The organism is Aurantiacibacter gilvus, assembly GCF_038289935.1.
In the GTDB taxonomy this organism is placed as follows: Bacteria; Pseudomonadota; Alphaproteobacteria; order Sphingomonadales; family Sphingomonadaceae; genus Alteraurantiacibacter; species Alteraurantiacibacter gilvus.
Map to the genome: position 1 here is coordinate 1,898,103 of NZ_JBBYHV010000001.1, position 113,550 is coordinate 2,011,652.

General features: G+C 64.6%; 101 protein-coding genes and 2 pseudogenes (1 of these 103 cut by a window edge). 52 read left to right on the plus strand and 51 right to left on the minus strand.

What is annotated here, in order from left to right; all coding sequences use genetic code 11:
- Window positions 1-807 carry the start of a protein-disulfide reductase DsbD family protein gene (locus tag AAEO60_RS09465; protein ID WP_341673408.1) on the minus strand. It extends 1,263 nt beyond the left edge of the window, so only the first 807 of its 2,070 coding nucleotides appear in the window; the start codon lies at window positions 805-807; its stop codon lies off the left edge, out of view.
- On the opposite strand from AAEO60_RS09465, the gene AAEO60_RS09470 reads away from it, so the two are divergent.
- The gene (locus AAEO60_RS09470) at window positions 785-2,011 is read left to right on the plus strand and encodes a UbiH/UbiF/VisC/COQ6 family ubiquinone biosynthesis hydroxylase (protein WP_341673409.1); all 1,227 of its coding nucleotides are present in this window, start codon (window positions 785-787) and stop codon (window positions 2,009-2,011) included. The two genes, AAEO60_RS09465 and AAEO60_RS09470, sit on opposite strands and share 23 nt — an antisense overlap.
- Here the strand turns inward: AAEO60_RS09470 and AAEO60_RS09475 are convergent.
- From AAEO60_RS09475 to hemC, 3 genes are read right to left on the minus strand one after another with little or no spacing between them, the layout of a single operon-like run.
- The gene (locus AAEO60_RS09475; RefSeq protein WP_341673410.1) at window positions 2,008-2,997 is read right to left on the minus strand and encodes a hypothetical protein; all 990 of its coding nucleotides are present in this window, start codon (window positions 2,995-2,997) and stop codon (window positions 2,008-2,010) included. The two genes, AAEO60_RS09470 and AAEO60_RS09475, sit on opposite strands and share 4 nt — an antisense overlap.
- A 57-nt stretch (window positions 2,998-3,054) precedes the next feature.
- Window positions 3,055-3,726, minus strand: coding sequence for a uroporphyrinogen-III synthase (locus AAEO60_RS09480; protein WP_341673411.1), 672 nt, complete (start codon window positions 3,724-3,726; stop codon window positions 3,055-3,057).
- Window positions 3,723-4,652: a hydroxymethylbilane synthase gene (gene hemC / locus AAEO60_RS09485; RefSeq protein WP_341673412.1), complete on the minus strand. Its 930-nt coding sequence runs from the start codon at window positions 4,650-4,652 to the stop codon at window positions 3,723-3,725. Before hemC ends, AAEO60_RS09480 begins: the two co-directional genes overlap by 4 nt.
- A gap of 44 nt (window positions 4,653-4,696) precedes the next feature.
- On the opposite strand from hemC, the gene tsaD reads away from it, so the two are divergent.
- The 10 genes from tsaD (at window position 4,697) to AAEO60_RS09535 (ending at window position 14,117) form a co-directional block, all read left to right on the plus strand.
- Window positions 4,697-5,734, plus strand: coding sequence for a tRNA (adenosine(37)-N6)-threonylcarbamoyltransferase complex transferase subunit TsaD (gene tsaD / locus AAEO60_RS09490; RefSeq protein ID WP_341673413.1), 1,038 nt, complete (start codon window positions 4,697-4,699; stop codon window positions 5,732-5,734).
- Window positions 5,731-6,726, plus strand: a complete 996-nt coding sequence (locus tag AAEO60_RS09495) for an NAD(P)H-dependent glycerol-3-phosphate dehydrogenase (protein ID WP_341673414.1) — start codon at window positions 5,731-5,733, stop codon at window positions 6,724-6,726. The genes tsaD and AAEO60_RS09495 overlap by 4 nt, the downstream gene beginning before the upstream one ends.
- Window positions 6,723-8,255, plus strand: coding sequence for a lipopolysaccharide biosynthesis protein (locus tag AAEO60_RS09500; RefSeq protein WP_341673415.1), 1,533 nt, complete (start codon window positions 6,723-6,725; stop codon window positions 8,253-8,255). The genes AAEO60_RS09495 and AAEO60_RS09500 overlap by 4 nt, the downstream gene beginning before the upstream one ends.
- Before the next feature lie 49 nt (window positions 8,256-8,304).
- Window positions 8,305-8,562 carry a hypothetical protein gene (locus tag AAEO60_RS09505; RefSeq protein ID WP_341673416.1) on the plus strand — a complete coding sequence of 86 codons (258 nt, stop codon included), beginning with the start codon at window positions 8,305-8,307 and terminating at the stop codon, window positions 8,560-8,562.
- A 10-nt stretch (window positions 8,563-8,572) separates the two neighbouring features.
- The gene (locus tag AAEO60_RS09510) at window positions 8,573-9,313 is read left to right on the plus strand and encodes an OmpA family protein (RefSeq protein ID WP_341673417.1); all 741 of its coding nucleotides are present in this window, start codon (window positions 8,573-8,575) and stop codon (window positions 9,311-9,313) included.
- A gap of 156 nt (window positions 9,314-9,469) precedes the next feature.
- Window positions 9,470-10,057 carry a helix-hairpin-helix domain-containing protein gene (locus tag AAEO60_RS09515; protein ID WP_341673418.1) on the plus strand — a complete coding sequence of 196 codons (588 nt, stop codon included), beginning with the start codon at window positions 9,470-9,472 and terminating at the stop codon, window positions 10,055-10,057.
- A gap of 76 nt (window positions 10,058-10,133) precedes the next feature.
- Window positions 10,134-10,529, plus strand: a complete 396-nt coding sequence (locus AAEO60_RS09520; RefSeq protein ID WP_341673419.1) for a response regulator — start codon at window positions 10,134-10,136, stop codon at window positions 10,527-10,529.
- A 66-nt stretch (window positions 10,530-10,595) separates the two neighbouring features.
- A complete protein-coding gene (locus AAEO60_RS09525; protein ID WP_341673420.1) occupies window positions 10,596-11,780 on the plus strand; it encodes an acyl-CoA dehydrogenase in 1,185 nt (394 codons plus the stop codon).
- A gap of 157 nt (window positions 11,781-11,937) precedes the next feature.
- On the plus strand, window positions 11,938-13,155 hold the full coding sequence (locus AAEO60_RS09530; protein WP_341673421.1) for an OmpA family protein: 1,218 nt from the start codon (window positions 11,938-11,940) through the stop codon (window positions 13,153-13,155).
- A gap of 143 nt (window positions 13,156-13,298) precedes the next feature.
- Window positions 13,299-14,117, plus strand: a complete 819-nt coding sequence (locus AAEO60_RS09535; protein ID WP_341673422.1) for a hypothetical protein — start codon at window positions 13,299-13,301, stop codon at window positions 14,115-14,117.
- A 1-nt stretch (window position 14,118) separates the two neighbouring features.
- Here AAEO60_RS09535 and AAEO60_RS09540 read toward each other — a convergent pair whose 3' ends face one another.
- Window positions 14,119-16,260: an acetate--CoA ligase family protein gene (locus AAEO60_RS09540; RefSeq protein WP_341673423.1), complete on the minus strand. Its 2,142-nt coding sequence runs from the start codon at window positions 16,258-16,260 to the stop codon at window positions 14,119-14,121.
- Between the two features lie 94 nt (window positions 16,261-16,354).
- Complete coding sequence (locus AAEO60_RS09545) at window positions 16,355-17,218, minus strand: p-hydroxycinnamoyl CoA hydratase/lyase (RefSeq protein WP_341673424.1); 864 nt, start codon at window positions 17,216-17,218, stop codon at window positions 16,355-16,357.
- An 88-nt stretch (window positions 17,219-17,306) separates the two neighbouring features.
- Here AAEO60_RS09545 and AAEO60_RS09550 point away from each other — a divergent pair, with 88 nt between their 5' ends.
- From AAEO60_RS09550 to AAEO60_RS09575, 6 genes are all read left to right on the plus strand, one after another.
- Window positions 17,307-17,720 carry a MarR family winged helix-turn-helix transcriptional regulator gene (locus tag AAEO60_RS09550; RefSeq protein ID WP_341673425.1) on the plus strand — a complete coding sequence of 138 codons (414 nt, stop codon included), beginning with the start codon at window positions 17,307-17,309 and terminating at the stop codon, window positions 17,718-17,720.
- Window positions 17,721-17,780: 60 nt separating this feature from the next.
- Entirely contained in the window at window positions 17,781-18,812 is a 1,032-nt protein-coding gene (locus AAEO60_RS09555) for a DUF8021 domain-containing protein (protein ID WP_341673426.1), read from the plus strand.
- Window positions 18,802-19,698, plus strand: coding sequence for a DUF8021 domain-containing protein (locus tag AAEO60_RS09560; RefSeq protein WP_341673427.1), 897 nt, complete (start codon window positions 18,802-18,804; stop codon window positions 19,696-19,698). The genes AAEO60_RS09555 and AAEO60_RS09560 overlap by 11 nt, the downstream gene beginning before the upstream one ends.
- A 103-nt stretch (window positions 19,699-19,801) precedes the next feature.
- Window positions 19,802-20,206: a protocatechuate 4,5-dioxygenase subunit alpha gene (gene ligA / locus AAEO60_RS09565; RefSeq protein ID WP_341673428.1), complete on the plus strand. Its 405-nt coding sequence runs from the start codon at window positions 19,802-19,804 to the stop codon at window positions 20,204-20,206.
- Window positions 20,206-21,048 carry a class III extradiol dioxygenase subunit beta gene (locus AAEO60_RS09570; protein ID WP_341673429.1) on the plus strand — a complete coding sequence of 281 codons (843 nt, stop codon included), beginning with the start codon at window positions 20,206-20,208 and terminating at the stop codon, window positions 21,046-21,048. The genes ligA and AAEO60_RS09570 overlap by 1 nt, the downstream gene beginning before the upstream one ends.
- 85 nt (window positions 21,049-21,133) lie before the next feature.
- The gene (locus tag AAEO60_RS09575) at window positions 21,134-22,483 is read left to right on the plus strand and encodes an aldehyde dehydrogenase family protein (RefSeq protein ID WP_341673430.1); all 1,350 of its coding nucleotides are present in this window, start codon (window positions 21,134-21,136) and stop codon (window positions 22,481-22,483) included.
- On the opposite strand, the gene AAEO60_RS09580 is transcribed toward AAEO60_RS09575, so the two are convergent.
- Genes AAEO60_RS09580 through AAEO60_RS09595 form a run of 4 tightly spaced genes read right to left on the minus strand, consistent with a single transcriptional unit; the run spans window position 22,480 to window position 26,097 of the window.
- Window positions 22,480-22,746 (minus strand): hypothetical protein, encoded by a 267-nt coding sequence (locus AAEO60_RS09580; protein WP_341673431.1) that lies wholly within the window; start codon window positions 22,744-22,746, stop codon window positions 22,480-22,482. The two genes, AAEO60_RS09575 and AAEO60_RS09580, sit on opposite strands and share 4 nt — an antisense overlap.
- A gap of 2 nt (window positions 22,747-22,748) precedes the next feature.
- A complete protein-coding gene (locus AAEO60_RS09585; RefSeq protein ID WP_341673432.1) occupies window positions 22,749-23,927 on the minus strand; it encodes an OsmC family protein in 1,179 nt (392 codons plus the stop codon).
- Window positions 23,927-25,045 carry a CaiB/BaiF CoA transferase family protein gene (locus AAEO60_RS09590; RefSeq protein ID WP_341673433.1) on the minus strand — a complete coding sequence of 373 codons (1,119 nt, stop codon included), beginning with the start codon at window positions 25,043-25,045 and terminating at the stop codon, window positions 23,927-23,929. The genes AAEO60_RS09585 and AAEO60_RS09590 overlap by 1 nt, the downstream gene beginning before the upstream one ends.
- Before the next feature lie 14 nt (window positions 25,046-25,059).
- Window positions 25,060-26,097, minus strand: a complete 1,038-nt coding sequence (locus AAEO60_RS09595) for an amidohydrolase family protein (protein ID WP_341673434.1) — start codon at window positions 26,095-26,097, stop codon at window positions 25,060-25,062.
- Between the two features lie 124 nt (window positions 26,098-26,221).
- Here AAEO60_RS09595 and AAEO60_RS09600 point away from each other — a divergent pair, with 124 nt between their 5' ends.
- Complete coding sequence (locus AAEO60_RS09600; RefSeq protein WP_341673435.1) at window positions 26,222-27,058, plus strand: DODA-type extradiol aromatic ring-opening family dioxygenase; 837 nt, start codon at window positions 26,222-26,224, stop codon at window positions 27,056-27,058.
- Here AAEO60_RS09600 and AAEO60_RS09605 read toward each other — a convergent pair.
- The gene (locus tag AAEO60_RS09605) at window positions 27,051-27,185 is read right to left on the minus strand and encodes a hypothetical protein (RefSeq protein ID WP_341673436.1); all 135 of its coding nucleotides are present in this window, start codon (window positions 27,183-27,185) and stop codon (window positions 27,051-27,053) included. The genes AAEO60_RS09600 and AAEO60_RS09605 overlap by 8 nt on opposite strands.
- A gap of 128 nt (window positions 27,186-27,313) precedes the next feature.
- On the opposite strand from AAEO60_RS09605, the gene AAEO60_RS09610 reads away from it, so the two are divergent.
- The 9 genes from AAEO60_RS09610 (at window position 27,314) to AAEO60_RS09650 (ending at window position 36,358) form a co-directional block, all read left to right on the plus strand.
- Window positions 27,314-28,285 carry a helix-turn-helix domain-containing protein gene (locus tag AAEO60_RS09610; RefSeq protein ID WP_341673437.1) on the plus strand — a complete coding sequence of 324 codons (972 nt, stop codon included), beginning with the start codon at window positions 27,314-27,316 and terminating at the stop codon, window positions 28,283-28,285.
- A 3-nt stretch (window positions 28,286-28,288) separates the two neighbouring features.
- Window positions 28,289-29,149 (plus strand): alpha/beta hydrolase, encoded by an 861-nt coding sequence (locus AAEO60_RS09615; RefSeq protein ID WP_341673438.1) that lies wholly within the window; start codon window positions 28,289-28,291, stop codon window positions 29,147-29,149.
- Window positions 29,150-29,303: 154 nt separating this feature from the next.
- Window positions 29,304-31,151: a PEP-utilizing enzyme gene (locus AAEO60_RS09620; RefSeq protein ID WP_341673439.1), complete on the plus strand. Its 1,848-nt coding sequence runs from the start codon at window positions 29,304-29,306 to the stop codon at window positions 31,149-31,151.
- A gap of 3 nt (window positions 31,152-31,154) precedes the next feature.
- Window positions 31,155-32,201, plus strand: coding sequence for a PEP/pyruvate-binding domain-containing protein (locus tag AAEO60_RS09625; RefSeq protein WP_341673440.1), 1,047 nt, complete (start codon window positions 31,155-31,157; stop codon window positions 32,199-32,201).
- A complete protein-coding gene (locus tag AAEO60_RS09630; RefSeq protein ID WP_341673441.1) occupies window positions 32,198-32,674 on the plus strand; it encodes an acetyl-CoA carboxylase biotin carboxyl carrier protein in 477 nt (158 codons plus the stop codon). The genes AAEO60_RS09625 and AAEO60_RS09630 overlap by 4 nt, the downstream gene beginning before the upstream one ends.
- Window positions 32,674-34,146, plus strand: a complete 1,473-nt coding sequence (locus AAEO60_RS09635) for a biotin carboxyl carrier protein (protein WP_341673442.1) — start codon at window positions 32,674-32,676, stop codon at window positions 34,144-34,146. Before AAEO60_RS09630 ends, AAEO60_RS09635 begins: the two co-directional genes overlap by 1 nt.
- 133 nt (window positions 34,147-34,279) lie before the next feature.
- On the plus strand, window positions 34,280-35,101 hold the full coding sequence (locus tag AAEO60_RS09640) for an HAD-IIA family hydrolase (protein WP_341673443.1): 822 nt from the start codon (window positions 34,280-34,282) through the stop codon (window positions 35,099-35,101).
- A 22-nt stretch (window positions 35,102-35,123) separates the two neighbouring features.
- On the plus strand, window positions 35,124-35,549 hold the full coding sequence (gene mce / locus AAEO60_RS09645; RefSeq protein ID WP_341673444.1) for a methylmalonyl-CoA epimerase: 426 nt from the start codon (window positions 35,124-35,126) through the stop codon (window positions 35,547-35,549).
- Window positions 35,546-36,358, plus strand: coding sequence for a nuclear transport factor 2 family protein (locus tag AAEO60_RS09650; protein ID WP_341673445.1), 813 nt, complete (start codon window positions 35,546-35,548; stop codon window positions 36,356-36,358). Before mce ends, AAEO60_RS09650 begins: the two co-directional genes overlap by 4 nt.
- On the opposite strand, the gene AAEO60_RS09655 is transcribed toward AAEO60_RS09650, so the two are convergent.
- The 4 genes from AAEO60_RS09655 to AAEO60_RS09670 are packed head-to-tail and all read right to left on the minus strand — an operon-like array spanning window position 36,355 to window position 39,776.
- Complete coding sequence (locus AAEO60_RS09655; RefSeq protein ID WP_341673446.1) at window positions 36,355-36,924, minus strand: nucleotidyltransferase family protein; 570 nt, start codon at window positions 36,922-36,924, stop codon at window positions 36,355-36,357. The genes AAEO60_RS09650 and AAEO60_RS09655 overlap by 4 nt on opposite strands.
- A complete protein-coding gene (locus AAEO60_RS09660; RefSeq protein WP_341673447.1) occupies window positions 36,917-37,759 on the minus strand; it encodes an XdhC family protein in 843 nt (280 codons plus the stop codon). The genes AAEO60_RS09655 and AAEO60_RS09660 overlap by 8 nt, the downstream gene beginning before the upstream one ends.
- 3 nt (window positions 37,760-37,762) lie before the next feature.
- Window positions 37,763-38,722, minus strand: a complete 960-nt coding sequence (locus AAEO60_RS09665; RefSeq protein ID WP_341673448.1) for an MBL fold metallo-hydrolase — start codon at window positions 38,720-38,722, stop codon at window positions 37,763-37,765.
- Window position 38,723: 1 nt separating this feature from the next.
- The gene (locus AAEO60_RS09670) at window positions 38,724-39,776 is read right to left on the minus strand and encodes a HupE/UreJ family protein (RefSeq protein ID WP_341673449.1); all 1,053 of its coding nucleotides are present in this window, start codon (window positions 39,774-39,776) and stop codon (window positions 38,724-38,726) included.
- A gap of 170 nt (window positions 39,777-39,946) precedes the next feature.
- Between AAEO60_RS09670 and AAEO60_RS09675 the strand changes: the two genes are divergently transcribed.
- Genes AAEO60_RS09675 through AAEO60_RS09690 form a run of 4 tightly spaced genes read left to right on the plus strand, consistent with a single transcriptional unit; the run spans window position 39,947 to window position 44,635 of the window.
- Entirely contained in the window at window positions 39,947-41,422 is a 1,476-nt protein-coding gene (locus AAEO60_RS09675; RefSeq protein ID WP_341673450.1) for an efflux transporter outer membrane subunit, read from the plus strand.
- Complete coding sequence (locus tag AAEO60_RS09680; protein ID WP_341673452.1) at window positions 41,419-42,708, plus strand: efflux RND transporter periplasmic adaptor subunit; 1,290 nt, start codon at window positions 41,419-41,421, stop codon at window positions 42,706-42,708. The genes AAEO60_RS09675 and AAEO60_RS09680 overlap by 4 nt, the downstream gene beginning before the upstream one ends.
- 47 nt (window positions 42,709-42,755) lie before the next feature.
- Window positions 42,756-43,427, plus strand: a complete 672-nt coding sequence (locus tag AAEO60_RS09685; RefSeq protein WP_423970145.1) for an ABC transporter ATP-binding protein — start codon at window positions 42,756-42,758, stop codon at window positions 43,425-43,427.
- An 8-nt stretch (window positions 43,428-43,435) separates the two neighbouring features.
- Window positions 43,436-44,635 (plus strand): ABC transporter permease, encoded by a 1,200-nt coding sequence (locus AAEO60_RS09690; RefSeq protein ID WP_341673567.1) that lies wholly within the window; start codon window positions 43,436-43,438, stop codon window positions 44,633-44,635.
- A 66-nt stretch (window positions 44,636-44,701) separates the two neighbouring features.
- Here AAEO60_RS09690 and AAEO60_RS09695 read toward each other — a convergent pair whose 3' ends face one another.
- The 4 genes from AAEO60_RS09695 to hmgA all read right to left on the minus strand — a co-directional run bounded on the left by AAEO60_RS09695 (window position 44,702) and on the right by hmgA (window position 50,033).
- Window positions 44,702-45,403, minus strand: coding sequence for a pirin family protein (locus AAEO60_RS09695; RefSeq protein ID WP_341673454.1), 702 nt, complete (start codon window positions 45,401-45,403; stop codon window positions 44,702-44,704).
- A gap of 80 nt (window positions 45,404-45,483) precedes the next feature.
- Window positions 45,484-47,451 carry a glycoside hydrolase family 3 protein gene (locus tag AAEO60_RS09700; protein WP_341673455.1) on the minus strand — a complete coding sequence of 656 codons (1,968 nt, stop codon included), beginning with the start codon at window positions 47,449-47,451 and terminating at the stop codon, window positions 45,484-45,486.
- Window positions 47,452-47,475: 24 nt separating this feature from the next.
- A complete protein-coding gene (fahA, locus tag AAEO60_RS09705; protein WP_341673457.1) occupies window positions 47,476-48,771 on the minus strand; it encodes a fumarylacetoacetase in 1,296 nt (431 codons plus the stop codon).
- Window positions 48,768-50,033: a homogentisate 1,2-dioxygenase gene (gene hmgA, locus AAEO60_RS09710; protein WP_341673458.1), complete on the minus strand. Its 1,266-nt coding sequence runs from the start codon at window positions 50,031-50,033 to the stop codon at window positions 48,768-48,770. The genes fahA and hmgA overlap by 4 nt, the downstream gene beginning before the upstream one ends.
- A gap of 92 nt (window positions 50,034-50,125) precedes the next feature.
- On the opposite strand from hmgA, the gene maiA reads away from it, so the two are divergent.
- Together maiA and acs are read left to right on the plus strand one after the other, a co-directional pair.
- Entirely contained in the window at window positions 50,126-50,758 is a 633-nt protein-coding gene (gene maiA, locus AAEO60_RS09715; RefSeq protein ID WP_341673459.1) for a maleylacetoacetate isomerase, read from the plus strand.
- Between the two features lie 29 nt (window positions 50,759-50,787).
- Window positions 50,788-52,719 carry an acetate--CoA ligase gene (gene acs / locus AAEO60_RS09720; protein ID WP_341673460.1) on the plus strand — a complete coding sequence of 644 codons (1,932 nt, stop codon included), beginning with the start codon at window positions 50,788-50,790 and terminating at the stop codon, window positions 52,717-52,719.
- Here acs and AAEO60_RS09725 read toward each other — a convergent pair.
- Entirely contained in the window at window positions 52,716-53,696 is a 981-nt protein-coding gene (locus AAEO60_RS09725; protein WP_341673461.1) for a HupE/UreJ family protein, read from the minus strand. The two genes, acs and AAEO60_RS09725, sit on opposite strands and share 4 nt — an antisense overlap.
- Window positions 53,693-54,532 (minus strand): peptidyl-prolyl cis-trans isomerase, encoded by an 840-nt coding sequence (locus tag AAEO60_RS09730; protein ID WP_341673462.1) that lies wholly within the window; start codon window positions 54,530-54,532, stop codon window positions 53,693-53,695. The genes AAEO60_RS09725 and AAEO60_RS09730 overlap by 4 nt, the downstream gene beginning before the upstream one ends.
- A gap of 119 nt (window positions 54,533-54,651) precedes the next feature.
- On the opposite strand from AAEO60_RS09730, the gene AAEO60_RS09735 reads away from it, so the two are divergent.
- Together AAEO60_RS09735 and AAEO60_RS09740 are read left to right on the plus strand one after the other, a co-directional pair.
- Window positions 54,652-55,809 carry an aromatic ring-hydroxylating oxygenase subunit alpha gene (locus AAEO60_RS09735; RefSeq protein ID WP_341673568.1) on the plus strand — a complete coding sequence of 386 codons (1,158 nt, stop codon included), beginning with the start codon at window positions 54,652-54,654 and terminating at the stop codon, window positions 55,807-55,809.
- Window positions 55,806-57,407, plus strand: a complete 1,602-nt coding sequence (locus AAEO60_RS09740; protein ID WP_341673463.1) for a phytoene desaturase family protein — start codon at window positions 55,806-55,808, stop codon at window positions 57,405-57,407. The genes AAEO60_RS09735 and AAEO60_RS09740 overlap by 4 nt, the downstream gene beginning before the upstream one ends.
- On the opposite strand, the gene AAEO60_RS09745 is transcribed toward AAEO60_RS09740, so the two are convergent.
- From AAEO60_RS09745 to AAEO60_RS09760, 4 genes are all read right to left on the minus strand, one after another.
- Window positions 57,404-59,449, minus strand: a complete 2,046-nt coding sequence (locus tag AAEO60_RS09745) for a PQQ-dependent dehydrogenase, methanol/ethanol family (protein ID WP_341673464.1) — start codon at window positions 59,447-59,449, stop codon at window positions 57,404-57,406. The genes AAEO60_RS09740 and AAEO60_RS09745 overlap by 4 nt on opposite strands.
- 206 nt (window positions 59,450-59,655) lie before the next feature.
- Entirely contained in the window at window positions 59,656-60,447 is a 792-nt protein-coding gene (locus AAEO60_RS09750; protein WP_341673465.1) for a nuclear transport factor 2 family protein, read from the minus strand.
- 2 nt (window positions 60,448-60,449) lie between these two features.
- Window positions 60,450-61,157 (minus strand): nuclear transport factor 2 family protein, encoded by a 708-nt coding sequence (locus AAEO60_RS09755; RefSeq protein ID WP_341673466.1) that lies wholly within the window; start codon window positions 61,155-61,157, stop codon window positions 60,450-60,452.
- Complete coding sequence (locus AAEO60_RS09760) at window positions 61,154-61,846, minus strand: nuclear transport factor 2 family protein (protein WP_341673468.1); 693 nt, start codon at window positions 61,844-61,846, stop codon at window positions 61,154-61,156. The genes AAEO60_RS09755 and AAEO60_RS09760 overlap by 4 nt, the downstream gene beginning before the upstream one ends.
- A 393-nt stretch (window positions 61,847-62,239) precedes the next feature.
- On the opposite strand from AAEO60_RS09760, the gene AAEO60_RS09765 reads away from it, so the two are divergent.
- The 4 genes from AAEO60_RS09765 (at window position 62,240) to AAEO60_RS09780 (ending at window position 72,680) form a co-directional block, all read left to right on the plus strand.
- Window positions 62,240-64,621, plus strand: coding sequence for a CHAT domain-containing protein (locus AAEO60_RS09765; protein WP_341673470.1), 2,382 nt, complete (start codon window positions 62,240-62,242; stop codon window positions 64,619-64,621).
- On the plus strand, window positions 64,612-70,425 hold the full coding sequence (locus AAEO60_RS09770) for a two-partner secretion domain-containing protein (protein ID WP_341673471.1): 5,814 nt from the start codon (window positions 64,612-64,614) through the stop codon (window positions 70,423-70,425). The genes AAEO60_RS09765 and AAEO60_RS09770 overlap by 10 nt, the downstream gene beginning before the upstream one ends.
- The gene (locus tag AAEO60_RS09775) at window positions 70,416-72,281 is read left to right on the plus strand and encodes a ShlB/FhaC/HecB family hemolysin secretion/activation protein (protein WP_341673472.1); all 1,866 of its coding nucleotides are present in this window, start codon (window positions 70,416-70,418) and stop codon (window positions 72,279-72,281) included. The genes AAEO60_RS09770 and AAEO60_RS09775 overlap by 10 nt, the downstream gene beginning before the upstream one ends.
- A 96-nt stretch (window positions 72,282-72,377) precedes the next feature.
- On the plus strand, window positions 72,378-72,680 hold the full coding sequence (locus AAEO60_RS09780) for an ArsR/SmtB family transcription factor (protein WP_341673473.1): 303 nt from the start codon (window positions 72,378-72,380) through the stop codon (window positions 72,678-72,680).
- 7 nt (window positions 72,681-72,687) lie between these two features.
- Here AAEO60_RS09780 and AAEO60_RS09785 read toward each other — a convergent pair whose 3' ends face one another.
- The 7 genes from AAEO60_RS09785 to AAEO60_RS09815 are packed head-to-tail and all read right to left on the minus strand — an operon-like array spanning window position 72,688 to window position 78,194.
- Window positions 72,688-74,538 (minus strand): SulP family inorganic anion transporter, encoded by a 1,851-nt coding sequence (locus AAEO60_RS09785; protein WP_341673474.1) that lies wholly within the window; start codon window positions 74,536-74,538, stop codon window positions 72,688-72,690.
- Complete coding sequence (locus AAEO60_RS09790) at window positions 74,505-75,731, minus strand: NAD(P)/FAD-dependent oxidoreductase (RefSeq protein WP_341673475.1); 1,227 nt, start codon at window positions 75,729-75,731, stop codon at window positions 74,505-74,507. Before AAEO60_RS09790 ends, AAEO60_RS09785 begins: the two co-directional genes overlap by 34 nt.
- Window positions 75,732-75,769: 38 nt before the next feature.
- Window positions 75,770-76,177, minus strand: coding sequence for a protein tyrosine phosphatase family protein (locus tag AAEO60_RS09795; protein ID WP_341673476.1), 408 nt, complete (start codon window positions 76,175-76,177; stop codon window positions 75,770-75,772).
- 13 nt (window positions 76,178-76,190) lie between these two features.
- Window positions 76,191-76,622 (minus strand): DUF6691 family protein, encoded by a 432-nt coding sequence (locus tag AAEO60_RS09800; protein WP_341673477.1) that lies wholly within the window; start codon window positions 76,620-76,622, stop codon window positions 76,191-76,193.
- The gene (locus tag AAEO60_RS09805; protein ID WP_341673478.1) at window positions 76,607-76,810 is read right to left on the minus strand and encodes a YgaP family membrane protein; all 204 of its coding nucleotides are present in this window, start codon (window positions 76,808-76,810) and stop codon (window positions 76,607-76,609) included. The genes AAEO60_RS09800 and AAEO60_RS09805 overlap by 16 nt, the downstream gene beginning before the upstream one ends.
- 17 nt (window positions 76,811-76,827) lie before the next feature.
- Window positions 76,828-77,265: a YeeE/YedE family protein gene (locus AAEO60_RS09810; RefSeq protein ID WP_341673479.1), complete on the minus strand. Its 438-nt coding sequence runs from the start codon at window positions 77,263-77,265 to the stop codon at window positions 76,828-76,830.
- Window positions 77,262-78,194: an MBL fold metallo-hydrolase gene (locus AAEO60_RS09815; RefSeq protein ID WP_341673480.1), complete on the minus strand. Its 933-nt coding sequence runs from the start codon at window positions 78,192-78,194 to the stop codon at window positions 77,262-77,264. Before AAEO60_RS09815 ends, AAEO60_RS09810 begins: the two co-directional genes overlap by 4 nt.
- A gap of 75 nt (window positions 78,195-78,269) precedes the next feature.
- Between AAEO60_RS09815 and AAEO60_RS09820 the strand changes: the two genes are divergently transcribed.
- Entirely contained in the window at window positions 78,270-78,926 is a 657-nt protein-coding gene (locus AAEO60_RS09820; RefSeq protein ID WP_341673481.1) for a peroxiredoxin, read from the plus strand.
- Entirely contained in the window at window positions 78,923-79,261 is a 339-nt protein-coding gene (locus AAEO60_RS09825; protein WP_341673482.1) for an ArsR/SmtB family transcription factor, read from the plus strand. Before AAEO60_RS09820 ends, AAEO60_RS09825 begins: the two co-directional genes overlap by 4 nt.
- A 60-nt stretch (window positions 79,262-79,321) precedes the next feature.
- Here the strand turns inward: AAEO60_RS09825 and AAEO60_RS09830 are convergent, their stop codons facing one another.
- Both AAEO60_RS09830 and AAEO60_RS09835 read right to left on the minus strand, forming a co-directional pair.
- Window positions 79,322-80,107: a hypothetical protein gene (locus AAEO60_RS09830; RefSeq protein WP_341673483.1), complete on the minus strand. Its 786-nt coding sequence runs from the start codon at window positions 80,105-80,107 to the stop codon at window positions 79,322-79,324.
- Between the two features lie 51 nt (window positions 80,108-80,158).
- A complete protein-coding gene (locus AAEO60_RS09835; RefSeq protein WP_341673484.1) occupies window positions 80,159-80,539 on the minus strand; it encodes a DUF6152 family protein in 381 nt (126 codons plus the stop codon).
- A 157-nt stretch (window positions 80,540-80,696) separates the two neighbouring features.
- Here AAEO60_RS09835 and AAEO60_RS09840 point away from each other — a divergent pair, with 157 nt between their 5' ends.
- Window positions 80,697-82,337 (plus strand): thiamine pyrophosphate-requiring protein, encoded by a 1,641-nt coding sequence (locus tag AAEO60_RS09840; protein WP_341673485.1) that lies wholly within the window; start codon window positions 80,697-80,699, stop codon window positions 82,335-82,337.
- 22 nt (window positions 82,338-82,359) lie between these two features.
- Here the strand turns inward: AAEO60_RS09840 and AAEO60_RS09845 are convergent, their stop codons facing one another.
- A complete protein-coding gene (locus AAEO60_RS09845) occupies window positions 82,360-82,815 on the minus strand; it encodes a MarR family winged helix-turn-helix transcriptional regulator (RefSeq protein ID WP_341673486.1) in 456 nt (151 codons plus the stop codon).
- An 81-nt stretch (window positions 82,816-82,896) separates the two neighbouring features.
- Here AAEO60_RS09845 and AAEO60_RS09850 point away from each other — a divergent pair, with 81 nt between their 5' ends.
- Both AAEO60_RS09850 and AAEO60_RS09855 read left to right on the plus strand, forming a co-directional pair.
- A complete protein-coding gene (locus tag AAEO60_RS09850; protein WP_341673487.1) occupies window positions 82,897-83,379 on the plus strand; it encodes a DUF3237 family protein in 483 nt (160 codons plus the stop codon).
- The gene (locus AAEO60_RS09855; protein WP_341673488.1) at window positions 83,379-85,052 is read left to right on the plus strand and encodes a CocE/NonD family hydrolase; all 1,674 of its coding nucleotides are present in this window, start codon (window positions 83,379-83,381) and stop codon (window positions 85,050-85,052) included. The genes AAEO60_RS09850 and AAEO60_RS09855 overlap by 1 nt, the downstream gene beginning before the upstream one ends.
- Window positions 85,053-85,141: 89 nt before the next feature.
- Here AAEO60_RS09855 and AAEO60_RS09860 read toward each other — a convergent pair whose 3' ends face one another.
- The 8 genes from AAEO60_RS09860 to AAEO60_RS09895 are packed head-to-tail and all read right to left on the minus strand — an operon-like array spanning window position 85,142 to window position 94,115.
- Window positions 85,142-86,113, minus strand: a complete 972-nt coding sequence (locus AAEO60_RS09860) for a fumarylacetoacetate hydrolase family protein (protein WP_341673489.1) — start codon at window positions 86,111-86,113, stop codon at window positions 85,142-85,144.
- The gene (locus AAEO60_RS09865; RefSeq protein ID WP_341673490.1) at window positions 86,113-86,679 is read right to left on the minus strand and encodes a cupin domain-containing protein; all 567 of its coding nucleotides are present in this window, start codon (window positions 86,677-86,679) and stop codon (window positions 86,113-86,115) included. Before AAEO60_RS09865 ends, AAEO60_RS09860 begins: the two co-directional genes overlap by 1 nt.
- A gap of 16 nt (window positions 86,680-86,695) precedes the next feature.
- Window positions 86,696-87,382, minus strand: coding sequence for a glutathione S-transferase family protein (locus tag AAEO60_RS09870; protein WP_341673491.1), 687 nt, complete (start codon window positions 87,380-87,382; stop codon window positions 86,696-86,698).
- A complete protein-coding gene (locus AAEO60_RS09875) occupies window positions 87,379-88,536 on the minus strand; it encodes an alpha/beta hydrolase family protein (protein WP_341673492.1) in 1,158 nt (385 codons plus the stop codon). Before AAEO60_RS09875 ends, AAEO60_RS09870 begins: the two co-directional genes overlap by 4 nt.
- 4 nt (window positions 88,537-88,540) lie before the next feature.
- Window positions 88,541-89,443: a VOC family protein gene (locus AAEO60_RS09880; protein ID WP_341673493.1), complete on the minus strand. Its 903-nt coding sequence runs from the start codon at window positions 89,441-89,443 to the stop codon at window positions 88,541-88,543.
- 26 nt (window positions 89,444-89,469) lie between these two features.
- Window positions 89,470-90,585 (minus strand): FAD-dependent oxidoreductase, encoded by a 1,116-nt coding sequence (locus tag AAEO60_RS09885; RefSeq protein WP_341673495.1) that lies wholly within the window; start codon window positions 90,583-90,585, stop codon window positions 89,470-89,472.
- A gap of 3 nt (window positions 90,586-90,588) precedes the next feature.
- Entirely contained in the window at window positions 90,589-91,572 is a 984-nt protein-coding gene (locus AAEO60_RS09890; protein WP_481125109.1) for an MBL fold metallo-hydrolase, read from the minus strand.
- Window positions 91,572-94,115, minus strand: coding sequence for a TonB-dependent receptor (locus AAEO60_RS09895; protein ID WP_341673497.1), 2,544 nt, complete (start codon window positions 94,113-94,115; stop codon window positions 91,572-91,574). The genes AAEO60_RS09890 and AAEO60_RS09895 overlap by 1 nt, the downstream gene beginning before the upstream one ends.
- Window positions 94,116-94,232: 117 nt before the next feature.
- On the opposite strand from AAEO60_RS09895, the gene AAEO60_RS09900 reads away from it, so the two are divergent.
- Window positions 94,233-95,132 carry a LysR family transcriptional regulator gene (locus AAEO60_RS09900; RefSeq protein WP_341673498.1) on the plus strand — a complete coding sequence of 300 codons (900 nt, stop codon included), beginning with the start codon at window positions 94,233-94,235 and terminating at the stop codon, window positions 95,130-95,132.
- Window positions 95,133-95,761: 629 nt separating this feature from the next.
- On the opposite strand, the gene AAEO60_RS09905 is transcribed toward AAEO60_RS09900, so the two are convergent.
- Both AAEO60_RS09905 and AAEO60_RS09910 read right to left on the minus strand, forming a co-directional pair.
- On the minus strand, window positions 95,762-96,658 hold the full coding sequence (locus AAEO60_RS09905) for a ribose-phosphate diphosphokinase (protein ID WP_341673499.1): 897 nt from the start codon (window positions 96,656-96,658) through the stop codon (window positions 95,762-95,764).
- The gene (locus AAEO60_RS09910; protein WP_341673500.1) at window positions 96,658-98,142 is read right to left on the minus strand and encodes a thymidine phosphorylase family protein; all 1,485 of its coding nucleotides are present in this window, start codon (window positions 98,140-98,142) and stop codon (window positions 96,658-96,660) included. The genes AAEO60_RS09905 and AAEO60_RS09910 overlap by 1 nt, the downstream gene beginning before the upstream one ends.
- Window positions 98,143-98,372: 230 nt before the next feature.
- On the opposite strand from AAEO60_RS09910, the gene ppsA reads away from it, so the two are divergent.
- Together ppsA and AAEO60_RS09920 are read left to right on the plus strand one after the other, a co-directional pair.
- A complete protein-coding gene (gene ppsA, locus AAEO60_RS09915) occupies window positions 98,373-100,742 on the plus strand; it encodes a phosphoenolpyruvate synthase (RefSeq protein WP_341673501.1) in 2,370 nt (789 codons plus the stop codon).
- Window positions 100,739-101,668: a 1-phosphofructokinase family hexose kinase gene (locus AAEO60_RS09920; protein ID WP_341673503.1), complete on the plus strand. Its 930-nt coding sequence runs from the start codon at window positions 100,739-100,741 to the stop codon at window positions 101,666-101,668. The genes ppsA and AAEO60_RS09920 overlap by 4 nt, the downstream gene beginning before the upstream one ends.
- A gap of 142 nt (window positions 101,669-101,810) precedes the next feature.
- Here AAEO60_RS09920 and AAEO60_RS09925 read toward each other — a convergent pair whose 3' ends face one another.
- Entirely contained in the window at window positions 101,811-103,379 is a 1,569-nt protein-coding gene (locus AAEO60_RS09925; protein ID WP_341673504.1) for an oleate hydratase, read from the minus strand.
- 177 nt (window positions 103,380-103,556) lie between these two features.
- On the opposite strand from AAEO60_RS09925, the gene AAEO60_RS09930 reads away from it, so the two are divergent.
- From AAEO60_RS09930 to ligD, 4 genes and pseudogenes are all read left to right on the plus strand, one after another.
- Window positions 103,557-104,948 (plus strand): erythromycin esterase family protein, encoded by a 1,392-nt coding sequence (locus AAEO60_RS09930; RefSeq protein ID WP_341673506.1) that lies wholly within the window; start codon window positions 103,557-103,559, stop codon window positions 104,946-104,948.
- Between the two features lie 2 nt (window positions 104,949-104,950).
- Window positions 104,951-105,607 (plus strand): dienelactone hydrolase family protein, encoded by a 657-nt coding sequence (locus AAEO60_RS09935; RefSeq protein WP_341673507.1) that lies wholly within the window; start codon window positions 104,951-104,953, stop codon window positions 105,605-105,607.
- A gap of 8 nt (window positions 105,608-105,615) precedes the next feature.
- Entirely contained in the window at window positions 105,616-106,263 is a 648-nt protein-coding gene (locus AAEO60_RS09940) for a phosphoribosyltransferase (RefSeq protein ID WP_341673508.1), read from the plus strand.
- A gap of 4 nt (window positions 106,264-106,267) precedes the next feature.
- A pseudogene (ligD, locus tag AAEO60_RS09945) lies at window positions 106,268-107,152 on the plus strand (non-homologous end-joining DNA ligase); the annotation flags it as partial.
- An 81-nt stretch (window positions 107,153-107,233) separates the two neighbouring features.
- Here the strand turns inward: ligD and AAEO60_RS15805 are convergent.
- From AAEO60_RS15805 to AAEO60_RS09955, 3 genes and pseudogenes are all read right to left on the minus strand, one after another.
- Window positions 107,234-107,449: pseudogene (locus AAEO60_RS15805) on the minus strand (DDE-type integrase/transposase/recombinase); the annotation flags it as partial.
- 254 nt (window positions 107,450-107,703) lie between these two features.
- The gene (locus AAEO60_RS09950) at window positions 107,704-108,555 is read right to left on the minus strand and encodes a GGDEF domain-containing protein (RefSeq protein WP_341673509.1); all 852 of its coding nucleotides are present in this window, start codon (window positions 108,553-108,555) and stop codon (window positions 107,704-107,706) included.
- Window positions 108,556-108,810: 255 nt separating this feature from the next.
- On the minus strand, window positions 108,811-109,221 hold the full coding sequence (locus tag AAEO60_RS09955; protein WP_341673510.1) for an ROK family protein: 411 nt from the start codon (window positions 109,219-109,221) through the stop codon (window positions 108,811-108,813).
- Window positions 109,222-109,389: 168 nt separating this feature from the next.
- Here AAEO60_RS09955 and AAEO60_RS09960 point away from each other — a divergent pair, with 168 nt between their 5' ends.
- Complete coding sequence (locus AAEO60_RS09960) at window positions 109,390-111,261, plus strand: ABC-F family ATP-binding cassette domain-containing protein (protein ID WP_341673511.1); 1,872 nt, start codon at window positions 109,390-109,392, stop codon at window positions 111,259-111,261.
- A gap of 150 nt (window positions 111,262-111,411) precedes the next feature.
- Here the strand turns inward: AAEO60_RS09960 and AAEO60_RS09965 are convergent, their stop codons facing one another.
- Window positions 111,412-112,374 carry an endonuclease/exonuclease/phosphatase family protein gene (locus AAEO60_RS09965; protein ID WP_341673512.1) on the minus strand — a complete coding sequence of 321 codons (963 nt, stop codon included), beginning with the start codon at window positions 112,372-112,374 and terminating at the stop codon, window positions 111,412-111,414.
- Window positions 112,375-112,378: 4 nt separating this feature from the next.
- Window positions 112,379-113,461 carry a site-2 protease family protein gene (locus AAEO60_RS09970; protein ID WP_341673513.1) on the minus strand — a complete coding sequence of 361 codons (1,083 nt, stop codon included), beginning with the start codon at window positions 113,459-113,461 and terminating at the stop codon, window positions 112,379-112,381.
- Between the last annotated feature and the right edge of the window lie 89 nt (window positions 113,462-113,550).

Sequence of the window (113,550 nt, forward strand, 5' to 3'; positions counted from 1 at the left end):
GCCCTCGATGGCCCCCGGCTCGTCGCGCAGGCCGCCGCGCGGGATCTCCACTACCAACAGGTCACCGTCGCGGTAGAATACCTGCTCCGCGCCGTAGTCGATCACGTCCTGCTGGACCACGAAGACATGCGGATCGGGCAAGTCGACGCTGGCGGGCAGCGGAATGGCAAGGCGCAGCAGGTCGCCCGTCAACGCGAGCTGTGCGGTCTGGTCGATCAGCGGCGGGATCGCCGCACGGTCTTCGTCGAACTGCGCACGCAGCGCCTCGGTCTCCTGCGGGAAGCGCAGGTTGAGCCGCGCGCCCTCGGTAACGCAGAGCTGGTCCGAACAGGCGAGCCAGCGGGCATCGACAGCGGGCACGCCGAAGTTCGCCGTGACCGCGTCCGGGCCGATCTCGATGGGGACGAGAACCGCGTAAGGATCCTCGTAAACGTGGTTCATGATCCCCAGCAGCACCAGCTTGTGCGGCACGGGATAGAGCGGCTCACCCGCCTGCCAGCCCTCGGGCAGCTCCCAATCAAGCTCCATGCCGAGGCCGGCATCGCCGGGGTTTGCCCAGTAGCCGTGCCAGCCCTCCTTGGGGCGGAAGCGCAGGGCGACGTAAAGCGTCTCTCCCGCCACCGGCGCGTGTTCGGCCACCAGGTCGGCGTCGATGTGGTTGTCCCGCTGGGCCATGGCAGGCATGGCCAGAACGGCCCCGAAGAGGGCCAGAATAACGCCGAAATAGCGGAAAAGGGACAGCGCGCTTGCCTGCATGGTGGCAAGCGATCTAGGAGCCACAGCCATGGCGGACAAGTTGAATCCCAAGCGCGAACTCCTCATCCTCGGCGGCGGCCTCGTGGGCATGACGCTGGCACTGGCCGCAGCCCGCAAGGGAATTTCCAGCCACGTGGTCGACAGGGCAGACCCCGCCGAGCTGACTGCGGAAGGTTTCGACGGGCGCGCTTCGGCCATTTCCACCGCCAGCTGGAACCTGTTCAGGAATATCGGCGTGGCCGAGGCGCTGGAACCGCACGGCTGCAAGATCGAGTCGATCGCCGTCACCGACGGGATGAAACCGGGCCGGATCGATTTCCAGCCCGAACCGCACGAAGGCACATTGGGCCGGATGTTCGCCAACCGCCAGCTGCGCCTCGCGCTGTTCGAAGCGGCAAAGGACGAGCCGCTGATCACCTGGCACTCCATGGCCGAGGTGATTGAACGCCACCGCGGCGAACACGGCGTTTCGGTGACTCTCGCAGACGGCACGGTGCTGGAGGCGAGCCTGCTGGTTGGCTCCGAAGGGCGCGGCTCACCCACGCGCGAAGAGGCCGGGTTCACCATGGCCAAGTGGGATTACCGCCACCGCGCGATCATTGTCGGGCTGACTCACGAAAAACCGCACGACGGTGTCGCGTGGGAAATCTTCTATCCCGACGGGCCTTTCGCCCTGCTTCCGCTGCTCGACGACGAACAGGGCCGCCACCGCTCCGCGCTGGTCTGGACCGTCGACGAGAAAGACGCCGAAGGTGTGCTGGCGCTCGGTGACCGCGCCTTGCACCACGAAATCGAAAAGCGCATGCACGGCGTGCTCGGCGCGATCACGGTAGAGGGGCCGCGCTCCTCCTGGCCGCTGAGCTTCCAGCACACGGCCAAGCTCGTGGCTGACCGGCTGGCGCTGGTGGGCGACGCCGCCCACGGCATGCACCCGATTGCCGGACAGGGCCTCAACTTGGGCCTGCGCGATGTCGGCGCGCTGGTGGAAGTGCTGGTCGATGGCATGCGGCTGGGTCTGGACCCCGGCGATGCGCAGCTGCTGGAACGCTACGAGAAGTGGCGCGCGCTGGATTCGTTGATGGTGATGGGCGCGACCGATACGCTAACCCGCCTGTTCGGTATTCCCGGCAAGGCCGCCAGCGCTGTGCGCCGCCTCGGCATGGCCGGCGTCCAGCGCACGCCTGCACTCAAGCGCTTCTTCATGGATGAAGCCCGCGGCATGAGCGGTGCCCTGCCCGAGCTGTTGAAGGGCTAGTTCACTTCTTCGGCAGCAGCCGCAGGGCTGCGCTGTTCCACCCGTTCACCGCCGCCGTCGCGCAGTTCGCGCGGGTCGAGCACGGCTGCCGTCTCCAGCGTTTCCAGTGCGCGCTCGGCAGCAGCGAAACGCTCGGCGTCGGCAATCCACTCCTCGGCCTCGCCCGCATTGGGCAAGTTGCGTACTTCGGAGACGGCGGCCTCGACCCGGCCGCTTTCGAGGAACAGTCGCGCGCGCTCCAGCCGCCGTTCGGCAACCGGGGAAGGCGTGTCCTCGCGCCGGACAACGAAGATCTCGGAAATCTCGCGGCCCAGCCAGGTCATCAGACCCTCGTTCGGTGGAGCATCTGTCAGCGACGGCGCAAGCCCGTCCAGCCGCGCGATCAGGCGATCAAGCGTGACGGGATTCTGCGCCGCGTCGATCACCGTCTGCACGGCGTTGGGACGAGCCTCGCCAAAGCGCAGGCGCAGCTGGTCCGCAAGGTAGCCCAGCGGGGCACCGCGTTCGATGGCGCGGCGCGCGGCGAAGGCGATCAGCAGGCCTTCTGCCCGTGCGGCATTGCCGGCGGCAGACTGGGCCTGGATGTCGAGCCGCGTCAGGCGCTGCTCCATGGCGGCAACGCGGCTGTCGAGGCCACCTGCCTGTTCCACCACCTGCTCGGCGCGCTCGACAGCCTCGCGTGCTTGTGCGGTTGCAGCGGTCGTGGAAGTTACCGAAGGACTGGGTTCGGGTGTCACCGTCTCGTCGCTCGCCAATGCCACCGGGTCTTCCGCCGGAGGCGCGGCCTCCTCGCCGTTGTTGCGTACGCTGAAGACGTTGCCGATCCCGAGGTCGCCGCCCGTGGTAAAATAGAGCGTTGCCGAAATGCCGAGCACGAAAGCCGCAGCAAGGCCGAGCAGAACCGGGCGCAGCGGCACGGTGCGCGGCTGCTTGTCGGCAGCGCCGTGGCTCGCACCTCCTGTTCGGTAGTTGTAACTGTCGTTCATAATAACCCTTGGCGCCCCGTCGCGAGCTTCACGTGGCCCAGCGTATTGGCAGCGCGTTTAATGGCACATGTCGCTGGCCAAGGCCAACAGCGCTGCATCATTGGGTTGTGGAGCCGATTCGCAGGCGGCCCAGCCGTTGCCCGCTGCCTGCGCCACGCGGGGCCCAATGCAGGCGAGGCGGATGGCGGCGCGGTCCAGGCCCAGCCGCTCGGCTTCAGACGCGAAGTGCCGCGCAGCCGCCGCAGAATGGAGCAGCACCAGCGGATCGCCTGCGCGCAAGGATACCTGCGCGCTGCCGGTGATCGGCAAGGCGCGCACTCCGTAGACTTCGCAGGTCGTAATGGTGCTGCCTTCGGGTGCTTCGAGGGGTACGCGCTCGACGCCTGCAAGTCGCAGGAAACGCGTGGGTGCGGATGCCTTGTCGAGCACGGCCTGTAAGCCGCCTTCGCCCGCCTGTTCGACAGTAAATCCGGCAGATCGCGCCGCGTTGGCCGTTACTTCGCCTACGGCATGGACGGGCAGGCTCCTGAGCCGGGCCAGCCCCGAACCACCCAGCCGGAACGCGTTGGCACTGCCCACCAGCAAGGCGTCGAAATCAGCCGGGTCGGGCACGACCCAAGTCAGCGGCATCACCTCGAACAGCGGCAATCCCACAGCTGCCAGCCCCTGCTCGCGAGCGGACTGCAAGGTCGCCTGCAAGCCGGGTTCTGGCCGGATGACGAAGATCATTGCAGTCCGTTGAAAACGGCGGTGATGCCGGAAGGAGCGTTTTCGAGCAGGTCGATGCCGAGCTGGCGCGGCGATTGCAGATCGCCGACGGCGAAGCGCGCCGTGCTCTCCACCCGCTCCTGCCCCGCGGGGCTGAACAGGGCGACGCGCATGGCGAGTTCGCCCGCATCGTGATCGCAGAGCACGGCTATCGGTGAATGGCAGGTACCGCCCAGCCCCAGCAACAACGCCCGCTCGGCCATGACTTCGGCGCGGCTTTCGGCATGATCGAGCACGGCCAGCACCTCGCGGGCGCGAGCATCGTCGGCGCGGCACTCGATGGCGATAGCCCCTTGCGCCGGCGCGGGCAGCCACAGCTCCGGGTCGAGCGGCACACCAACATCGTCCTGCCCCAGCCGTTCCAGTCCGGCAGCCGCAAGGAAAGTCGCCTCGGCTTCGCCCGCTTCCAGCTTGCCGAGGCGGGTGGCAACGTTGCCGCGGAAAGTCACCACTTTGCAGTCGGGGCGCAGGTTGAGCAGCTGCGCCGCGCGGCGCGGGGCGCTGGTGCCGACCACGGCACCCTCGGTCAGGTCATCGAAGCTCGCCACACCGATCAGGCGATCGCGCTTGTCCGCACGCGGCAGGATCGCGGCGATGTGCAGGCTGTCAGGGCGGATCGTCTCCACGTCCTTCAGCGAGTGCACGGCGGCGTCGATGCTGCCATCGGCCAGCCACTGGTCCAGTTCCTTGGTCCACAGCGCCTTGCCGCCGATTTCGGCCAGCGGGCGGTCGGTCACCTTGTCGCCGCTGGCCACCACGGGGACGAGTTCGACCATGTTGCTGTCCCAGCCATGGGATGCGCAGAGGCGCGCGCGGGTCTCTTCGGCCTGGGCCAGGGCCAGCGGCGAACGCCGTGTTCCGAGTCTCAGAATGGGTTGGTCATTCATGGGTTCGCTTGCCCTAGCTACGGCATCGTCTAATGGGAAGCGGGATGAGGATTGTTCTCGGCATCGAAAGCTCGTGCGACGAGACCGCCGCCGCCTTGGTGAGCGAGGACCGCGTGATCCTGGCGCAGGCGATCGCCAGCCAGGAGGCCGAACACGCGCCCTACGGCGGCGTGGTGCCCGAAATCGCCGCCCGCGCGCACGCCGAACGGCTTACCCCGCTGGTGGAAAAAGTGCTGGCCGATGCAGGCAAGACGCTGGCCGATTGCGATGCCATTGCCGCGACGGCTGGCCCCGGCCTGATCGGCGGGGTGATGGTGGGCCTCGTCACGGCCAAGGCCCTGGCCATGGCGAGCGACACCCCGCTGCTGGCGATCAACCACCTCGAAGGCCACGCGCTCAGCCCGCGCCTTGCCGATGCGGCGCTCGAATATCCCTATGCCCTGCTGCTGGTGAGCGGCGGGCATTGCCAGATCCTGCGCGTCGAAGGCGTGGGCAAGTACCAGCGGCTGGCGACCACCATCGACGATGCACTGGGCGAAGCCTTCGACAAGACCGCCAAGATCCTCGGCCTCGGATATCCCGGCGGTCCGGCGGTGGAGAGGCTGGCGCTGCAAGGCGATCCGAAGGCCGTTCCCCTGCCGCGCCCGCTGGTGGGCAGCGGGGAGCCGCATTTCAGCTTCGCCGGGCTCAAGAGCGCGGTGCTGCGCGCGCATGAAAGCGGGCTGCACAAGGATGCCGATATCGCCGCCAGCTTCCAGCAGGCCGCGCTCGACTGCATCGTGGACCGCACGCGGATAGCCCTGCGCACCATGGACGACGTGACCGCGCTGGTCGTGGCCGGCGGCGTGGCTGCCAACCAGGTGATCCGCACCGGACTTGAACAGCTGGCGGGCGAGTTCGCCCTGCCCTTCACCGCGCCGCCCCTGCCGCTTTGCACGGACAATGCGGCGATGATCGCCTGGGCAGGCGTGGAACGGCTGGCAGCGGGCTTCCCGGCGGACCCGCTCGACCTCAAGGCACGGCCGCGCTGGCCGCTCGATCCCGATGCCACCCCCGCGCGCGGGGCAGGAGTGAAAGCATGACCAAGAGCGCAATCGGTGTGGTCGGAGCAGGCGCCTGGGGAACCGCGCTGGCACAGATGCTGGCGAGCGACGGGCGCGAAGTGCTGCTCTGGGCGCTGGAGGACGGCCTCGCCGAAGCGATCAACACGACACATTGCAACGGGCTCTACCTGCCTTCCGCCGAACTCGCGCCGTCGATCACGGCAACTGGCGACCTTGGCGACATGTCTGCCTGCGACGCCCTGCTGCTGGTCACGCCCGCACAACACCTCGGCAACGTGCTCGCCAAGATGGGCAGCCTGCCGCAAGACATCGTGCTGTGCTCCAAGGGGATCGAGCAGAGCACCGGCCGCATGATGCACCAGGTCGCGCACGAAGCGGCGCCCGACTGCGATATCGCCGTGCTTTCAGGCCCCACTTTCGCGCACGAAGTCGCTGCCGGCCTGCCCGCTGCCGTCACGCTCGCCTGCGGCGGCGGCGAGGCGCAGTGGGAGCGGCTGGCCCCCGCCGTCGCGCGCCCCAATTTCCGCCCCTACTATTCCGACGACGTGACCGGCGCGGAAGTCGGCGGCGCGGTGAAGAACGTGCTCGCCATTGCCTGCGGCGTGGTCGAAGGGCTGGAATTGGGACAGAACGCCCGCTCGGCCCTCATCACCCGCGGCTTTACCGAAATGCTGCGCTTCGGCGTGGCGCTGGGCGGCAAGGCGGAAACGCTGAACGGCCTGTGCGGCCTGGGTGACCTCGTGCTCACCTGCTCCTCCATTTCCAGCCGTAATTTCTCGCTCGGCAAGGCACTGGGCGAAGGCATGAGCGCCGAGGAAGCCCTGTCCGACAAGCGCACCGTGGCCGAAGGTGCGCACACTGCACCGGTGCTGGCCGAGCTTGCCGCGAAACACGGCGTCTCCATGCCCATCACCGAGGGGGTGAATGAACTTCTGGGCGGCAAGCCCGCCAAGCACGTGGTGCAGGCCCTGCTCGCCCGCCCGCTCAAAGCAGAAGGCCACGCGGATTGACCACGCCCGCCAAGCCGACAGCCGCCGAAGCGGAAAACGGCGACGACATGACGACGCTCGTCAAGGGCGGGCGCACTAATACATTGGGCTTCCTCATCCGCCTCATCGGCGGCATCCCCTTCCTGTTCATCGGCTACCGGCTCTACGGGGTCGAGGAAATGGGGCGCTTTGCCTCCGCCGTGGTGGTGATCGAGCTGTTCGCGCTGATCTGTGCCCTTGGTGAAAAACGCGGGCTCGCACACCGCCTGACCGAAGCTGCAGGCGAGGACGGCAAGGCGCGGACCAACCTCGTCTTCGACGGCATGCTCGCCTCGCTGCTGATGTCCGCCGCTTTCGTCGCCCTGCTGGTGGTCTTTCCCTACCCGATCTTCCCCAACGGGACGAGCGGGCAGTGGGATATCCTCATCATCGGCGCGATCCCCGCCTTCGCCCTGACCGAGGTGCTGCTGGCGGCGCAGGCCTATCGCTACGACATCGCCACCACCGTACGCGCCCGCGCCATTGTCGAGCCGTGGACCAAGTCGCTGGCCGTGGCGGCCTTCTTCTTCATTCCCGCCCTGCGCGACGGCGGGGTGGCCCTGGCCTATCTCGCGGCAATCTACGCGGCCATGCTGACAGCCGCCTGGTCGTTCCTGCGCAGTTATGGCTTGCCCAAGGGCTGGCGGCCCAGCCCGGCTGGCATGTGGCGACTGACGACGCGGTCCCTGCCGCTTGCCGGTGCTGACGTGATCGAGCGCGCCACGCGGCTGATCGACGTGTTCCTGCTCGGCCTGTTCACCACGGAAACGGCGGTGGGCATCTATTATTTCGGCAAGGAAATCGCCAGCCTGCCGCAGAAGCTGAAGACCAGCTTCGAGCCGATCCTTTCCCCCGTCATCACCAAGAACCTGAAGACCGGCAACTTCAAGGCCATCGCCGCGCAGGTGCAGCAGGTGGGTTTCTGGATCATCGCGCTGCAGCTCGGCATTGCCCTGGCACTCGCAATTCCTGGCCAAGCCGTGATGGGCCTGGGCGGCTCGGAGATTGTCGGCGGGACCGGCGCGCTGGCTCTGCTGCTGGTTGCCGAAGCCGTGGCCTCGATGGCGGTCGTCTCGGAAGGCGTGCTGGTTTACATCGCCAAGAAGCGCAACCTGGCAATCTCCGCCGGCGTGATCGCGCTGCAGGCCCTGCTGACCCTCGGCATAATCCTGCTCGCGCAGCACCTGGGGTTCGACGAAGGTTACATGGCGGCCGGCGCGGCCATGGCCCTGCTGCTGGCGCTTGGCACGTCCAGCCTGATCAAGGCCCTGCTGCTGAAGTCCCTGCTGAAGGCACCGGTCGGCAACCTGCGCATGGCTCTGGTCTGGGCGACGGGTGCCGCCGTGCTGGTAGGGCAGCTGGTCATCATGCTACCCGAATGGCTGGAGCTGGCCCTGGGCATCCCGACCATCGTGCTGGTCTATGGCTGGGTGATCTGGACACGCGGTTTCGGCCCTGAAGACCGCGTGCTGTTCAGGCGGAACAAGGACAAGACCGAAGAAACGGCCTGAGCCGCCCGCCCTGCAATTCCCGCTCAACGAACGCCTGCCGGACAATATCGTGTTCCTGCTCGAGGTCTCGGTCAGTATGGACTCGCCCCACAAGCTGCCGGGCGAAGATCGCTCGCGGCTGATGCAGCGGTCGATCCCGACGCCGCCAATGACGATGGCTGGTCATCCGCGCGGCGATACCCTGAGGGGCTGCTTCGACTTCGACTATGCCGTCTCGCCGGCAGGCAGGACGGCTATTGGCGTGAAGAGTTCCTGCAGCTCGCCAGTCTTGCAGAAAGCCTCGACGCGCAGTGACCTGACGGGTTAAGGCGCAGGGCATGAATGTCCTGCGCAACCCCGCCGTGCCCCTGTTGGCCGGGCTCCTGGCCTGTATCGTGATTGCCTACACCGTCGGCGGCGCCTCCGCGCCTGCTCTGGCAGACCGGCTGGCCGCCCGCGCACCCGCAGCGATCGAGGCGGCGGGCGGCGGCGGCCATGTGGTGGCCGAATTCCGCTCGCCCAATGGCTGGCCCAGCCGCCATCCGGTGCTGACCGGCGGCGAACAGCTGGACCAGCAGACCCGATCGGACATTGCCTACGCCGTCGCTGCACTGCCCGGTGTCGGCGGCATCCGCTGGTCCGACGGTGACCTGATGGTGGAACAGCAATACAGTCCGTTGCATTGCCAGGAAGACGTGCAGGCCCTGCTGCGCGCACGCACGATCCGGTTCGAGGAAAGCTCGGCAACGATCGATGCTGCCAGCGCCAGCTTGATCGACGAGGTGGCACAGGCGCTCAGCCCCTGCCTCGGTGCCATCATCGAAGTTACCGGGCACACCGACAGTTCGGGCCCGGAAGAAATCAACCTTGCCCTGTCATCCGAGCGGGCCAATGCAGTGAAGGCAGCGCTGGTACAGCGCGGCATCCCGGCAGACGGATTGATCGCCCGCGGTGAAGGTTCTGCGCATCCGGTCGACGGGCTGGAACCGGGCGATCCGGCCAACCGCCGCATCGAGTTTTCGGTGATCTCGACCGAGGCACTTGTGCCGACGCCGGTCGACACACCAGCCGCGCGCTGAGCGCATATTTGCCCGAATCAGGGGTTCTGTTTCAAAGGAGTTTCGATGCCGATCTGGATGGAAGTGCTGGTGCTGATGGTGATCGCCTACCTCGTTGGGCTGGCCCTCGGCTGGGCCATCTGGGGTCGCTCGAACGGATAGGGAATTACAGCTGACATGAACGAATTGCTGCAGGAATACTGGATCTTGCTGGTCGTCGCACTGGTAATCGGCCTGCTGGTGGCGTGGTGGATATTCGTTGCCTCGCGCAAGACCACCGTGGAACGTGAAGACAAGGGCGAAGGCAAGAGCTCGGCCAGGCGCAACCAGGCGCTGATCGATGCCCCGCCGGCCGCAGCCAAGGACATCGGCGCCGCGCAGAACCTCGCTCGCGATACCGAAGACGAGCAGGCCGCGGCTTCTGCCGCCTCGCCCGGCCCGGTCTCGGCAGCGGCAAACTCCGACAGTATCGCCGCCGCAACAGCCTCGGCTGACGCCGAAGCTGGCCCAGCGCCAACCGCGTCTGGAGACGACCTGTCGCGGATCAAGGGTGTCGGGCCCAAGCTCGTGGCGCTGCTCGCCGAACACGGGGTAACCTCCTTCGCCCAGATCGCTGCATGGGACGATGCCGAGATCGACCGGATCGATGCCCAGCTGGGCCGTTTCCAGGGCCGCATCCGACGCGACAGCTGGGTTGACCAGGCCAAGATGCTCGCGGCAGATGACCTCGCCGCCTACGAAGCCAGATTCGGACGCACCCAGTAAAGCAAGGGAACCTGACCCAGCCTCAAGCGTAAGAACTAATGCGCCATCTCAGCAACCGCAGAGCAAAGGAAGTCGCATGGGTCAGAAGCTTCAGCCTGAGCACGCCACGACCATTCTCGTCGTCGAGGACGAGTTCATCATCGCTCTCGACCTGTCCGAGACAGTGCGCGACATGGGTTTCCGTGTCGAAGGTCCTTACGCAAACAAGGACCACGCCTTCATTGCCATCGACCAGGAAATGCCGGACGTTGCCATCCTCGACGTGCTGACCGGCGACGGCGAGGTGTTTCCGCTGGCTGATGCGCTGACCGATGCTGGCGTGCCGATCATTTTCCACTCCGGGCACATGCGCCCGTCGGAGCTGCAGGAACGTTATCCCATGGCCCAGGCCGCAGCCAAGCCCTGCCGCCCGGACCGGCTGATGGCGATGATCGAGGAAGCCAGGGCCCAGGCCAAACAACAGGCGCATTAGTCTGCCCCGCTCCTTGCCGCGAGCCGCCCAAGAAACTAGAGGCGGTTTCAAAGGAGACTACCTGCAATGGCCGACATGGTGCCCTTCGACTGGGCCGACCCCTTCAACCTCGATGCCCAGCTGACCGAAGACGAGCGGATGATCCGCGAAGCCGCGCACGGCTTTGCCCAGAGCACGTTGCAACCGCGCGTGATCGAGGACTTCGAGGAAGAAGCCGACGCCAGCGAACTGTTCCCGCAGATGGGTGCCGCCGGCATGCTCGGCGTAACCATCCCCGAGGAATTCGGCGGCGCGGGCGCCAGCTACGTCGCCTACGGCCTCGTCGCGCGCGAGATCGAGCGGGTCGACAGCGGCTATCGCTCGATGGCCAGCGTGCAGTCGTCGCTCGTCATGTATCCCATCCATGCCTACGGCTCGCCGGAGCAGCACCGGAAGTACCTGCCCGGCCTCGCGTCGGGTGAACTGATCGGCTGCTTCGGCCTGACCGAACCCGATGCTGGATCGGACCCTTCGGGCATGCGCACCTACGCCAAGAAGGACGGCGACGGCTATTCGCTGTCGGGCGCCAAGACGTGGATTTCCAACTCGCCCTTCGCGGACGTCTTCGTGGTCTGGGCCAAGTCCGAAGCTCACGACGGCAAGATCCGCGGCTTCGTGCTGGAAAAGGGCATGAAGGGCCTCGAAGCTCCGAAAATCAAAGGCAAATTGTCGCTACGCGCCAGCACCACCGGCATGATCCAGATGGACGAGGTGAAGTTGCCTGCCGATGCGCTGCTGCCGGGTGTCGAAGGGATCAAGGGTCCGTTCGGCTGCCTCAACCGGGCACGCTACGGCATCAGTTGGGGCAGCCTTGGTGCGGCCGAGTTCTGCTACCACGCCGCGCGCCAGTACGGTCTCGACCGGCACCAGTTCGGCGTGCCTCTGGCCTCCAAGCAGCTTTACCAGCTCAAGTTGGCTGACATGGCGACCGAGATCTCGCTTGGCCTGCAGGGCTCACTGCGAGTCGGCCGCTTGATGGACGAAGGCGCTTTTGCCCCGGAAATGATCAGCGTGGTGAAGCGCAACAACGTCGGCAAGGCACTGCAGGTCGCCCGCCTGGCGCGCGACATGCACGGCGGCAATGGCATCTCCGGCGAATACCAGGTGATAAGGCACATGCTGAACCTCGAAACCGTGAACACCTACGAGGGAACTCATGATATTCACGCGCTTATTCTGGGGCGGGCAATCACCGGTTTGTCGGCGTTCTGACACGTCCTGCCTTCTGCACCGTGAAACTTGTGTTGTTTGCGCAACAGTTCCGCCCGGATTCAGTGAGTTGTTTCCCTGCCCGGAACAAACGTGTAAAGGCAACATTCTGTTAGGGATGCAGAGGTACACACCCCTGTAAGTCGTAATGAGGACTAAAATGAAAAAGCTTCTTCTCAGTGCCTCGTTGGTTGCACTCGCCATTCCGGCAACTGCTAGCGCTCAAGCCTACATCGGCTTCAGCGGTGGTGTTGTCACGAATGAAGATGCCGACAACGAAGGTGTTTTCACCACTACTCTGCCTGGACCCGGTATGTTCCCGGATCTCCCCGCCGGTACGTCTTACGAATTCGAAACCAACGTTGATGTGGGTTGGGCTGCCGGCGCCCAGCTTGGCTACGCCTTCGACAACGGCTTCCGCCTCGAACTCGACGGCAACTACCAGTCCATGGACATCGAGCAGCACAAGAACCTGCAGCTGAATGGCTCCTCGCAGGAAGGCAACCCGCTGACCCGCGCGCTGCTCGCTTCGATGCCGATCGACGAAGGTCTGGCTCCCTATCTCGCCGCCGCTACCGGCGACGTGGAAACCTACGGCGTTTTCCTGAACGCGCTGTATGACTTCAACCGCGACGGTGCCATCCAGCCGTACATCGGCGTGGGTGCCGGCCTGTTCGTGGTCGATGTCGACTACGCACCGAGCGGCTTCGACATCGCACACGATGCCGACACGACCTTCGCCTACCAGGGCATCCTCGGCATTTCGGGCAACCTGAGTGACAACGCCCAGCTGTTCGCCGAGTACAAGTATCGTCGCATGTTCGACGAACCTACTTTCAACACCACCAGCAATTTCCCGGCAACCATGACGACGGATTTTGCGCAGCACAGCGGCACGCTGGGCCTGCGGTTCTTCCTTGGCGCCGAGGCTCCGCCCCCGCCGCCGCCTCCGCCGCCGCCTCCGCCGCCTCCGCCGCCGCCTCCGCCGCCGCCTCCTCCCCCGCCTCCGCCGCCACCGCCGCCGCCGTGTGAGCAGGGTCCGTACATCGTGTTCTTCGACTGGGATCAGTCGGACATCACACCCGAGGCAGCGACCGTGCTCAACAGCGCGATCACGGCTTACGGCAACTGCGGCATGGCCCGCGTCATGCTCGCCGGTCACGCTGACCGCTCGGGTTCGGCCACCTACAACGTCGGCCTGTCCGAACGTCGTAACGCTTCGGTCCAGGACTACCTGACCGCTCGCGGCATCCCGGCGGCTCGCATCTCCAGCGAAGCCTTCGGCGAATCCATGCCGCGCGTTCCCACCGCTGACGGTGTCCGCGAACTGCAGAACCGCCGCGTGGAAGTGATGTACGGTCCGGGCTCGGGCAACTAAGCCCACCCGCCGAACGACACAGAAAAGGGCCGGAGGAGAAATCCTCCGGCCCTTTTTCTATTCCTGCGGCTTGCGTGCAGCCGGCTGACAGCCAATGTTCAGTTGCCTCACCCTAGGCCCGCCTCTCCTTCGTCCCGGAATTCGTGACCATCGCTTCGCATCCCCAAACCGCTGAACCGGCCAGCCGGTGGCAGAGCGCCAGACTCAACCTGCGCCAGGGTCTGTCACGCCGCGCGCCGGGGATAGTCCTCACTCTCGCCATCGAGGCGGTGTTCATCTTGCTGCTGCTGTCGCTGGGACTTGTGCGGGACGAGCCGGAACGGGAAACGGTTCCGATCACCACTTTCGACATCGGCAATCCGCCGGAGCCGGCCGAAGCGGAAGAGGAATCCGAGCAGGCGCCCGCTCCCGCCAGCGCGCCGCCCGTGGCCGCTGCCCCGGAACAGCCGGTATCTGTCGACCCGGCCCTGCCCGATCTCGAGCTACCAGCGCTCGTTCCGCGGCGTACCCAGCAGCTGCCCGTTCCGCCGCCTTCCCCGCAGCCGACACCCAGCGCCTCGCCGACCATTGGCGTGCGTATCCGCGAAGGCAGCAGCTATGGTCCGGCCGACACCGGCTCCAGCCGCGGCGAAGACAGCAACGTCGTCGGCACGGCGCCCGATGGATCGCCGCTCTATGCCGCACGGTGGTACCGCGAACCGCGCGACAGCGAGCTGGCAGGCTATCTCTCCACCGCCAGGAGCACCGGCTGGGGCCTGATCGCCTGCAAGACCGCACCCAACTGGCGCGTGGTCGATTGCGAAGTGGTCGACGAATATCCGCAGGGCTCCGGCATCGCCCGCGCGACGCAGGCTGCGGCCTGGCAATTCCAGGTGCGCCCGCCACGCATCGGCGGGCAGTACCAGGTCGGATCGTGGGTGCGTATCCGGATCGACTACGGCCGGACCCAGCGAACCCTCTAGGTCAGTCGACCAGCATCAGGGCGTCGAGCGCGATCACGCCCTGCCCTTGGGGGTAGACGATCACCGGATTGAGATCGATTTCGCGAATCGACGGGTTGCCGGTCATCACCTGCCCGACCTGGACAATCAGCGCGGCGAGGGCATCGACATCGAGCGCGGGCGAACCGCGCCAGCCGGTCAGCAGCGGGGCCTGCTGCAGCGACAGCAGCCCTTCCTTGACCTGTTCGACGCCGAGATCAGGCGTGAACAGCTTCACGTCCTTCAGGATCTCCGCCGTCACGCCGCCAAAACCGGCCAGCACCACCGGACCCCATTCGGGATCGTGCTTGGCGCCGACGATCATTTCGGTGCCCATGGTGCCCATCTTCTCGACCAGCACGCCGTCGAGCTTGATCGACGAATCGTAGTTGGCGACATTGGCATACATGCGGTCGAAGGCCTCGCGCACTTCGTCCGCCGACTTGAGGTTCAGGATCACACCGCCAGCGTCCGACTTGTGACCCAGCGCCGCAGCCTGCGCCTTCATCACCACCGGGTAGCCCAGCGCATCGGCAGCGGCCGCCGCCGCGTCAGCCGTGGGGGCAAAGGTGCTGTCGGGGAACGGCACGCCCAGCGGGCGCAGCAAGTCTTTGGCCTTGTACTCGGGCACGACGCCGGTGACGGTCTCCATGCCGTCGATCACCAGCGGTTCGCCCGAGCGGTCGGTCAGGTCGCGCTTGGCGAGGTCCGCCAGCCGGGCGATGGCGCGATAGGCGCGCTCAGTGCTGGCGAACCAAGGAATGCCGGCCGCGCGCAGGCTGTCGATATATTCCTGCGGCACGTTGGCGCCCTCGTCGACACCGGCGAAGACCAGCGGCTTGCCAAATTCGCCACGCGCAACGGCTTCCTGGATCGGCGGGAACTTGATCTTCGACGTGATCGGATCCGACTGGATGATCGAGGCGACCACGCTGCCGACGCGCTCGTCTTCGAGCAGGGCAACCAGCAGGTTGGTGTAGATTTCCGGTTCGGAAAGGCCAACGGCGGTAATGTCCGTGGGGTTCGACACCGGGACGAAATCGGGCAGCACGGCGCGGATATTGGGACTGTTGTCATCGTCGAGGTGCAGCAGGTCGAGCCCGATGTCCTCGGCAAGGTCGAAGGCCAGGCCGCGCAGCGCACCGCTTTCGCCCAGCACCACCATGTTCGCGCCCGGCAGGCTGGGACAGGTTACGGCGATGGTGGCGATGTCGGCCAGTTCTTCCAGCGTTTCGGCGAAGATCACGCCTTCACGCGCCAGCTTCGCCTTCATCAGCTTGAAATCGCCCGCCATGGCTCCTGTGTGGGTGGCGGCGCTTTCCTGCGCCTTGTCGCTCTTGCCCGGGTGCAGCAGCACGATGGGCTTGCCCGCCTCGCGTGCACGGCGCGCAGCAGCCACAAAGGCGGCTGGACGACGGAAATTCTCGACATACATGGCGATGACGTGAGTGGCGGGATCGTCCACCAGCCATTCGACATAGTCTTCCACGCCAGAGGCCGCTTCGTTGCCGGTGCTGACCGAGGTCGAGACATAGCAGCCGCGCGGGTGCAGCGTGGTCGCCAGCACTGCGGCCAGCGCGCCCGACTGGCTGGCGATACCGACCGCGCGCGCTCCCGCGGGCGGGGTCTTCATGTTGGTTTCGACGAAGGTCAGCGGGATGCGGGCCACGTAATTGGTACAGCCGAGGCAGTTCGGGCCTTCGATAATCATGCCGTGTTCTTCGGCGATACGGCCCAGTTCGGCCTGGTCCTTGGCGCCTTCCTCACCAGCTTCGGAGAAGCCCGCGGCATAAATCACCGCCGCGCCGCAGCCCCTTTCGGCGAGCTGGCGCACGGTATCGACGACGAAAGCCCGCGGGATCGCCAGCACGGCGCAGTCGACGCCTTCGGGCAGTTCGTCCACGCCCTTGTAGACCTTCAGCCCCTGCAGCTCGTCGCGCTTGGGGTTCACGGGATAGATGTCACCGTCGAACTCGTACTGCACGAGGTTGTTCAGCAAGGTGCAGCCCAAAGCGCCGTGGCGGTCCGACGCGCCGATCACGGCGACGGACTTGGGACGCAGCAGGCGGTCGATCTGCGCGTTGGTGAAACGGCGGGTGGTCATCGTGGAAATCCCCTCGAACATGCAAAACCCCGGCTGGACCGGGGCAATCCTTGGCCAAGCTGCCTAGAAAGAAGAAGCGGCGCGAACAAGCCTGTCCGCGCCGCCATGAATTGACTTAGTCCTTGTCGAGCGTCGACTTGTCGAACGCGCCAAGGCCGGGCTTGAAGGTCTTGGCATCGAGGAACTGGCGGGTTGCCTCCTTGCGGCTTTCGAGCCCGCCGAACTGGTTCAGCGCTTCCTGTGCGCGGATCAGGTAGTCCTCGGCATTGTCATAGGTCATCTCGGTAACCCGGCGCATGGCCCACTTGGTGGCGCGCAGGGCCTGGCTGTCCTTCTTCTTCAGCACTTCGCAGACTTCCAGCACGCGCTCCTTCAGCTTGTCGGCCGGTAGCGATTCGTTGACCATCCGCAGCTTGGCAGCTTCGGGGCCGGTCAGGTTCTCGCCCATCATCGCGTGGTACATGGCGTCGCGGAAGGGCAGCAGCTCTGCCGCAACCTTGCTGGCGCCGCCGCCGGGCAGGATCGCCCAGTTGATTTCGGACAGGCCGAACTGCGCGTCGTCCGAGCAATAGGCCAGGTCACAGGCGAACAGCGGGCCGTAAGCACCGCCGAAGCACCAGCCGTTGATCATGGCGACGGTCGGCTTTTCGAACCAGCGCAGGCGTTCCCACCAGCTGTAGGCTTCGCGCTGGTTGCTGCGGATGGCGTGCAGGCCTTCCTGCTCTGCCATGCGGAAGTATTCGAGCAGGTCCATGCCTGCCGACCATGCCGAGCCTTCGCCGGTGAGCACGAGCACCTGCACGTCGTCGCGGAATTCCAGGTCCTCGATCACGATCTTCATCTGCCGGTTGAGCTTCGGGCTCATGCAGTTGCGCTTGTCGGGACGGTTGAAATAGACCCATGCGACGCCGTCGACGACTTCGTACTTTACGGTGTCTTCCTGCGGACGCGGATCGGGTTGCGACGGGGCTTTGGCCATTACTTCATTCTCCTAAACGTGCGAATCGAACGCACTTGCACGATTGCTATTGCCCATAACATAATTTTTGCTATGAACAATAGCAATCATGATGAAAGACCCGCTCGCCTCCTACCCCGGCTATGTCCTGCGCCGCGCTGCCCATGCGGCAGGAGCGGAGCTTACGATGCGGCTGGAACCGCTCGGCCTGCGGCAGAGCGACGTGTCGATGCTGATCCTGATCGAGGCCAATCCCGGCATCACCGCAAGCGCCTTGGGCCGCATGCTGGATATCCAGCGGGCCAACATGGTGCCGATCCTCAAGCGCATGGAAGACGCGGACCTGATCGTCCGCGAAGCGATTGATGGCAAGTCGATGGGTCTTGAAGTGACCCGGGCCGGACTGGCCAGGCTGGCCGATGCGCGCGCGGTGATCGACCAGTTCGAGAATGAACTGCTCGAACGCGTGCCTGCCGAACACCGCCACCACCTGCTGCCCGCGCTCAATGCGCTATGGCGGTAAGAGGCTAGCCAAGCGGTCCGAAATTGATAATGTCCGACTCCTTCTGGGGAGAGAGGACACATGATCAGAACAATTCTCGCTGCTGCCGCAGCAATGTCGCTGGCAACGCCTGCCATGGCGCAGGTGGCCGGGGTGCCGCTGGAAATGGAACCCAACACCTGCGACCGCACCTGCCTGGAAAGCTATGTCGAGCGTTACCTGGCGGCGATGTCCGAAGGCGGCTTCGACGACGAACTGTTCGCCCACGGCGTGCGCTTCACCGAAAACGGCATCGAGATGCCGCTGGGCAATGAAGGCCTCTGGGCCACCACGGTCTCGCCCGAAGGCTATCGCCTGGTGGTGCCCGACGTGGTCACCGGACAGGTCGCCGCGCTGGTGACCGTGCAGGAACAGGCAGGCCAGTCCGCCACCGGCCCGCAGCGCGAGCCCGAGCATGTCGGCGTGTCACTGCGCCTGCGGATCGGCCGCGACGGCAAGATCACCGAGGTCGAACAGGTCGTGGCCCGTCCCGACCGGCCGCTGGGCGCCAGCACCGGCCCGTCGACCAGCCCCTTCCCCGACACCGGCGCCGCCGTGGCCGCGCTGGGATCGCCATGGCCGGGCTACCTCGAGGCCGTGCCCGAGGGCGAACGCCACACCCGTGCCGAACTGGTCGAAGTGGCCAACGCCTATTTCGAAGCGGTCGAGCGCAACACCGGCAACGACTACTACCCCTTCACCGACGACTGCCTGCGACTGGAAAACGGCGTGATCGCCGCCGCGCCCGAAGGGCATGACCTCGCCGACCGGCCTTCGTTCGGACAGGTGCAGACCTGCCGGGGCCAGTTCGAGACCTCGTTGATGGGCACTGTCACCAGCGTGCGCGATCGCCGCGTGGTGGCCGTCGATATCGAACGCGGGATCGTCTTCGCCTTCGCCTTCTTCGATCACCGCCCGATCAACTGGACCTGGCAGCTGGGCGAGCTGTTCAAGGTGGAAAACGGCGACATCAGCCGCATCGAAGCCATCTTCATCCGCGGACCCTACGGCGTCTGCTCGGGCTGGAGCACCTATGAACAATGCCGCAGCGAGGAGCCGCAAGATGTCCGCTAGAACAATCGCATTAGCCCTGATCGGGACCGCACTTGCCGCGCCCGCCATGGCGCAGGACGGGCCGCCCGCCAGCCCCTATGCTCCGCGCGTGGACCAGCCTACCTGCACCCGCGCCGAACTGCAGGAACTCACCAGCGCCTATGTCGAGGCGCAGCGCACGGGCGACATTTCCGCCCTGCCCCTGCTCGACAATGCCCATTTCCTCGAGAACATGGAGACGGTGGATCGCAGCGAGGGCCGCTGGGCCAGTCCGCTGCCGGTGGCCCATGCGATGAGCTTCCACGATCCGCTGCGCTGCAAGACCTTCACCGAGATCGTGGTGACCGAAGGTGACGCCCCGCAGATTATCGGCACCCGCCTGTTCGTCCACGAAGGGCAGATCCTGCGCGTCGATTCGATCGTCACCGAGCCGGGCGACTGGCTGTTCAACGCCAACGCCTTCCTCCACTACACGCAGCAGGAGGACTGGAGCGAGCTGCACCCCTACCAGCGCACCGACCCGTCCGAGATGATCCGCGGCGCCAACGCCTACCTTGACGGGTTCATGGACAAGTTCACCGACATCCCCTGGGGCGTGCCCTGCGCGCGGCTGGAGGGCGGGCTCTACACCAACCGCGACAACCGGCCCGACGCCAGCTGCGAGATCGGCATGCCGCCGGGCGTGCTCTACCTCACCAACCGCGATTACCTGATCGACGAGGAAATGGGTGTCATCAACGTCTTCATGCGCTTCGGCAGCTCCGAAACCGGTGGACCCGACAGCCATACGTTCCGCTATATCGACGGCAAGTTCCGCCTGATCCACACGCTGACCGCCATCCCCGGTCCGCAGGCCAATGATGACGGTTCGATCGCACCTGGAGCCATCAACCCCAACGCGGACTGAGGCAGTTTGCGCAAGTCGTTGTGCAATAATTGCAACGAAACGTGTATGGTTGCCGGGCGGTCCTGCTGATAGGGGCCGCCCGGAAACCACAAGAGGCCGTTTCATGCCCCGCACCCGACTCTATTCGCTCGACGAGCTGAATGACATTCCCGGCACCAAGGTGTTCCGCGCCCGCGAAAGCCGACTGTCCTACCACCTGCACAAGTTCTGCATGAGCCTGATGAAGGCGGAGAACCGCGAGGCCTTCAAGGCTGACGAGCGCGCCTATCTTGACCAGTACAAGATGACCGAAGAGCAGAAGCAGGCCGTGCTCGACCGCGACCTGGCCAAGCTGATCGAACTTGGCGGCAACATGTATTTCCTCGTCAAGATCGCCAGCACCGACGGCTGGAGCGCACAGAAGGCGGTCAGTTCGATGAGCGGCATGAGCGCTGACGAATATGCACAGATGATGCTGGCAGGCGGTCGTTCGCCCGAAGGCGTTCGCTCGATCAGGGACAAGAACTGATGGCCCGTATTACCGCCGGCATTGCCACCAGCCACGTCCCCGCGATTGGCGCGGCCATCGACCTCGGCAAGACCAAGGACCTGTACTGGGCGCCGGTCTTCCAGGGCTACGAATTCGTCAAGGAATGGATCAAGGATAACACCCCCGACGTGGTGATCCTGGTCTACAACGACCACGCGTCCTCGCTGATGCTCGACATCGTGCCCACCTTTGCGCTGGGCTTCGCCGAGGAATTCCAGAGCGCCGACGAAGGCTGGGGCCGCCGCCCGGTACCGGTGGTGAAGAACCACCTCGACCTGGCCGCGCACATTGCCGAACAGCTGGTGATCGACGAGTTCGACATCACCCTGATCAACGAGATGGACGTCGACCACGGCTGCACCGTTCCCCTCAGCCTCGTGTTCGGCCAGCCGGAGGAATGGCCGTGCAAGGTGATCCCGCTGGCGGTGAACGTGACACAGTTCCCCACGCCCTCCGGTGAACGCTGCTGGAAACTGGGCGAAGCGATCCGCAACGCGGTGAAGACCTTCCCGGAGGATCTCGACGTGCAGGTCTGGGGCACGGGCGGCATGAGCCACCAGCTGCAAGGCACCCGCGCCGGCCTGATCAACGAGGAATTCGACCGCCGCTTCATCGACCTGCTCGCTCACGAGCCGGAAGAGCTGAAGTACATCACCCGCCTCGAATACCTGCGCGAAACCGGCACCGAGGGTATCGAGCTGATCATGTGGCTGATCATGCGCGCCTCGCTAGGCTACGGCGTGGAGGAGAAGAAACGCTTCTACCGCGTGCCCGCGAGCAACACCGCCGTGGGGCATGTGGTATACGAGGCGAAGAGCTAACCACTTCACGGCCGCTGATTGACATTGTCTGGACGGACCCCGATCTAGCGGCGGCAAACACAGTCTCGCCTATCCCGAGGATCACATGACCGACCAACCCACCGCCGCCGACCTTGCCGATGACATCAAGCGCGTCTTCGAGGCGCAGCAGGCGAACCAGTGGAATGTGAAGGCGAGCGGGGTCGAGGAACGACGCGCCAAGCTGCAGAAGCTGAAGGACGCCATCGAGGCGCACGCTGACGACATCGTCGCCGCCGTCCTCAAGGACACGCGCAAGCCCGAAGGCGAGATCCGCGTCACCGAGGTGATGAACATCGTCGGCAACATCCAGCTCAACATCGACGAGCTGGAAGAGTGGATGAAGCCGACCGAAGTCACGCCCTCGAAGGAGCCGAACGACAAGGCGATGATCGTCCCCGAAGCGCGCGGCGTGTGCCTGGTGCTCGGCCCGTGGAACTTCCCGCTCGGCCTGACGCTCGGTCCCGTCGCGGCAGCCGTGGCCGCCGGCAACACCTGCATGGTCAAGCTGACGGACCTGTGTCCCAACGTCGCCAGGATCGCCAAGGTCATCGTCGAGGAAGCCTTCGACGAGAACGAGGTGGCCGTCTTCGAAGGCGACGTCTCGGTGGCCGAGGCGCTGCTGGCGCTGCCGTTCAACCACATCTTCTTCACCGGCTCGACCCGCGTGGGCAAGATCGTCATGACCGCTGCCGCCAAACACCTGGCCACCGTCACGCTGGAGCTGGGCGGCAAGTCGCCGGTCATCATCGATGAAGGCGCGGACATTGCCCCCATCGCCGCCGCGCTGGCAGGGGCCAAGCAGTTCAACGGCGGACAGGCCTGTATCTGCCCCGACTACGTCTTCGTGCCCGAAAACAGGCAGAAAGAACTGGTCGAGGGCTTCCGCGAGAACGTGCAGGCCAACCTCTACAAGGACGGCGAGATCGACAAGAGCGCCATCGCGCAGATCGTCAACGAGGGGAACTTCAAGCGCGTGAAGGCCATGGTGGACGACGCCATCGACCAGGGCGCGACCGTGGCCGTGGGCGGCGAAATGGATGCGGACGACCTCACCATCCACCCGACCATGCTCACCGATGTCACCCCGCAGATGAAGATCATGCAGGACGAGATCTTCGCGCCCGTGCTGCCGGTGATGACCTACGACAAGCTGGACCAGGTGATCGACTACATCGAGGCGCGCGACAAGCCGCTGGCGCTCTACATGTTCTCGCCCAGCGACGAGAACATGGACAAGGTCCTCAAGCGCACCAGCTCAGGCGGGACGACGCTGAACGGTGTGTTCTCGCACTACCTCGAAAACCGCCTGCCCTTCGGCGGCGTCAACGGTTCGGGCATGGGCAGCTATCACGGCTACTGGGGCTTCAAGGAATTCAGCCACCACCGCGCCGTGTACAAACATATGGCGGCCTAGGCGGGACGCTGACCGTCCGATTGGCGGAACCTGATTTTGTCACCATCCTTTATGAACCGCGAATCCTCGCCGTTCTCACGAATGTCGCGCCAAGCCATCTGGTAGCACTGAGGCTCGCGGTTGATGCGCGCGGCAACCAATCGGCGTACATCGTCATCCGCAAAGATGAGGTCGTGGGCTCCTTGGATCGAGACGCAGAACTTTTCACGCGTCCGCTTGACCAGCATGATCCAGTCCTGATTGCGGAAGTCGTCGTTCGTCATTGTCAGGCCTTCACCACTTTCACCCGTGCCTTCAGGTCCGTGCGGCAGAAGGCGTGGAGGAAGCAGGTCTGTTCGCCCATGTCGAGTGCGGCGCGGGCGAATTCGGCGTTCTCGTCGCTGTCGAGATAGACGTGGGTTTCCACCGGGTCGGCCTTGCCCGCCTGCCCGGTGCCGCCACTCGCGCCGCCGAGAGTGAAGTGGATGTCCTGCACCACGTTGTAGGCGGCAAGGTGCTTCTTCGCGATCTTGGCGTAGCGGCCCAGCTGGGTCATGAAGCAGAAGCCGATACCCGCCGCCATGTAGCTGACCGCATCGGGCGCGCGGCCTTCTTCGTCGCAGAGGAAGTGGAAGATCGAGCCATGCGGATTGAACAGCTGCTGCTCGACCTGTTTCACCCCGTCCTCGCGCACCGTACAGATGCCGCGAATGTGCAGCACACGGTCCTGTTCCTCCGCCAGTGACGAGCCCTGCGAGCTTGTTGCCTCGTCCGTCAGCGGGCTCATGTCTCCGCGCACCGGAATGGCCTCGCAGGCGAGCGGGTGGACGCCCTCGATCGTGGGCGCGGGATCGGGCGGCACTTCGCGCTGCACGGGCCTCGCCTTGTCGGGGATCACCTGCCGGCCCTTGTGCGTCAGGGTAAAGAGTGAGTCTTTCTCCCCGCGCATCAGGCCGTTGAGCGGCGATGCTGCCACCGCGTCATAGACCAGCGCGCGCAGTGTTTCGGCATCGGCCGGGCTGTCGATCCGCGCTTCCAGTTCCACGTCCTTCGCGCCGCCGGTCATGGTGCCCTTCAGCGCCGATCCTTTCATCGTGTAGTAGTTGTCCTGCACCAGCTCGACATGGTCGATAGCAATGCCGCGCTGCTCGGCCAGGGCCAGCAGTTCGGTCATGTAGCTGGAGACCATGCCCACGGTGAGGAAGCTGAGCGGGCACGGCGCCTCGTTGAACCCGTCGAGGTAAGCGCCCTCGTCCGACACCACGCGCCACACCTGTCCGCTGGCGGAAGAGGCGACGAGGCCTTCCTTCTGCATCACCGACAGCGAGCGCGCGGCAAAGCGCACGGCCTGCCCCAGCCGGTCCGGCGGCGGGGCGATCAGGCTTTCCCCGCCATCGACGGGGAAGAACGAGGGGCGCGCGTCGGCACCAAGCACATTGTCGTGACTCTTGGCAGCTTGAGCCATCAGTCCTCCCGTTTCGGCAGCATGGGTGAAGGCTTGCCCAGCACCAGCTCGGCATCGGAAAACTTGATCGGGGTGCGCAGGCCACGCAGGCCGTCCTCGTCGAGGTCCACTACCATGCCGCGCGCGACGATCTGCGGATCGGTCAGCGCCTGCTTCACGTTGTTGATCGGGCCCGCGGGCACGCCCTGCTCTTCCAGCTTCGCGAGCAAGTCGTCACGTTTCCATTCTGCAATCCGGCGCGCGATCGAAGCGGACAGGCGCTCGCGGTGTGTCACCCGGCGCGAATTTGTGGTCCACTCATCGCGCAGCGGCAGGTCGATCACCTTGGCAAAGCGGGCGAACTGGCGGTCGTTGCCCACGGCCACGATCAGCCAGCCGTCCTTGGCCTCGAAGGCCTCGTAGGGCGCGATATTGGGATGGGCATTGCCCATGCGCTTGGGACTGCGGCCGCTGGCAAGGTAGTTCATCGCCTGGTTGGCCAGCGTGCCCGTCATCACGTCGAACAGCGTCAGGTCGACCATCTGCCCGCGCCCGGTCCGCTCGCGCTGGTGCAGCGCGGCCTGCACGCCGATCACGGCATAGAGGCCGGTCATGATATCGGCATAGGCCATGCCGATCTTGGTGGGCGGGCCGTCGGGGAAGCCGGTCAGGTCCATGATCCCGCTCATCCCCTGGATGATGAAGTCGTACCCGGCGCGCTTGGCATAGGGCCCGTCGTGGCCGAAGCCGGTGATCGAGCAATAGACCAGCCGCGGGTTGATCTCCTTCAGGCTGTCGTAGTCGAGCCCGAACTTGGCGAGGCTGCCGGTCTTGAAGTTCTCGATCAGCACGTCGCTCTTGCGCACGAGGTCGAGCACCCGCGCCAGGTCGTCCGCGCGGTTGAAGTCGGCAATGATCGAATCCTTGCCGCGATTGGCCGCGTGGAAATAGGCCGCGTCCTTGGACCCGTCCTCGCGGTCGAGGAAGGGTGGGCCCCAGTTGCGGGTGTCATCGCCCTCGGGGCTTTCGACCTTGTGTACTTCCGCGCCGAGGTCGGCGAGCACCTGCCCGGCCCAGGGGCCTGCCAGGATACGCGCCAGTTCGACGACCTTGATGCCTGCAAGAGGTGCTTCGCTCATGCGAAGCGTCCTACTCACTCTGGCGCGATATGGAAAACCCGTTCCGCATTGCCGTGGCACAGCGCGTGCATTTCGTCCTCGGTGCAGTCGAAGCTTTCGATGAAGTCCACCGCCGGCTGCATCGGCTGGTAGGGATAGTCGATCGCCCAGATGACGTTGTCGATGCCCATGCGGTCGATCGAATAGCGCAGCGCGAGGTGGTCTTCGACGCCCGAGGTCGTGAAGACGAAGTTGTCGCGGAAGTATTCCTCCATGCTGCGTTCGGTCTTGGGCGCGCGGCCCACTTTCTGCGCGCGACTGTTCATGAAATTGATGCGCCAGATGAAGAAGGGGATCATCTCGCCCATGTGGCCAACGCAGACTTTCAGGTTGGGGAATCGGTCGAACACGCCGCCGGCCATCATGCGCAGCATGTTGGTGCCGACCTCGACGCCGTAGGCCCACATGGCGGAATCCATCGCATAGTCCATCAGCGGACCCTTGAGCGTGTCGGAAGGCCCGCGCGGGTGGATGTAGAGCGTCGCGCCGGTGGCCTCGGCAGCCTCGAGGATCGGCCAGAAGCGGTAATCGTCGAAGTAGTCGCCGTTGGTGTGACCGTTCACCACCAGCCCGTTGAGTTTGAGTTCGCCCATCACGCGCTCGACTTCCTTGGCCGCGCGCTTGGGGCTGTGCGGGGCAAAGCTGCCAAGGCCGGCGAAGCGCTTGGGCCACTTGGCGCAGATTTCCGCCATGCGGTCGTTCGCCAGGGCGGCAAGGTCAGTCGCGGTGTCAGCATCGAACATCTGCACGCCCGGCGCGGTCAGCGTCAGCAGGTGCATGTCGACGCCGTACTGGTCCATCTGCGGCAGGCGCTGTTCCTCGATATCCTTCAGGCCGTGGAGGAAGTTCATCTTGCCGTAGCCGCTGGAATCGTGGTCTGCATCGTAGATGCCGCCCACCAGCAGCTTGTCCGCGCTTTGCGTGGGGCTGCGGGCGATCTTGCGCAATTCTTCGGCAACTTCGGGGATCGACCAGGCTTCCTCGCAGGCGATCAGGCGGCACTTCTTTCCCATGGAATTCTCCTCTTCCTTCGGCGCGAGCCTAGGGCCGAGCATGGGCTGGCCGCAAACATTTTCGCGGAGGCCGCTAAAGTCTTTCTCTATTGCCGCTCGCAAGGGGCCAGACCACATGCGGATCATGACCGAGACGACCTCTGCCCTGCGGCTGCCGACCTACTACCTCAGCCATGGCGGCGGACCATGGCCGTGGATGCCCTCCGCGGCCCCGGCCTATGCCGTCCTCGACGCCTCGCTGAAGGCGCTGCGGCGTGAGCTGGACGAGCGCCCGCGCGCGGTGCTGGTGGTGACGGCGCACTGGGAGACCGAGAACTTCACCTTCTCCGCCGCCGAGCGACCGGGCATGATCTACGACTACTACGGCTTCCCGGCGGAGACTTACGAGATCACCTACCCCGCCCCGGGCCTACCCTCGCTGGCCGAACGCGCGGCAGGACTGCTGCGTGATGGCGGCATGGCCGCGAATGTCGACGAGGAGCGCGGCTTCGACCATGGCACCTTCAGCCTGATGCAGGCGATCTATCCCGAAGCCGAAATGCCGATCGTGCAGATGTCGATCCGCAAGGACTACGACCCGGCGTTGCATGTCGCAGCGGGCAAGCTGCTCGCTCCCTTGCGCGGCGAAGGCGTACTGGTGGTGGGCAGCGGGCTCAGCTTCCACAACCTGCGCGCCATGGGGCCGCAGGGCCGCGACGCCTCGCGCGCTTTCGATGGCTGGTTGCAACGGGCCTTGTTGAGCGAGGTGGGAGAAGCGCGCGCCGATACCCTGCTCGAATGGGAGAAGGCTCCCGCCGCCCGGCAGGTCCACCCGCGCGAGGATCACCTGATGCCGCTGCACGTGGCCGTAGGCGCCGCCTCGCAGGACAAGGCGCACCTGTCCTACCACCAGGACGATTTCTTCGGCGCGATTACGGCGTCGAGCTTTCGCTTCAGCGACGCTCCCCTGTCCGTCAGCTGACAGCCAAGACCTCGCGGTAATGGACGAGGTCGCCCAGCCAGTAGGCGAACTGCGCCCAACCCTCGGTGCCTGACACCAGCGGGTTGATGCCCGGCATCGGGATGCTGATCGTCGCCAGCAGGATCAAGTCCTGCCACTGGCGACCGTATTTGCAGTGGCTGCCGCGGCGTCTCTCCCCCCGTCAGACCACGTCTTGCAGAAAATGCACTCAACCGAGATTGCCAAGCAGGACTTTTTGCGGGATAAATTGTCCCCATGGGAGTGCCGCCAAGCAAGGATGCCGAAAGCTGGACCTCGGCAGGTCTAGCGACCGGGCAGGCGATAAGCCAGTGGCGCGAATGGGCGGCAAGCACCATTGCGCCCATCGAAGTGGAGGTGTTCGACGCCGACTCTTTCTCCGCCCGCTGGATCAGCCACGGCATCGGGCAACTGCGGCTGCTGCACCTTTACGCCCCCGCCCAACGCGTGACCCACACCGGCACCGAAGGCAGCGCCGGTCGTGCCTCGCCTTCGATCCAGCTGGTCTATTCACGCAGGGGCGCGATGAAGACGCTAATGGAGGGCAAGAGCTTCACCATCGAACCCGGCCAGTTCGTGCTGCTCGACAATCGCCGCTTCTACCAGATGGAAATGCGCACCGAGCACGAGGCGCTGGACCTGATGATGCCGCAGCCATGGCTGGAGCGGCACCTGCCCGATCCCGGTGCGCTGCTCGGGCGGCCCATCGACACGCGCGAAGGCTGGGGCCGGCCGCTGGGCGCCCTGCTGGAAACCTTGATGGACGGCCTTGATGTAGCCCCGCTGCCGCGCCCGCTTATCGCCGAACAGATCGGCAGTCTGCTGGCACTGGCGACCGGGTTCGAGGATACCAACACCTGCACACCGCATCGCGGCCAGCTGGCGCGGCGCATCCTGCGGCGGATCGAAAGCGACTATGCCGACCCTGCCCTGTCGCCCGAGCGCGTGGCGGAGGCTTGCGGCATTTCCAAGCGCTACCTGCAGACGCTGCTGGCCGGCAGCGGCACCAGTTTCGTGCAGGAACTCAACGCCATGCGGCTGGAGCGCGCAAGCGACCTGTTGGCAGACCCGCGCGCCCGCAGCCTCCCGGTGGCCGACGTCGCCTATCGCAGCGGCTTCCTCGATCCCGGCTATTTCACCCGGCTGTTCCGCAAGCGCTTCGGCATCACGCCGAGCGAATGGCGTGCCGGGCACCCGCCGCAGAGCTGAATCGTGCTGAAGGTGGTCCTTGTTGTGGTCCTGCTCGGCGTGCTGGCGCTGGGAATCGGCTACCTCGTCTCCCCGCTGCATACCTTCAACACGCTGGTGCCCAAGGATTCCTCCAGCCGTGCAGTGGTCAGCGACCTGGCCTATGGCCAGCACCCGCGCCAGCAGCTCGACATCTACGCGCCCAGCGGCGGGGCGCAGAACCTGCCGGTGATCGTCTTTTTCTACGGCGGAAGCTGGAACAGCGGGACGCGCCATGGCTACGATTTCGCTGGCCGGGCGCTGGCGGCGCAGGGGTTTGTCGTGGTCATGCCGGATTACCGGCTGGTGCCAGAGGTTCGCTATCCCGGCTTTGTCGAGGACGCGGCCCTGGCGGTACGCTGGGCCCGCGCCAATGTCGCCGACTATGGCGGCGACCCCGCGCGGATCGTGCTGTCGGGCCATTCGGCGGGCGCCTACAACGCTGCCATGCTCGCCTATGACGAGCGCTGGCTGGGCGAGGATCGCGCCAGCATACGCGGCTTCGTGGGGCTGGCAGGCCCATACGACTTCCTGCCGCTCGACACCGATTCCACCCGCGCCGCCTTTGGCGATTGGCCGGACCTGCCGGAGACCCAGCCGGTTTCCTGGGTCGGGGCAGACGATCCGCCCGCCCTGCTGCTGCACGGGGCGGACGACACGACCGTCAAGCCGCGCAATTCCGCAGCGCTGGAAGCCGTGCTGAGCGAAGCGGGAGTGGAAGCGCGCATGGTGGAATACCCCGACGTCGACCACATCGATATCCTGATCCGCCTGTCACGCCCCTTGCGCTCTCGCACACCGGTGCTGGACGATCTCGCCGCATTCGCCCGCGACGTCTCCCGCTAGCCAAATCCAGACAAAAACGCCTGCGCTTTTGTCCAATTGGACTTGCGCGAGAGTCCTTTCACAAAAGATCGGTGAGGCGTAGCCTTGGCGGTAATGACAGGGGACAACCCTGCGCGCCGCCTGAGGCCAGGCGCAAGCAAGAGGATGCCACATCATGTCGACCGACGCCAAAGGATTCCCGCTTCCCAGCTCGATCAAGGTCGTGCCCGGAACCGAGGAAGCCCAAGCCGCCTACCCCTACTACACGCAGTTCGTGCCCGAGGATGACCAGAAGTTCTGGTTCTACAACTCTATGCACTTCCCCGAACCGATGCATCATTTCGACATGATCACGGCAGAGGCGGCCTATGTCGCCATGGGCGCCTTCAACACCCGCGTGCACGTGCTGCCCACGGCCAAGGGGGTCGATCACCGCATTATCAACGGCCGCGTCTACATCGGCGGCGTGGTGGTGACCGATCCGGACGAGATCGCCGAGCGGGTCGGGGAATTCCAGCAGCGCGCCTTCTACTACTACGAGAACTGGGAAGACCTCTACGCCCAGTGGAAAGACAAGATGAAGGCGCTGATCGCGGAGGCGCAGGCCCTGCCCAGCCCCGCGCTGCCGAAGTACGAGCCGGTGGAAACCTTCAAGGAAGGCGACGCCGTTCCCGCCAGCCACGACCTGCTGAAAGTCTACCAGCAGCAGATCGAAGGCTACCACCGCATGTGGCACCACCACTTCGAGTTCCTGCTGCTCGGCTACGGTGCCTACATGACCTTCTTCGAATTCTGCAAGAAGGCCTTCCCGGAGATTTCCGACCAGGCGATCAGCCGCATGGTGGCCGGCATGGAAGCCGAGATCTTCCGCCCCGACGAAGAGGTGAAGCGCCTCGCCCGCCGCGCGGTGGAACTCGGCGTGGACCATCACTTTACCGACAACATGGATATCGACCAGGTGCTGGCCGATCTCGATGCCGTGGGAGAGAACGGCAAGGACTGGCTCGGCGAGCTGGAGACCAGCCGCGATCCGTGGTTCAACGTCTCCTCGGGCGATGGCTTCTATCACTATCACCGCAGCTGGCAGGACGACCTCTCGCTGCCCTTCGCGGCGCTGCCGGGCTATATCGAGAAGATCAAGGCCGGCACCAATATCGAGCGCCCGACCGAGCAGTTGATCAAAGAGCGTGAGCAGCTGGTGGCGGACTACCGCGACCTGCTCGACACCGAGGAGGAGAAGGCCGCCTACGACGAGCTGATCACCCTCGCGCACCGGGTCTTCCCCTATGTCGAGGGTCACAAGTTCTACTGCGAGCATTGGTATACGAACCTGTTCTTCAACAAGATCAGGGAATTCGGTGCCCTGTTGGCGGAACACGACTTCTTCGGACCCGACGGGCGCGAGGAGGACGTGTTCCACCTTACCCAGTTCGAGCTGGAAAGCGCGATCATCGACCTGATGCTGTCGTGGGGCGTTGGTGCAGAACCGCGCGGCCCGCGGCACTGGCCCGCCCTGGTGGCGCAGCGCAAGGCGGCGATTGCCGAGTGGGACAAGCACACCACCCCGCCCGCGCTCGGCAACGTGCCTGACGCCATCGACGATCCGGCGATCAACATGCTCTGGGGCATTACCCGCGAGAACCTCGATTCCTGGCTCGACGACGGGTCGGAGAACGAGAAGGAACTGAAGGGCTTTGCCGCCTGTTCGGGCGTGGTCGAAGGCGTGGCACGCGTGGTCAAGTCGGTCAGCGAGATCGGCCGCATCCAGCAGGGCGACATCCTGGTCTGCCAGGTCACCAACCCGACCTGGTCGCCCATCTTCCAGAAGATCGGTGCAGCCGTGTCCGACATCGGCGGCAGCATGAGCCACATGGCCATCGTCGCGCGCGAATACGGCCTGCCCGCCGTGGTCGGCACCGGCAAGGCCACCACCCGCATCAAGGACGGCCAGCGCATCCGCGTCGACGGCGGCAAGGGCACGGTGACCATTCTCGATGACGAACCCGCGCTCGAGGACGCCTGACCCATGCAAGCAGTAGCCTGGTTCAAGGATGTTGGCATTGCCGACCGCCCCACGGTGGGCGGCAAGGGCGGCTCGCTGGGCGAGCTGACGCAGGCGGGCATCGACGTGCCGCCCGGCTTCGTCGTCACCACCGCCGCCTTCGAGCAGTTCCTCGAGAAACTGGAAAAGATCGAGCCGATCCGCCCCAGGGTGGAGGCGCTCGACCCGAACGACCTTGGCGCAGCCACCAAGCTGTCCGAACAGCTGCGCGCCCGCGTGATGGGCGAAGCCATGCCAGCCGAGGTGGAGGATGCCCTGCGCACGGCCCACGGCGAACTTTGTGCTGATGGCCAGCCGGTCGCGGTGCGATCGTCCGCCACCACCGAAGATGCCGAGGATGCCAGCTTCGCGGGGCTGCAGGACACCTTCCTGTGGGTGCTCGATGCCGAGGCGATGATCTACTACGTGCGCGAATGCTGGGCCTCGCTCTACTCGGTCGAGTCCATGACCTACCGCCGCAAGCAGGACTTCCCGGAAGAGGGCGTGGCCATGGCCGTGGTCTGCCAGCGCATGGTCGACGCGCGCTGCGCCGGGGTCATGTTCACCCGCAGCCCGACTACGGGCGACAAGTCGGTGATCACCATCGAAGGCGCCTGGGGCCTCGGTTCGGCCGTGGTGTCCGGCGAGGTGACACCGGACAAATGGGTGATCGGCAAGATCACCGGCGAGATCTCAAGCCGCGAGATTTCCGACAAGCACGCGCGGCAGGTGCCCGCCGAAGACGGCGGTATCGTCGAGGTCGAGAACGAGGACGACAAGCGCCATTCGCCCTGCCTCACCGACGACGAACTGATGGCGCTGCGCGAAGTCGGACGGAGGATCGAGAAGCATTACGGCAAGGCGCAGGATATCGAGTGGGCGCTGGACAAGGACGGCAAGGTCTTGCTGCTGCAATCGCGTCCGGAAACGGTCTGGGCGATGAAGGATGCCGAGGCCAAGCCCGTCGTCGCGCCCGGCACCAATGCCATGAGCCACGTCATGGGCATCTTCACCGGTGGGGCGAAGAAATGAGCCTTTCGGGCAAGGACGTTTCCGAGATTGCCCGCCTGCTGGGTGAATCGCATTTCAGCTCGCTGGACCTCAAGCTGGGCGATTTCCGCCTCAAGATCCGACGTGACGGCGGTGGCGGCGGCCGCTGGGTGGCGGACGATGACGAGGACGAAGAGCCGGTTGCCGCAGAGACACCAGCGCCCGCCGCTGCTCCTGCCAGCGACCCCGCGCCCGCCAATGCCGCCGCCGCAGGCGAAGTCGACGTGCCCGCCCCGCTGCTCGGCAATTTCTATGCTGCGCCGCGTCCGGGCGAAGACCCTTTCGTGGCCGTGGGCGACCGCGTCACACCCGACACCGTGGTCGGCATCATCGAGGTGATGAAGCTGATGAACTCGGTGCGCGCGGGCGTGTCCGGCACGGTCGTCGCCGTGCTCGCGGAGAACGGCAGCGCCATCGAAAAGGGTGACGCGATCATCCGGGTGAAGGTGGACTGATGGCCAATATCCGCATCGTCGAAACAAGCCTTCGCGACGGCAACCAGTGCCTGTGGGGAGCCACCGGAATCGACACCGCCAAGACGCTGACCATTGCCCCGGCGATGGAGCGCGCGGGCTTTTCCGCCATCGACTTCACCACCTCTACCCACATGGGCGTGGCCGTGCGCTACAAGCACGAGGACCCGTGGGACCGCATCCGCGGCATGGCGGATATCTGCAAGGACACGCCCCTGCAGTTTCTCTCCACCGGCTTCCGCTTCATCGCCTGGGAAACCGCCACACCCGACTTCATGGAACTGGCCTTCAAGACGCTGGCGACCAATGGCATCCGCCGCTTCGCCCTGGCGGACCCGATGAACGATGCCGCCAGCAATGTCGAAGTCGCGCGCATGGTGAAGCGCGCAGGCGGCGAGCAGGTGGTGGGCGCGCTGGTCTTCTCGATCAGCCCGATCCACGACGACGCGCACTATGCCGCTGCCGCCCGCACCATGGCGGAGAGTGCCGACATCGACGCGCTCTACATCAAGGACCCTGGCGGCCTGCTCACCTCCAAGCGCGCGCAGACGCTGGTGCCCGCGATCATGGCCGAGATCGGCGACAAGCCGCTGGAACTGCACTCGCATTCCACCATCGGCCTTGCCGAGCAGGCCTATTGCGAAGCCGCCGACATGGGCATCACCGCGCTGCAATGCGCCAGCGGCGGCCTCGCCAGCGGCACCTCGCATCCCTCTGTGAAACGCACCGTGGCGAACCTGCGGGCGCTGGGCCACACGGTCGATATCGACGACGAGGCCGTGGACGAGATTGCCGACTGGTTCACCGCCATCGCCGATGCCGAGAACCTGCCCAAGGGCGAGGCGATGCATTTCGATGCCGCCTACTTCCAGCACAACCTGCCCGGCGGCATGGTCGGCACCATGCGCCGCCACCTCGCGGACCAGGGCGTACCCGAACTCGAAGGCGCGGTGATCGAGGAAATGGGCCGCGTACGGCGGGAACTGGGCTGGCCGATCGTGATGACACCTTTCGCGCAGATGCTGCAGACGCAGGCGGTGATGAACGTGACTGCCGAAAACTCGGGCGAAGAACGCTGGGGGGTAATTCCCGACGAGATCATCCGCTTTGCCATCGGCAAGTTCGGGCGGCCCAATGCCCCGGTCGATCCCGAGGTGATGGACCGCATCATGGCCAACCCGCGCACCAGGGAGCTGGAAGCCGAGACCGGCATGGCCGACTTGAAGACGCTGCGCAGCAAGCTGGGCGAGAACCTGTCCGACGAGGAATTCCTGCTGCGCGCCACCATGCCGCAGAACCTGGTCGATACCATGCAGGCGGCCGGCCCGGCGGAGCGTCACTACGACCCGAAGAAGGTCCCGCTTATGAACCTGCTGCGCGAAGTGCTGGCGCGCGAGGATATCGACGAATTCTCGATCGAGAAGGACGACTTCTCGCTGGACGTGGAGGCGTGAACGGCTTTCCTACAGCGCGCGGGTCAGGCAATCGGGAAGCATGAAAAGGCCCCTTTTGCCCACTCCCTGATTCCTTCCCCTGGACACTGTCACAACTGTAACACCTTGCCATCTAACCCATTGGAATTGCACGATGCGTAAGCCTAAGGGCTTCATGTTCGACCTCGACGGGACGCTGATCCTGTCTAACCGCGCGCTGGGCAGCTACGACGCCATTCCCGGCGCGGCGGAAGCCCTGGCACAGCTTGACGATCTCGGCGTGCCGTGGATCGCGCTCACCAACGGCAGCGCCTATGCCAGCCGGGTGCAGGCCCCGCGCCTGCGCGCCGTCGGCCTGCCGGTGCCGGACGAGAAGCTGTTCACACCCAACTCGGTCGCCGCCAAGGTCATCGGCGATGCGGGCTACGAGCGCGTGCTGGTGCTGGGCACCGACGGCGTGAGCGAGGCCTTGACCGAGCTGGGCGTCACCTGCGTCTCGCCCGACGATCCGGACCATGCGGGCTGCGACGCGCTCTACATCGCCTGGCATCCCGACTGCTCGATGCCGCACATCCACGCCGCCTGCGAAGCCGCCATGGCGGGTGCTGCCGTGCTGACCGCCTCCGACGTGCCCTTCTTCGCCACCAAGGAAGGCCGCAGCTTCGGCTACTCCTGCGCCATAAACGGCGCCGTGGCGCGGGTGACCGGGGTGGAGCCGCAGCCGACCGGCAAGCCCTCCGCCCATGCGCTCGACTTCATCGCCAACCAGCTTGGCATCGAAAAAGAGGACGTCGGCATTGTCGGCGACGACGCCACTGCCGAAATGCAGATGGCGCGCGAAGGCGGGGCGATCGGCATTGCCGTCACCAGCGGGGCGACCTCGACCGAGGAATGGGCCGCGCAGCCACCCGGCAAGAGCCCGGATCTCGTGATCGAGAACATCGGGGAGTTGGTCGACAAGCTCGGCTTGCGCTAAGGCCGCGGCAAAGGAGAGAGCAATGCAGCTAGGCCGCATGAACCACGTGGGCGTCGCCGTGCCGGACATCGAGGAGGCCATCGCCTTCTACCGCAATGTCATGGGCGCTGACGACGTGACCGAACCCTTCGACCTGCCCGAACAGGGCGTGCGCGTCTGCTTCGTCAACACACCGAATGGCGGCACGCAGGTGGAGCTGCTCTCGCCCTTGAGCGACCAGTCGCCGGTCGCGGGCTTCCTCGCCAGGAACCCGGCGGGCGGGCAGCACCACATCTGCTTCGAAGTGCCCGACATCGCAGCCGCGCGCAGCGAGTTCGAGGCCATGGGCAAGCGTATCCTCGGCCCCACCCGCATCGGCGCGCACGGTACGCCCATCTTCTTCGTCCATCCCAAGGACATGCAGGGGCAGCTCACCGAGATCATGGAAACTCCGAAAGGCGAGCATTGAGCTTCGACTACCCCGCCTACCTCGACTGCTTCCTGAGCGGCAACGATGAGGCGTTGGTGGAGCGCTTCTTCGCCAAGGACTGCGAAATGCGTTCGTCCAGCGGCGTGCGCCGCGGGCTGGACGGCATGCGCGAGTTCCTCGCCTGGGCGCACGACGGCGTGCGCGAATGCCCGCGCGTGCAGCACTACCTGCAGGACGCAAACACCGTCTTCGCGGATATCGACATGGACTTCCACGCGGTGAAGCACCGAGCGGACTTCCCCTTCGGCGAAGTGCACCCGGGGGACAGCCTGACGGTGAAGTTCCTCGCCCGCTACGACCTCGACGATCAGGGCAAGGTGAGGGTGTTGACCACAGCTGCATGGCCGCCGGGCGTGGGCGTTACGACACTGCCCCCGCTGGGCGGGCACCCGAGCCAGGTCGCCGCCTACCACGCCTATGCCGCCGCCTTCTCCAATGGCGATCCGGCGCGCTACACGCGGTTCTACACTGACGACGTGGTGCTGGAGCTGGGATCGGTGCCGAAGATCGAAGGCGCTGACGGGATCGCAGCCTTCTACACCGCGATGTTCAAGACCGTGCGCGAGACGCTGACGATCCACCATCTCGACGCCAGCGACGAACGGCTCGTGGTCGACTGCACCAGCCGCTTCACCGCCATCGAGGACGCGCCCGACTTCGTGGTGGCGCCACTGGCGAAGGGGGACTTCGTCGAAGTGGGCGTGAAGGTGACCTACAAGCTGCGCGAGGGGCGGGTGTACCACATCGGCGTATCGCGAACGCGCGACCCGGTGCTGTCGCCCGGCTAGCGGCTAAGCCTCTCCGCCACCTGAGCAAGCTGCTTGGGCGTATCGACATCGAACAGTGTATCGGGATCGGCCTCGATCACGGCAAGATCGGGCAAGCCTGACAGGATCGGCCCTGCTCCCCTGTCACCGGTCAGTACTTCGAGCTTTCCTACATGCTCCGCTGCGACGCAGGCAGGCACACCAAGGCGGCCATCGGGATAGCGTGTGGCGGCATTGCCTCCGCTCGCGGCGAGGCGGCGCAAGTGATCGGGATCGACCAAGGGCATGTCCGCCAGCGCGACCAGCAAAGCGCGTCCAGCGGCAGCTGCGGCGGCCAGGGCGACAGAGCCAGCCTGCCCGGCTTCGGGGTCCGGATTGGTGACGAGCTGCCAGCCTGCTGCAGCCGTGGCGAAGTGCGGAACATCGGGGCCGACCACGATCACACCCGGCTCAAGGCCTGCCGCTTTCACCGCATCGAGCACCCATCGTCCCAGCGGCTTGCCCGCGAGGGTCACATCCAGCTTGCCGCCACCGAACCGGCTGCCGCGCCCGGCGGCCAGCACCGCGACGAGCGGCTGCTCAGGCATGGTGTGGATGGCGACGTTCGTACTCGCCGGAGATCGAAGCCAGCGCCGACAGCGCGAGGCCGAGCGGCTCGCGGCTGTGCATCACAGTGCCGAGCGGGCTGGCGATGCGGGCGACCTGCTCGGGCGCAAAGCCAAGCGCCACGAGTTCGGCCTCGCGCGCAGCCCGGGCCGGTGCCCCGCCCTGCGCGCCAATCATGAAGGCCGGCGTGGTGAGCGCCCATTGCAGGATGGCGCGTTCCCATTCGTGATCGTGGAACAGCAGGACCACTGCGGTCCAGCGGTCTGCGGTGAGGTGATCGGGCACCTGGCCCAGGGCCAGCATGCCGTCGTCGCGCCCGTGCGTCTCCACCGCCATGCCCGAAGCCGCGCCAAGGTGCGCCATGGCCGCCAGTTCCGGCCCCTCGCCGAACAGCAGCAGCCGCAGTTGCGGAACGAAGCGGCGCTCGCCCAGAGGGCTGGGATCAGGCAGGGTCAGCCGCGCCTCTTCGCGTTGCTCCAGCTCGGCCAGCACTGCCGCAGAGGCCACATTGTCAGGCGCGGGGTCGACCAGGATGTCGAGGCCGCCACCGCAAGGCAGGCGGAAGTCGATCTTGGGCGAGCCAGCGCCGTAGCGGATCACCCGCCGGTCCCCGCCGGTCGCCACTTCGCGCGCCAGTTCCTGTTCGAGGCACCCATCGGCAAGGCTTCCGGTCACGCTGCCATCGGCATGCACCGCCAGTTGCGCGCCGAGGCGGCGCGAAAAGCTGCCTTCGATATTGACGATGGTGCACAGCCCGACGCCTGGCTGGGAGGCCGCGCGCAGGGCTGCGTGGTCATCGGCGAAAGTGCCGGACATCACCTACTGGCGCGGCGGGATCTCGGCAGGGTCGATACCCATGCGCAGCTGCGGTTCCTCGCCGCGCAGTTCCTCGAACGCCACCATCAGGTTGATATAGGCCCGCCCGCGCGGGGTGCCGCCATATTCGAGACCCGGCATCAAGTCGTCGCCCAGGAACTGGCCAAAGCTCGGCACGCCTTCGAGGCGGGCCAGGGCATCTTCGGGAGTGCCGCCGGTCTGCGCGGTCTGCTCGGCGATCTGCACCAGGCCGCGGTTGAAGGTGACCCAGCTGAGGAACTCCTCGCGCGTGTGCACCGCACCGTGACCGGCAATCACCTGCTCTGCGTCCGGGATGCTGTAATAGGCCGCCGTCACCGTGGTCGGCAGGGCCAGCATGGAGCCGCCCGAACCCGGATCGATCAGCGGGCTCATGTGCCAGGCGTAGATGTCGCCTGCCGCCAGGACGCGGTCGTCGGGGAAGAAGACGAAGGCATCGCCATCGGTATGACCGGCGCCGAAATAGTACAGCTCGATCTTGTCTTCGCCCTCGCCAATCGCTCGGTAGGTGGAGAACTCCGTGTCCACCTCGTTGGGCGGGAACGGGCCTTCGGTCTCTGCCGTCATGCGCGCGGCGGAATTGGCGTGGGCCACCACCTGTACGCCGTGATTCTCGCGGAACCAGGCGTTGGAGCCGACATGGTCGGGGTGCGAATGGGTGTTGATCACCATGGTCACCGGCTTGTCGGTGATCGAACGGACCTGTTCGAGGATACCTTCGCCCTGGCCCGGCAGCTTCGTGTCGATCAGCACAACATCGTTTTCGCGGACAAAGACAACGGTGTTCCCGCCGGCGCCCTGGATCTTGTACACGTCCTCACTGACCTGCTCGATCGGTTCGATCGGCGGCAGTCCCTGCGCCATGAGGCCAGTGACGGCAACGCCGCCCAACACGATTGTACCAAGCACTGCTGCGCGCTTCATTCTATCCGCCTCCCAAAATCCGGACTCTGTCAACGAACCAGTAGACACCAGCGGCGATCACCGCAAGCGAGCCAATTGTAACAATGCGTCCCGAGAGCTTGGGATGCCGTGCCCGCAACCATGCCAGCGCCAGGGCAACCGGAATGACGATAGCGAGCTGGCCCAGCTCGACGCCGATGTTGAAGGCCAGCAGCGACCAGGCAAGGCTATCCTGCGGCAAGCCAAACTCGCGCAGGACGAAGGCGAAGCCGAAACCGTGGATCAGGCCGAAGAGCAAGGCGAACAGTGCGCGCAGGTCCTTCTGGCCCGGTTTGCGCAAGAGGTTGTCGACGCCCACCACCACGATGGACAGCGCGATCACCGGTTCGATCAGCCAGGCGGGCGGAGAGAAGACACCCGTCGCCGCCAGCGCCAGCGTCACCGAATGGCCGAGCGTGAAGGCGGTGACGATCAGCGCCAGGCGCCGCAAGGATCCACCGAGCAGGATCAGGCCGATAATGAACAATACGTGGTCCGGACCGATCAACACGTGGTGCGCGCCGCTGGGCACGAAGGTCGCGAGCACGGCCAGCGCACCTGCTGCGGTCCCCGCGTAATGGGTCTGCGGGCTGGCATCCCGGCCGAACAGGAACTGCTGTCGCAGCTCGCCGCCCTCGTAGATATTGACGAAAGTCTGGTGCGCCGGATCGTAGGGAAACAGCGCCGTTTCCACGGTGAGCGCAGGCGGTGGCGGCGCGGCAACACTGAAGGTGAGTCGCAGGGCGTCGTCCGCGGGCAAGGCCGTAACACCCGAGAATTCCACCACGATTCGTACCCCGTCGTTCCCCGTCAGCACGATTCGCCGTTCCAGCAGGGTCTTGATGTTGCTGTATTGAGACGCTAACACACTTTCGTCGAGCAGGGTCTGCGGTTCCTCGAAACCAAGTTCATGGGCGACGTCGATCGTATGCACTGTCAGCGAACCGTCGATCGACTGTTCGTGCAGTTGCAGGTCGAGGTAGCTGAACGGTGCCGGATGCGCACTCGCCGGACGGGCGAAGGCGAAAAAGGCCACCAGCAGGCTCAACAGGAGGATACGGAAAGAGTGCAAGTAATTCACTTGGTTGCGCAGAAGACACGCCTTTGCGGGGAGTTACTCAATGTTACAACCCTGCTCTTGGAGCAAGTCGTGCAGCGAAGTAAGGCACTCCCGGGATCGAATTGGGAAGAATTGGGGCTAAACCTATGAAGCGCAAGACAACGGCACATACCTGCCTGCTGCTTGCCGCATCGTCGCTGGCGCTGGGTGCCTGCGCCACGCCTGCCGTGGATATCGCCCAGCCGACGGTCGAAGTGCCCGCCGACTGGCAGGTTTCCGACCCGGCCCCGATCAGCACCGACCTCACCGAATACTGGACGATGCTGGACGATCCGCTGCTCACCAGCTTCGTCGAACAGGCCATCGTCGAGAACCGCGATATCGCCGCCAGCGCCGCCCGGCTTGAACAGGCGCGCGCCTCGCTGGTGCAGGCGCGGGCGGGCTACCTGCCCTCGGTCTCGGCCAGCGGCGGGGCCAACCGCGACATCGGCGACTTCTCCCGCGACGGCGTGCAGTTCAACCTCGGCGCCGACGCCTCGTGGGAAATGGACCTGTTCGGCCAGATCTCCGGCAGCGTGACCGCTGCCGAAGGCGACCTCGCCGCATCCGGATACAACCTGGCAGACCTGCAGCGGCTGATTGTGGGTCAGGTTGCCATTGGCACCATCAACGCGCGTTCCACCGCGCAGCAGCTGGCCATCGCCCGCGAGACGCTGGCGATCCAGGACGACAACCTGCAGATCGCGCGCTGGCGCAACCAGGCAGGGCTGGTCTCCAGCCTCGATGTCGAGCAGGCGCGTACCCAGCGGGCACAGACCGCCGCCAGTATTCCGCGGCTCGAATCGAGCCTGACCTCCACTGCCAACTCCATTTCCACGCTGATCGGCGAACCGCCGGGCCGCGTGCTCGCCGCCATCATGGCTGACGAACAGAACATGGTGCCGCAGCCGCCCTTGCTCGCAGGTTTCGAAGCGCCTGCCGAGGTCCTGCACCGCCGCCCGGACGTGCGCAGCGCCGAAGCCTCGCTGATCGCCAGCACGGCGCGCATCGGCGTCGCCCGCGCGCAGCTGCTGCCGCTGGTCCGCCTGCGCGGTTCGATCGGCACCGGCCCCGTAAACGCGGGCAGCCTGTTCGACATTATCGCCGGCAGCATTGTCGGCAGCGTCAGCCAGCTGATCTTCGATGGTGGCCGCACCGCGGCGCAGGTCGACAGCGCCGAAGCCGGTGCCCGCGCCTCGCTCGCCACCTGGGAGCAGACAATCCTCGGCGCGCTGGAAGACGTGGAGACCGCCGCGGTCGACCAGCGCACCGCACAGGAACGCGTCGTCATCAATGAAGAAGCGCTCGACGCGGCCAACAATTCCGCCTTGCTTGCGCGCAGCCAGTATCAGGCGGGCCTCACCGACTTCCAGGTGCTGCTGACTTCCGAGAACCAGCTGCTTTCGGCGCGCAACCAGCTGGTGACTGCCGAAGCAGACCGCGCCATCGCCTTCGTTCGCCTGACCCAGGCGCTGGGCGGCGGCTGGACGCCAGCAGAACTTGCTCAGGCCGACCTCGACATTCCCCCGGTGGCTGATGCCACCATCACCGCCACCGGTGCCAGCGACAGGACCGCACAATGACCGACACCACCACCGAACAGGACATCGGAGAATACCTGGATTCCGGCAAGCCGCGCAAATGGTACAAGCGCCGCTGGGTCTGGGTCGTCGGCGTAGTGATCCTGCTGCTGATCGCGGCACAAGTCGTGATGGGCGGCGGCGACAACCGCCCCAACTATATCACTGCCCCGGTGGAAGAGCGCTCGCTCGACCTGTCCGTGGTAGCCACCGGCAACCTGCGCCCGACCAACCAGGTCGAAGTCGGTTCGGAAGTTTCGGGTCGCATCGACGACGTGCTGGTGGACGTGAACGACCAGGTGACCCGCGGCCAAGTGCTGGCGCGCATCAACACCGACGTGATCGAGGACCAGATCACCCAGGGCCGCGCCAACCTCAATGCCGCGCGCGCCAGCGTGAACCAGGCACTGGCAACGCTGGAAGCCGACACCGCCCAGCTGGAACGCCTGCGCGAAGTCTTCCGCCTGTCCGACGGCCGCGTGCCCAGCCAGTCCGAGATCGACCAGGCCGAAGCCGCCGTGCGCCGCGGCCAGGCCGCTGTCGCCAGCGCCCGCGCCAATGTCTCCAGCGCCCAGGCTCAGCTGGCCACGGCCCAGACCAACCGCGACCGCGCGGTGATCCGCTCGCCCGTATCGGGCGTGGTGCTCGCCCGCCAGGTCGAACCCGGCCAGACCGTGGCCGCCAGCTTCAACACGCCAACGCTGTTCGTGCTGGCCGAAGACCTCGTGACGATGCAGCTGCGCGTTTCCATCGACGAGGCTGACGTGGGGCAGGTGGAACCGGGCCAGGAAGCCGGCTTTACCGTCGACGCCTACCCCGGCCGCCGCTTCCCCGCGACGGTGGAGCGGGTCGACCTTGCCTCCAACAACATCGCCCTCACCGGCCAGCAGCAGCAAAGCGGCCAACAGGTGGTGAGCTACGAAGCCCGCCTGATCGTGAGCAACGAAGAGGGCCTGCTGCGTCCCGGCATGACGGCCACGGCCACTATTTCCACCCAGAGCACGGGCGTCTCCATGCTCGTGCCCAACGGTGCCCTGCGCTTCGATCCGGGCGAGGAAGAAGAGGCCGACAGCATCTTCGGCAACCAGGAATTCGGCCTCGACCAGGAAGAGCAAGCATCCATAGGGGTCGGCTCCAGGCAAACGGTCCACGTGGTCGAAGAAGACGGAGAGCTGCGCTCCATCGAGGTCGTGACCGGCCGCACCGATGGCCGCCTGACGGTGGTCACCTCGGACGAGCTGGAACCGGGGATGGAAGTCGTCACCGGCGTGGGAGCTACTGAAGAGTGAGCAACCCGCCGCTGATCGAACTGCAAGGGATCACCAAGTCCTTCGGCATGGGCGCAGCCGCGTTCCAGGCGCTGAAGGGCGTGGATCTGATCATCGAACGCGGCGATTTCGTCGCGGTGATGGGGCCATCGGGTTCGGGCAAGTCGACGACGATGAACATCCTCGGCTGCCTCGACGTGCCCACCAGCGGTGTGTTCAAGTTCCGCGGCGTCGAAGTCCAGGCGCTCACCCGCGACCAGCGCAGCCTGCTGCGGCGGCGCTACCTCGGCTTCGTGTTCCAGGGATTCAACCTGCTCGCCCGCACCAGCGCGCTGGAGAACGTCGAGCTGCCGCTGCTCTATCGCGGCGAAAGCAAGAAGGCCCGGCAGGAAGCTGCCGAACACGCGCTGGACCAGGTCGGCCTGCTGCCATGGGCTGACCACACCCCGGCAGAACTGTCCGGCGGCCAGCAGCAGCGCGTCGCCATCGCCCGCGCACTGGTGACCCAGCCCGACGTGCTGCTGGCGGACGAGCCGACCGGCAACCTCGACACCGAACGCTCGCTGGAAATCATGGAACTGCTTGCACGGCTCAACCGGACCGGCATCACCATCCTGATGGTGACGCACGAAATGGAAATGGCTGAATATGCCAAGACCATTGTCCACTTCCGCGACGGGCTGGTCGAACGCATCGAACGCGGACACAAGTCCGGCACCCCGCTGGCGGAGCACGCCTGATGCTCGGCATGATCGGCGCCACCATGCTGCTCGCACTGCGGGAAATCCGCCGCCACCTGCTGCGCAGCTTCCTGACGACGCTGGGCATCATCATCGGTGTCGCGGCCGTTATCACCATGGTCACGCTGGGCCGCGGCCTGACGGCTGACGTGCAGGAAGACATTGCCGGGCTCGGCTCGGACGTGTTCATCATTTTCCCGCAGCGCGTCGATCCCAACATCGCACCGCCGCCCTTCGATGACGAGGATATCCGCGCCGTCGAAATGCAGATCCCGGGCGTCGAAGGCGCTGCCGGATCGGTGCAGTCGTCGACCACTGCCTTCCACAACGGGCAGGACTGGGGCACCACGGTCCAGGGCGGCGACAACGAGTTCTTCGATGCACAGTCGATCGAGATCATCGAGGGCCGCCCCTTCTCCGACCGCGAAATGGCACGCGGCGAAAGCGTCTGCATCGTCGGCCCCAAGATCGTCGAGGAGATCTTCGTCGAAGGCCGGGTGATCGGTGAACAGATGCGCCTCGGCAATGTCTCGTGCCAGGTGATCGGCATGATCGACGAACGCGCCAATGCGGTCGGCGGCGGCAACGATGCCGACGACGTGGTGTTCATGCCGCTGAAGACGGTGCAGCGCCGCTTCATCGGCAACACCGACGTGCAGTTCTTCGTGGTGAAGTACGATCCGGGCTTTTCCAGCGCCTCGATCCAGCAGCAGCTGATCGACCTGCTGCGCGAACGCCGCGTGATCCAGGAAGACGAACCCAACGACTTCAACATCGTCGACACCGCAGAGATCAACGACACCGTGAACCAGGTGACCGGCGTGATGACCGCGGTGGTGACGGTGATCGCCGGCATCAGCCTGCTGGTGGGCGGCATCGGCATCATGAACATCATGCTTGTCAGCGTGACCGAGCGGACCCGCGAGATCGGCATCCGCCTCGCCATTGGCGCTCTCGCACGCGAAGTGCGGCTGCAGTTCCTCACCGAAGCGGTGGTGCTGTGCTGCTTCGGCGGCCTGCTGGGCATCGGCCTCGCCTTCGGGCTTTCGATCCTGCTGGCCAGCGCCATCGACCTGCCGTTTATCTTCGATCCCGCGGTCAACATCCTGAGCTTCGTGTTCAGCGCCGTGATGGGGATCATCTTCGGCTATTACCCCGCGCACCGGGCCAGCAAGCTCGACCCGATCGACGCGCTCAGGCACGAATAGTCGGCCACGGAAAAGGGCCGCGCCTTGAAGGACGCGGCCCTCTTCATGTGGTCAGGCTTCGCTTGTTCAGGCGGTTTCCACCAGCACCACTTCGCTGTCCTCCAGCGCGGTGACGCTGAGGGTGTCGATGTCAGCCAGCGCCGCACCGTCGCGGGTGTTCACCAGCTGGCCGCCGATCTCCAGCTTGCCCGTAGCTGGCACGAGGTAGCCCTTGCGGCCGCCAAGATCGTAGTCGAGCGTTTCGCCCGCCTTGATCGTGGCGCCCAGCACGCGGGCATCAGCGTTGATCGGCAGGGCGTCATTGTCGCCATCGCGCCCGCTGGCAAGCGTGACCCAGCGGCCCGAACGGTCGTCCTTGGGGAACGGCTTGGCACCCCACGAAGGTTCGCGCCCCAGCTTGTCCTTGTCCGGCAGGATCCAGATCTGGAACAGGCGGCAGTCCTCGTCCTCGAGGTTGAACTCGGCATGCTGGATGCCGCTGCCTGCGCTCATCACCTGCACGTCACCCGCTTCGGTGCGGCCCTCGTTGCCCAGGCTGTCGCGGTGCGAGATCGCGCCCTCGCGGACATAGGTGATGATCTCCATGTCCTTGTGCGGATGCGGCGGGAAGCCGCTCTTGGCGGCGATATGGTCGTCGTTCCACACGCGCAGGGCACCCCAGTGCAGGCGCGACTGCTCGAAATAGTCGGCGAACGAGAAGTGGAACTTGGTATCCAGCCAACCGTGGTTGGCACCGCCGAGGCTATCGAAAGGGCGGAGTTCAATCATGGCTTTTCTCCTTGCCCCCCAGATGGGAAGCAAGGCGGCTCCGCTCAATATGGCCGTTTCTTGAGCCAGCCCAAGCGTGGCTATGTGCCGCCGTGGCGAAATCCCAGCGGATAGAGCGGGTCCGCGCTGTCGGCGGCGGCCCCGGGACGCTGCGCCTCCACCGCGGCCATCGAGCTTGGCAGTTCGAACGGCAGGCTGCCGCGCGGCGTGGCCTGTCCGGTCAGTACGTCGAGGAACGCTCGGTCACTGGCACCGAAACTGGCGAACAGCGTCGAGGCGCGATCCTTGAACGGCACGAGGATTGCTGGACGATCCAGCTGCACGTCGGCGATGACCGGCAGGTCCGCCGGCAAGCCATTCATGAACTGCAGCGCCGGATGGTCTGACGGGAAGGCAAGGCTGCCTTCCTGGTGCATCGAACCGAATATGTACTGCGGATGCAGCATTTCCGACGGCGAGCGCGTGCGCACCACGGCGACGTCTGCCTCGGCGGCATTGCTGACCGGCTCCAGTCCCGCCGCGCGCGCAGCCTCTTCATTTACCCCGAACAGCAGTACCCTAGTGCCTTCGGCAAGAGCGGCATTTCCTTCCATCTCCAGCAGCACCATCGATTCCGCTTGTGCCTGCAGGCCCATGGCCCATTCGTCAGGTGTGCCGATCTCGGTTTCGGCCAGCGCCGGATCGACAAAGGGGTTTTCGAACAGCCCCAGTTCGAAGGCCTGCACCAGCACCCGCGTTACCGCCGCGTCGACCAGTGCTTCGTCGAGCAAGCCGCTTGCGACTGCCTCGACCAGCGGCGAAGGATCGTCCACCCCGCCAAAGATGTCGAGACCCGCCTGCACACCCTTGGCGAAGCGTTCGGCCTCGCTCAGGTCTTCCACACCCCAGGCGGTGGAAACCGTGGCAAAGCTAGGCGGCTCGCCTTCGGGATGGCCTTCCACGCACTCGCTGCTGCAATCCCTGGTGATGGCCCAGTCGGACAGGATCACGCCCTCGAAACCCAGCTCGCCGCGCAGCACGTCGTTCAGCAGGTAGCGGTTGTAGCCGACGCCCACCTGCTCCATCGGCGCGCCGTCCAGCTCCAGCTCCTGCAGGATCGAATAGGCAGGCATGACGCCTGCAGGACTGGCTGCCAGTGCACCCTGGAAGGGGCGGATATGCTGTTCCCACTCCTCCGCATTCAGGCGCGAGTGGCGACCGTAGTAATTGTGCGCATCGAACCCCGTGGCCGAGGCCGAATAGCCCGCGAAGTGCTTGATGATGGCAGCAACTCCGTCCGCCTCCACGCCATCGGGGCCGCCCTGCAAGCCGCGAACGAAAGCTTCGGCAGTGCGCGCGGAAATGTCGGCATCCTCGCCGAAAGTGTCGAAATTGCGCGGCCAGCGCGGTTCGGTGGCAAGGTCGATCTGCGGGCCGAGCAGCATGGTGAAGCCGGTGGCGCGCAGGTCTCCGCGCACCAGTGCGCCGTAGGTTTCGGCAAAGGCCGGATCGTCGAGCGCGGCAATGCCTACGCCGTTGGGGAACTGGGCGAACTGGCCGCCCTCCACGCTGGCCCCGGCAAGCTCGGTAAAGCCGTGGCGCGGATCGGTCATGATGACGGCGGGAATACCGAGGCGGCCGTTCTCGGCCACCTGCTGCACGGCGTTGTTGGCTTCGGCGAGCGCGGTATTACCCGTCGCCAGCCGCGAGATCACGTGGGTGACGCCGGTTTCGGCCACCAGCGCGGTGACAGCATCGAGATCATAGCCGGTGGCAGGTTCACCGGGAGGCGCATTGCCGGCCAGCCCGCCGACCACCATCTGGCCTGCCTTCTCGTCAAGCGTCATGCGCGCCACGAGGTCTTCGGCACGTTCCTGCGGCGTGAGGCGCCAGTCCTCGTAGGGCGTCAGCGCGCCGTCCTTGTCGAGATCGCGGAACTGCAGTCCATCGACCTCGATCAGCGGGACATCGCGGGAGCCCAGCTCCGCCTGGTCGGCAGTAGGCGTGCAGGCGGCCAGCAAGCCGGAGAAAGCCAGCCCCATCGCGCCAGCGAGCATGTTACGTTGCAAGATAGTCCTCTCCTTCAGGAGAGGTCAGCCTACAATCACCGCGCGGCATTCGCCAAGCCCGATGCGGGCAAAACCGTCCTTTTCGGCGAAGGCGGTCATGATCACCTCGTCGCCGTCTTCGAGGAAAGTGCGGGTCTCGCCGTTGGGCAAGGTGATCGGCTGCTTGCCGCCCTTGCTCAGCTCGATCAGGCTGCCTTCGCCGCCCTCTTCGCCGCTGGTGAGCGTACCGGTGCCGAGCAGGTCGCCCGGCTGCAGGTTGCAGCCGCCCACCGCATGGTGCGCGACGAGTTGGGCCATGGTCCAGTACATCGCGGTCATCGGGCCGGAACTGAGCTTGTGCGGTGCATCGCCCGCCTCGCGCATCTTCGCGGTGGAGATGTAGACTTCCATCTGTACGTCGAGCGCGCCGTGCGCCTGGTCGTCAGCGTCGAGCAGGTAAGGCAGCGGTGCCGGATCGCCCTCGGGGCGCGGCGGCTGGGCTACGCGGAAGGGCGCGAGCGCGTCCATGGTCACCACCCACGGCGACACCGTCGAGTGGAAGTTCTTGGCGAGGAACGGACCGAGCGGCTGGTATTCCCACGCCTGCAGGTCACGCGCCGACCAGTCGTTGAGGATCGAGATCCCGGCGATATGGCTGGATGCTTCACCAATCGGGATCGGCTCGCCGAGTTCGTTGCCTTGCCCGACCCAGATCGCCATTTCGAGTTCGTAGTCGAGCCGCTTGGACGGGCCGAAACTCGGCTCATCGGCGTCGGGAGCCATGGTCTGGCCGCTGGGACGCTTCACCGGCACGCCGGAAACGCGGATCGAGCTGGATCGTCCGTGGTAACCGATCGGCACGTATTTGTAGTTGGGCAACAAGGGGTTATCGGGCCGGAACAGCTTGCCGATATTGGTCGCATGATGGATGCCGGTGTAGAAATCGGTGTAGTCGTGAATATCGAACGGCAGGTGCATGTGCACTTCGGCCATGGGCACGAGGCAAGGCTCCACAAGCGCGCGATGCGCCTCGTCGGTCAGCAATTCGAACAGCCGCTGGCGAAGCTTGGAGGCGCCGCCGGGGATGCGGAACAGCCCGTTGAGCGTGCTTTGCGCCGCATAGTGCAGGATCTTGCGCGTATCGCCCACGTCGAGGGTGTCCGCCAGCTTGCGCAGGTCCAGCACGAAATCGCCGATGGCGACGCAACCCCAAGGATTCTTTCCGTCCTTCGAGAAGCAGCCGAAGGGCAGGTTCTGCACCGGGAAGTCCGGGTGGCCGTTGGCGCTCTCGACCCAGCTGGTGGCCTTGGGATCGTGGGTGAAATCGAGTTCGATGGTCATTCGGGCAATTTCGCTTTCTCGAAGCCTGTCCAGCAGGCGTCGTAATCGTGTTGCAGCAGTCCGCCCTCCATGGCGAACTTGCTGGTGTGGATGATCGCGCGGCTTTCGAACATGAAGGCCAGCGTGTCGTCGATCTTGCTGGGCTTGAGCTCCGCTGCCATCGCCTTGCGCGTGCTTTCGGCATCGGGACCATGGCCGTTGAACTGGTTGTGCAGGCTCGCCCCGCCGGGAACGAAGCCGCCGCCTTCCTTGGCATCGTAGACGCCGTGGATCAGGCCCATGAATTCGCTCATCACGTTGCGGTGGAACCACGGCGGGCGGAAGGTGTCCTCGCCCACCATCCAGCGCGGCGGGAAGATCACGAAATCGCAATTGGCCGTACCCGGAGTATCGCTGGGACTGGTCAGCACGGTGAAGATCGACGGGTCGGGGTGGTCAAAGCTGACCGTGCCAATGGTGTTGAACCGCGACAGGTCATAGCGGCAGGGCGCGGAATTGCCGTGCCAGGCGACCACGTCGAAGGGCGAGTGGTCGATGGTGGTGGTCCACAGCCTGCCATTGAACTTCTGGACGATCTCGAAGTGCTCGTCGCGGTCTTCGTACCAGGCGACAGGCGTCTCGAAATCGCGCGGGTTGGCGAGGCCGTTGGCACCGATGGGGCCTAGGTCCGGCAAGCGGAACGGCGCGCCGAAGTTCTCGCAGATGTAGCCGCGCGAAGGGCCGTCCAGCAGCTCGACGCGAAAACGCATCCCGGCAGGCACCAGCGCGAGGAAGCCGGGAGCGACTTCCATGCGGCCCAGTTCGGTGACGATCCGCAAGGCGCCCTGCTGCGGCAGGATCAGCATCTCGCCGTCGCTATTCTGGAAGGCGCGCGCATCCATGCTGGCCGTGGCAGCATAGAGATGCACGCCGATGCCGGCATTGCCGCCATAGGTCACCATGCCATCGACGAAATCGACCCGCGTTTCGGGCATGGCCAGCGGGTCCCAGCGCAGGCGGTTGGGGGTGGTGTGGCTGCCGTCAGGCGCGCCGAGCAGCTCAGCCCCGGCGTAGGGCACGAAGGCCCCGTGTGCGGTCGTCGGACGCATTCGGTAGAGCCAGCTCCGCCGGTTCTCGGCGCGTGCCATGGTGAAGGCGCTGGTGCTGAACTGTTCGGCGTAGAGGCCGAAAGCCGGGCGTTGCGGCGAGTTGCGCCCTTCGGGAAGAGCGCCCGCGACAGCCTCGGTGGCGAAGTGGTTCAGGAAACCCGTCTGATAGCTCATGCCCAATTAGTATCACCTGAAACTTTATTGCACAATGCCTGTCGCATCGCCATGATGTAGTGCTCCAACGAACAAGCACGCGGGAGGTGCCGATGAAACTCTACGGATATTGGCGAAGCTCGACCAGCTACCGCTTGCGGATCGCGCTGGAACTGAAGGGACTCGCCTACGACAACTGCCCGGTGAACCTCGTCGAGAGCGCGCACCGCGACCAGGCCTTCACCGCGCGCAACCCCTTCGCCGGGGTGCCCATGCTGGAGGCCGATGGCCGCGACCGGGCGCAGTCGATGGCGATCATCGAATGGCTCGACGAGCGCCACCCGGAGCAGCCGCTGCTGCCTGCAGGCATCGAGCAGCGCTACACGGCACGCGAACTCACCTATGCCATTGCCACCGAACTGCACGCCCCGCTCAACCTCAAGGTGCTCAAGTACCTGAAGGACCCGCTGGGCCATTCGCAGGACGAAATCGACACCTGGTATCGCCACTGGCTGGCCGCCACGCTACGCCCGCTGGAGGCGCGGCTGGAACAGCTCGGCACGGGCGAATTCCTGTTCGACAAGCCGGGCCTGTTCGAAGCCGTGCTGGTCCCCCAGCTCTACAACGCGCGACGGTTCGACTACGACCTCTCGGCCAGCCCGCGCATGGCGCGCATCGAGGCCGCCTGCCTCGCCCTGCCCGCATTCAAGCGCGCGCACCCTTCCAATCAGCGGGACGCCAGCTAGATAGGGTCTTCGCAAAGGAGAGGACCCGAATGAGCGATTTCGTCCGCAAGCCCGCTGACTCGACCGGCACCCACTGCACGCCTGAACAGTACGAAGACATGTACCGGCGCTCGGTGGAAGAGCCGGACGCCTTCTGGCTTGAGCAGGCCGAGCGCCTCGACTGGTACGAGAAGCCCAACAAGGCGGGCGAGTGGTCCTACGACCCGGTCGATATCAAGTGGTTCGCCGACGGTTCGCTCAACCTCTGTTACAACTGCGTGGACCGGCACCTGCCCGAACATGCCGACACCACCGCGCTGATCTTCGAGCCGGACGATCCCGCCACGCCGTCCTACAGCCTTACCTACGCCCAGCTGCACACCGAAGTGCTGCGCATGGCCAATGCGCTGAAGAAGCTGGGCGTGAAGAAGGGCGACCGCGTCACGCTCTACATGCCGATGGTAGTGGAGGGGCTGACCGCCATGCTCGCCTGCGCGCGGCTGGGCGCGATCCATTCGGTGGTCTTCGGCGGCTTCTCACCCGAGGCGCTGGCGGGCCGCATCGAGGCTTGCGAAAGCCGCTTCGTGATCACAGCCGACGAGGGGCTGCGCGGCACCAAGACCATTCCGCTCAAGGCCAATGTCGACGCCGCATTGGAAGAACCCGATCACACGCTGGATGTCCAGGGCGTGCTGGTGATCCGCCACACAGGCGGTGCCATCACCATGCACGAGGGGCGCGACCACTGGTTTGACGACCTCGCCAGCGAGGAGGACTGCCCCTGCGAACCGATGAACGCGGAAGACCCGCTGTTCATCCTCTACACCAGCGGTTCGACCGGCAAGCCCAAGGGCGTGCTCCACACCACCGGCGGCTATGCCGTCTGGGCCGCGAGCACCTTCCACTACACCTTCGACTACCAGCCGGGCGAGGTGTTCTGGTGCAGCGCCGATATCGGCTGGGTCACCGGCCACTCCTACGTCACCTACGGCCCGCTGCTGAACGCGGGCACCAGCGTGGTGTTCGAGGGCGTCCCCAACTACCCCGATTTCGGCCGCTTCTGGGAAGTGATCGCCAAGCACAAGGTCAACATCTTCTACACCGCCCCCACCGCCATCCGCGCGCTGATGCGCGAGCATGACGAATGGGTGCTGAAGCACGACCGCTCCAGCCTCCGCCTGCTCGGCAGCGTGGGCGAGCCGATCAATCCGGAGGCCTGGCGCTGGTATCACGAAGTTGTCGGCGAGGGCCGCTGCCCGATCGTCGACACCTGGTGGCAGACCGAGACCGGCGGCCACATGATCACCACCCTGCCCCATGCCCACGACATGAAGCCGGGCAGCGCGGGCAAGCCCTTCTTCGGCGTCCGGCTGCTCCTGGTCGACGCCGAAGGCCAGCCGCTGGAAGGCGCGACCTCGGGCAACCTGTGCATCACGCATTCGTGGCCGGGACAGGCACGCACGGTCTACGGCGACCACGACCGCTTCATCGAGGCCTATTTCTCCACCTTCCCCGGCAAGTACTTCACCGGCGACGGCTGCCGCCGCGACGAGGACGATTACTACTGGATCACCGGCCGCGTGGACGACGTGATCAACGTCTCCGGCCACCGCATGGGCACCGCCGAGGTCGAGAGCGCGCTGGTGCTGCACCCCAAGGTCGCCGAGGCCGCCGTGGTCGGCTACCCGCACGACGTGAAGGGCCAGGGCATCTACTGCTACGTCACGCTGATGGAAGGCGAGGAAGACAACGACGAGCTGGCCGCCGAACTGCGCCAGTGGGTGCGCAAGGAAATCGGCCCGATCGCAACGCCCGATCACCTGCACTTCACCGATGGCCTGCCCAAGACCCGCTCGGGCAAGATCATGCGCCGCATCCTGCGCAAGATCGCCGAGAACGACTTCGGCTCGCTGGGTGACACCTCGACGCTCGCCGATCCCTCGCTGGTCGAGCGGCTGATCGAAGGCAGGCAGAACCGCTAGAGCGCGCCCGCCAGCCGCTCGATCATCCAGAAGCTGGCGAGCGTTCCGACGGCATAGCCCGCGAAGCGCGGGGCGCTGCCCTGTGCTGCCGCCGGTCCGAACCGGTGGAGCAGCTGCAAGGCGCCGAGTACCACGGCAGCGAACAGCACCTGCCCGATCTCGATCCCGACGTTGAAGGCCAGCAGCGCGGCGACGAAGCCCTCGTCCGGCAAGCCGATCTCGCGCAGCACGGCGGCAAAGCCGAAACCGTGCAGCAGGCCGAAGGCTGCCGCCACCACCACGGGCCTGCGCCATGTCAGCGTGTCGCGCGGACCCTTCACGATCTCCACCGCAAGGAAGACGATAGAGAGTGCGATCACCGCCTCGATCGCGGCGATGGGCAAGCGCACGATATCGAGCGCCGACAGCGCCAGCGTGATCGAATGCGCGACGGTGAAACCGGTGATCGTCACCAGGACGCGCTGCCATGTTCCGGCGATAAAGATCAGCCCGGCGACAAACAGCAGGTGGTCGAAACCGATCCAGATGTGCTCGAGCCCCAGCACCAGGAAGCCCTGCCAGTCGGTGGCGGAGGCTTCTGCGCCGGCCAGCGAGATGCGCTCCCGCTCGGCAGGAGCGACAACGGTCCGCACCGGCTCGCCTTCGGGATTGAAGCGGACGATGGTTGCCAGCGCCGGATTGGCGGCGGGATAGGTTATCGCGATCTCCGCCGGGGACGCAGCGCATTGCCACCGCTCATCGCGCCAGTGGCCGAGCGGGTCGGACCAGTTGCGCGCATGGCCGGTCGCTTCGCAGCCATCAGCCGCGACCTGCGGCACGTGCCGCGCGGCGACGTTGGTGGGGATTTTCCACCGCGCGGCATAGACCCCCTCACCCAGGGCCTCGATCTGCACGCTGAGCGGGCGGTTGTCGTCGGCTTGCGCGGGCACGGCCCAGCACAGCGCCAGCAGGCACAGCAGGACCAGCCGCCAGCTCATTCCGCCAGGTCGCCCGTGATCGTAACCTCGTACCCCGCGAGGAAATCATCCAGCGCGCGGCGCGTCAGTTCCTGCCGCCGTTCGGCCAGGGCATCCTCGCGGACGCGGGACTCGACCTCGGCAAAGTCCATCTGCTGCATTTCGCTGGCAGAGGTCGTGCGCACGAGGTGCCAGCCGAGGTCAGAGCGAATCGGCTGCGACCACTCGCCCTCGGCAAGCGCGAACAGCGGCGGCACGAACCCTGCGCCGAACTGGCTGGCGATCACGTCGGGAGAAGCCGCCGAGTAGCTGCGCTGGTAGGGGAACCGGTCTCCCGCCTCCTGCTCGCCTGCAATCAGCCGTTCGCGCGCCGCTGCCGCGCGCTCTTCGCCATCGTCACCGCGGAAGAAGACATGTTCGAAACTCACCGCCGCCGGGCTGGCATAGCGATCACTGTTGGCGTCGAAGTAGTCGCGCACCTCCTCTTCGCTCAGCTCCAGCCGCGCTGCCGCTTCCTCGATCACCAGCGAGCGCATCTGCTGGATGACCCGTTGCCGAACGAGCGGATCGGCCTCGGCGATCTGCAGCGAGAGGCCCTCGCGGTAGAGCGCCTCCTGCAGGGCGGCGTCGCGCACCAGCTCTTCGCGGTCCTCTGCCGGCATGGTGTCGAGCAGCTGCGAGAAGGTCTCGGCATCATAAACCTGCGCGCGGCCCTGCATGTAGACGAGCAGGTCGTCGCGGCTGATCTCGATTGCGCGGCCTGTGGTGTCTGCCGGAGCGAGGGCCGACACCAGGGCGAAGATCGCCCCGCCCGCGAGGAGGAAATGCAGCAAGGGTTCGCGCAGGAACTTGGTCATGCAGCTTGCCTAATATGTCCTGCGGCCGTGGTCGAATGTCGATTGCCGCCAATCTGCGGATTTCTGTCACCGGGGCTGGACTTGTCGGCGCAAAGGCGCTTCCCCTCTTCGCCGTGACCATGCCGCTGCCTATCGCCGATACCGATCCGCTCGACGGGTGGAGCCTGCCAGCATGGACCTATCACGATCCCGAGTTCCACGCGGTGGAGCTTGAACGGGTGTTCCGGCCCAGTTGGCAAGTGGTCTGCCACGCCAGCGACCTGCTTGAGGCTGGCGACTGGTACACGCTCGATTACTGCGGTGAGAGCGTGATCGTCGTGCGCGGCACCGACCGCCAACTGCGCGCCTTCACCAATGTCTGCCGCCATCGCGGCTCGCGGCTGGTCGACGGGGCAAAGGGCTGCGCGAAGAAGCTGGTCTGCCCCTACCACGCCTGGACTTACGACCTCGACGGCAGGCTGACAGGCGTGCCTGACGCTGCCAGCTACCCCGCGCTCGACAAGACGCAGGCGGGCCTTGCGCCGGTCGAGCTGGAAGAGTGGCGGGGTTTCCTTTTCGTCCGGCTGGAGAACGATGGCGGGCCGTCGGTGGCCACCATGATGGCGCCATACGAAGAATTGGTCGCACCCTACCGTTTCGCCGATCTCGAGGCGCTGGGCCGCGTCACGCTGCGCCCGCGCGAGGTAAACTGGAAGAATGTCGGCGACAACTATTCGGACGGCCTGCACGTCCCCGTTGCTCACCCTGGCCTCTCGCGCCTGTTCGGCAAGAACTACGGCATCGAAGCGGAGCGCCATGTCGACCGCATGTGGGGCGAACTGGGCGAACGCGAGAGCAGCAACTGGTCCGAAAGGTTCTACCAGCGCCTGCTGCCGCCGGTGGAGCACCTGCCCGAAGCGATCCGGCGCAAGTGGCAGTATCTCAAGCTCTGGCCCAACATTGCCTTCGACATCTATCCGGACCAGGTCGATTTCATGCAGTGGCTGCCCACCGGCCCTACCACCTGCCTGATCCGCGAAATCAGCTATGTGCTGCCCGATGACCGCCGCGAGATGCGCGCCGCGCGTTACCTCAACTGGCGGGTCAACCGACAGGTGAATGCCGAGGACACCGTGCTGATCGAACGGGTGCAGGCAGGCATGCAGTCGCGCTCGTTTGCCATGGGGCCGCTCAGCGACAAGGAAGTCTGCTTGAAGCATTTCTGCCGCCGGATGCGCCGGGTCATACCCGAGGCGCGGCTGGACCGCCCGCCCCCCGACGGATGGAGCCGCGCATGACCAGGCAATACGATGCCGTGATTATCGGCGGCGGCCACAACGGCCTCGTCTGCGCTTTCTACCTCGCCCGCACAGGCCTGTCGGTCCGCATCGTCGAGCGGCGCGACGTGGTCGGCGGGGCGGCAGTGACCGAGGAGTTCCATCCCGGCTTCCGCAACTCGGTCGCCAGCTACACGGTCAGCCTGCTGCAACCCAGGGTGATCGCCGACATGCGGCTGGTCGACCACGGCTACCGCGTGATCGAACGGCCGATCTCCAACTTCCTGCCCCAACCGGACGGCGGCTACCTCAAGCTGGGCGGCGGGCTGGAGCGGACGCAGGCCGAGTTCCGCAAGTTCTCCACCCGCGATGCCGAGGCCCTGCCCGCCTATTACGACGCGCTGGAAGGCGTGGCCGAGGTGCTGCGCGACCTCGCGCTCAAGACCCCGCCCAACATGGGCGACGGCCTGCGCAGCCTGCTGGCGGGCGCGGCGCAAGGCTGGGGCCTGTCGCGGCTCAGCCTCGAGGCCAAGCGCCACGTGCTCGACCTGTTCACCAAGTCGGCGACCAGTTTCCTCGACCAGTGGTTCGAAAGCGAGCCGGTGAAGGCCGCCTTCGGTTTCGATGCCGTGGTGGGCAACTACGCTTCGCCGGACACGCCCGGCAGCGCCTATGTCCTGCTGCACCACGTCTTCGGCGAGGTGAACGGCAAGAAGGGCGCCTGGGGGCACTGTGTCGGCGGCATGGGAACGATCACGCAGATCATGGCCAAGGTCTGCACCGAGGCGGGCGTGGAGATCAGCCTCGAAAGCCCGGTCGATCAGGTACTGGTCGATGGCGACAAGGTTGCAGGCGTGCGGCTCACCTCCGGCGAAGAGATCATGGCCAAGCGCGTGATCGCCAACGTCGGTCCGAAGCTGCTTTATGGCCAGATGCTGGCGGAGGAACACCAGCCAGAGGACTTCCGCCGCGCGATGAAGGGCTTCAAGGCGGGCGGCGGCACCTTCCGCATGAACCTGGCGCTCAGCGAGCTGCCGCGCTTCACGGCGCTGCCCGAACCGGGCGAGCATCACAGTTCCGGAATCATCATCGCGCCGACGCTGGACTACATGGACAAGGCCTTCCTCGATGCGAAGGCGCACGGCTGGTCCAAGGCTCCGATCGTGGAGATGCTGATCCCATCCACCGTAGACGACAGCCTTGCGCCTGTAGGACAGCACGTTGCGAGCCTGTTCTGCCAGCAGTTCGCACCCGAACTGCCTGACGGCCGCGACTGGGACGACGAGGAAGGCGCCGCAGCCGACACCATCGTCGACACGGTGGAGGCGCATGCTCCGGGTTTCCGCAAGTCGATCCTCGGGCGGCAGGTACTCAGCCCCAAGGGCCTCTACCGCAAGTTCGGCCTCGTCGGCGGCGACATCTTCCACGGGCACATGAGCCTCGACCAGCTGTGGTCCGCCCGCCCCGTGCTGGGCCACGGTGCCTATCGCGGTCCGGTGAAGGGCCTCTACATGTGCGGCTCCGGCACCCACCCCGGCGGCGGGGTGACCGGCGCGCCCGGCCACAACTGCGCGCGCGAGGTGATCGCCGACGGCGGCTCGTTCAAGCGCTTCCGCTAGCGACCCCAATCCTCGTTGGCGCGGGCGATGACATAGGCGTGAATCGCCTCGACGTCTTCCTCGCTGAGGATGTCGGCAAAGCTCGCCATGCCGCGCTCCAGATAGGCACCGCGCAGCACGATATCGTTGAACATGGCGTGGGTCTCGGCGGTCATGTGGCGCAGGTCCTTCACCCCGCCGATAGCATTCTGGCCGTGGCACAGCGCGCAGGTCTCCGCGAAAAGCTGTGCCCCGCGCGTAACCGTGGCTTCGGAAGCCGTCAGGCGCGGTGGCTCGGGCGGCGCGGAGGCGTCGACCTCGAGCGGCGGCAGCTCGACCGAGCCGCCCAGCCGGAACACCAGCAGGCGCGCGGTGGAGCGCGGCATTTCGATGCCCGCGCCGCGCTCGATCTGCGCCGCGCCGCCGCCCCAGCCGGCGTTGATGGCCACGTACTGCACGCCGTCCAGTTCGTAGGTGATCGCGCCTGCCACCGGGGCGCTCTGCGTCGGGTATTCCCACAGTTGTGCGCCCGTGAAGGCATCGAAGGCGGCGAAGGTCTGCCGCGTGGTGCCCTCGAACACGAGGTCGCTGGCGGTCACCATGACACCGCCGTTACCGTGGCGCGGAAGTTCGACCTGCCAGCGTGCTTCCTGCCGCACCGGGTCCCATGCTGTCAGCCATGCCCGCTCAAGCTCGGCAGCCTCTGCCATGATGCCCATACGGGCGTTCAGGCCCTCACCGGTGAACCCGCCCCAGCCCGAGTTCGAGCGAAGCGGCTGCGGCTCCCAGCCGGGCTGCACCGCATAGGGGAAGGCCGACTGGTAGGCGGGGAAATAGGCCAGCCCCGTGCGCGGGCTGAAGGCCATGGGGAACCAGTTGTGCGCCCCGCCCGGCCCCGGCGCGACCATCACCGGCACTTCGCCATAACGCACCGCCTGCGAAGTGATCGGGCGACCGTCCTCGTCAAAGCCCTCGTTCCAGTTCTGGAACACGTGGGCCTCGGCGCTGATGAATTCGCCCGTCGCGCGGTCGAGCAGGTAGAAGAAGCCGTTCTTGGGTGCCTGCATCAACACGTCGCGCTCTTCCTCGTCGATCACCAGCGTGGCGCTGATCATCGAGGCGGTGCAGGTCCAGTCCCACTCCTCGCCGGGGTTCATCTGGTAGTGCCAGCGGTATTCGCCGGTGGTGCCGTCGAGCGCGACGATCGAGCAGACGAACAGGTTGTCGCCCTCGTTGTTCGAGCGGTAGAACCGCGCGTGCGGCACGGAATTGCCGGTGCCGACGTAAACCAGGTTGAGGTCCGGATCGTAGGCAATGGAGTCCCACGGGTTCGCCCCGCCACCCAGCGTCTGCCACATGCCGGTCTCGGACCATGTGGAACGCACCCAGTCCATCACACCGTCCGAAGCGACGCCGTCGGGGCCGTCCTCTTCGGGCGCCGGGGTGAGGAAGAACTTCCAGATCTCTTCGCCCGTCTCGACATCGTAGGCCGACACGAAGCCGCGCACACCCATGTCGCCGCCCGACTGCCCGACCACCACCATATCCCCGAACACGCGCGGCGCGCCGGTGATCGAGTAGGCAAAGCCGGTGTCGAGCTCGAAGGTGCGGGTGGTCCAGAGCGGTTGGCCGTCGGCCTTGTCGAGCGCGATCAGGCGACCGTCGAGCGTGGCGATGATCACCTTGTCACCGCGCATGGCGAGGCCGCGGCTGACGGGTTCGCAGCAGGCATAGCGCCCGAACTCGCGCGGGGTCTGCGGATCGTAGGTCCACAGCTCCTCGCCAGTGGCCGCATCGTAGGCCGTGGTGATGTTCCACGGCAGCGTGTTGTAAAGCACGCCATCGGTATAGATCGGCGTCGCCTCCACCCCGCGATAGGTGTCTAGATCGGCATACCAGGCCAGGCCAAGCTGGCTGACGTTCTCTGCCGTGATCTGTGTCAGCGGGCTGTAGCGCTGCGCGGTGTAGTCGCGCCCGTCGCTGGGCCAATCCCTGGCTGCCGGAGCTGCCAGCGGGTCTGGGCTCGCGGCAGCGACGACAGGCGCGGGGCGGTCAGCCGCCATGCAACTGGCAAGCGCCAGGGCGGCCAATGTGGAACACAGAACCCGCCCTTTGGAAAAATGGGCCAATCCCGTTTTCGCCTTTGTAGTCAGGCACTTGCTTACCGCAGCAACGGCAGGAGTGTAACCTTCCGCACTGGCCGGACGGGGAGCTTCGTGTTGGCGCATCACGCTTGTCTTTCGCATCTGGGCATCAAGTAGGAAACGGCTCACTCGCTTGGTGGCGGCAGCGCGATGGGCTGCGTACCGTCAGCCGGCCTGCCGACCTGCAGGCTTTCGATCTGCTCGGCGGTGCCCGGCGGGCGGTGGTAGGCGCCGACCTGTCCCGTATCAGGCGCAAAGGCCTCCCCCGTCACCGGGTTCGGGTAATGGAAGGGCACGATGTAGTAGGCCGGATAGGTCAGGTAGACCGTGCTCGGCGGCAGGTCCGGCGGCGGGTCGAACTTGTCGGGCCAGGTGTTGTTGAGCGCATTCTCGCCCCAGCCTTCCCAGTTGGTGTACATGGTGAAGGGCCCGGTCAGGCGGCTGATGCGCCAGACCCCGTCCTCGCCGCGTTCGAAGGCGTCTTCGTAGAGCGGCAGTCCCCAGCCGCTGGAGGCCATCACCCATGCCCGCCCGCGCAACCAGCCGGTATCGCCATCAGGCGAAATGTTGACCACCGGCTGGAACTGCATGTGGTTGGTGATCATCCCCACGTTCGCGCCGTCCGGCCCGAAGGCGGTCTGCATGTATTCGAGCACGCGTTCGCGTCCGATGAAGATGCCCTTGCCGCCGATTTCCAGCGTGGCATCTTCGGTGAAGAGGTTGCTGAGGTGCGTCCACTGCCCCTTGTCGACGAAGTAGCCGTAGGTGCGCTGGACGATCTCGATCTCGTTCATCGATTCCAGCCGGTCGATCCGCGCTTCGAGCTGGTCGAGCGCGGCGTCGACTTCGGTTTCCTGCGCCATGGCCGGTGTAGTGAAAGCCAGCAGGGCAGCGGCGGTGGTCAGCAACAAGCGCATGGTCAGTCCCTCCCCGAGATATCGTCGCGCGGCTGCACCACGTCGATGGGCTCGCCGGTCACCGGGTGCGGATAGCTGAATTCCGGGATGTAGTTCTGCGGGAACGAGCGGTAGCGTTCGCTTGGCGGTTCATCGGGCGGGAACAGCGCGCTCTGGCCCTCCATCGGGATGGCAGAGCGCATCCAGCCCGCGTCGTAGTCGGTCATGCCGGTGACGTAGAAGTGCAGCTCGGCAATATGCCAGGTGCCGTTGATCTTGACGTAGTCGTTCTCGTAGATGCCCACGCCCCAGATCGCGTTGGCGCCGCGTTCGGACAGCATGATCATGCCCTGCCAGCGTCCCGTCGCGGTCATGCCGTCGTCCGCCACCTGCACCACGGCCTGCAGCTGCATGTGGTTGTTGAGGTGCCCCGGTGCGAGGCGTTCGGGGCCGAACAGCAGCAGCGAATGCCGGATACGGTCGCGGCCCACGTAGACGCCGCGCGCGCCGTATTCGAAGCGGGCATCGGGGGCGAAGAGATCGGCCACCTCGCTCCACATGCCCTTGTCGAAGTAATAGCCGTAGGTGGCCTGCAGCACCTCTATCGCGTTCTGGTCCTCCAGCCGCTCGACGCGCTGGCGGTAGTCGGCAAGCCGCTCTTCCGCGGACTGCGCGGCGGCGGGGACTGACAGGGCCAAAGCGAGGCCTGAAGCGAGCAGAAGACGGATCATCGCACCACCTCCCCGGTTACCGGGTGGCGGGCCTGGAACGGCGGCACGTTGGGCGTGGGGAAACTGGCGTAGTCGCCCGGCTCCCGGTCCGGCGGGAAGTCGATCGAGACCTGGCTGCGCGCGAGGCCCTCGCCCTCCTCCAGCCGCGCCCAGCCGTCCTCATAAGGCGCGACGAAATTGACGTAGAGGTGCAGGCTGGAAATCTTCCACACCCCGCCTTCGCGGACATAGGTGTTCTCATAGACCCCGTCGCGCCATTCGGCGTGTTCGTGGTACTGCCCCAGCATGCCGAGGTCGCGCCAGCGCGCGGTGGCGCTGCGGGCATCGTCGGCCACCACGATGGCGGGCTGCAGGGTCACCCATTCGTTGAGCTGGCCGTAGATCAGGCCTTCCTGCCCGCCGTGGAGGCGGCGCAGGTATTCGGCGATGCGTTCACGGCCCACGTAGGTGCCGTCGACGCCCATCTCGAAAGTGCCGTCATCGGCGAACAGGTCTGCCGCCTCGTTCCACAGGCCGCGGTCGATGTAATAGGCGAAAGCGCGCTGCAGGTTGCGGATGGCGCGCACGCCTTCCAGCCGTTCGACCCGCAGGGTGAGCGCCTCGGCCTCGGCAAGGATCTCGGCATCGCTCATCTGCGCCTGCGCCGCGCCAGGCGTGGCAAAGGCCAGCACCAGCGCCAAACTGGCCATTCGCCCTGAAAATCTCTGGGCCATTATCCCTCTCCGCATCCCAATCCGTCGGCAACACTATTGCACCGGACAAAGTCAATGCAATCGGTTTGTTGCGGAGAGCTGCGAAGGATCAGAGACTTCCGTCGCCGATCAGGCCGAAGGCACCGATATACTTTGACACCCCTTCCTGCCTGCGCCAGTCTTTGCGCATTGCATCGGGGCAGCGGGCAGCCACAGTCACGCGCACGACGCTGGGGGCATGTAGCCGGTCGGGGGACCGGCTGTGACAAGGGTCACACCACCAGCAAGCCCGCTTGATGCAGGTCGGGGGATATGACCTTGGAAATGCGAGAATCGGCTGGCAGCGACTTACGCAAGGCGCGTCGGCGCCGTTCGGTTTCACGGCTTGCATTGTGCGGCCTGCTGGCAGGCCCGGCCCTGCTGCTGGCCAGTGAAGCGCAGGCTAATCCCTTCGAGCTGTGCCAGCCTTCCGGCATCGGCGATGACATCACGCTGCCCGGCGACGCATCCTTGCAGGCTGCCACCACGCGGGCGGAGAACATCCTGCAGGTGGGTCTGGGAGACCTGACCGCAGGCGACCGCGCCTTGCTCGAACTCGACGAACTCGAAGGCATGGGCAGCGCGCCCGATCCACAGGTCATGGCGGCCTATTGCAGCGCTGCAGGTGAAGCCATGCGGCTGGCACGCGAAGGCAATGCCGATCGGGCGCGCGGCTTCCTGGTCAGTGCGCTGGCCTGGGCAGAGCAGGCTGCACGGCCGCAACTGCAGGCCGAAATCGCCTATCGCCTGGCGCTGGTATCGGCGACCTTGCCGGTGCGTCCCAACGCGCGCTCGGCGCGGCAGGTGCGCAGTCCCGCCGCAGTGGCCTTCGAGGCACCGCAGGTAAGCGATATCACCACGCCGGGCGACGGCAGCGCCTGTTCGGACCTCTTGCGCACCGATCTCTCGGGCCAATCCAACTGGGCGGTTGCCTCGCACGCGCTGCAATGCTCGCTCGATTCCGCGCCGGTGCTGGAAGACCCGACGCCGGTCGTGCGTTCCTACCTGCAGATGGCGCGGCTCAACCTCGCCGAAGCGGGCGACCGCCCTGCCACCCGCGCCGCCTTGCGCGAACTGGCCGTCGAGGCGGCGATGGACGGACTGCCGCAAGCCGCGCGCATTGCCGATGACGAGATGCGGTTCGAACTGCTGTCGCGGCTGGCCGAGGCTGCGCTCGATGGCGGCGCGTCGGACTCGCCGGCCTTGCTCAGTTCGCTTGCGGCCCTGCGCGCCGAGGCTGGCAACGATGCCGGCAAGCGCGCCAAGTCGCTTGCCCTCGACGCCCGGGCGCTGCTGGCTGTCGGCGACAATGCCGGGGCGGCAGGCCTGCTGCGCCAGGCGATCTACTACGAAACCCAGGCCGGCCAGCCGCTGCGCATGGCCGACTGGTACCTGCTGCTGGCCGAGGCCGAGCCGGACCAGCGCGAGACCCATGTCATGCAGGCCTATTCGTGGCTGGAAACCGTCCGCCCGCTGCTGCCGCGCTACGACGCGATCACGCAGGAATCGAACTTCCAGCTGCGCATGCAGCCGGTCTTCACCGCCGCCGTGGACGTGCAACTGAGCCAGGCGGGCGACGGCGCGGGCGATGCCTCTGTCCTGCTCGCCCAGCAGATCGTGGAAAGCTTCCGCCAGGCAGAAATCCAGTCCGCCTTCGGTGCCGACTGCGTGCCGCCGCGCGAGCCCGTCTCGCTGGCAGACCTGCAGGAAGGCGAGATCCTGCTCTATCCCATTCTGCTCGATGACCGGGTGGAGATCCTCTATGCCGCCAAGCGCGCGGGAGAGGATACGCAGTACCGCCGCTTCACGTCACGCGAAGGCGCGGACCGGGCGCGCATCGAGCAGCTGGTGAGCGATGCGACCTTCGACCTCGCCTATGGCTTTGGCGAAAGCTGGCAGGACCAGATGGCCGAGCTCTACCAGGTGCTGATCGCGCCGATCGAGCCGATGCTGGAAGAAGACAGCTCGCTGATCATTATTCCCGACGGCGTGCTGCGGCGCCTGCCCTTTGCCGCCCTACGCGATGCGGACGGGGTCCTGCTGATCGAGAAGGCGAGCGTCTCGGTCTCGCCCTCGCTCGCCTATACCCAGCCCGGCAATCGCGAGCGCGCACGCCCCAGCGTGGTGGCCGCATCGCTGTCGCGCGCGGTGGACCTGCCGCGCGGCAGCTTCTCGGCGCTGGCGGGCACGCGCGAGGAAGGCGAGATGGCCGCCGGCCTGGGTGATCCGGAACACCTTGTCGGGCAGCACCTCAACAACTTCCGCGCCGCAGACCTGCGCAACGCCCTGCGCACCTCGCCGGTCGATATCCTCCACCTCGCCACCCATGCCTCGTTCAACGGCCGCTCCGACCGTGCCTTCATCGTGGCGGACGGCGAGGCCATCCTGCTGAGCGAACTGCGCGAATTGCTGGGCGCGAACTACGCGCGCGGCGAGCTGATTTCGCTGATCGTGCTGAGCGCCTGCGAAACCGCGCTGGGTGACGACCAGGCCTCAATGGGCCTCGCCGGTTCCGCCGTACAGGCTGGCGCGGAAAGCGCGGTCGCCTCGCTGTGGGAAGTCGACGATGCCGGAACACTGGAACTGATGCGCAATTTCTACCGCCTCTACGCCTCGGGCCAGGGCAAGGCCGAAGCCATGCGCAATGCCCAGCTGGCCCTGATCAACGGTTCGGAGGAGTTCGCCGATCCGCGCGTCTGGGCCGCCTTCACCCTGCTGGGGGCATGGCGGTGAGCGTTGCCGTGACCGGGCCGATGAAGCGCCGCCACCTACTTCTTGGCCTCAGCCTTGCCGCGCTGGTCGCTTCGCAGGCGCATGCACAGGTCGTCACCGATATCGCGCCCGACGGCGCGGCCGGGTTCGACACCGGCACCACGGTGGTCACCAACGGCACCCAGACGCAGATCAGCGGGGGCGAGGCTTCGGGCACCAACCTGTTCCACTCCTTCGCCCGGTTCGACCTCGGCAATGGCGACACCGCCACCTGGGTGCGGAATGCGGCGGACGCCAATTCGATCACCAACATCATCAATCGCGTGCGCAGCGGCACGCCATCGAACATCGACGGCACCATCACCATTGCCGACATGCCCAATGCCGATTTCTGGTTCATCAACCCGGCGGGCGTGGTGTTCGGCGACGGTGCATCGGTGCAGGTGCCCAATGCCGCCTATTTCTCCACCGCGCAGGAGCTTGGTTTCGGCGGCGGACAACGTTTCTCCACGGTCACGCCTGATGGCTCCACCTTCTCCAGCGCCCCGCCACAAGCCTTCGGTTTCCTCGGCGGGCAAGGCGGGATAGGCATTCTCGGCGCCATGACGACCGAGGCAGGTGCGCAGCAGCCCTCCTCCGTCCATTTCGTAGCTTCCGACATTCGCGTCGATGCGCCGCTTTTCGGCAACGCAACCGAATTCAGTTTCGCCGCCGTGGGCGCGGACCCGCTGGGCGTGCTGGTCTCCGAGATTGACCAGCCGGTTGGCGACGGTTTGATCGAGTTCACACCGAACGCCGAAGCCCATGTGGCAGGCGCCCGGTTCGCAGCCGACGAAGTGCTGTTCGACGGCGCACGGCTCTTTGCCAACGGCCTCGGCAACCTCGCGCTGGATGCCAGCGAACTGGCGATAACCAATGGCGCCCTGATAGAAACCCGCTCAGCCCCGGGACAGACCGGCGGGATCCAGGTGCGGGCCGTCAACCTCACGATCAACGGCGATGCGGCGTTGAGCAGCATCAGCGATGCGGGCAATGCCGCGCCCGGTGGAGCGATCGAGATCGCCGTCGGCAATGCCTTGATAGAGGGTGGATCGATCCTTTCCTCCGCCCTCGGTGATGGCGATGCCGGATCGGTAACGCTCGATGTCGCGGAAACGCTGACCATCGCCAACGGCCGTGTGGAAGCCCTTACCCATGGCACCGGCAACGCTGGCGATGTGCTTGTCCAGGCAACGGACCTTGTCCTGCTCGATGGCCAGATCAATTCCGACACCCTTGCTGGGGGCAATGGCGGATCGGTGACGGTGAGTGTGCGCGATTCGATCTTCGTTGATGGAGGCCAATCGCGGATAAGTGCAACCACCACGTCAGCGGGCAATGCGGGAACCATTTCCCTCAGCGCCGGATCACTCGAAATTCTTGGCGGCAAGATCACCTCCTCCACTGACGGATCAGGGGCAGGTGGCGCGGTGAATGTCGTGGCGGACGACATCATCCTGGCGACCAGCCCGGCCAACCAGGGTGACATCAACAGCTTCGCCGCGATCGAATCTTCCGCTGGCGCAAATGCCTCGGGCAATGCCGGAAGCGTCAACGTAACTGCCAACAATTCCCTGTTGATCGAAACGGTTAGCCTCATCACTGCGGAAACCCGCGGGTCCGGCGATGCCGGATCGGTCAACGTGTCCACCCCGTTGATCACGATGACGGGCGGCCTGATCTCGTCGACAAGCTTTTCGACCGGCGATGCAGGCGATGTGACCTTGGTTGCCGACACGGCGCTGTTCCAGACCGACGGCGACATCTCCACCAACGCCCAGGGACAGGGGGCCGACGCCGGTGACGGCGGTGACCTGACGGTGATCGTCAGCGGGCTGTTCGAGATGTTCAACGGCTCCGAACTGATAGCCGAGACGATTGGCGGCGGCACGGCGGGAACCATCACGGTCGATGCCGGAACCCTGCGTATCGGCAACTCCCAGATCGCCGCTTCGACCCGCTCGCAGGCAGCTGGCGGGAATGTCATCATCCGCGCCGGTGACCTCGAAATGCTCGCAGGCGGACGGATAACCTCTTCGTCTGCGTTCCTCGGCCAAGGCGATGCCGGCGGCGTGCTCATCAGCGTGGAGGACACGCTGAGTATGGTCGACGATGCCCGCATCCTGTCGACCACGGTAGGCGACGGCAATGCCGGTTCGATCGACATCGTCACTGACACCCTGCTGATGGATTTCAGCGTCATAAGTTCCGCAGCGGTTCGCGGGCTGGCGGGCAATGCCGGCAGCGTAAGGATCGCCGCCAACACCGTGGACATGACCGATAGCGCGCTTCGCTCGTTTGCCGGTGGCACCGGCAATCCGGGAACGGTCGAGGTCGATGCAGGCCAGATCACCACACAAGGCAGCGTGCTGCAGACTTCCAACTTCGGCACCGGCATCGGCGGCGGGATCCTGCTGTTTGCGGACGCGATCTCGATGGACGGAACCATCGTCGATTCATCGACCTTTGCAGAAGGCAACGCCGGGACCATCCGGATCGTCGGCGGTTCGCTGGACATGACTGACGGCAGCCTGGCCACGACGACAAGCGGATCAGGCAATGCAGGCAGCGTCGATATCGACGTAACCGGCCGGGTATCGCTTGGCGGCACGGCGCTGATTACGTCATCGACCAACGGGGTGCAGAACACCGGCAACGCGGGCTCGGTCATCATCACTGCGGATTCGCTCGAGATTGCCGATGAGGTGCAGATCGATTCTTCCACCCGCGAAGAATCTCTCGGCAACGCGGGCAGCGCGGATATATCGGTCCGCAGTCTGACGATGTCGGGCGGATTCATCTATACTTCAACCTACGGCGCCGGTGCTGCCGGCAACCTGTCGATCGACGCTGACGAGATCAGGCTGTCGGGCGATGGCTCGATCAACTCGCGCGCGGTGGACGGCGCCACCGGCGATGCTGGCAACGTCCGCGTCTTTGCCAGCGACTTGATCTATTTGGCCGACGACTCCTCGATCAGCGCTTCCACCGACGGACCAGGCAGCGCCGGGTCCGTCTCGGTCGAAACCCCATTGCTGACGATGACCGGGGGCAGCATCGACAGCTCGACAAGCAGTGGTGGCGATGCCGGCAATGTCCAGGTCAGCGTGACCGACGCATTCCTCTCGGGCTCGGCGATCGTTGCCTCCAACGCGCTGACCGGCTCCACCGGGGCAGCGGGCAAGGTGCTGTTCGATGCGGCGCAGTTGCTGGAAATTCAAGACCAGGCCGGCATCATCGCCGGCACGCGCGGAACAGGGAATGCCGGGCTGGTCTCGGTCGTGACCGCCAACCTGTTCATGGATGGCGGCGCGATCGCCTCCTCCACCCAGGGCGCGGGCGATGCAGGCGACGTCCTGATCAGCGGCGACAGGATCACGATAGTAGGCGATGCCAGGGTCAATTCGGGTGCCTTGCCCGGGTCGACCGGCGATGCCGGGTTCGTCCAGATCTCCACGCCGAACCTGCTGTTCATCGGCGACGACGCGGTTGTTTCCGCCTCGACTGCCGGACCGGGCGCGGCCGGCGCAGTGCTGGTCACGGCCGGCGAACTGCAGATGTTCGGCGGCGAGATCGCCTCTCTCACGCGCGGCGCCGGAGACGCGGGCCTAGTCCTGATCGATGCCGGCGCGGCGCTGCTTGAAGGCGAGGCAACGATCAATTCGCTCGCCGATGGCCCCGACACCGGAGATGCCGGCGACGTTTTCATCAAGATAGCTGGACAATTCGTCGTGACCGATGGCGCTACCGTGGCCGCCTCGACACTGGGTGTGGGCAACGCAGGCGAGGTCAACGTGACCGCCGACAGCCTGGTGCTTGATGGCGGTCAGATCACTTCATCGACATCCGGCTCCGGCGATGCCGGTGACGTCAGTATTGTCGCGAACGATCTGCTGCTGCTGTTCCGGAGTTCCATCGACTCGCGCTCGGAAGCTGGCGCCAGCGGAGACGCCGGTGACGTGACGGTCGATATAACGGATATCCTGCGGCTGGAGCCCGAGAGTTCCATCTCGGCCTCGTCGCTCGGCAGCGGCTTTGCGGGCCTGGTCGAAGTCAGGGCACGCGTCCTCGACATGGCCGGCGGTGCGATCAACTCCTTCACCGCAGGCAGCGGCGATGCGGGCCTTGTCGGGGTGTTCGTCGACGAACTCAACATGTCGGGGGGACGGATCGACTCTGCCTCGGACTCGCCGCTTGCAGGAGCAGGCGATGCCGGATCGGTGTTCATCGCAGCGCGAACAGCGTCCCTCAGCGGAAATGCCCAGATCGACTCGCGCGCTTCGACCGGCGATGCAGGCGACGTCACCCTCGATGTCTTCGGTCTCCTGGAGATTTCGGACAGCGGACAGGTCTCTGCTGCCACCACCGGCTCGGGCCAGGCCGGACTGGTGCAGGTATTTGCAGACGAACTGATCATGACCGGCGGCGCAATCAACTCGTTCTCCAATAGCAGCGGCGACGCCGGACTGGTCGACGTGACTGCACGGGTGATCGACATGTCCGGCGGACGGATCGATTCCTCCTCCGACAGCGACGCGCCCGATGCGGGCGATGCCGGCGGCGTGCTGGTGCGCGGCAACGATGTGCGGTTGAGTGGCAACGCCCTGATCGATTCCCGCGGCATCACGGGTGACGCAGGCGACGTGCAGGTCGAAATCCTGGGCGACCTGTCGATGGCTGACGAGGCGCAGATTTCCGCTGCCACGGACGGATCGGGCGAAGCCGGTTCGGTCTTCGTCATGGCTGACCTGCTGACCATGACCGGCGGCGAGATCAACTCGATCACGACCGGCTCCGGGCGCGCCGGACTGGTCGCCGTGGAAGTGAACGAACTGGTGATGACCGGCGGGCGGATCACTTCCGCCGCGCAGAACCCGCTGCCAGTCGGCAACCTTTCCGCCTCGGTTGACGCCATTGCCAACTTGCCGCCACCGGCCGGCGATGCCGGGAACGTGTTCCTGCTGGCGGGCAGCGCCCAACTCTTCGGCCCGGCGTCGATCGACTCCACCAGCGAGGGCAGCAGGGCTGGCACGGTGGATGTACTGATCGACCAGGACCTGTTGCTGTTCGACGGCGCGCAGATCTCCACCACGGCCTTCGGTGCGGGCGATGCCGGTGACATCACGATTGCGGCAACCAACCTCGCGCTCGACAACTTCAGCCAGATTTCCAGCACCGCGGCGCGCGATTTTTCGGCCGGGACGATCGAGATTTCCGCGCAGGAAATCCGCATCCTGAACGGCAGCGAGATCTCGACCAATTCGGAGAACGGCCCCGCGGGCGACATCGGGCTGTTCCTGCCGCTTGACGGCTTCCTCTACCTTGCCGGACGCGAACCGGGTGTGATCACCACCAGCTCGGGGGCGAACACGGGCGGGCAGATCATCATCTCCGACCCGTTCCTGATCCTGTCCGAAGGCGGCTCCATCCTGGCGCTGGGGCAGCAGGGCGGCGCCAACGTGCAAATCCAGTCGGCCTTCTTCATCCGCTCCAGCGACCGCATCAACCTCGTCTCGGTGGACGGCTCGCTGCTGATCGAAAGCAATGTCGGCGAACAGATCACCGGCACCGAAGTGGCGGACATTCCCTTCCTCGATGCCTCGGGCATCCTCAGTGGCCAGTGTACCGGTGTGCGCCAGGGCGGGGAGGTGAGCCAGTTCTCCAGCCGCGTGACCGGACCTTACGCGCCGCCGGACGCGAGTGACGAGGTGGAAGACGAAATGGACGGCAGCTCGCCGGACCAGATCGTCCACGTCGAACAGGGGGCGCTCGCTCCATGCGGCTGATTACCACGGCGACGATCGCGCTGGCTTGCAGCTGGACCGCTGCTGCCCAGGGCCAAACGCTCGGCCAGACCGGACCCGCGGCAGAACGCACGGGACCGCAGGCCCAGACCGTGACGCCCGACTTCCAGGAACCTGCCGAGTTTCCGGACCTCACCCCTCCCGACGCGCCGCCAATCCCGCGCCTGTCGGGCACGGCGAGCATTGCCGACATTGCCGTCGCGGTGGATGGCGAGGTAGCCGGCGTGGCCCGGGCGGACTTCAACGGCCTCGCCGACGCCGCCTCCGGCCTCACGGTCAGCGCCGCCCCCGGCACCCCGCTCGACGCCGCGTGGGTGGAGGAACAGTTCCGCGCCAATGGCATGATCGGCGCCAATGTCGAACTGGACCGGCTGGCGGCCATGATCCAGCTGATCAACCGTGCCTTTGTCGCCAACGGCTACATCAATTCCGGACTGCTGGTCGAGGGCCCGCCCCCGACGACGCCGGGCACCCTGCAGACCCGCCTGGTGCAGGGCCGGCTCGTGGGTGAGAACGACGGCATCGTGCTGGCCTGGGGCGAAGAGGGCAATCGCGGTCTCTCCGAAGCCTTTGTTACCGCCCGCATGCCTTCTGCCCGCAATGTGCCGCTGGACGTGATCGCCATCGAGCGCGATTTCCGCCTGCTGGCGGAGAATCCGGCCATCGGCTCGGTCTCGGCAGACCTGCAGCCGGGCGAAGTGGCGGGCGAAGCACGCCTGGCGATGATCGTGCGGCCTGCGGAGCAGTTCGACTTCTACATGGGCTACGCCAACAACCGCTCGCCTTCGATCGGGGCAGAACGCTTCGCGCTGGGCGGTTCGATCCGCAACATGATGCTCGGCGGTGACCAGTTCAGCTTCGAGGCCGGCCTGACCTCGGGCGAACCGGACGCCAATTTCGGGTACTCGCTGCCGGTCACCGCGCGCACCGCCCTGTACGCGCGCGGCGGCTTCAACGAAGCGGCCGTGATCGACCCGGAGCTGCTTCCGCTGGATATTTCGGCATCGGACTGGAACGTCGAAGGCGGCTTCACCCACCGGCTGTTCGCGCGCCCGCTGACGCCCAACCGCAGCGGTGTGGGCTGGCAATCGGCCCGCTCGCTGACGCTGGGGGCAAGCGTGGCGCACCGCGTTTCCAAGACGCGCCTGCTGGGCCGCCCCTTCTCCTTCAGCCCCGGCGCGGTGGATGGCCGCGCCGAATATACCGCAGCCCGCCTCACCGCCGACTTCGTGGAACGCGGGATCGAGACGGTCTTCGTCGTCTCGCTGACGGCCACGCAAGGGCTGGATGGCTCGCGCGGCGACATTCCCGGCCTCATCACGCCGGACCGCGATTTCCGCTCTATCCGCGGGCAAGTCAGCTACGCCCGCCTGCTGACCGACAGCGGCACCGAATTGCGCATGCGGCTGTCCGGACAGTATGCCGATGGCATCCTCTATTCGGGAGAGCGTTTTGCCGCAGGCGGCAGCCAGGCGGTGCGCGGCTACCGCGAGACGCTGGTCCTGTCGGACAGCGGCGTGATCGGCTCGGTCGAGCTGGCCCAGCCCTTCTCGCTGTCAGGCCGCGCCGGCGCCACGCGTGACTTCGACTGGGGCGCTTTCACCATTTCTGCCTTCATCGATGCCGCCATGCTCGACAACCGCGAGATCGCCGATCCCGTGTCGGACGAACTGCTGAGCATCGGTGCCGGCCTGGAATGGCGTCCCTCGCCGGCTGTACAGGCGTCGATTTCCTATGCCCACGCGCTGGAAGATGCGGTGGTTCCGGGCCAGCGGGACATGCAGGATCGCGGCTTCCACTTCGCGATCACCGTGCGGCCACTGGAATTTTTCCGCTAGAAATCATCGTCCTGTTGCCGACAAGCTTGCGCGAAGCCGCAGCCTGTGCCTAATGCCCTGCCGGTTCATCCACCATCCGCGTGCAGGAGAGACGATTTGGAAATCCCGCTCGAAAAAATGCACAAGCACGTGAATGGCGCCACGCGGCTGCTGAAGTCGATGGCGAACGAATCGCGCCTGATGATCCTGTGCCAGCTGGCGCAGGAGGAATTGTCGGTCACCGATCTCGGCAAGCGCCTGCCGTTGTCGCAGTCTGCACTATCGCAGCACCTCAGCATCCTGCGCCGCGAAGGACTGGTGAAGACACGGCGCGAAGCCCAGTACATCTGGTATTCGCTCGACAGTGACGAGGTAGTGACCCTGATCCAGACACTGTGCGAGCTGTTCGACGAGAAATAGGCTAGGCCTAGTCGCCTTCGCGCTCGCTCGCGGCCGAAGGTTCTCCACCGGTCACGATATCCGGTTTCGATAGCTGGCCGCCTTGCTCGGCATTGGGTGCCAGCTTGGCAAAGGCCTCGTGCTGCGACAGGAAAACCTCCCCGCTCAGCTCTTCCAGCAGGTGTGACCGGGCCAGCCGGTCCATCACCGGACCCTTCACTTCGGACAGGTGCAGGCGCACCCCGGCATCGGCCAGGCGGCGGTTCAGGGCCTCGATAACTTCCAGCCCTGAAGCGTCGATGGTGTTGACCGCCGAACACAGCAGCACGAGATCGCGCACGTCCGGCTTGCGCGCGATTTCTTGCAGCACGAAGCCTTCGAGCCAGCGCGAATTGAGGTAGGTCAGCGACTCGTCGACGCGGATGGTCAGCAGGCCGGGATCGACCAGCACCTTGTGGCGGCGGACATTGCGGAAATGCTGGGTTCCCGGCACCAGCCCGACAACGGCGGCATGGGGGCGCGACGCGTGCCAGACGAACAGCGCGAGGCTGGCCACCACGCCGACGACGACGCCGGTCTCCACGCCCTGCACCAGCGTCACGACGATGGTCAGCATGATGGCGATGAAGTCGCGCTTGGAATAGTGCCACAGTTCGATCGGCTTCTTGAGGTCGACCAGCGAAAGCACCGCGACGATGATCGTCGCCGAAAGGGTCGCCAGCGGCAGGTAGAACAGGAAGGGCGTGAGGAAGATCGAGGCCAGCGCGATACCGACCGCAGTGAAGGCACCGGCAGCAGGCGTCTGCGCCCCGGCGTCGTAGTTCACCACCGAGCGCGAGAAGCCGCCCGTTACCGGGAATGCGCCCGACAGCGAGGAGGCGATGTTGGACGCACCCAGCGCCACCAGTTCCTGGTCGGGTTCGATGCGCTGGCGGCGCTTGGCGGCCAGCGTCTGCCCGACAGAGACCGATTCCACGAAACCGATCACCGAAATGAACAGCGCGCCGACGGCCAGTTGTCCCCACAAGGCGGGGTCGAAGGCAGGCAGGGCAACACCGGGCAAGCCAACTGGGATCTCGCCCACTGTCTTCACCCCTTCGCCCATCAGGCCGAACAGGGCGACGGCAAGCGTGGTGAAGACAATGGCCAGCACCGGTCCGGCCTTGGCCACGAAATCGGCCGCGGTCGGCCCCATACCCAGGCGCAGCAGCAGCGGCTTGAAGCCCTTGCGCACCCAGACGAGGAAGACGAGCGCGAACAGCCCCACCGCCAGCGTATAGGGATTGGTGTCGCGCACGTTCTCGGCCAGGGTCATGACGATCTCCCACAGCGTCTCGCCGTGGGCCTGGATGCCGAGCAGGTGCTTGAGCTGGCTCGCCGCGATGATCACGCCGCTGGCGGTGATGAAGCCGCTCACCACCGGGTGCGACAGCAGGTTGGCGAGGAAGCCCAGCCGGAAAAGGCCCATGGCCATCAGCATCAGCCCCGACAGCATGGCCAGCACGATGGTCGCGCCGAGGTATTCGGGCGATCCGCCCACGGCGACCTTGCTCGCAGCCGCCGCGGTCATGAGCGAGACCACGGCCACCGGCCCCACCGACAGCGCACGGCTGGTGCCGAACAGGGTATAGGCCACCAAGGGCAGCAGCGATGCGTAAAGGCCCACCACGGGCGGCAGCCCCGCGAGCAGCGCATAGGCGAGGCTCTGCGGGATCAGCATGACCGTGACGATGGCAGCGGCTACCAGGTCGCTGGACAGGGTCGCGCCGTTATAGCTCCGCCCCCAATCGAGGATCGGCAGGTAACGCGCCAGCCGCGACAGCGAAGACGGAGCCGCCTTGCTCATCAGGCCTGCTTCTTCTCCGGCTTGGCCAGCCATTCATGGCCCTTCAGCATGCCGTTCCAGTAGATCCACGGCAGGGCTTCGGACTTCAGCAGCCACGAGAAGCGGCGCGCCTTGGTGCCATCGACAATCCACTTGGGGAAGCTGGGCAGCAGCTTGCCGTCATAACCGAACTCGGCGAGCACGATCTTGCCGCGCTCCACCGTCAGCGGGCAGGAGCCGTAGCCGTCGTAGACGACCGAAGGCTCGCGCCCAGCCAGGATATCGAGGCCGTTGACGGCAGCGACCGGGGCCTGCTTGCGCGCAGCGGCGGCGGTCTTGGCATTGGGCATGGAGCCGGCATCGCCCAGCCCGATCACGTTCGGGTATCGCGTGTGCTGCAGATTGAACTGGTCGACATCGACCCAGCCGGCTTCGGACGCCAGCGGGCTTTCGGCGATGAAATCGGGCGCCGCCTGCGGCGGCACCACGTGCATCATCTCGAAATCGCGGGTCACATCACCATCGGCGGTCTTGAACACGGCCTGTTTGGCCGGTCCGTCAACCGCGACGAGGTTGGAGGTGAGGTTCAGCCCGATCCCGTAGCGTTCGACATATTCCATCAGCGCGGGGACATAGGCCTCGACGCCGAACAGCACGCCGCCGGCATTGTGGAACTCCACCTCGATGTCATCCAGCACACCGGCATCGCGCCAGGCGTCGCAGGACAGGTACATGGCCTTCTGGGGTGCGCCGGCGCACTTGATCGGCATCGGCGGCTGGGTGAAGATGGCGCGGCCCGAGCGGGTCTGGTTGACCAGCTCCCAGGTGTAGGGCGCCAGGTCATAGCGGTAGTTGGAGGTGACGCCGTTCTTGCCCAGCGTCTCGGTCAGGCCGGGGATCTTGTCCCAGCACAGCTTGATGCCGGGCGCGACCACCAGCAGCTTGTAGGTAACGGTCGAGCCATCCTCCAGCGTGACCTGGTTGTCCTCCGGCTGGAAGGTCGCCGCGCTCTGCATGATCCATTTGACAGCCTTGGGCATGACGTCGGCCATGCGGCGGCGCGTAACCGGCGCATCGAAGACACCGCCGCCCACCATGGTCCAGCCGGGCTGGTAGAAGTGTTCCGTCTTCGGTTCGATAATGGCGATATCGAGGCCGGGCTGCCGCTTGAGCATCGACGATGCCGTGGCGATCCCTGCCGAACCGCCACCGACGATGACGACTTCGTGCGAAACATTCTGGACCATGTGTGTTCTTCCCAAGTCTTATTGTCGTTGTGTCGAGGTCATAACTGCGGGCGCAGCGCCTCGAAGTCGTAGCCTGCTGCCTCGGCGCAGCTGAGCCGCTCGTCGGCATCGAGGCCCTCCGGATTGGCCAGCGTCCACAGCATGGTGGAGCGCTTGCCCGAGGCGCAGTAGGCAAAGACCGGAGCATCGGCCGCAGCGCAGAGCTCGCCCTGCCTGGCCACGGCTTCTGGCGTAGGCGCGCCCGATTCGATCGGATTGTGTTCGAAAGCGAGGCCTGCCGCTGCGGCAGCCTGCGCTATCTCGGCGACAGGCGGCTGGCCTTCTGCCTCACCGTCGGGACGGTTGCAGATGATGGTGCCGAAACCGGCCTCCTTCAGGGCGGCGACATCGGCAGGCAGGATCTGTCCGGCGACACTGTACTTGTCGCTTACCTTGTTGACTTGCATGAACTTTCCTTTCCTAGCCGCGTTCGAACACGAGCCGGTGCAGCAGCATCCCGCCCAGCAGGCAGGCGACAAAGACCAGCGCTTCCTTGGGCGCGATGCCGAGGACGGCGAAGCCCGGTCCCGGGCACAGCCCGGCAATGCCCCAGCCGATCCCGAACAGCACGGCACCGCCGATCAGCTGCGGGGTCAGGTCGTTGCGGTCAGGCAAGGCGAACTTCTCGCTGAACAGCGGATGGGCCATGCGCGGGACGAAGCGCCAGGCAATGGCCATGACGATCACCGCGCCGCCCATGACAAAAGCCAGCGTCGGATCCCAGTCCCCGAACAGGTCGAGGAAGCCGCGCACCCGTGCGGGATCTGTCATGCCGCCCAGCGCGAGGCCCGCACCGAAGAGCAGGCCCGACGCCAGCGGCGGCAGGTGGGTCTTGATCAGGCCTTCGGACACGTCTTGATCCCGAAAGGCAGGTAGGCCGGGCAGAAGCCCACCAGACTGGTGAGAATGAAGACCGCGGCAACCACGCCGGCCACAATGGCCCAGGTTCCGGTGATCTGGCCCATGAAGACCAACAGCGCGAGCACTACGGCAACGATCACGCGCAGGGTCTTGTCGAGCGAACCCATATTCTTCGGCATTTCCAGTCTCCTCTTCCTTATCCGGCAAGCATGTTCATCACCGCCACGGTCGCGATACCCGCGAGCATGAAGGTGACGGTGGCAACGATGGAGCGTTGTGACAGGCGGCTGATGCCGCAGACGCCGTGGCCGCTGGTGCAGCCACTGCCGAGGCGCGTCCCGAAGCCCACCAGCAGTCCGGCAACCGCGATCATCGGCAGCGAGACGAAAGTCGGCGACTGTCCGCCTTGCAAGGCGGCGACGATGAAAGCGCCCACCGGCAGGCCAATGACGAAAGTCCAGGCGCTCGACCACGACATGCCCGACTTCGAGATGCCGAATGCACGCGCGGAGATGCCGGAAACACCGGCGATCCGCCCTGCCCCCAGCAGCATTAGCGCGGCGGCGAGGCCGATCAGGATCCCGCCACCAAGGCCCTCCAATGGAGCCGCGTCAGGAAAGCCGGGAAGCATCATACCGCGTTCACCGGAATCTTGATGTAGCTGACACCGTTCGCCTCGGGCGTCGGCAGGCGGCCGCCACGGATGTTCACCTGTACGCTGGGCATGATCAGGTTGGGCATGTCGAGCGTGCTGTCACGCTTGGTGCGCATCTCGACGAACTCGTCCTCGGTCACGCCATCCTTCACGTGCACGTTTTCGCGCCGCTGCTGGCCGACCGTGCTCTCCCAGGCATAGACGTCGCGACCCGGGGCCTTGTAGTCGTGGCACAGGAACAGGCGGGTGTCGTCGGGCAGCGAGAGCAGGCGGCGGATCGACTTGAACAGCTGCCGCGCATCGCCGCCGGGAAAGTCCGCCCGGGCGGTGCCGAAGTCGGGCATGAAGATGGTGTCACCGACGAACGCCGCGTCACCGATCACGAAGGCCATGTCCGCAGGCGTATGTCCGGGAACATGGAGGGCGATGCCTTCCAGCGTTCCCACCTTGAACCGTTCGCCATCCTTGAACAGGTGATCGAACTGCGACCCGTCGCGCTCGAAATCGGAGCCGGCATTGAACAGCTTGCCGAACACTTCCTGCACCCGGATGATCTCGGAACCGATGGCCAGCTTGCCGCCCAGCTTCTCCTGCAGGTAGGGCGCTGCAGACAGGTGATCGGCATGGGCATGCGTCTCGATCAGCCATGTCACTTTCAGATTGTTCGTCTTCACGTATTCGATAATCGCGTCTGCCGAACCATACGAGGTACGGCCCGAAGCGGCCTCGTAGTCGAGTACCGAGTCGATAATGGCAGCCTCATCGGTTGCCGGATCGTGCACCACATAGCTGACGGTGAAGGTCGCTTCGTCGAAGAAACCGGCAATCGTCGGGCGCTTGGTCTTTTCGGCCAGGGCCTGCTCGATCTGCGTCGTCGCAAGGGCAATTGCTTCGCTGCTATCGCTCATAAGACTTTCCTAATTAGTTACATAATGTATGTATATGTCTTGCTATGCGAGAGTCAAGGGATTATGAGGCCCTTGATGAACCTGCAAAGCCAGATACCACCACCCCCTGTCGGGATACGCCTGGGCGACCTTGCGCCGGACTTTGCTGCGCGCAGCACCATGGGCGACCTGTCGCTATCCGATTACCGCGGACGGTGGCTGGTCCTGTTCTCGCATCCGGCTGACTTCACGCCGGTCTGTACCAGCGAATTCGTCGCCCTGGCGCAGGCTGCGGATGACTTCGAGCGCCGCGATTGCGCCCTGCTTGGCCTTTCGGTGGATAGCCTGTTTTCGCATTTTGCCTGGCTCCGCATGATCCGCGACCGCTTCGATATCGAAGTACGCTTCCCCGTCATCGAGGATCCCACCATGGTCATCGGCAAGGCCTACGGCATGGTCTCGGCCGAGGACAGCGACAGCGCAACGGTGCGTTCGACCTATTTCATCGACCCGCAAGGCGTGGTTCGCGCCATCACCTGCTATCCCTTCGATGTCGGTCGCTCGATCCCCGAAATGCTGCGCGTGCTCGATGCCCTGCAGGCAGTCAGCGGCAAGAGCGGCCTCGCCCCCGCCAACTGGCAGAAGGGTGATGCCCTGCTCGGTGACCCGACGGGCAGCCTCGACCAGGTCTACAAGGCCAAGGGCCAGACCGACTGGTTCTACAAGCAGGCCAAGCCGAAGGGCGGCAAATGAGCGCAGAACCTCCCCTCGAACAGTTCAAGGCCATTGCCCACCCGCTGCGTTATCGCATCCTCGAATGCCTCGCTGGCGGCGAGCTCAACGTCGGCGAGATCGAGACCGCTGCCGACATCGGCCAGCCCACCCTGTCGCAACAGCTCGCCGTGCTCCGCAAGGCCGGGCTGGTGGACACGCGCAAGGAGGCCAAGCTGGTGTTCTACCGCATCGAGCCGGACCTGTTTGCCGACCTGATGACGGCCCTCGGCCAATTCGTCTCGCCAGACGCCCTTGCGGCCCTCGCGGCATCCAAGCCGGTGCCAAACGCCGCGAATTTCGCCCGGCTCAAATAGCGCCGCATCGGCGAGCCGAGTTCAGCCTCCACCTCGGCTTCCGAGCTGGCGGCAACCGGCCTATTCGACCACGTCGAACTCCGCTTCGGACAGGCCTTCGCCGCTGTCGACTTCGCTGTAGTCGACGGCGAAAGTCGGGTCGCAGGCATAAGGCATGACGTAGCCTTCATCGGCGGTCCACTGCATGAAACGGGCGCCCGGCGTATCGAGGTTGTCCGGGTCTTCGAACCACTGGGTCGACATCAGTGTCTGCCCGTCGTCGCTCAGCCGGAAGCGTTCGACGAAGTGGACATTCTCGCTGTGATCGAGACCGTTGTTGGTAATGGTGGAGGCGCTGATGTGCGTGGTGTCGACCACCAGTTCATCGCCTTCCCACCAGCCGATGGAATGGCCAAGGTTGCTGTGCGCCGCCTCTTCGGGCGGATGCTCGCGCCCGTCCATGTAGACGACGCGGACCTGGTCGAAATACTCGACCTTGATGATGACGGTGTCCGAGGTCTGGTGGATCTCGATCGGGAACGGGCCCTGCATGGTATAGATCACCGCCGGGGTCGCGCAGACGTTCTCCAGCCGGAAGGCATCGGTCGGGTCCCAGCTTTCGGCAGCTTCCAGCGCATGCGGCTTGATCTCCAGGCCGCCGTATTCACCGGCAGGGAATTCGACGTAGCTCGCATCGTCCAGCACGACCGTTTCGGGCGGAAGCTGTTCCATCAGCCGCTCGTCCATCGGGTGCTGCTGGCGGGCGGGTGACCAGAAGCCGGTAAAATCGCGCGGCGATCGTTGTTCCTGCGCCAGGACCGGCGAACAGGCGAGCGTGGCGGCGGCGAGGATGAGCAGTTTCTTCATGGGCAATTCCCGACTCTTGGCTGGGCGTGTTTCGCTATGGTGAGGTGCGCGTCAGTCTTCTGAGGTGGAGAAGGCCCCGGAGCCCACCGGATTGCCATCGGCATCGGTCACCTGGCGCAGGCGCAGGTAACGGCTGCCGTCACGCGCCAGCCAGCCTTCCACCGTCACGCGGTCGCCGGGACGCAGCGACCGGGGCGTCCAGCCGCGACGAGCGAGGATCGACGGCGAATTGGTCTCGATCCGCCAGTCATGCTCCTGCCCCGAAGAACCGGTAACGGTCACCACGATGCTGCCGTGCGGGTTGGCAAAGCGGAAGCGCTTCACCACGCCTTCGATGCGGACCAGCCGGGTATCGTCGAAGAACACGGCGAACGAATGGTGCGCCTGCGTGACAATCGGGACCGATAGCGCAACAAGCGCCCCAAGACCCATGATCAAAGGCAATTTGGCCCAGCTACGCATCTTCAATCCCCGCAATTGTGCATTCTTTCAATTGCCCACATGCATCGGAGCCATGTGTTGACATGTCAATACCTTTTCCCCAACGGGACCGGGTAAGTGCCGCGAAGGTTCAAGAGAGGAAATACCGATGAAAGTTGCCGAAGCGATCGCGCACATCCTGCGGGCCGAAGGGATCGAGGCCATTTTCGGCTATCCGCGCAACCGCGTGCTGGAAACCGCATCGGCATTGGGGATCCGCCCGATTATCGTCCGCCAGGAACGCACCGGCCTGCACATGGCCGATGCCCTGTCCCGCCTGTCGCGCGGCAAGCGCATTGGCGTCTTCGCCATGCAGCATGGCCCGGGGACGGAGAACGCCTATGGCGGCGTCGCCCAGGCCTATTCGGAGTCGGTCCCGCTGCTGGTCCTGCCCATGGGCTATGACCAAACGATTGCCTTCGTGCCCGACAACTACAACGCCACGCTGTCGATGCGCGACATCACCAAGCATGCCGAGCCGATCACCCTGCCGAACGAGGTCGGCAACATCTTCCGCCGCGCCTTCACCCAGCTGCGCAATGGGCGGCTGCGGCCAGTGCTGGTGGAAATGCCGCACGACGTGCTGGGCGCGGAAACGGACTTCGATCCGCAAGACTACCAGCCGGTTTACAGCACCCGCACCGCGCCTGATCCGGATGCCGTGCGCACGGCGGCGGAAATGCTCTGCGCGGCCAAGCGCCCGGTGATCTATGCCGGGCAAGGTATCCACTGGGCGAACGCCTATAAGGAACTGGCCGAACTGGCCGAACTGCTGGCAATCCCCGTCTGCACCAGCCTGGAGGGCAAGAGCTGCTTCGACGAAACGCACCCGCTGGCGCTCGGTTCGGGCGGCGCGGCGGTGCCGGGACAGGTGAAGCACTTCCTCGAACAGGCGGACCTCATCCTGGGCGTGGGTTGCAGCTTCTCCAAGACCGCCTTCGGTGTCTCCATGCCGGCAGGCAAGACGGTGATCCATGCGACGCTCGATCCGGCGGACCTCAACAAGGGCGTCACCTCGAAGCTGGGCCTCGTCGGCGATGCGCAGTTGACGCTGGCCGCGCTGCTGGACGCCTGCCGCGCGATCAATCCCGACCAGCGCGATGCCGCGCCCGTCGCCGAGGAGATTGCCAAGGTCGAGGCGGAATGGATGGAAGAGTGGCTGCCGCTGCTCACCAGCGAGGACGCCCCGCTCTCCCCCTACCGCGTACTGTGGGAACTGCAGCAGGTGGTCGACGTGGCAAACACCATCATCACCCACGATGCCGGTAGTCCGCGCGACCAGTTGTCACCCTTCTGGAAGAGCACCCAGCCGCTGACCTACCTCGGCTGGGGCAAGAGCACCCAGCTCGGCTACGGCCTTGGCCTCGCCATGGGCGCCAAGTACGCCTGCCCGGACAAGCTGTGCATCAACGTCTGGGGCGACGCCGCCATCGGCTTTACCGGCATGGATTTCGAAACGGCCGTGCGCGAGAAGCTGCCGATCCTGTCCATCCTGCTCAACAATTCGGCCATGGCGATAGAGTTGCCGGTGATGCCGGTTGCCACCGAGCGGTTCCGGGCTACCGATATATCCGGCAACTATGCGGACTTTGCCAAGGCGCTGGGCGGCTATGGCGAACGGGTGAGCGATCCGGCTGACATTGCCGCTGCCATCCGGCGCGGCATCGCGGCGACCGAGGCGGGGCAGCCGGCCTTGCTGGAATTCATGACGTGCAAGGAAACGCGCGCCTCGCGGGCCCAGCCGCAATAATTCCCGCTGCCAGTCACGGCGGTCAGTCCTCTTCGGACAGGCTTTCCGCCATGGCCAGCAGCTGCTGGTCCAGTTGCTGGCGCTCCTCTTGCGAGAGGCGGCCCATGATCCGCTCGAAGAAGCGGCGGCGATCGGTCTTGACCCGTTCCGCCAGTTCCAGCCCCTCGGGCGTCGCGGTGATGATCAGGCGCTTGCCATGATTGGGATCGGGCTTGCGGGTCAGCAGGCCTGCCGGCTCCAACCTGCGCAGGGCGCGGCTGATCTCGGCGCGGTCGATCTCCCCCGCGACACCGATCTCGCTGGCGGTACAGGGCCCGATGCTGGTGGCGATGGCGAGCAATCGCCACTCGGCCAGCGACAGACCAAACTTCTCGTCCAGCAGCTTCTGCGATTCACGATCGATCATCCGCGCGAGCAACAACAGCCGGTAAGGCAGGTGGTCGCTTCCAAACAGGTTCCAGACCTTGGGGATCGTCATTGCAGATGGGTGCCAAGCCCCCCGCGCAAAAGCAACGCCAAATTTGTTGACGCATCAATACAAGCGCCGCATGATGCGTAAATGGAAGAGGGACACAGCTTCGCTCCGAGGATGGAGCATGCATTTTCTATCTCGATCGACCTGTCGGCGCCCTACTGGGTGGAACCGACAGTGCGCGGGGAAACGCGGGCGGCAATCTATGCCAAGTCGGGCAAGGTCGAAGGGCCTCGCCTGACCGGCAGCGTGGTTCCCATGTCGGGCGGCGACTTCCCGCTCTCGCGGCAGAACGGGGTGATCGACTTCGACGCGCGCTACCTGATCGAGGCATCGGACGGTGCCATCATCTACATGGAAAACCGCGGCTATCGCTGGGCCAAGGACGAGGACGTGGCCGAGCGCATGCGCAATAACGAGCCCGTCCCGTTCGATGATTACTACATGCGCGTCACGCCGAAATTCGATGCGCCAGCCGGGCCGCACGAGTGGATGAGCAAGCACGTCTTTGTCGGCGTGGCGGAGAAGGTGCCCGGGGCAAACCGCATCCACTACTTCGTCGTGCTGTGATGACGGCGCCGCGGTTCAAGGGGATTTTCCGGCCCGGCGTCGACCCTTTCAGCGCCGCGCACAAGCCGCCCCTGCCGCCTGCTGACTATCACCAGCGGACCGAGCAAGGCCTGCTGATCGAACGTAACTGCGTCATCCCGCTGGCTGACGGGACGAAAATCTACTGCGATCTCTACCGACCTGAAGGTGTAAGCGGCGATTTGCCGATCCTGCTGGCCTGGGGTCCCTACGGAAAACACGCCCTTTCCAACCAGGTGTTCTGGCCGCGTTCGGGCGTGGAACCGGACTGGCTCTCACCGCTGACCCCTTTCGAAGGACCGGACCCGGTCTGGTGGGGCGGCCATGGCTATGGCGTCGCTGTGGTCGACCCGCGCGGGGCATGGCTTTCAGGCGGTGACTTCCACCACAACGGCGCGCAGGAAGCAGAGGATTGCGCCGAGGCCGTCGAATGGCTGGGCCGCCTGCCCTGGTGCAACGGCCGCGTGGGCATGACCGGCGTCTCTTACCTCGCCGCGATCCAGTACCTCGTCGCGCCGCTCAAGCCCGGGCCGCTTGCCGCGCTCAACCCGTGGGAGGGCTTCTCCGACTGGTACCGCGAATTCGCCTACCACGGCGGGATCCTGGAGACAGGCTTCCTGCCGCGCGCGTCGGACAACATCCAGTGGTCGCTCGGCCAGACGGAGAACACCTGGGAGAACGTCAAGGCGCACCCGCTGATCGACGCCTTCTGGGAGTCCAAGGCGCTGGAGCTCGATGCCATCGACCTGCCCGCCTATGTGGTCGCCAGCTGGTCCGATCAGGGGCTGCACCTGCGCGGCACGATCGAGGCCTGGCGGCGCATGAGCAGCGCGGAGAAATGGCTGGAAGTCCACGGCCAGAAGAAGTGGGCGCACTATTACCGCCCCGAAAGCCGCGCGCGGCAGCTGGCCTTTTTCGATCACTTCCTGCGCGACCGGCCCACCAGCCTGTCCGCATGGCCGCCCGTTCGCATCGAAGTGCGCGAACGGCACGGCGTGGCTATCGAGCGCGAGGAACTGGAGTTCCCGCTGGCGCGCACCGAATATCAGGCGTTCTACCTCGATGCCGAGCGGCAGGCCTTGGCCGAGGAAATGCCCGCGGAGGCTGCACAATTGAGGCAGGATGCCGTGGAAGGCTCCGCCCATTTCGACTTCACTTTCGAAGAAGACACCGAACTGACCGGCCACGCCGCGCTCAAGCTGTGGGTCGAAGCGGAAGGCTCGGACGACATGGACCTGTTCGTCGCCCTGCAGAAACTGGACCGCCAAGGCGAGGTGGTGGGCTTCACCTTCTACGCCTTTTACGAGAACGGCCCCGTCGCACTGGGCTGGCAACGGGTCAGCCACCGCGCCCTGGATCGCGACCAATCGACCCCAGAACGCCCTGTCCACCTGCACACGGCCGAGGAACTATTGGCGCCGGGCGAAGTCGTGCCGGTCGAGATCGAGTTCTGGCCCTCCTCGACGCTGTTTCGCGCCGGTGAGAGCCTGCGACTGGTCATCGCCGGAAGCGATATCTACCGCCGCGAGGAAGGCGTCATGTTGCCCTTCCCGCTGCACGAGCAGACCCGCAACCGCGGCACGCACCTGTTCCACTCGGGCGGTAAATATGACAGCCGGCTACTGGTGCCGAAGGTTCCGCGGCAGGATGTCTGAGCCGGGCCGGCGGGCTGCCCAGCCGGATCGTCGTTGATGCGGGCGCAAATCGGGCAACCTTGCATGTCACCGAACGCATCGGTGATGACTTACGCCTGCCGGGCCACGACCCGCTGATCAATCGCACCGAAAGGCGATGCGCCTTCCGCAGTACACGCCTCCATGCGCACGGTGTCGCCAAAGTGCATGAAGCCGGTGTCCGGCTTCCCATTGGCGATGATCTCGATCGCGCGGCGCTCCGAAATGCAGCTCGATCCGACCTCGGCATAGTCCCTGTTAGCGACGGTGCCCGAACCGATCATCGTCCCGGCAACAAGGTCTCGCGTGGTTGCGGCGTGGGCGACCAGCTCGTGGAACCCCACTGACATCTCGCGCCCGTTGGCGCTGCCGAAGCGCTCATCGTTCCAGTCGATCTGGAGGTCCAGGCAGACACGCCCGTCCTGCCAGCTCGCGCCCAGTTCATCGGGTGTCACCGCGATGGGCGCAACCGAGCAGGCGGGCTTGGCGAGGATAAAGCCGAAGCCGGTGTGCATCTCGGGCACGGCATAGGCACGCAGCGACCAGTCGTTGATCTGCACGACCAGCCGGATGTGCTGCATTGCTTCTGCGGGGCTGACGCCCATCGGCACGGCATCGACGATCACGCCGAATTCGCCTTCGAAGTCGATGCCGCCCGCCTCGTCGAGAAAGGCCACATCCTCACGCGGGCCGAGGAAACGGTCGGACATGCCCTGGTACATCAGCGGGCGTACGGGATTGAGCGGCTCGGTATCGAAGGCGATCTGCATCAGGTCGGCATGAGTCTGGAAGGCGGAGCCATCGAGCCATTGCCAGCTGCGCGGCATCGGGGCCGCGAGCGTCGCTTCGTCGAGCCTCTCGCCAGCGCCGTCCTCCAGCTGCACGGCGAGCGCTTCGAGTTGCGGCTGCGCACTTGCCCAGTCCTCGATCGCGCTCAGGAGGTTCGGCAGCTGCGGGCCGGCCGCGAGGCATCGCGTGCCGTCGGCGGAAACCACCAGCAGTTCGCCATCGGGCTTGCCGTTCGCACGCGTCGCAAGGCGCATCAGGCGAGATCCTCGTCAAAGGTGCCGTCGATCAGGATGAAGGCGATGCGGCAGTTCTTGTCGGTGCGGTTGGCCCAGCCGTGGTTGGTGCCGCGCTGGACGATGATGTCCCCCGCGCGGCACACGGTCTCGCCGTCGTCGACAATCAGCACCAGCTCGCCTTCGAGCACGATGCCGTAGTCGATGGTTTCGGTGCGGTGCATGTGGGCATGCTTCGATCCGGCCCCCGTGTGGGACGAAGCGTCGCCAGCGCCAACTTCGGCAAAGTGCGCGCGCGCCTCTTCGGGCGTGACATTGTCGAGCTTGTCGCCATCGGGCGGAATGTCGAGCACGCGGATGCGAGTGCCGTTCTTCGGCGGGGCCAGCTTGAGGCCATCCTCCGGCGGTTCGCCGCTGGCAGCGTCGATCCGCGCGGGCGTTTCGGTCGTATTCCATACTTCGTGGAACATCGGCCCGGCTTCTCCGCCGACGCGCTGGTAGCGCGGCACGGGACTGTCTTCCTGGATAATTGCCTGCCCGCTGGCATTGTGCCCGGTAACGATGCGCCGGGTCGGTCCTGTCATCATGGTCTTTGCCTCTTCCTCAATCTGTCTTGCCGACCGGTGGCGGCTGGAAGAACAGTCCACGCTCCTTGAGTTCGTCCTGCGCCTTTTCTTCCCGCGCAAGTGCGGCTCGTGCGCTCGGCCGTTCGGATGCCCGGGCATAATGCTCTTGCAGCGCCGGATAGCCAGCCTGATCAAAGCCGACGCCGGTAATACGGAACCATATCCACGCGAGATAGGCGTCGATGATCGACCAGTCCTGTCCCAGCATCCATGGCTGCCGGGACAGGCGCTGTTCCAGCGGAGCAAGCTGCATGGCCAGGCCTTCGGCTGCCTTGGCGCGGATGCGCGGCGCGTCCGCGGGATCGGTAGTGATCATCGGCGACATGACGAATCGCGTCACCAGCGGGTGCAGGTCACTCGAACAGCGGAACAGCTCTGCAAGGACGGCAGCGCGCCCAGCGGCATCTTCCGGCTGCGGCAACAGCCCAGCTTCGGGGTGGGCCTGCGCCAGGTAGCTCAGGATCGCGCCATTCTGCACGATCACGCCATCATCGGTCTCCAGCGCCGGAACCTTGCCGGACGGGTTTACCGACAGGAATTCCGGCTGGCGGTGTTCGCCCGCCATGAAGGCGATAAGACGGGTCTCGAACGGCGCGCCGATCTCCTCCAGCGCAGTCAGGGTAACGCGCGCGCAGGTCTGCGGGGCGACCCACAAGCGCATCATGCGGTGTGTCCGCCCAACGTCTCGGCAAACCAGTCGGCGATAAGATCGCGCCCGTAACTCATGTTGTCTGCCCCCACGTGCTCCACACCGCCCTCGCGCTCGGTGAAGATGACCTTCTCGCGGCGCGGCGAATTGACCAGCTGGTCATAGAGGTCATCCGCATAGTCGACGCTGATCTGCCGGTCATGCGCGCCGTGGGTGACGAGGAAGGGAACCTTGATCCGGTCCATGTGGCCGTTGAGGTTCATGTCTGTCGACTTGGCGAGGAAATCGTCCTGATCCTTCGCGCCAAAGGCCCAGTGCACATGCGCCCAGTAATGCGGGACCGGGTTCTCGCCCTCGCGCTCCATGCGCTTGTCCTGCACCTCGCGCCAATTGTGGTTGGCGCCCCATACGGCGCCGCTGGCGAAGCGCGGTTCATAGGCAACGGCGCGCGGGGCGAAGTGTCCGCCCAGCGAGATGCCGGTCATGCCGATGCGGGCATTGTCGACTTCCGGCTGCGCTTCCAGCCAGTCGACCGCCTTGCTGGCCCAGCTTTCCGAATGCGGATCGACCGGCAGGTCCTGCAGGCGCAGCGCTTCACCGGTGCCGGGTTGGTCGACGCACAAGGTGGAGATGCCGCGGCGCGCAAGGGCAGCGGGCATGCCGGTCCAGTAGAGCATTTCCTTGCAGCTATCGAGGCCGTTGCAGAACACCACGCACGGCTTCGCCCCTTCGCCCGGAGCGCGGGTGAACAGAGCCGACATCGTGCCTTTTGCGAGCGGAATTTCGACCCGTTCACGGTTGAACTTGCCGAGCTGCGTGGACTTGTCGAAAGTCTCGCGGGCCAGCGCGTAGGTTTCCTCGCGCCCCTGCGTTCCATGGCCCTGCATGCGCTCGGCAACCAGCAGGTAGAGCGAAGCACGTTCCAGCTTGTCCGAGGCGGAAAAGGCGCGCCCCTTCGCTTCATCCTCTGCCGCCAATTCCAGCAGCTTGTGCCCCATCGCCGCCCAGGCTCGCATGAATTCCGGCGTGCCGGCATCGGCGCCATTGTCGGCCGCATCCAGGATCGGCTGGCACATGTCGACGATCTCGCCGATGCGCCCGCCACTTTCCATCGCGATGGCGACGCTGAGGTTCCAGATGTAGTTCTTGAAGGGAGAGTAAAGTGCCACCCGGTCAGACCTCCGCCGGCTTGAACAGACACGGATCGGGGGCGGGTTTCGGCATGGTCTGCGGACCGCCAGTGCCAACGCCCCACTGGTCCATGATCCGAGGACCGGGCTCGTAGACGGTGGGTTCGAACGTTTCGAAGTCCACCTCTTCCAGTTCGGCGGTATATTCCACCGCAAACCCGTTCGGCGTGCAGAAGTAGCTGAAGGTGTTGTCGCCTGCCGTGTGCCGACCCGGCCCCCAACGGCAGTCAATGTCGCGCTGCTTCAGCCGCGAGACCCCACGCATCATGTCATCAATGCCCAGCATGTCATAGGCGACGTGGTTGAGGCAGGGCGGCCCCGGCAGCAGGGCAAATCGGTGGTGCGCGCTATTGCAGCGCAGGAAGCACATGAAGTCGCCCAGCCAGTCCGACACCTTGAAGCCCAGCACATCGGTAAAGAACTTCACCATCGCCTGGTGATCGGGCGAATGCAGCACGATGTGACTGATCTTGACGGGCATGCCTTCCCAGCGCTCCATCGGCCGCATCTCGAGCTTGGCGACGTCAGCCGAAATCTCGAACGGCAGGCCGTCCGGCGAGAAAAAGCGGAAGCCATATCCGCCTCCGGGTCCGTCGATATCGCGCGGTTCGTGGATGATCTTGCACCCGGCCTCGGCAACCTTGCCATGCAGCGCATCGACGTCCGCGCGACTGTCCGCCGCCAGCGCGATCACTTCGACACAATTGGAGCTTGTCGCGTGCAAGCGCACGACATGGTGTTCGTCGTGTCCGTGGGTCTTGAACCAGGCCTTGTCATCTTCGGCGGCCACTTCGACCAGGCCCCAGTTGTCAGCATAGAATTTGCGCTCGGCATCGAAGTCCTCGACGCCGTAGCCAACATAGCGAATTTCCGTCACTCGGCTCATATTGCGTGTTCCCGAATTGGTAAGAATCAGATTGGTTGCGCGGTGAATTCGAACATCTCCGCGGTCGCCTTGTGGTTATCGACTGGCGGGCCCTTGCCCAACTGTCCGTGACAGATCGCCAGCGAACTTTCGACGATGTACTTGCAGCGTTCGAAGCGGCGCTCGCGATAGGCGGCAAAGGCCGCTTCGGGCGTGTCCGCCCTTGCCAGCTCCTCTGCCAAGACGATGCTGTCCTCGATCGCCATGCCAGCGCCTTGCCCAAGGTGCGGCGTGGTGGCGTGAACGGCATCACCCAACAATACCACGCGTCCCCTGCTCCACGGCCCGTAGACCATCATGCCCTCCAGCGGGCGATAGACTACACCGTCGTCGTCGGTGATATTTTCCGCCAGCTCACGGATCTGCGGTGCGGTGCCCGCCAGCTTCTCGCGCATGACCTGCGCCAGCCCATCCTTGTCATACCAGGGATTTCCCGGCTCGGGCGTGGTGACGTAGATGTACATCAGGTCCGCAGTCATCGGCACGAGACCGACACCGGTCGGCCCGTTGTACACATGGAGCGAATCCAGATCGGCAGGGCGCGGCAGGTTGTACCGCCAAACCGCCTGGCCGGTATATTCCGGCTTTTCCGCATCGGGCAGGACTTTCTGGCGGGTATCGGAATAGACGCCGTCCGCGCCGACCACGATGTCAAATCGTCCTTCACTGCCGTCGGAGAAGCGGACTGTAACGCCCTCGCCATCATCCTCGATCTGTTCGGCGGTTACCCCAAGGCGCACGTCGGCACCCGCTGCAATCGTGCGATCACCCAGCACCTTCTGCAGGGCCGGCCGGGCAATGCCGACATTGGCGGGGTAGCCGTCCACCAGCCGCGGGCTGGGCACCTTTGCCACCTGCGTGCCGTCGGGCGCATGGACCGCGACAAAGTCGAAACCCATCGCCGCATCCATGTAGTCGTCCAGCAGCCCCAGCTGGTGCATGGCGCGCAGGACGTTCCCCTGCTGGATGATGCCCACGCCGTAGACCGCCCAATCGGGGTCTTTTTCGATGACAGTGACATCGTGTCCGTCACGGCGCAGCGCGATTGCCGCCGTCAGGCCGCCGATCCCCCCGCCTATGATCAGTATCTCTAGATTCTTCATAACTCAGAATGCATCCATGTCGTCGGCAATCACGAAGGGCCCGTCATAGGCCAGGGCGATGTCCTGGAGGTATTGCATATGCCCCTGCTCGGACTTTTCCCAGCCCGAGAAATGGGTGACCACCACTGAACGAACGTCTGCGCGGCTGGCCATCTCCCCCACCTGCGTAGCCGAAAGGTGGTGTTCGGAAAGGTGGGACTGCATGGCGCGCGAAACCGGTTCCGGCATGCCCGGGTTGGCCGCCAACAAACGTTCGATCGTCAGCGGAATGTCCATCATTTCCACCACGAGCAGATCGGCCCCGGTGGCAAGTTCTTCCACCGCTGCGCTCGGCCCCGTATCCCCGGTGTAGACGATGGAGCGGCCCGGCAGGTCGAAGCGATAGGAGAGCGACTGGAAGCGCTCTGCCAGTTCGCTGCCTGCGGGGAAACTGTAGTGCGAATTCTCACGCACGGTCACTGTCATGCCGTCGACTTCGACAGAGTCCCCGTCGCGCAGTTCGACGACGCGGATACCCGCTCGGTGGTCCACGGGCGCCGCACCCGCAACACCGTAGTTGGCCGTCGCGCCCGGCTCCATCGAGGCCAGCAATCCGTCAACCAGTTGCCGGGTCTCGGGCGGCCCGTAGATCGTCAGCGGATCGGTGCCGTTGGTCTGGAAGCGCAGCCCTAGAATACCAGCAAGGCCGGCAGTGTGGTCGAAGTGCAGGTGGGAAATGAAGATCGCGTCTAGCGCCTTCGTTTGCACACCTGCCGCACCACTCTGGCCGGCCGCCCCGTCACCGACATCGACCAGATAGTCTTGGCCATTGAAGCGAAGCAGGTTTGCAGGCTGGGACCGGGTGTCGCTGGTCACCGGCCCCGCCCCCGTTCCGAGCGTTATCCAGGTACCGGTTGCATCCGCGGCGGCAACCTGCGCAGTTGCCGGCACGGCAGACAGCAAGAGTGCAGAGCAGGCTGCGATTACGCGCGAGTAAGATGCCATCATCAGAACTGGTAGCCGAGACGCACACCATAGGTACGCGGCGGCTGGTATGTCGTGGCGACGATGTTGCCGGAACCTGTCTGGTTGAGTGAAGGTACGGCTTCGTTCGTAATGTTGCGTACATAGGCTGTAATTCGCCAGAATTCGTCGATGTCGGCAAGCGTCAGCGTTGCATCCAGAGTGAAGTTATCATCCACCCGGCTCAGCGGGATATAGTTGAAGCCAATCTGCCGGCTAGCGATGTAACGGCCATCTACCGTCCCTGACAGAACGAAATCGCCAAGGTCGATCTCCTGCGTCAGCCCGAAACTGGCCGTCCATTTCGGTGCATTGAGAGCGTCGCGACCCGAGCAGTCGACATTGAACGAACGGTTCGGATCGGTAGGGCCTGTGGCGACCTGCGTCGCCTCGCACCCGGTCACAGGGCGGAGGAAGTTAAGCGGATCTTCTGCCGGATCTGAGAGATCGACCTGGCTGAAACTGAAGCTGTCATAGGTCGCATCAAGGTATTGCACGCTGCCGCGAATGAAAGTGGTATCGGTGGCAGCCACCTGGAAATCGATGTCGGCACCCATGATTGTCGATGCGCCGACATTACGAGTGTAAAAAGCGTTGTTGCCATTGGCATCTACGCCCAGAGCAGCCAACTGCTGGCCGGAATATTCCCAATAGAACATTTCGATATTCAGCTCGACGCGATCATCGAAGAAGCGGTTCTTCGAACCCAGGGTGAAAGCGTCGATGAATTCCGGCTCGTAAGTCTCGCGCCCGAAGGCGAGGTTGAAGCCGCCCGAACGAAAGCCGTTCTCGAAACTGACATAAAGCAGGTTGTCGGGAGTCACATCGTATTCGGCGGCGATGCGATAGGTGAGTTCAGTGTCCCCGTCCGTTGCGCGCGTGGTGTTGGGCGTGATGGCAATGATCGCCCCCGGTCCAAACTGCGCTGGGGCAAAGATATTGAATGGACCATAGGGGAAGACCTGACCCACACCGTCCGGTCCGTCGGGATTGAATGCCACAGCCGGATTGGCTGCCGGGAACAGCGCCGGGTCGATCTGGTCCAGCGTGTCCTGCAGCGTAAGGCCGACAGGAAGGGTCGGCACGTGGCTGCAGTTCGGCGGCCGTCCGACCGGATGTTCAAGGCAAACTGCCGCAGTCGCCGTGGCGAAAGCGTCTATCGAGCGGCTGTCGTCGGTCCAGCGCAAGCCACCGACAAGGCGGAAATCATCCGACAGGTTAAGTGTCGCGCGCCCGAAGAAGGCGAACGATTCCGTCTGCGAATCGAAGGTGTTATGGCTGATCGTGGCGAACTGGTTGAACGAGTTGGTACCGACCACCTGTTCGTCGAAGTAGAAGCCACCGACGATCCAGTCGACCGGTCCGGTCTCGCCCGAGAGGCGCGCTTCGAGGCTGTATTGTTCTGCCTCGTCTTGGTTGATGGCAGCCTTGAACGGAGGGCCATTGAACTGGTTGTCCAGCTCTGACCGGCGATAGGCCGGAATCACCACCAGGTCCGCACCACCCAGGTCAACATTCAGCTCGGCACTTACGCCGAAGTAATTGTCGTTGCGGAATGGGTAGGCATAGCCCTCGTAAGGCGAATGCAGCGGCGCACCCGCGATGGTGTTGGAGAACGCCAGTGCCTGGGGCGCGTGAACCCCCGTCCAGGGCGCGGATACGTTGGCGGGAGCCGGGCTGAAGGCCCACCCCGGCACCGGAAGATCATTGCGACCAGGCACTTGCGGCGGCAGGAAATTGTAATTGCCGACGATGGTGATGCCAGGCCCAACGCCGTTTTGCTCGGAATAATCGACCGAGAAGCGGATGTCTGCAGTGTCGCCCAGCTCCGCAAGAAGTTGGCCGCGAAACGCAATATCGTCGGCATCATTGGTGCCGTCCGAATTGTAGCCGTCATGGGCATTATGGGCCGCCGCCAGCCGGACGGCGACGGAATCGCCGATCGGAATGTTGGCCATGCCCGAAATTTCCACGGAGTCGTAGTTGCCGATATCGAGAGACACCGCACCGCTCAGCTCGCCAAGTTCCGGTCGATTGGGAATGACGTTAATGGCGCCGCCAGTGGCATTGCGGCCGTAAAGCGTGCCCTGCGGACCCTTGAGGACCTCTACTCGGTTCAAATCGAGGAACGAGGCAACTGTCGAAGTCGAGCGGCCAATATAAACTCCGTCGATATTGAAGGAGACAGCGGGGTTCGTATAGCCGTTGTTGGTAAAGTTGCCGACGCCCCGAATAAAGTATCCGGGGTTAGCGCCACCGCCTGACGTCACGGTCAGGGAAGGTGCGATCTTGCTTAAGGCAGTCGCATCGGAAACACCCGCAAGTTGCATCTCCTGCCCGGTGGCAACGTCCACCGGAATGGCGGCATCCTGCAACGATTCCTCGCGGCGCTGCGCGGTCACGGTAATTGTGTTGAGCGCCGGACTGGTGCGAACCTGCGGCTCTTCATCTTGCGTTTCCTGAGCGAGCGCAGACTGCGCCGTCATGGCAATGGCGATCGCCGAACTGGTGGCTAGAAACTTGTGCATCGCTGAATCTCCCCATCGGCCGCTGTCTCCGCGGCCTGCTGCGACCGTTTCGCAGTCGCAAGGATATCAGTAAAATTCTTTGTTTTTCTCGTTCACAACAAATGCTATTTATGAAGAATGCGGCTGGACAACTTCGATCTCAACCTGCTCGTGGCATTCGATGTGCTCATGCAGGAACAGAACGTCACGCGGGCGGCAAACCGCCTGAACGTGACCCAGTCGGCGATGAGCGCCTCCCTGAAGCGACTGCGAGAGAGTTTCCAGGACGACATCCTGACGCAGCACGGGAAACGCATGATTCCCACGCCTTTCGCACTTACCCTGCAACCGGACATTGCCGAGAAGATCTCCGAGTTGCGGGCGCTGATCGCGCGGCAGGGTCGCTTCGATCCCGCGAGTTCGGAACGGCATTTCAGGATCGCCGCGTCCGACTACATCACGACGGTTCTATTGGTCCCGTTGCTGAACTCGCTGGCGCGGGAAGCCCCTTCGATACGGTTCACGTTCGAACTCCCCGGCCCCGCTTCGCAACTGTCGCTTGGCAATGGTGAACTCGACATGATGCTGACGCCGGAAATCTTCATCGTTCCCAATCATCCGAGCGAGCTCGTCTTCGAAGAACGGCACGTCACCGTGGCCTGGACGGGCAACCGCGCGGTGGGCGAAACGCTCACCCCGGAAACCTTCGTAAGCTCCGGGCACGTGGGCGTGAACGTCTCGCGCAGGTTCACCTTCGCCGAAGAGTGGTTCAACCAGCAGGGGATCGAGCGGCGGATCGAGGTGAACGCGGCGTCCTTCATCCAGTCGCCTTTCCTGGTGCCCGAAACGATGCGCTTGTGCGTGATGCACGAAAGGCTCGCCCGTTACATGGCCGAACGTCTCCCGTTGCGAATCCTCGAAACGCCCTTCCCCATCCCGCCCATGCGGGAGATGATGCAATTTCACGCTACGAGGAAGGAAGACCCCGGCCTGCTGTGGCTGCGGGGAAAGTTAAGCGAGATGGCCGGACGGCGGTGAGAACAAGCTGGCTTGCCGGACAAGCAGGTCAGCGCACGTCAGATCCCGAAAGCTGTCTCCGCACCTTCCCGGGGAAACACAACGCAAAAACTTGCACTTTCCGGAACTCAAATCTGACCTGACCGGCACCGGGCCGTGAAGCGATTGCAGTTTGCCCGCGACCGTGAATAGTTGATCCTGCATCAGACCGCGCGCTTTCTCGCCGGACCGGATCATCGGGAGGAGATTACGTCTTGGCTGGAAGCCTCAAATTCACGCTCGCAAACCTGATGGGGTAACTTACCCTTTGCCTGGAAAGCCTTTTGCCATGCCGCATGCGCAAACGACAAAACTGTCATTGTCACTCTCAAACCATCTATGATTCGAAGCAGCTCGAAGAGTTTCCCGACCAACTATCAGCTCGCCTCCGGCAGGGCTTCTTTCGTCCTTATGCGGTCAAATCGGGCAAGATTGCCTCTCGTCCAGAATCTGCCAATCGATTGCGCTCATCTGCACGGAATATCTTGGACCGATTGCTTTCTGTCAGCTTTTGGAGGCCAGAGCGACGAAAGCCGTCAGTCCGCTAACGGCCCAATGCCAGACGTTCGGCGCGTCCCCATGCCTGGCGACGAGGGCGGGTGGTGGCGCGCTCAGGGCTTGTCGGCCAGCCAGCCCCTTTCGACAATCGCATCGGCCAGCAATCCTGCCAGAGGAATTACCGCCGCCGGTCCCGGGACAGAGTCGGTTGAACTGATGCGCGCGATACCGCTGCGATGTAGCCTGTCGAGGTCTTCGCGGTTGGCGAGGCAGTGCGTAGTGACAACTTCGACGCGGGAGGCCCCGCCATCCAGCAACCTGCGGGCGGCTACTTCGATTGTGTGGCCGCTGGCAATGACGTCGTCCACCAGCACCACCGGCCTGCCGGCGACCTTGGCGATCCCGGAGAAGGCCAGTTCCACCTCCCTGTCTCCCAACCGCCGCTTTTCCCCGACGATCGTGTCCAGGCCCAGTGGCGTGGCAATGGCTTTGACCCATTGCGCGGATTCGCTGTCGGGTCCCGCGAGCACGACATCGTCTGCTTGCTTGACAAAACTACCCAAGGCGGGCGCAGCCGAGATGCTCCGGGCATCCAGCCCGGGCATGACTTCGGATAGTGAGCTTATGCGGTGGAGATGGGGATCGACCGTCAGCAGGGCATCGAAATGCCGCGCCAACAGCGCGCCGATGACCCGCTGGCTGACCGCCTGCCCCGGCTCGAAGGCACGGTCCTGCCGCATGTAGCCGAGGTAGGGCACGACAAGGATGACCTGCCGAGCATGATTGTCGCGCAGGGCAGCCGCTGCAAGCAACAGCTCAACGAGCTTGGTATTGGGATTGTCGAGCGAACGGAAGAGAATGGCCAGGCCCGGACGGGGTTCCACCTGCACGAGGCTCTCGCCGTCAGGGAAGCGATGGGTCTTCACGCCGGACAATTCGAGGCCAAGCCGCGTGGCCAGTTGTCGGGCTGGCTCCAGGCTTTCGGGAAAGGCGTGGACCGTGGCAGCCATCAGGCGATGACGTACCCCGAATTCTCCCCCGCGAATTCACGGGCGAAACCGAGGCCGATGTCTGAATTGGCATAGATCCGGTACAGCGCTTCTCCCTTGTGGACGGCGGAACCGGTCTTGTGCAGCAGGTCGATGCCGGCCCCCTGGTCCAGCGGGGCACCGGCGTGGCGCGCGATGCGGGCGATCCTCTCGCAGTCGATGGAAGTCACCCGACCCGTGCTCTGCGACTGCACATCGTGCCGGAACTTGCCCAGTGACGGCTTGACCGGATTGGCTCCCTGCGCCGCAATGATGCGCTCCATCGCGGCCAGCGCCTCGCCCGATGCGAGCAATTCCAGCGCCCGCGCATAGCCGCGCCCGCCGGGTAGTTCTGGGTCGAATTCAAGCATATGGCCTGCCAGTGCCAGCGCGTGTTCGCGCAAGTCGGCCGGCGCGTCGGATTCGTTGCGCAAGACTGCCATCACGTCCCTGGCTTCCAGCACCGGCCCGACGCCGTGTCCGATCGGTTGGGAGCCGTCGCTGAAAATGATCGTCGTTTCCATGCCCATGTGCCGGGCGACATATTCGAACAGCTTGCGCAGGCGCACGGCGGCGTTCTGCGAGCGGACCTTGGCCGTAGGGCCGACCGGAATGTCGATCACGAGGTGCGTGGAACCGGCTGCCACCTTCTTGGAGATGATCGAGGCGACCATCTGTTCGAAGGTGTCCAGCCGCAAGGGCCGCTCCACCGAGATCAGCACATCGTCGGCAGGCGACAGGTTCATGCGGCCGCCCCAGGCCAGCACGGCACCTTCCCGCGCAACGATATCGGCCATTTCCTTGCTGGTCAGTTCGACCTTGGCCAGCACTTCCATCACATCGGCGGTGCCGCAAGGAGAGGTGATCGCGCGCGAGGAGGTCTTGGGGCAAATCAAGCCATGCGCGGCGACGATCGGCACCACGATCATGGAAGTGCGATTGCCGGGGATGCCGCCTATGCAGTGCTTGTCCACCACCAGAGGGGAATCCCAGCTCAGGTGGTTGCCCACAGCCACCATGGCCTCGGTCAACGCGAGCGTTTCGGGCGTACTCATGAAGCCGGCGCAAGCGACGAGGAAGGCACCGATCTCCATGGGCGAATAACGATGCGCGGCGATATCGCGGATCACCGCAGAGATTTCCGCCTCGCCCAGCGTGTCGCCGTCGATCTTGCGGCGCACGAATTCGAGGCTGGCGGGCGGCCTCGCCTGGGCAATCTGCACCATTGCGCCCTCCGGCAGGCCAAGGCGCCGAAATGCCTGTTCTCCCAGCCCGATCTCGCAATCGGAAATGATCTGGTCATCGTCGACCAGTGCCAGGGACGCGAGGATTTCGCGGCCTTCGCCGGTGATGCGGATCTTGCGCAGCGCCTGGAATTGCTCGGCCGAATAGCCGTTGCTGTGGCGCAGCATGAAGGCGGTGTTGTCCGGGTAGGTATCGATCGGCAGGCGCCGAACTCGTAACATGGCTCTCTCCTCCCCATAACCTTATGGGCTTTGGGGTAACTAGGGGAAGCGATAGTTGCACCGCCTTGTCCGTGGTCAAAGCGCTTTGACTGTCGGTCGACGCAATAGCCGGACAATCAGCGCCGATTGCACTGCAACCGGATTGATCTGCGACAAGGCAGGCGGCACCGATCCGTGAAAAATACACTGTGGTCTGTGCTATGCACGGCCAGGGCAATGCGGGAAGAGCCATGACATACATCCTCTGGTTCGAGCAGATTACCATCGGGCAGGTTCCGCTGGTTGGCGGCAAGAATGCATCGCTGGGCGAGATGGTGCGGGAACTCGGCAGCGCGGGCGTCCGCGTTCCTGGCGGTTTTGCCACCACGGCGGATGCCTATCGCGGCTTCCTTGACGCGAACGACCTTGCCTCGACCGTCGAGCGGGAGATCGGCGCCTTCCGCCGGGGCGAGCGCGGCCTCCAGGCCGCAGGGTCGGCGATCCGCGAACGGTTCCTGGCCGCAGAACTGCCGACAGACCTCTCCGAAGAGATCGTTTCAGCCTATGCCGAACTGGGCATGCGGACCGGTGCCGTGGATCATGCCGTGGCCGTGCGCAGCAGCGCGACGGCGGAGGACCTGCCCGATGCCAGTTTCGCCGGCCAGCAGGAAACCTTCCTCAACGTCAGCGGCAACGATGCCTTGCTGGCTGCCTGTCGGCGCTGCTTCGCCTCGCTGTTTACCGACCGGGCGATCAGCTACCGAGAGGCCAAGGGCTTCGACCATCTCGACGTGGCGCTATCGATCGGCATCCAGCAGATGGTGCGTTCCGACCTCGCTGGATCGGGGGTTGCCTTCACCATCGATCCGGAAACCGGTTTTCCCGGCGCGGTGATCATCAGCGCCGCATGGGGGCTGGGGGAAACGGTGGTGCAGGGAACAGTCGACCCGGACAAGTACGCGGTCTTCAAGCCCCTGCTGGGAAAGCCCGGTGTCGTGCCGATCATTGAGAAGGCCGCGGGCGGAAAGGCCATCAAGATGGTCTATGCCGATGACGGGGACGCGTCGACGCGGGTGGTCGAAACCGGCGCAACGGAGCGCCGGGCTCTGGTGCTGTCAGACGCTGAGATTGTCGAACTGGGCAACTGGGCGCTCGCCGTCGAGCGTCACTACGGCCGTCCCATGGACATCGAATGGGCGAAGGACGGCAACAGCGGCCTGCTCTACCTTGTCCAGGCCCGCCCGGAGACGGTCCAGTCGGGACGCGAACAGAATTCGATGTTGGTCTATCATCTTGAGGGAACGGCCAAGCCGATTGCCAGCGGCACCGCCATCGGTTCGGCAATCGCGAGCGGCAAGGCCTGCGTCATTGCCAGTGCCGGTGACATCGAAGACTTCGTCGACGGGTCTATCCTGGTGACCGACACCACTGACCCGGACTGGGTGCCGGTCATGAAGCGCGCTTCGGGCATCGTGACCAACCACGGCGGGAACACCAGCCATGCCGCGATCGTCAGCAGGGAACTGGGAGTGCCGGCCATCGTCGGCTGCGGCGATGCCACGCGGCAGATTGCGGACGGCCAGGTAATTACGATTTCCTGTGCAGATGGCGAAGTCGGCAAGGCCTACGATGGCGAACTTGCCTTCACGCATGAAGAGATCGACGTCGGCGCGCTGCCTGAGACGCGCACGCAGGTGATGGTCAACATCGCCGATCCCGCCGCGGCCTATCGCTGGTGGCGCCTGCCTGCCAAGGGCGTCGGCCTCGCCCGCATGGAGTTCATCATCAACACGGCGATCAAGGTCCACCCGATGGCGCTGGTCCATCCCGAGCGGCTGCCCGCAGAGGAGCGTGCGCAGATCGAGGCGTTGACCTGCAGCCATCCTTCGCCCGGCGAATTTTTCGTCGACCGGCTGGCACGCGGTATCGCCAAGCTCGCCGCGCCCTACTACCCGCATCCTGCGATCGTCCGGCTGAGCGATTTCAAGACCAACGAATATGCGCACCTGCTCGGCGGTGCGGTGTTCGAGCCGTCTGAGCAGAACCCCATGATCGGGTTCCGCGGTGCCTCGCGCTACTACGACGAACGCTATCGCGAAGGCTTCGCGCTCGAATGTAGAGCGCTCAAGCGCGTGCGCGAGGAGATGGGCTTCGACAACGTTATCGTCATGGTGCCGTTCTGCCGCACACCAGCCGAGGCCGACAGGGTGCTGGCAGAAATGCGCATGAACGGGCTGGAGCGGGGCAAGAACGGGTTGCAGGTCTACATGATGTGCGAAATCCCCTCGAATGTGATCCTCGCCGACCAGTTCGCCCCCAGGTTCGACGGCTATTCCATCGGCAGCAACGATCTGACGCAGCTCACCCTCGGGATCGACCGTGATTCAGAACTGCTGGCTCACCTCTTCGACGCTCGTGACGAGGCGGTGAAGCGGCTGGTGGTTGAGGCGATCAAGCAATGCCATCGTGCCGGGATAAAGATCGGAATCTGCGGCCAGGCTCCCAGCAACCACCCCGACTTCGCCGCCTTCCTGGTCGAGCAGGTCATCGATTCGATCTCGCTCAACCCCGACAGCTTCGTGCGCACGATCCGGTCCATCGCCGCTGCGGAAGCCGCATGACCGAACTTGCGACCCTAACCGTCAACCCCACCATCGACGTCGCCTTCGAAGTCGATCGCGTCCTGCCTACGCACAAGATCAGGGGGCGCGACGAACGCCACGATCCGGGCGGCGGCGGCATCAATGTCGCGCGCGTTTTCTCCCGGTTGGGTGGGGCGGCGCGCTGCTTCTACCTAGCGGGCGGGGCAACGGGTTCGACGCTCGACAGCCTGGTGGACCGGGAGGGTATCGACCGCGTCCGGATCGCCATTGCCGGCGAGACGCGCATCGCGATGGCCGTGCGCGAGAAGGACAGCGGCCTGCAATATCGTCTGGTGGCGGACGGGCCGCAGATCTCGGCAGCCGAATGGCAGGAATGTCTCGATCACCTGGCCGGGACGGATTTCGAATATCTCGTCGCCAGCGGCTCGCTGACGCATGGCCTGCCGGACGATTTCTACGATCGCGTCGCGGATATGGTGGTGAAGCGCGGCAAGCGCATGGTGCTGGACAGTTCCGGCCGCGGTCTGGCCGGAGGGATGGCGGGTGGCAAGGTATTCCTCGTCAAGCCAAGCCTTGGCGAGCTGCGCAGCCTGGTCGGAGAGCGGCTGGAGAGCGAGGCGGAAATTACCGAGGCAGCTCGCTCGCTGGTCGCGGACGGGGCTTGTGAAAACATGGCGGTCACACTTGGCGAGGACGGGGCGCTGCTGGTGGCAGGCAACACAGTGTTGCGCCTTCCCGCAGTCACGGTGCCGGCGCTCAGCGCAGTCGGGTCGGGAGACAGCTTCGTTGGCGCGATGGTATTTCGCCTGGCGCGTGGTCACGCCATCGAAGACGCATTCCGCTTCGGGATTGCGGCAGGCGCGGCGGCGGTCCTCACGCCCGGAACCGATCTGGCGCGCGCCGACGACATCCACAGGCTGTTCAAGGAAGCATGCCAAACCTGATGGTTGCAGGCTTGCGCTGTTGCGGCCTGGTTATCGCCGAGGGCGGTCCTCCCAACTGCCCGGATGATCAACCAGAAGGTATCTTGACTACTGCCTATCGAGCAGCCCACCGAATGTCCGCCAACGCCCCAATTCCAGCCGGTCAGTTCCTCAGCATTTGGCGCGCGGCATCCAGCATCACAGCCAGATTTCTGTCCGACCTGACAACAGGCGGCGGCGGAGAGACTTCATCGTTCATCTCGCGAACGGCCTGCCAGGCCGAGCGAACCGAATATTCTACCGTGAAGACACAATCGCGTTCGAGCTCGCAATACTGGCCAATCACGGCGAAGTTTTCAGCGCCTTTTGGCCGCACTGGAGGACGGTCGCCCGGATTGCGTGGCATGAACTGGCTCGTGATATAGGGCATCCGGCACGGGATGACTTTTGCGCCGTCAAACCAGCGTTTCTGGTCTTCACCCAGACGCATTTGCCATGCCAGTTCCTCGAGGATCTCGGTGCCGGTTGTGTCACCCATCGGTTTCTCGACATGGTCACCCGGTTGATCGCCAGTCAGGCCGTAACCCCAGAATGTCGTGGACCCGCCTGGCTGGTTTCGGAAATGTGGCTGATGGAAAACGACAATCGACAGCAACCAGCCGGAATCGACAAATGTCACGAGCCCGCCCGCACCACTCTCGCTCCCGCTGAACTGCTCCATGAATTCAAGGAATTTGGAGTTGTTGAGCGTTACGGTGAAGGAGTGCCACGTGGTCTTTTCCGGTGCGCCGCTGAACGCTGCCGGATTTCCCAGGCCTGCATTTTCCTTTGCCAGTGCATGCCACAAGCTCCAGGCCGGACCCGGCCCTTCGGTTTGCATCGGCGCGACTTTGTTTGTCCCGACGCTCGAAGCGTCGGTCATCGAACCAAGTGTGATATAGACTTGGTCGCGCCTGCGCACCGCAATCACCTCGCGGTTGTCGAGCGAGATGCTCGTGACGCGCCTCGCAGCCAGGTCACCCTCGATCTTGATGTCCGCAACGGCCGAACCTGTCCTGAATTGCACGCCGCGGTCTGCCAGCCAGTTCTTCATGGGCAGAATTAGCGTTTCATGCTGGTTGTAACGTGTCCTCAGGACACCCTTCAGTCGCGTCAGGCCGGGGAAGAGGTGAATGAAACGCCGCATGTATCGACGCATCTCGGCAAGCGAATGCCAGGGCGTGAAAGAGAACATCGTCGCCCAAAGCAACCAATAGTTCGTCTGGAAGAATTCCGGCCTGAACCATGAGTCGATCGTCCGGCCTGCCAGGCTTTTCTCGCTGGTCGCCATGAGCCGCAGCATTGCCGCCTTGTCGGCCCACGTCAGTTTGAGCCTGTGGCGATCAGCTACCTTCCGGCCGTTCCTGACCAATCGGCAATCCGCATTGCTCACGACTTGCCGATTGAAGGCCCGGATTTCCTCCGTGACCGAAAGTGTCGGGTCATCGATGCTCGGAAAAGTATCGAACAGGTCGAAAGTGCAGCGAAAGTTCTTCTCGAACATCCTGCCGCCACGCGTGGAGAAGCCTGTCTCGGTCGACCCGGCGCCATCCAGGCTTCCGCCCAGAACGTCGGACTGTTCGATGATGCAAATGGATTGCCCGTCAACACCGGCATCGCGGATCAGCAGCGCTGCAGCTGCGAGCGAGGCGACGCCGCCGCCAATCAGGAAATGATCTGTGTCAGATCCCATTTCGCAAACGTACACCTCCGGATCAGCCCGCGATCAGGAGTGTGAAACCTTCGACTCCCTCGAACAAGCAGTTTTGGTTGCCCAGCGAATGAAAACGGTGACCGACTTTGTCCAAACGCAAAGACATTGTCTGTCCTTTGATTACCGTTCACAGTATATTCTGCTGGTTGTGCGTGGGTGCGCATCGGCGCGACCCCATGCCCGGCCGGTGACTATCGCTGGAGGCGCAGCATGTCGGTTCACCAACCCATCGCGAAGGTGCTTGAAGACCTTCCGGCGACTCTGCGCCAACATGCTGAAATCTTGCCCAGCCCGGACAGTTCTGACTTCGCTGACAGTTTCGGTCGCTTCGCCGATGCCCGCATCGTACTGCTTGGTGAAGCAACGCATGGCACTCACGAGTTCTACCAGGCTCGTGCGCAGATTACCAAACGCCTGATCGAACGGCACGGTTTCAATATCGTCGCAGTGGAAGGTGATTGGCCCGACCTTGCCCGGATCGACGATTATGTACGCCATGGCGCCCTGCGCCCGCGGAGCGGTGAGTCCTTTGTGCGGTTTCCCACCTGGATGTGGCGGAACCAGGAAGTCCTCGCCTTTGCCGACTGGCTGCGCGCCCACAACGCCAATCGGGCCGAAAGCGAAAGAACCAGCATGCGCGGGCTGGACGTCTACAGCCTGCGGGAATCGATCCACGCGGTACTCGCATATCTCGACCGGAATTGCCCGGAGGAGGCCGAGATCGCGCGCCGTCGCTACGGCTGCCTGACTCCCTGGCAAGACGAACCGCAACGTTATGGCGCTGCAGTCATGCACACAGGCCTTGCCAAGTGCGAAGCACCAATGGTGGCGCAGTTGGAGGAACTGCTTGCGCAACGGGTGCAGCTTATTGCCGACGATGCCGACGGCGATGGCGACGCTTTCTTCGACGCCGAGCAGAACGCGCGGATCGTGCGCGCAGCCGAGCGCTATTATCGTTCGATGTATCGCGGCGCGGTCGAAAGCTGGAACCTGCGCGACCGGCACATGTTCGACACACTCCAGCGCCTCATGGCGCACACACGCGAGGCGCGCGCGGTAGTGTGGGCGCACAATTCGCATGTCGGCAATGCGTCTGCCACGGCGATGGGCTGGCAAGGCGAATTCAATATCGGTGAACTTGTGCGCAATGCCTACGGGGACGACACTGTCCTGATCGGCTTCGGCACCGACCGAGGAACTGTAGCTGCGGCCTCCAACTGGGGGGAGAGCATGGAAATAATGCAGGTCCGTCCGGCCCGTGACGACAGCTGGGAAGGCATGTTCCGCAAGACCGGTATTTCCCGTTCGCTGACAGATTGGCGCGGTGGCAAGAAGAAGGAGCTCGTCAATGCTTTGTCGCATGCGCTCCTCGAACGCGCGATTGGTGTCGTCTATCGACCGCAGAGCGAGCTTACGAGCCACTACTTCGAGTCCGTGCTTGCCGATCAGTTCGATGCATGGGTGTGGTTCGAGGAAAGTCGTGCAGTGACACCGCTGGGACCCGAGCGACCGCACGGCGCACCTGAAACCTGGCCGTTCGGGCTGTGAGTATGGTCTTTCCTCCACCCGACTGCCGCGAAGTGATCCTGCGGACTGGCGATCTGGCACTGGGTGCCTTTCTCGGCGTGCCTGAGCAGGCGCAAGGAATCGTGATCTTCGCTCATGGCAGTGGCAGCGGACGGATGAGCCCGCGCAACAACTATGTCGCCGGTCGCCTGCGTGAAGCGGGGCTGGCAACGCTGCTGTTGGACTTGCTGACCCCTGCGGAAGAGCAGGACCGCCGGAACGTCTTCGATATCGGCCTGCTTGCCGCTCGTCTGAGATTTGCCGTCGACTGGGCTGCCGCGTTGGATCAGACGGCACGCCTTCGGCCCGCCTACTTCGGAGCAAGCACGGGTGGTGGAGCGGCTATTCGCGCTGCGGCTGGAGACAAGCGCATATGTGCGATCGTATCGCGCGGCGGACGCCCGGATCTTGCAGGCTCGCAGGCGCTGGCGCGCGTTGCGGCGCCGACGCTGCTGGTCGTCGGAGGCCTTGATGGACCGGTAATCGACCTGAACCGCGCCGCTGCCAAGGTAATGACATGCCCCCACCAACTGGCAATCGTGCCCGGCGCAGGGCATCTCTTCGAGGAAGACGGAACGCTCGACCAAGTCGTCGAGCTCGCCACTTCGTGGTTCCTTTGCCATCTGCAGGATGACGATTGATGCCAGGCATGAACGGCGCCTTTGCCAATCGCCGAAGCGCTGGTCGCGCGCTCGCAGAAGCGGTTGCCAAGCTGGACGTGCCGGATCCGCTGGTCTTGGCGCTTCCGCGTGGCGGCGTTCCTGTGGCCTATGAAGTAGCGCTCCGGCTCAAGGCACCTCTGGATATCTTGCTGGTGCGCAAGATCGGTGCGCCCGGGCATGAGGAATATGGCATTGGGGCCCTGGTGGATGGTGCCAACCCACAGATCGTCATCGACGAAAAGGTGGCGCGGTTGGTGGGGGCAACGCCTGACTACATCGAACGCGAAGTCGCTCGCCAATTGCAGGAGCTCGAAAGGCGCCGCGCCGCATACCGCAGCGACCCGCCGATTTCCCCGACCGGGAGAAACGTCATCCTTGTTGATGACGGGATCGCCACGGGGGGGACCGTGAGGGTTGCCTTGCAGGCCCTGCGCAAATCCGATGCAGCGCAGGTTGTGCTAGCCGTTCCCGTTGCGCCGGGTTCGGCGCTTCGGGAACTGGAAAGCATGTGCGACGGGATCGTCTGCCTTCATACACCCGAGCCGTTCTATGCCGTTGGAGCCCATTATCAGGACTTTGGCCAGACCAGCGACGCAGAAGTGGTTGAATTGCTGGCAGCAGCCAGTGGCGCCTGACGGCCCCTCTGCCTCGAAAAAAGGTGGCGGTTGCGTGGAGATTTCCAACCGTGACCGGGTCATATTCCCCGATAGTGGCCAGACAAAGGGCATGCTTGCTGATTACTACGCGGTCATTGCTCCGCTGATACTGCCCTTTGCCGCACAGCGCCCGGTCAGCCTGGTAAGATGCCCGCAGGGACGCGCGAAGAAATGCTTCTTTCAGAAGCACGACACCGGTGGCTTCGGGGATGCGGTGAAGCGCCTGCCGATCCGGGAGAAAAGTGGTGAGACCGATGACTATATCTTTGTCGAGGACGCGCGCGGCCTGCTGCAATGCGTGCAGATGGGCACGATCGAGTTTCACGGCTGGGGCGCGCGCGTGGACGACGTGGAGGCTCCCGATCGGATGGTTTTCGACCTCGATCCCGACGAAGGACTCGATTTTGGCGAGGTGAGGGGCGCAGCGCGCAATATCCGTGATCGCCTCTCAGCCCTTGGCCTTGTCAGCTTTGTCATGCTTTCGGGTGGCAAGGGCCTGCATGTCGTGGTGCCGCTCACACCCGGCCACAATTGGGAAGCGCACAAGGACTTTGCCCGTGGCCTGGCCGAGGATCTCGGCCATGATTTTCCTGATCGCTTCACCGCCACCATGAGCAAGGCCAAGCGGCAGGGCAGGATCTTCATCGACTGGCTGCGCAACCAGCGTGGCAACACGGCGATCCTGCCCTACTCCGCCCGCGCCAGAAAGGGCGCACCGGTAGCAGTGCCGGTGGCTTGGGATGAACTGGATGGGATAGATGATGCCGGCACCTTTGCCATCGACAATGCCAGTCAGTTGATCGAACGAAGCAAGGTTAAAGCGCTTTCCGGATGGGGCATTGCCATACAGCGTCTTCCTGCCGCCTGATGGCAGCTTCCAGTGGTGCTGTCAGTCTAATCGCAACTTGTCTCCGATTGGCAGAACTCGCCCTACCCGCGCCGCAGTTCGGGCCACGAGGTTCTGCCACTCGACCAAAGAGGCCGAGCGGTTCGTTTTGTAAGTCTTGCGGTCGGTAAGGTGGCGGTCTTGGTTGGAGTGGTTTTGGACGCTGTGATGGACAAAGGCGAACTTCTGTAGCGACTTCATTTTTCGGAAGCGCAGCATGGCCCGTTCCCGCCTTCGGAACGGCAAGTGGCTGTTCTCCACCCGGTTGTTGGCCCAGCGTCACACCTCCTGCTTTTCCCGGTTACGCTGCTTGTGGCTATCAACCCAACTTCACATAGATCGCGTTATCAATCTGCGCTGTCCGGAATTGGGCCGTTAGCGGCTGGTCCGGTTAGGTGCCAAGTCGATAGAAAGCGGACAGTCAATTACTGGGAGGCCCGGAACGCAGCGGAGATGGCCGTCCTTGGGTGGAAAGCTGACGTGGAACGCTTTCCTCAAACCTCCGCAAATTCGAGCTATCGACCCGCTCGCGACTAATCGAAAAGACCAGCCTGCGCGGTCAATTCAGTTTCACGGCCTCTCGCTCGTATGGCGACCCTCTGCTCTCCGCCATAATTCGTGCTTGGAGCAGGGGGTATGAGCTGCTGCATATAGCTTTTGGCAGAGATTGCCATCACCATGCCGAGCTTTTCTCTCTTTGCATGGTACATGAGGCTGTCAGCTTGCTTGAGTTCGGCGTCGATAGATTTCGAGCCAGCCGGCATGACCAATGCGCCTATGCTGCACTTCAGTTTGGCATTCCCCTCGAGGTTGAGGGCCGAGTTCACTCGTTTGGCTACAATGTCAGCCGATGACAAATCACGTACTCTCAAGAAGATCACAAACTCATCACCGCCGATCCGAGCAAATATATCGGTGTTACGGATCGTGTTCCTGACTCGGTTTGCGAAATCTTGAAGGGCATCATCACCCGCTTCATGGCCAAGATCATCATTCACTCGTTTGAGACCATCCACATCCGCAAAAAGCAGGACTGGAATACCAGGTTGGTGAGCTTCGCTTTTGACGGCCTCGAAGAATGCCTTTCTGTTCAGGGCTCCTGTTAAAGGATCGACGCGGGCAAAGCGCCACTCCAATTCAAGTGCCGCGCGCGCTACCCCCAGCATGAGAACTACTGCCAAGGTGCTGCAGAATTGCAGGGCCATAACGATAGGATTATCGTCAAGAGCAAGGGCTTGGCCGGTCTGAACCTGGATGACACCGATAAAGAGGCCAATCAAAACAGCAAACGGGTTTCCAACGAACCAGGCACCAAATGCACATATCAGCAAGAAGAATGGCCCAAAACCGATCGTGGGAAAGGCGTTGTTAGCGAAAATCGCCAAGAGTGCGCACCCTGCTAGCGTGGTTGCCGCAAGGGCTTTTGGGACCTGCAGGAAAAGGGGTTTCCCGAGCCTGAAAGCTCGAGATTTCTCCATGCGTCTGTCGATTTGCCTTCCTGAGAGCATGGTTGCTCACTAGGCTGAGCATACTTAATTTTGAGCTAATGTTCAGCCGGACGTTTGAGCATATGCAACCGATTGGCAGGGTTGGTATGGCCCTGCCCTAGCTGATCAGGCGTACTCCGCGAGCCGGTGCATCTACTCTGACAGCGCCCTTGCCGCCAACACAAGCGCGCCAAGCGGCCCCGCGTCATCTCCCAACGCTGGAGGACAGACAAGCTCGTCGAGTTGTAGCGTCTCTGCTGGTCCAAGGTAACCGCACAACAGGTTCGGCAAAATCTTGCGTGCTCGATCCAACAAGTGCGATTGGCGACGAGCAACGCCGCCGCCTATCACGATGCGCTCAGGTGAAAGCGTGAGTACTAAGTGTGCGAGCAATTCGGCCAGATCTTGTCCAACAGGGTCCCATTCGCGCGCCGAAGGATTGAGCTCTGCCGGTAGCACCGGCAGCCGCACATGCAGCGCAGGGCCCGCGATCAGCCCTTCGATGCAATCTCCATGAAACGGGCAGACACCATGAAAATTGTCGCCGCCGCGCTTGCCGAACATGCACATGGCGCCGCACTGGGCTGTTCCAATACAGTCTGAAACCTGTCGAGCACAAAGATACAAACCTTCGGGTTGCCCTGCCGATCGCAATGTCACGAAACCGAAGGACTGCCTGTCGGAGCGATTCAGGTCATTGGGACCGACGAATAGTGCTGCTAAGGGCCGAGCATGCTAACTATCGACGGAATCACTGTCCGGCTTGGCGGCCGACCCATTCTCGAACACGCCAGCGCCACGATTCCGAAGGGCGCACGGGTCGGGCTGATCGGTCGCAACGGAGCGGGCAAGTCCACGCTGATGAAGGCCGTCATCGGCGAGATCGAGCCTGACGACGGGCAGATAGGCAAGCCCGCGAGGGCGCGTATCGGCTACATCGCGCAGGAAGCGCCTGATGGTGCGATCACGCCAGAAGAGGCTGTCCTGGCCGCTGACGTCGAACGCGCACGGCTGCTCGAGGAAGCGGAAACCTGCACCGATGTCGATCGCCTTGGCGAAGTGCACGAGCGCCTGCTCGCCATTGACGCCTACACCGCGCCGGCGCGCGCGGCCAAGATCCTGAGCGGCCTGGGTTTTGACGAGGACATGCAGTGCCGGCCGCTATCCAGTTTCTCGGGCGGGTGGAAAATGCGTGTGGCGCTCGGTGCGCTGCTGTTCTCGGAGCCCGACGTGCTGCTACTCGACGAGCCATCGAACCACCTGGACCTCGAGGCGACGTTGTGGCTCGAGAACTTCCTCAGGTCCTATCCCGCGACACTGCTGGTCATCAGTCACGAGCGCGACCTGCTCAACAACGTCGTCGATCACATCCTGCATCTTCAAGGCGGCAAGCTGTCGCTCTACGCGGGCGGATACGACGCGTTCGAAAAACAACGTGCCGAACGCGCGGCACAACTGGCTTCCGCCAAGGCCGCGCAGGACGCGCAGCGCGCACGCCTTCAGGACTATGTTGCGCGCAACAGCGCCCGCGCCTCCACCGCCAAGCAGGCGCAAGCCCGCGCGAAGATGCTGGCCAAGATGCAGCCGATTGTCGCGCTGATGGAGGATCCATCGCTCAGCTTCGAGTTTCCCTCCCCAGGGGAACTGCGCTCGCCGATGATCACGCTGGACGGGGCCGCCGTGGCTTACGGCGACGCACCGCCGATCCTGCAGCGCCTCGACATGCGGATCGATGCCGATGACCGGATCGCGCTGCTTGGCCGCAACGGCAACGGCAAGACCACGCTTGCGCGCCTGCTGTCGGCCCAGCTTCCGACGGTCGAGGGGGCCATGACTGCGCCAGGCAAACTCAAGGTTGGCTATTTCACGCAGTACCAGATTGAGGAACTGGCGCGCGATGCAACGCCGGTCGAACTGATGACGCGCGCCATGGAGGGCCAGGCTCCCGCCGCGGTGAGAGCGCAACTGGGGCGCTTCGGCTTCTCCGGCCCGCGCGCCACCACGAAGGTCGAGAAACTCTCAGGCGGTGAGCGCGCCCGGCTCGCGCTCGCGCTCATCACCCGTGATGCGCCGCACCTCCTGATCCTCGATGAACCGACCAACCACCTCGATGTCGACGCGCGGGAAGCTTTGGTCCAAGCGCTGAATGACTACACTGGAGCTGTGATCCTGATCAGCCACGACAGGCATATGGTTGAACTGACGGCGGATCGCCTGGTGCTGGTCGATGGCGGCACTGCCAGGGAATATTCCGGCAGCATGGACGATTACATAGACTTCGTGCTCGGCCGTAATCCGCCAAAGAAGCAACGAGCGCCCACTCCGGAAAAGACCGCATCAACAAACCGCGCCAAAACGGACGCCAAGGTGCGCTTCATCAAGTCCGAATTGGCCTCGACCGAGAAATCCATGGCTAGGCTGGAAGCAAGTCTGCACGAAATCGACCAAGCGATGTGCGAGCCTGCCAAGGCGCCGGCGCATCTCGTCGACATTGCGACGGGCGATTTGCTTGTCCAGCGATCACAGGTCAGCGATCAGCTGGCGAAAGTTGAAGCAGAATGGCTCGCACTCGGCGAAAAGCTGGAAGCGCTTAAGAACGCGTAGTCGTGTAACCGGTGATTGTTGCATCAGCGTTTTCAGGAAGAAGCCAAAGCGACCGTAAGCGGGGCCGATTGCGAACTAACTGCTCTGCGACAACCAGCGCCAGAAACCGACGGTCAGCGAGCGACCCGATAGTGGGCACCTCGTGAGCGCCTATGCGGTCCTTGAGATGCCACTCTCGTTCTTGCCGAAGTCGATCGTGAGCGCTGCGTGGTCACTCGCTCGTGGCCGGTGCAATCCCACACCGGCGAGATGCCTTTCGTGGTTGCCAGTAATAGCCCGCTCCATCCCGCATCGGACATAGAACGGGATCGCGGAGGGAAAGCGTGACGCCAGTGCCGGTGAGGCAATCATGGTATCAGGGTGCGAAAAGGCGCCGCTGGCGGGGTCCCTGAACGACCAACGATCTTCTTGCGGCAGACGTTCGAGCAGGTCGATGGCGAAGGATTCATCGGTTAGCGGAGCAATCGCGCGTTTATTGGTTCCGCCATCAAGGGCAGGTTCGTTGAGATCGCCGAGAATGAGCCAAAGCGGCTCTGCCAGTTCCGAAAAAGCACGCTCGATCAGGATGCGCACTGCTCGTGCCTCACGTCGGCGCAGGAACCAGGAACGCTCGGTATCAGGGTATGGTGCCTTGAAGTGGCAGATGCAGAACGTGATGTCCTCGATCGTGGCGATCAGGCAATCCCTGCGGAAAATGCGCTCGTCCAAGCCGTGACCGGGCAGCGGTTCGAGACCCAGGTCGCCGCAAGTGAGGCCTGCATGACTGCGAATGTCCTGTGGTGCCTTTCGGCTCATCAGCGCGACATTGAGGCCTTGCCCATCGTTTCCGGGAAGGCAGACGCGGTACGGCCATGGCTCTACGCTGTGCGCCATCAGGTATTCGTCATGGAAGTGATCGAGAGTGGCCTGGTCGAACACTTCCTGCAGCGCAACGACATCCGCATTCACCTCGGCAAGGACCCGCGCGGTAAGCTTGCGGTCCAGGTGATCCAGCTCACGATCGGCTACCTTGTTATCCTGCGGGCTATCACCATCGCGCGCACCATCGAGGTGGGTTTCGTCCCCGCAGTCCCTGAGCCGCATTCGCTGCACGTTGAATGTCGCTATCCGCATGGTCTCATTCTTGCGCGAAAGCACCCTTGCGCGGGTGGACCATCAGGTACTCCAGCATATTCTCCCAAGTCACCACGCCAACAGGGCGATCGTCTCCGGAACAGACGACGACCATGGACTCCCCTGCCTGGAGGTAACGAACAAGCTCATCGGCATTGTGATGTGGAGTGACTGTCGCGATGTCTGCCTGCATTGCTTCTGATACGGGCGTTTGGGGGTCACGATGCAGCGCCTTGACGATGGCATCCCTGTCGAGACCGCCGCACAGCCGCCCCTTGCCATCGACTATCGGGAATTGCCTCTGGTTTGTGCGAATAAGTGCCTCCGCAGCCGCGGAAACCGGCTGGTCCAGGCGCAGGCAATCGAATTCGGTTATCATGAAGTCGGCAGTCGTAAGGCCTAGCGTGGCACTGCGCATTTGCGCTGCACCCGCTTCGCTGCTTGCGGCAAGAAATATGAAAACGGCGATCAGCAGCAGGATGAAGTTGCCGGACAAGAGGCCGAGCATTCCGAAGATGATCGCTGCGGCTTGACCGGCATTCGCAGCAAGTTGCGTGCCTCTGGCATAGCCGAAGCGACTTGCGAGCAGAGCACGCAGCACGCGCCCACCGTCCATGGGAAAAGCTGGAATGAGATTGAAGGCACCGAGAAATATATTGAGCCACCCCAGCTGGACGAGGATCGCTTCAGGGCCTGCCAGACCGTTCACCAGGTCGACTTGTGGAAAGCCGAGAACCACCAGGACGAACAAACCAATCACGAAGCTGACCAAGGGCCCCGCCAGGGCGATGATGATCTCCTTCCGCGGCTCTTCGGGAATACGTTCCAATCGGGAAACGCCGCCAATCGGCAGCAGCAGGACATCGGGCGTCCTCACTCCGAAGCGGCGCGCAGCCAGAATATGGCCGAACTCATGAAGAACGACGCAAATGAACAGCAGGGAAAAGAACACAAGGCTGCTGACAGCAGCGCCCACTCCCTGGTCTAGCAGTGCCGTCAGGCCGATCCAGAGCAGGAAGAGGAGAAAGGACCAGTGCAGACGGACCTTTGTCTCTGCAAACGTCGCGATTGTCGGTGACCAACTCATCCTTACCTCGCCAGCTAGACTGGACGGAAGCCTATTCCTGCAATGCGGACGATGCCAACCTCAAAAAGCATGGCGGACCAAAGGCAAGT

Coding starts and splice junctions, on each gene's coding strand:
- AAEO60_RS09925 (WP_341673504.1), bottom strand. CDS start 103,379: ATGGGATCTGACACAGATCATTTCCTGATTGGCGGCGGCGTCGCCTCG.
- AAEO60_RS09525 (WP_341673420.1), top strand. CDS start 10,596: ATGGCCGACATGGTGCCCTTCGACTGGGCCGACCCCTTCAACCTCGAT.
- AAEO60_RS09895 (WP_341673497.1), bottom strand. CDS start 94,115: ATGCACAAGTTTCTAGCCACCAGTTCGGCGATCGCCATTGCCATGACG.
- AAEO60_RS09760 (WP_341673468.1), bottom strand. CDS start 61,846: ATGGCCAGTTTGGCGCTGGTGCTGGCCTTTGCCACGCCTGGCGCGGCG.
- AAEO60_RS09885 (WP_341673495.1), bottom strand. CDS start 90,585: ATGAAGAATCTAGAGATACTGATCATAGGCGGGGGGATCGGCGGCCTG.
- AAEO60_RS09575 (WP_341673430.1), top strand. CDS start 21,134: ATGACCGACCAACCCACCGCCGCCGACCTTGCCGATGACATCAAGCGC.
- ppsA (WP_341673501.1), top strand. CDS start 98,373: ATGACATACATCCTCTGGTTCGAGCAGATTACCATCGGGCAGGTTCCG.
- AAEO60_RS09580 (WP_341673431.1), bottom strand. CDS start 22,746: ATGACGAACGACGACTTCCGCAATCAGGACTGGATCATGCTGGTCAAG.
- AAEO60_RS09810 (WP_341673479.1), bottom strand. CDS start 77,265: ATGATGCTTCCCGGCTTTCCTGACGCGGCTCCATTGGAGGGCCTTGGT.
- AAEO60_RS09745 (WP_341673464.1), bottom strand. CDS start 59,449: ATGGCGGCTGACCGCCCCGCGCCTGTCGTCGCTGCCGCGAGCCCAGAC.
- AAEO60_RS09520 (WP_341673419.1), top strand. CDS start 10,134: ATGGGTCAGAAGCTTCAGCCTGAGCACGCCACGACCATTCTCGTCGTC.
- AAEO60_RS09790 (WP_341673475.1), bottom strand. CDS start 75,731: ATGGTCCAGAATGTTTCGCACGAAGTCGTCATCGTCGGTGGCGGTTCG.
- AAEO60_RS09570 (WP_341673429.1), top strand. CDS start 20,206: ATGGCCCGTATTACCGCCGGCATTGCCACCAGCCACGTCCCCGCGATT.
- AAEO60_RS09585 (WP_341673432.1), bottom strand. CDS start 23,927: ATGGCTCAAGCTGCCAAGAGTCACGACAATGTGCTTGGTGCCGACGCG.
- AAEO60_RS09795 (WP_341673476.1), bottom strand. CDS start 76,177: ATGCAAGTCAACAAGGTAAGCGACAAGTACAGTGTCGCCGGACAGATC.
- AAEO60_RS09960 (WP_341673511.1), top strand. CDS start 109,390: ATGCTAACTATCGACGGAATCACTGTCCGGCTTGGCGGCCGACCCATT.
- AAEO60_RS09770 (WP_341673471.1), top strand. CDS start 64,612: ATGGCGGTGAGCGTTGCCGTGACCGGGCCGATGAAGCGCCGCCACCTA.
- AAEO60_RS09545 (WP_341673424.1), bottom strand. CDS start 17,218: ATGGCCAAAGCCCCGTCGCAACCCGATCCGCGTCCGCAGGAAGACACC.
- AAEO60_RS09600 (WP_341673435.1), top strand. CDS start 26,222: ATGACCGAGACGACCTCTGCCCTGCGGCTGCCGACCTACTACCTCAGC.
- AAEO60_RS09590 (WP_341673433.1), bottom strand. CDS start 25,045: ATGAGCGAAGCACCTCTTGCAGGCATCAAGGTCGTCGAACTGGCGCGT.
- AAEO60_RS09785 (WP_341673474.1), bottom strand. CDS start 74,538: ATGGCTGGCCAAGCCGGAGAAGAAGCAGGCCTGATGAGCAAGGCGGCT.
- AAEO60_RS09865 (WP_341673490.1), bottom strand. CDS start 86,679: ATGATGACAGGACCGACCCGGCGCATCGTTACCGGGCACAATGCCAGC.
- AAEO60_RS09495 (WP_341673414.1), top strand. CDS start 5,731: ATGACCAAGAGCGCAATCGGTGTGGTCGGAGCAGGCGCCTGGGGAACC.
- maiA (WP_341673459.1), top strand. CDS start 50,126: ATGAAACTCTACGGATATTGGCGAAGCTCGACCAGCTACCGCTTGCGG.
- AAEO60_RS09850 (WP_341673487.1), top strand. CDS start 82,897: ATGGAAGAGGGACACAGCTTCGCTCCGAGGATGGAGCATGCATTTTCT.
- AAEO60_RS09825 (WP_341673482.1), top strand. CDS start 78,923: ATGAGCGCAGAACCTCCCCTCGAACAGTTCAAGGCCATTGCCCACCCG.
- AAEO60_RS09920 (WP_341673503.1), top strand. CDS start 100,739: ATGACCGAACTTGCGACCCTAACCGTCAACCCCACCATCGACGTCGCC.
- AAEO60_RS09470 (WP_341673409.1), top strand. CDS start 785: ATGGCGGACAAGTTGAATCCCAAGCGCGAACTCCTCATCCTCGGCGGC.
- AAEO60_RS09845 (WP_341673486.1), bottom strand. CDS start 82,815: ATGACGATCCCCAAGGTCTGGAACCTGTTTGGAAGCGACCACCTGCCT.
- AAEO60_RS09680 (WP_341673452.1), top strand. CDS start 41,419: ATGACCGACACCACCACCGAACAGGACATCGGAGAATACCTGGATTCC.
- AAEO60_RS09740 (WP_341673463.1), top strand. CDS start 55,806: ATGACCAGGCAATACGATGCCGTGATTATCGGCGGCGGCCACAACGGC.
- AAEO60_RS09805 (WP_341673478.1), bottom strand. CDS start 76,810: ATGCCGAAGAATATGGGTTCGCTCGACAAGACCCTGCGCGTGATCGTT.
- AAEO60_RS09595 (WP_341673434.1), bottom strand. CDS start 26,097: ATGGGAAAGAAGTGCCGCCTGATCGCCTGCGAGGAAGCCTGGTCGATC.
- AAEO60_RS09660 (WP_341673447.1), bottom strand. CDS start 37,759: ATGTCCGGCACTTTCGCCGATGACCACGCAGCCCTGCGCGCGGCCTCC.
- AAEO60_RS09635 (WP_341673442.1), top strand. CDS start 32,674: ATGGCCAATATCCGCATCGTCGAAACAAGCCTTCGCGACGGCAACCAG.
- hemC (WP_341673412.1), bottom strand. CDS start 4,652: ATGAATGACCAACCCATTCTGAGACTCGGAACACGGCGTTCGCCGCTG.
- AAEO60_RS09750 (WP_341673465.1), bottom strand. CDS start 60,447: ATGCGCTTGTTGCTGACCACCGCCGCTGCCCTGCTGGCTTTCACTACA.
- AAEO60_RS09695 (WP_341673454.1), bottom strand. CDS start 45,403: ATGATTGAACTCCGCCCTTTCGATAGCCTCGGCGGTGCCAACCACGGT.
- AAEO60_RS09830 (WP_341673483.1), bottom strand. CDS start 80,107: ATGAAGAAACTGCTCATCCTCGCCGCCGCCACGCTCGCCTGTTCGCCG.
- AAEO60_RS09540 (WP_341673423.1), bottom strand. CDS start 16,260: ATGTTCGAGGGGATTTCCACGATGACCACCCGCCGTTTCACCAACGCG.
- AAEO60_RS09855 (WP_341673488.1), top strand. CDS start 83,379: ATGACGGCGCCGCGGTTCAAGGGGATTTTCCGGCCCGGCGTCGACCCT.
- AAEO60_RS09685 (WP_423970145.1), top strand. CDS start 42,756: ATGGGCGCAGCCGCGTTCCAGGCGCTGAAGGGCGTGGATCTGATCATC.
- AAEO60_RS09840 (WP_341673485.1), top strand. CDS start 80,697: ATGAAAGTTGCCGAAGCGATCGCGCACATCCTGCGGGCCGAAGGGATC.
- AAEO60_RS09530 (WP_341673421.1), top strand. CDS start 11,938: ATGAAAAAGCTTCTTCTCAGTGCCTCGTTGGTTGCACTCGCCATTCCG.
- AAEO60_RS09860 (WP_341673489.1), bottom strand. CDS start 86,113: ATGCGCCTTGCGACGCGTGCGAACGGCAAGCCCGATGGCGAACTGCTG.
- AAEO60_RS09870 (WP_341673491.1), bottom strand. CDS start 87,382: ATGATGCGCTTGTGGGTCGCCCCGCAGACCTGCGCGCGCGTTACCCTG.
- AAEO60_RS09675 (WP_341673450.1), top strand. CDS start 39,947: ATGAAGCGCAAGACAACGGCACATACCTGCCTGCTGCTTGCCGCATCG.
- AAEO60_RS09625 (WP_341673440.1), top strand. CDS start 31,155: ATGCAAGCAGTAGCCTGGTTCAAGGATGTTGGCATTGCCGACCGCCCC.
- AAEO60_RS09725 (WP_341673461.1), bottom strand. CDS start 53,696: ATGAGCTGGCGGCTGGTCCTGCTGTGCCTGCTGGCGCTGTGCTGGGCC.
- tsaD (WP_341673413.1), top strand. CDS start 4,697: ATGAGGATTGTTCTCGGCATCGAAAGCTCGTGCGACGAGACCGCCGCC.
- AAEO60_RS09510 (WP_341673417.1), top strand. CDS start 8,573: ATGAATGTCCTGCGCAACCCCGCCGTGCCCCTGTTGGCCGGGCTCCTG.
- AAEO60_RS09965 (WP_341673512.1), bottom strand. CDS start 112,374: ATGCGGATAGCGACATTCAACGTGCAGCGAATGCGGCTCAGGGACTGC.
- hmgA (WP_341673458.1), bottom strand. CDS start 50,033: ATGAGCTATCAGACGGGTTTCCTGAACCACTTCGCCACCGAGGCTGTC.
- AAEO60_RS09905 (WP_341673499.1), bottom strand. CDS start 96,658: ATGGCTGCCACGGTCCACGCCTTTCCCGAAAGCCTGGAGCCAGCCCGA.
- AAEO60_RS09560 (WP_341673427.1), top strand. CDS start 18,802: ATGTCCGCTAGAACAATCGCATTAGCCCTGATCGGGACCGCACTTGCC.
- AAEO60_RS09730 (WP_341673462.1), bottom strand. CDS start 54,532: ATGACCAAGTTCCTGCGCGAACCCTTGCTGCATTTCCTCCTCGCGGGC.
- AAEO60_RS09630 (WP_341673441.1), top strand. CDS start 32,198: ATGAGCCTTTCGGGCAAGGACGTTTCCGAGATTGCCCGCCTGCTGGGT.
- fahA (WP_341673457.1), bottom strand. CDS start 48,771: ATGACCATCGAACTCGATTTCACCCACGATCCCAAGGCCACCAGCTGG.
- mce (WP_341673444.1), top strand. CDS start 35,124: ATGCAGCTAGGCCGCATGAACCACGTGGGCGTCGCCGTGCCGGACATC.
- AAEO60_RS09910 (WP_341673500.1), bottom strand. CDS start 98,142: ATGTTACGAGTTCGGCGCCTGCCGATCGATACCTACCCGGACAACACC.
- AAEO60_RS09935 (WP_341673507.1), top strand. CDS start 104,951: ATGGTCTTTCCTCCACCCGACTGCCGCGAAGTGATCCTGCGGACTGGC.
- AAEO60_RS09515 (WP_341673418.1), top strand. CDS start 9,470: ATGAACGAATTGCTGCAGGAATACTGGATCTTGCTGGTCGTCGCACTG.
- AAEO60_RS09820 (WP_341673481.1), top strand. CDS start 78,270: ATGAACCTGCAAAGCCAGATACCACCACCCCCTGTCGGGATACGCCTG.
- AAEO60_RS09900 (WP_341673498.1), top strand. CDS start 94,233: ATGCGGCTGGACAACTTCGATCTCAACCTGCTCGTGGCATTCGATGTG.
- AAEO60_RS09815 (WP_341673480.1), bottom strand. CDS start 78,194: ATGAGCGATAGCAGCGAAGCAATTGCCCTTGCGACGACGCAGATCGAG.
- AAEO60_RS09555 (WP_341673426.1), top strand. CDS start 17,781: ATGATCAGAACAATTCTCGCTGCTGCCGCAGCAATGTCGCTGGCAACG.
- AAEO60_RS09890 (WP_481125109.1), bottom strand. CDS start 91,572: ATGATGGCATCTTACTCGCGCGTAATCGCAGCCTGCTCTGCACTCTTG.
- AAEO60_RS09475 (WP_341673410.1), bottom strand. CDS start 2,997: ATGAACGACAGTTACAACTACCGAACAGGAGGTGCGAGCCACGGCGCT.
- AAEO60_RS09880 (WP_341673493.1), bottom strand. CDS start 89,443: ATGAGCCGAGTGACGGAAATTCGCTATGTTGGCTACGGCGTCGAGGAC.
- AAEO60_RS09735 (WP_341673568.1), top strand. CDS start 54,652: ATGCCGCTGCCTATCGCCGATACCGATCCGCTCGACGGGTGGAGCCTG.
- AAEO60_RS09775 (WP_341673472.1), top strand. CDS start 70,416: ATGCGGCTGATTACCACGGCGACGATCGCGCTGGCTTGCAGCTGGACC.
- ligA (WP_341673428.1), top strand. CDS start 19,802: ATGCCCCGCACCCGACTCTATTCGCTCGACGAGCTGAATGACATTCCC.
- AAEO60_RS09690 (WP_341673567.1), top strand. CDS start 43,436: ATGATCGGCGCCACCATGCTGCTCGCACTGCGGGAAATCCGCCGCCAC.
- AAEO60_RS09940 (WP_341673508.1), top strand. CDS start 105,616: ATGAACGGCGCCTTTGCCAATCGCCGAAGCGCTGGTCGCGCGCTCGCA.
- AAEO60_RS09610 (WP_341673437.1), top strand. CDS start 27,314: ATGGGAGTGCCGCCAAGCAAGGATGCCGAAAGCTGGACCTCGGCAGGT.
- AAEO60_RS09550 (WP_341673425.1), top strand. CDS start 17,307: ATGATGAAAGACCCGCTCGCCTCCTACCCCGGCTATGTCCTGCGCCGC.
- AAEO60_RS09955 (WP_341673510.1), bottom strand. CDS start 109,221: ATGTTCGGCAAGCGCGGCGGCGACAATTTTCATGGTGTCTGCCCGTTT.
- AAEO60_RS09655 (WP_341673446.1), bottom strand. CDS start 36,924: ATGCCTGAGCAGCCGCTCGTCGCGGTGCTGGCCGCCGGGCGCGGCAGC.
- AAEO60_RS09665 (WP_341673448.1), bottom strand. CDS start 38,722: ATGAAGCGCGCAGCAGTGCTTGGTACAATCGTGTTGGGCGGCGTTGCC.
- AAEO60_RS09620 (WP_341673439.1), top strand. CDS start 29,304: ATGTCGACCGACGCCAAAGGATTCCCGCTTCCCAGCTCGATCAAGGTC.
- AAEO60_RS09480 (WP_341673411.1), bottom strand. CDS start 3,726: ATGATCTTCGTCATCCGGCCAGAACCCGGCTTGCAGGCGACCTTGCAG.
- AAEO60_RS09640 (WP_341673443.1), top strand. CDS start 34,280: ATGCGTAAGCCTAAGGGCTTCATGTTCGACCTCGACGGGACGCTGATC.
- AAEO60_RS09835 (WP_341673484.1), bottom strand. CDS start 80,539: ATGGGTCTTGGGGCGCTTGTTGCGCTATCGGTCCCGATTGTCACGCAG.
- AAEO60_RS09970 (WP_341673513.1), bottom strand. CDS start 113,461: ATGAGTTGGTCACCGACAATCGCGACGTTTGCAGAGACAAAGGTCCGT.
- AAEO60_RS09755 (WP_341673466.1), bottom strand. CDS start 61,157: ATGATCCGTCTTCTGCTCGCTTCAGGCCTCGCTTTGGCCCTGTCAGTC.
- acs (WP_341673460.1), top strand. CDS start 50,788: ATGAGCGATTTCGTCCGCAAGCCCGCTGACTCGACCGGCACCCACTGC.